The organism is Streptomyces sp. NPDC001890, from assembly GCF_042891445.1.
GTDB lineage: Bacteria > Actinomycetota > Actinomycetes > Streptomycetales > Streptomycetaceae > Streptomyces.
In genome coordinates this window covers 1-111,876 of record NZ_JBIATE010000005.1, presented here as the reverse complement: position 1 = coordinate 111,876, position 111,876 = coordinate 1, and the positions used below count along the sequence as shown (strand labels likewise).

General features: G+C 72.5%; 103 protein-coding genes (1 of these 103 only partly in view). 54 read left to right on the top strand and 49 right to left on the bottom strand.

Translation table 11 applies throughout. The features are described from left to right. On the bottom strand, positions 1 to 136 hold the beginning of the coding sequence (locus ACFYY1_RS16980; RefSeq protein WP_388585744.1) for a FadR/GntR family transcriptional regulator. Its footprint begins 563 nt before the window's first position; the window shows 136 of its 699 coding nt (coding positions 1-136); the start codon lies at positions 134 to 136; its stop codon lies beyond the left edge, outside the window. 164 nt (positions 137 to 300) lie between these two features. On the opposite strand from ACFYY1_RS16980, the gene ACFYY1_RS16975 reads away from it, so the two are divergent. From ACFYY1_RS16975 to ACFYY1_RS16960, 4 genes are all read left to right on the top strand, one after another. Then, positions 301 to 1,260: a dihydrodipicolinate synthase family protein gene (locus ACFYY1_RS16975; RefSeq protein WP_388586264.1), complete on the top strand. Its 960-nt coding sequence runs from the start codon at positions 301 to 303 to the stop codon at positions 1,258 to 1,260. Beyond that, entirely contained in the window at positions 1,257 to 2,231 is a 975-nt protein-coding gene (locus ACFYY1_RS16970; RefSeq protein ID WP_388585741.1) for an ROK family protein, read from the top strand. The genes ACFYY1_RS16975 and ACFYY1_RS16970 overlap by 4 nt, the downstream gene beginning before the upstream one ends. Next, positions 2,228 to 2,908 (top strand): N-acetylmannosamine-6-phosphate 2-epimerase, encoded by a 681-nt coding sequence (locus ACFYY1_RS16965; RefSeq protein WP_388585739.1) that lies wholly within the window; start codon positions 2,228 to 2,230, stop codon positions 2,906 to 2,908. The genes ACFYY1_RS16970 and ACFYY1_RS16965 overlap by 4 nt, the downstream gene beginning before the upstream one ends. 63 nt (positions 2,909 to 2,971) lie before the next feature. Next, positions 2,972 to 4,441, top strand: coding sequence for a sialate:H+ symport family MFS transporter (locus ACFYY1_RS16960; RefSeq protein ID WP_388585736.1), 1,470 nt, complete (start codon positions 2,972 to 2,974; stop codon positions 4,439 to 4,441). A gap of 173 nt (positions 4,442 to 4,614) precedes the next feature. On the opposite strand, the gene ACFYY1_RS16955 is transcribed toward ACFYY1_RS16960, so the two are convergent. Next, a complete protein-coding gene (locus tag ACFYY1_RS16955; RefSeq protein WP_388585734.1) occupies positions 4,615 to 5,853 on the bottom strand; it encodes an acetyl-CoA C-acetyltransferase in 1,239 nt (412 codons plus the stop codon). Positions 5,854 to 6,025: 172 nt separating this feature from the next. Then, positions 6,026 to 6,955, bottom strand: a complete 930-nt coding sequence (locus ACFYY1_RS16950; RefSeq protein WP_388585731.1) for a LysR family transcriptional regulator — start codon at positions 6,953 to 6,955, stop codon at positions 6,026 to 6,028. Between the two features lie 179 nt (positions 6,956 to 7,134). On the opposite strand from ACFYY1_RS16950, the gene ACFYY1_RS16945 reads away from it, so the two are divergent. From ACFYY1_RS16945 to ACFYY1_RS16930, 4 genes are all read left to right on the top strand, one after another. Continuing rightward, positions 7,135 to 8,052 carry a CoA transferase subunit A gene (locus ACFYY1_RS16945; RefSeq protein WP_388586262.1) on the top strand — a complete coding sequence of 306 codons (918 nt, stop codon included), beginning with the start codon at positions 7,135 to 7,137 and terminating at the stop codon, positions 8,050 to 8,052. Positions 8,053 to 8,090: 38 nt separating this feature from the next. Beyond that, on the top strand, positions 8,091 to 8,915 hold the full coding sequence (locus tag ACFYY1_RS16940) for a CoA-transferase subunit beta (protein ID WP_388585730.1): 825 nt from the start codon (positions 8,091 to 8,093) through the stop codon (positions 8,913 to 8,915). 96 nt (positions 8,916 to 9,011) lie between these two features. Continuing rightward, positions 9,012 to 10,562, top strand: coding sequence for a 3-hydroxyacyl-CoA dehydrogenase (locus ACFYY1_RS16935; protein ID WP_388585727.1), 1,551 nt, complete (start codon positions 9,012 to 9,014; stop codon positions 10,560 to 10,562). Positions 10,563 to 10,680: 118 nt separating this feature from the next. Further along, a complete protein-coding gene (locus ACFYY1_RS16930; RefSeq protein ID WP_388585725.1) occupies positions 10,681 to 11,073 on the top strand; it encodes a VOC family protein in 393 nt (130 codons plus the stop codon). Here the strand turns inward: ACFYY1_RS16930 and ACFYY1_RS16925 are convergent. Then, a complete protein-coding gene (locus ACFYY1_RS16925; RefSeq protein ID WP_388585722.1) occupies positions 11,013 to 11,780 on the bottom strand; it encodes a DUF6597 domain-containing transcriptional factor in 768 nt (255 codons plus the stop codon). The two genes, ACFYY1_RS16930 and ACFYY1_RS16925, sit on opposite strands and share 61 nt — an antisense overlap. 52 nt (positions 11,781 to 11,832) lie before the next feature. On the opposite strand from ACFYY1_RS16925, the gene ACFYY1_RS16920 reads away from it, so the two are divergent. Next, positions 11,833 to 12,267 (top strand): CU044_2847 family protein, encoded by a 435-nt coding sequence (locus ACFYY1_RS16920; protein WP_388586260.1) that lies wholly within the window; start codon positions 11,833 to 11,835, stop codon positions 12,265 to 12,267. 7 nt (positions 12,268 to 12,274) lie between these two features. Here ACFYY1_RS16920 and ACFYY1_RS16915 read toward each other — a convergent pair whose 3' ends face one another. After that, complete coding sequence (locus ACFYY1_RS16915) at positions 12,275 to 13,507, bottom strand: YihY/virulence factor BrkB family protein (RefSeq protein WP_388585720.1); 1,233 nt, start codon at positions 13,505 to 13,507, stop codon at positions 12,275 to 12,277. 17 nt (positions 13,508 to 13,524) lie between these two features. On the opposite strand from ACFYY1_RS16915, the gene ACFYY1_RS16910 reads away from it, so the two are divergent. The 14 genes from ACFYY1_RS16910 (at position 13,525) to ACFYY1_RS16845 (ending at position 27,142) form a co-directional block, all read left to right on the top strand. Next, positions 13,525 to 15,162, top strand: a complete 1,638-nt coding sequence (locus ACFYY1_RS16910) for an acyl-CoA dehydrogenase family protein (RefSeq protein ID WP_388585718.1) — start codon at positions 13,525 to 13,527, stop codon at positions 15,160 to 15,162. Positions 15,163 to 15,531: 369 nt separating this feature from the next. Beyond that, on the top strand, positions 15,532 to 16,746 hold the full coding sequence (locus tag ACFYY1_RS16905; protein ID WP_388586257.1) for a GAF domain-containing protein: 1,215 nt from the start codon (positions 15,532 to 15,534) through the stop codon (positions 16,744 to 16,746). A gap of 110 nt (positions 16,747 to 16,856) precedes the next feature. Continuing rightward, positions 16,857 to 17,453: a GNAT family N-acetyltransferase gene (locus ACFYY1_RS16900; protein WP_388585716.1), complete on the top strand. Its 597-nt coding sequence runs from the start codon at positions 16,857 to 16,859 to the stop codon at positions 17,451 to 17,453. A 227-nt stretch (positions 17,454 to 17,680) separates the two neighbouring features. Beyond that, positions 17,681 to 17,764 carry a putative leader peptide gene (locus ACFYY1_RS16895; RefSeq protein WP_317864749.1) on the top strand — a complete coding sequence of 28 codons (84 nt, stop codon included), beginning with the start codon at positions 17,681 to 17,683 and terminating at the stop codon, positions 17,762 to 17,764. A 115-nt stretch (positions 17,765 to 17,879) separates the two neighbouring features. Further along, on the top strand, positions 17,880 to 19,577 hold the full coding sequence (locus ACFYY1_RS16890; protein WP_388585713.1) for a nitrite/sulfite reductase: 1,698 nt from the start codon (positions 17,880 to 17,882) through the stop codon (positions 19,575 to 19,577). Beyond that, entirely contained in the window at positions 19,574 to 19,753 is a 180-nt protein-coding gene (locus ACFYY1_RS16885; RefSeq protein ID WP_388585710.1) for a hypothetical protein, read from the top strand. Before ACFYY1_RS16890 ends, ACFYY1_RS16885 begins: the two co-directional genes overlap by 4 nt. Further along, complete coding sequence (locus tag ACFYY1_RS16880) at positions 19,750 to 20,454, top strand: phosphoadenylyl-sulfate reductase (RefSeq protein WP_388585707.1); 705 nt, start codon at positions 19,750 to 19,752, stop codon at positions 20,452 to 20,454. The genes ACFYY1_RS16885 and ACFYY1_RS16880 overlap by 4 nt, the downstream gene beginning before the upstream one ends. A 23-nt stretch (positions 20,455 to 20,477) precedes the next feature. Continuing rightward, on the top strand, positions 20,478 to 21,023 hold the full coding sequence (gene cysC / locus ACFYY1_RS16875) for an adenylyl-sulfate kinase (RefSeq protein WP_388585704.1): 546 nt from the start codon (positions 20,478 to 20,480) through the stop codon (positions 21,021 to 21,023). Next, the gene (gene cysD / locus ACFYY1_RS16870) at positions 21,020 to 21,955 is read left to right on the top strand and encodes a sulfate adenylyltransferase subunit CysD (protein ID WP_388585701.1); all 936 of its coding nucleotides are present in this window, start codon (positions 21,020 to 21,022) and stop codon (positions 21,953 to 21,955) included. Before cysC ends, cysD begins: the two co-directional genes overlap by 4 nt. Next, positions 21,956 to 23,299, top strand: a complete 1,344-nt coding sequence (locus ACFYY1_RS16865; protein WP_388585700.1) for a sulfate adenylyltransferase subunit 1 — start codon at positions 21,956 to 21,958, stop codon at positions 23,297 to 23,299. It begins immediately after the preceding gene. 242 nt (positions 23,300 to 23,541) lie between these two features. Beyond that, positions 23,542 to 24,657, top strand: coding sequence for an aliphatic sulfonate ABC transporter substrate-binding protein (locus tag ACFYY1_RS16860; RefSeq protein ID WP_388585698.1), 1,116 nt, complete (start codon positions 23,542 to 23,544; stop codon positions 24,655 to 24,657). Between the two features lie 42 nt (positions 24,658 to 24,699). Continuing rightward, positions 24,700 to 25,491, top strand: coding sequence for an ABC transporter ATP-binding protein (locus ACFYY1_RS16855; RefSeq protein ID WP_388585695.1), 792 nt, complete (start codon positions 24,700 to 24,702; stop codon positions 25,489 to 25,491). Beyond that, positions 25,478 to 26,368, top strand: a complete 891-nt coding sequence (locus ACFYY1_RS16850; protein WP_388585692.1) for an ABC transporter permease — start codon at positions 25,478 to 25,480, stop codon at positions 26,366 to 26,368. The genes ACFYY1_RS16855 and ACFYY1_RS16850 overlap by 14 nt, the downstream gene beginning before the upstream one ends. Positions 26,369 to 26,377: 9 nt before the next feature. Then, the gene (locus ACFYY1_RS16845; RefSeq protein ID WP_388585689.1) at positions 26,378 to 27,142 is read left to right on the top strand and encodes a sirohydrochlorin chelatase; all 765 of its coding nucleotides are present in this window, start codon (positions 26,378 to 26,380) and stop codon (positions 27,140 to 27,142) included. A 13-nt stretch (positions 27,143 to 27,155) separates the two neighbouring features. Here the strand turns inward: ACFYY1_RS16845 and ACFYY1_RS16840 are convergent, their stop codons facing one another. The 3 genes from ACFYY1_RS16840 to ACFYY1_RS16830 form a co-directional block, all read right to left on the bottom strand. After that, positions 27,156 to 27,764: a DsbA family protein gene (locus tag ACFYY1_RS16840; RefSeq protein WP_388585687.1), complete on the bottom strand. Its 609-nt coding sequence runs from the start codon at positions 27,762 to 27,764 to the stop codon at positions 27,156 to 27,158. 158 nt (positions 27,765 to 27,922) lie between these two features. Then, a complete protein-coding gene (locus tag ACFYY1_RS16835) occupies positions 27,923 to 28,507 on the bottom strand; it encodes a TIGR03086 family metal-binding protein (protein ID WP_388585685.1) in 585 nt (194 codons plus the stop codon). A gap of 222 nt (positions 28,508 to 28,729) precedes the next feature. Further along, positions 28,730 to 28,945: a hypothetical protein gene (locus tag ACFYY1_RS16830; protein ID WP_388585682.1), complete on the bottom strand. Its 216-nt coding sequence runs from the start codon at positions 28,943 to 28,945 to the stop codon at positions 28,730 to 28,732. 283 nt (positions 28,946 to 29,228) lie between these two features. Here ACFYY1_RS16830 and ACFYY1_RS16825 point away from each other — a divergent pair, with 283 nt between their 5' ends. From ACFYY1_RS16825 to ACFYY1_RS16810, 4 genes are all read left to right on the top strand, one after another. After that, entirely contained in the window at positions 29,229 to 29,660 is a 432-nt protein-coding gene (locus tag ACFYY1_RS16825) for a hypothetical protein (RefSeq protein WP_388585679.1), read from the top strand. Positions 29,661 to 29,742: 82 nt separating this feature from the next. Further along, a complete protein-coding gene (locus ACFYY1_RS16820; RefSeq protein ID WP_388585677.1) occupies positions 29,743 to 30,612 on the top strand; it encodes an aldo/keto reductase in 870 nt (289 codons plus the stop codon). Between the two features lie 14 nt (positions 30,613 to 30,626). Next, positions 30,627 to 31,502, top strand: a complete 876-nt coding sequence (locus ACFYY1_RS16815) for an ABC transporter ATP-binding protein (RefSeq protein WP_388585674.1) — start codon at positions 30,627 to 30,629, stop codon at positions 31,500 to 31,502. Between the two features lie 321 nt (positions 31,503 to 31,823). Then, positions 31,824 to 32,342, top strand: coding sequence for a cupin domain-containing protein (locus ACFYY1_RS16810; protein ID WP_388585672.1), 519 nt, complete (start codon positions 31,824 to 31,826; stop codon positions 32,340 to 32,342). A gap of 458 nt (positions 32,343 to 32,800) precedes the next feature. Here ACFYY1_RS16810 and ACFYY1_RS16805 read toward each other — a convergent pair whose 3' ends face one another. The 8 genes from ACFYY1_RS16805 to ACFYY1_RS16770 all read right to left on the bottom strand — a co-directional run bounded on the left by ACFYY1_RS16805 (position 32,801) and on the right by ACFYY1_RS16770 (position 40,362). Then, positions 32,801 to 33,235 carry a DUF4440 domain-containing protein gene (locus ACFYY1_RS16805; RefSeq protein ID WP_388585670.1) on the bottom strand — a complete coding sequence of 145 codons (435 nt, stop codon included), beginning with the start codon at positions 33,233 to 33,235 and terminating at the stop codon, positions 32,801 to 32,803. Continuing rightward, positions 33,232 to 33,822, bottom strand: coding sequence for a DUF1697 domain-containing protein (locus ACFYY1_RS16800; RefSeq protein ID WP_388585667.1), 591 nt, complete (start codon positions 33,820 to 33,822; stop codon positions 33,232 to 33,234). The genes ACFYY1_RS16805 and ACFYY1_RS16800 overlap by 4 nt, the downstream gene beginning before the upstream one ends. Positions 33,823 to 33,943: 121 nt before the next feature. Then, complete coding sequence (locus ACFYY1_RS16795) at positions 33,944 to 35,146, bottom strand: S8 family serine peptidase (RefSeq protein WP_388585665.1); 1,203 nt, start codon at positions 35,144 to 35,146, stop codon at positions 33,944 to 33,946. 359 nt (positions 35,147 to 35,505) lie between these two features. Further along, positions 35,506 to 36,549 (bottom strand): cytochrome P450, encoded by a 1,044-nt coding sequence (locus ACFYY1_RS16790; protein WP_388585662.1) that lies wholly within the window; start codon positions 36,547 to 36,549, stop codon positions 35,506 to 35,508. Between the two features lie 114 nt (positions 36,550 to 36,663). Beyond that, on the bottom strand, positions 36,664 to 36,744 hold the full coding sequence (locus tag ACFYY1_RS16785; protein ID WP_350985409.1) for a tryptorubin family RiPP precursor: 81 nt from the start codon (positions 36,742 to 36,744) through the stop codon (positions 36,664 to 36,666). 533 nt (positions 36,745 to 37,277) lie between these two features. Next, on the bottom strand, positions 37,278 to 38,576 hold the full coding sequence (locus ACFYY1_RS16780) for an ABC transporter substrate-binding protein (RefSeq protein WP_388585660.1): 1,299 nt from the start codon (positions 38,574 to 38,576) through the stop codon (positions 37,278 to 37,280). Continuing rightward, complete coding sequence (locus ACFYY1_RS16775; protein WP_388585657.1) at positions 38,576 to 39,415, bottom strand: carbohydrate ABC transporter permease; 840 nt, start codon at positions 39,413 to 39,415, stop codon at positions 38,576 to 38,578. Before ACFYY1_RS16775 ends, ACFYY1_RS16780 begins: the two co-directional genes overlap by 1 nt. Continuing rightward, the gene (locus ACFYY1_RS16770; protein ID WP_388585656.1) at positions 39,412 to 40,362 is read right to left on the bottom strand and encodes a carbohydrate ABC transporter permease; all 951 of its coding nucleotides are present in this window, start codon (positions 40,360 to 40,362) and stop codon (positions 39,412 to 39,414) included. The genes ACFYY1_RS16775 and ACFYY1_RS16770 overlap by 4 nt, the downstream gene beginning before the upstream one ends. A gap of 126 nt (positions 40,363 to 40,488) precedes the next feature. Between ACFYY1_RS16770 and ACFYY1_RS16765 the strand changes: the two genes are divergently transcribed. Further along, on the top strand, positions 40,489 to 41,355 hold the full coding sequence (locus ACFYY1_RS16765) for a phosphotransferase enzyme family protein (RefSeq protein WP_388585653.1): 867 nt from the start codon (positions 40,489 to 40,491) through the stop codon (positions 41,353 to 41,355). Positions 41,356 to 41,389: 34 nt separating this feature from the next. Here ACFYY1_RS16765 and ACFYY1_RS16760 read toward each other — a convergent pair whose 3' ends face one another. Both ACFYY1_RS16760 and ACFYY1_RS16755 read right to left on the bottom strand, forming a co-directional pair. Beyond that, on the bottom strand, positions 41,390 to 42,121 hold the full coding sequence (locus ACFYY1_RS16760) for a 3'-5' exonuclease (protein WP_388585650.1): 732 nt from the start codon (positions 42,119 to 42,121) through the stop codon (positions 41,390 to 41,392). 82 nt (positions 42,122 to 42,203) lie between these two features. After that, positions 42,204 to 43,436, bottom strand: coding sequence for an SAV2148 family HEPN domain-containing protein (locus ACFYY1_RS16755; RefSeq protein ID WP_266729035.1), 1,233 nt, complete (start codon positions 43,434 to 43,436; stop codon positions 42,204 to 42,206). A gap of 449 nt (positions 43,437 to 43,885) precedes the next feature. Here ACFYY1_RS16755 and glgX point away from each other — a divergent pair, with 449 nt between their 5' ends. Both glgX and treY read left to right on the top strand, forming a co-directional pair. Continuing rightward, the gene (glgX, locus tag ACFYY1_RS16750) at positions 43,886 to 46,051 is read left to right on the top strand and encodes a glycogen debranching protein GlgX (protein WP_388585647.1); all 2,166 of its coding nucleotides are present in this window, start codon (positions 43,886 to 43,888) and stop codon (positions 46,049 to 46,051) included. 98 nt (positions 46,052 to 46,149) lie between these two features. Next, positions 46,150 to 48,546, top strand: a complete 2,397-nt coding sequence (gene treY, locus ACFYY1_RS16745; RefSeq protein ID WP_388585644.1) for a malto-oligosyltrehalose synthase — start codon at positions 46,150 to 46,152, stop codon at positions 48,544 to 48,546. Here the strand turns inward: treY and ACFYY1_RS16740 are convergent. Both ACFYY1_RS16740 and ACFYY1_RS16735 read right to left on the bottom strand, forming a co-directional pair. Beyond that, the gene (locus tag ACFYY1_RS16740) at positions 48,506 to 49,654 is read right to left on the bottom strand and encodes a cytochrome P450 (RefSeq protein WP_388585642.1); all 1,149 of its coding nucleotides are present in this window, start codon (positions 49,652 to 49,654) and stop codon (positions 48,506 to 48,508) included. The genes treY and ACFYY1_RS16740 overlap by 41 nt on opposite strands. A 149-nt stretch (positions 49,655 to 49,803) precedes the next feature. Further along, positions 49,804 to 50,703 (bottom strand): LysR substrate-binding domain-containing protein, encoded by a 900-nt coding sequence (locus ACFYY1_RS16735; protein ID WP_388586254.1) that lies wholly within the window; start codon positions 50,701 to 50,703, stop codon positions 49,804 to 49,806. A gap of 113 nt (positions 50,704 to 50,816) precedes the next feature. On the opposite strand from ACFYY1_RS16735, the gene lpdA reads away from it, so the two are divergent. After that, positions 50,817 to 52,238 (top strand): dihydrolipoyl dehydrogenase, encoded by a 1,422-nt coding sequence (lpdA, locus tag ACFYY1_RS16730; protein ID WP_388585640.1) that lies wholly within the window; start codon positions 50,817 to 50,819, stop codon positions 52,236 to 52,238. Between the two features lie 52 nt (positions 52,239 to 52,290). Here the strand turns inward: lpdA and ACFYY1_RS16725 are convergent, their stop codons facing one another. Further along, the gene (locus ACFYY1_RS16725) at positions 52,291 to 52,857 is read right to left on the bottom strand and encodes an FHA domain-containing protein (RefSeq protein ID WP_388585639.1); all 567 of its coding nucleotides are present in this window, start codon (positions 52,855 to 52,857) and stop codon (positions 52,291 to 52,293) included. Positions 52,858 to 53,066: 209 nt separating this feature from the next. Here ACFYY1_RS16725 and ACFYY1_RS16720 point away from each other — a divergent pair, with 209 nt between their 5' ends. Both ACFYY1_RS16720 and ACFYY1_RS16715 read left to right on the top strand, forming a co-directional pair. Beyond that, positions 53,067 to 54,020, top strand: coding sequence for a GNAT family N-acetyltransferase (locus ACFYY1_RS16720; RefSeq protein ID WP_388585637.1), 954 nt, complete (start codon positions 53,067 to 53,069; stop codon positions 54,018 to 54,020). A gap of 191 nt (positions 54,021 to 54,211) precedes the next feature. Further along, positions 54,212 to 55,120 (top strand): GNAT family N-acetyltransferase, encoded by a 909-nt coding sequence (locus ACFYY1_RS16715; protein ID WP_388585634.1) that lies wholly within the window; start codon positions 54,212 to 54,214, stop codon positions 55,118 to 55,120. Here the strand turns inward: ACFYY1_RS16715 and ACFYY1_RS16710 are convergent. Both ACFYY1_RS16710 and ACFYY1_RS16705 read right to left on the bottom strand, forming a co-directional pair. Next, positions 55,092 to 56,222, bottom strand: coding sequence for an alpha-L-fucosidase (locus ACFYY1_RS16710; protein ID WP_388585632.1), 1,131 nt, complete (start codon positions 56,220 to 56,222; stop codon positions 55,092 to 55,094). The two genes, ACFYY1_RS16715 and ACFYY1_RS16710, sit on opposite strands and share 29 nt — an antisense overlap. A 39-nt stretch (positions 56,223 to 56,261) precedes the next feature. After that, positions 56,262 to 57,623: a GH1 family beta-glucosidase gene (locus tag ACFYY1_RS16705; protein ID WP_388585630.1), complete on the bottom strand. Its 1,362-nt coding sequence runs from the start codon at positions 57,621 to 57,623 to the stop codon at positions 56,262 to 56,264. A 175-nt stretch (positions 57,624 to 57,798) separates the two neighbouring features. Here ACFYY1_RS16705 and treZ point away from each other — a divergent pair, with 175 nt between their 5' ends. After that, on the top strand, positions 57,799 to 59,574 hold the full coding sequence (gene treZ / locus ACFYY1_RS16700; RefSeq protein WP_388585627.1) for a malto-oligosyltrehalose trehalohydrolase: 1,776 nt from the start codon (positions 57,799 to 57,801) through the stop codon (positions 59,572 to 59,574). A gap of 59 nt (positions 59,575 to 59,633) precedes the next feature. Here the strand turns inward: treZ and ACFYY1_RS16695 are convergent, their stop codons facing one another. The 4 genes from ACFYY1_RS16695 to ACFYY1_RS16680 form a co-directional block, all read right to left on the bottom strand. Next, positions 59,634 to 60,761, bottom strand: coding sequence for a M24 family metallopeptidase (locus ACFYY1_RS16695; protein WP_388585625.1), 1,128 nt, complete (start codon positions 60,759 to 60,761; stop codon positions 59,634 to 59,636). Positions 60,762 to 60,832: 71 nt separating this feature from the next. Next, positions 60,833 to 61,558 carry a nucleoside/nucleotide kinase family protein gene (locus ACFYY1_RS16690; RefSeq protein ID WP_388585623.1) on the bottom strand — a complete coding sequence of 242 codons (726 nt, stop codon included), beginning with the start codon at positions 61,556 to 61,558 and terminating at the stop codon, positions 60,833 to 60,835. Between the two features lie 27 nt (positions 61,559 to 61,585). After that, on the bottom strand, positions 61,586 to 62,245 hold the full coding sequence (locus ACFYY1_RS16685) for a LuxR C-terminal-related transcriptional regulator (protein WP_388585620.1): 660 nt from the start codon (positions 62,243 to 62,245) through the stop codon (positions 61,586 to 61,588). Next, positions 62,233 to 63,486 (bottom strand): sensor domain-containing protein, encoded by a 1,254-nt coding sequence (locus tag ACFYY1_RS16680; RefSeq protein WP_388585618.1) that lies wholly within the window; start codon positions 63,484 to 63,486, stop codon positions 62,233 to 62,235. Before ACFYY1_RS16680 ends, ACFYY1_RS16685 begins: the two co-directional genes overlap by 13 nt. Before the next feature lie 170 nt (positions 63,487 to 63,656). Between ACFYY1_RS16680 and ACFYY1_RS16675 the strand changes: the two genes are divergently transcribed. Next, positions 63,657 to 64,373, top strand: a complete 717-nt coding sequence (locus ACFYY1_RS16675; RefSeq protein WP_388585615.1) for an ABC transporter ATP-binding protein — start codon at positions 63,657 to 63,659, stop codon at positions 64,371 to 64,373. Continuing rightward, a complete protein-coding gene (locus ACFYY1_RS16670; RefSeq protein ID WP_388585612.1) occupies positions 64,370 to 67,060 on the top strand; it encodes an FtsX-like permease family protein in 2,691 nt (896 codons plus the stop codon). The genes ACFYY1_RS16675 and ACFYY1_RS16670 overlap by 4 nt, the downstream gene beginning before the upstream one ends. A gap of 19 nt (positions 67,061 to 67,079) precedes the next feature. Here ACFYY1_RS16670 and ACFYY1_RS16665 read toward each other — a convergent pair whose 3' ends face one another. The 8 genes from ACFYY1_RS16665 to ACFYY1_RS16630 all read right to left on the bottom strand — a co-directional run bounded on the left by ACFYY1_RS16665 (position 67,080) and on the right by ACFYY1_RS16630 (position 77,480). Next, positions 67,080 to 68,012 (bottom strand): LysR family transcriptional regulator, encoded by a 933-nt coding sequence (locus tag ACFYY1_RS16665; protein WP_388585610.1) that lies wholly within the window; start codon positions 68,010 to 68,012, stop codon positions 67,080 to 67,082. A gap of 70 nt (positions 68,013 to 68,082) precedes the next feature. Next, positions 68,083 to 69,276 carry a glycine C-acetyltransferase gene (locus ACFYY1_RS16660; RefSeq protein WP_388585607.1) on the bottom strand — a complete coding sequence of 398 codons (1,194 nt, stop codon included), beginning with the start codon at positions 69,274 to 69,276 and terminating at the stop codon, positions 68,083 to 68,085. Between the two features lie 53 nt (positions 69,277 to 69,329). Then, complete coding sequence (tdh, locus tag ACFYY1_RS16655; protein ID WP_388585605.1) at positions 69,330 to 70,358, bottom strand: L-threonine 3-dehydrogenase; 1,029 nt, start codon at positions 70,356 to 70,358, stop codon at positions 69,330 to 69,332. A 268-nt stretch (positions 70,359 to 70,626) separates the two neighbouring features. Further along, on the bottom strand, positions 70,627 to 72,738 hold the full coding sequence (locus tag ACFYY1_RS16650; RefSeq protein WP_388585603.1) for a bifunctional serine/threonine-protein kinase/ABC transporter substrate-binding protein: 2,112 nt from the start codon (positions 72,736 to 72,738) through the stop codon (positions 70,627 to 70,629). Positions 72,739 to 72,744: 6 nt separating this feature from the next. Next, on the bottom strand, positions 72,745 to 74,895 hold the full coding sequence (locus tag ACFYY1_RS16645; protein WP_388585601.1) for a bifunctional serine/threonine-protein kinase/ABC transporter substrate-binding protein: 2,151 nt from the start codon (positions 74,893 to 74,895) through the stop codon (positions 72,745 to 72,747). 10 nt (positions 74,896 to 74,905) lie between these two features. Next, positions 74,906 to 75,715, bottom strand: a complete 810-nt coding sequence (locus ACFYY1_RS16640) for a hypothetical protein (protein ID WP_388586252.1) — start codon at positions 75,713 to 75,715, stop codon at positions 74,906 to 74,908. Between the two features lie 106 nt (positions 75,716 to 75,821). Next, positions 75,822 to 76,445 (bottom strand): GNAT family N-acetyltransferase, encoded by a 624-nt coding sequence (locus ACFYY1_RS16635; RefSeq protein ID WP_388585599.1) that lies wholly within the window; start codon positions 76,443 to 76,445, stop codon positions 75,822 to 75,824. 150 nt (positions 76,446 to 76,595) lie between these two features. Further along, positions 76,596 to 77,480: a peptidase S1 gene (locus ACFYY1_RS16630; RefSeq protein WP_388585596.1), complete on the bottom strand. Its 885-nt coding sequence runs from the start codon at positions 77,478 to 77,480 to the stop codon at positions 76,596 to 76,598. A 375-nt stretch (positions 77,481 to 77,855) separates the two neighbouring features. Here ACFYY1_RS16630 and ACFYY1_RS16625 point away from each other — a divergent pair, with 375 nt between their 5' ends. Both ACFYY1_RS16625 and ACFYY1_RS16620 read left to right on the top strand, forming a co-directional pair. Further along, entirely contained in the window at positions 77,856 to 80,306 is a 2,451-nt protein-coding gene (locus ACFYY1_RS16625) for a GTPase-associated protein 1-related protein (RefSeq protein ID WP_388585594.1), read from the top strand. A 194-nt stretch (positions 80,307 to 80,500) separates the two neighbouring features. Continuing rightward, positions 80,501 to 80,971 carry a hypothetical protein gene (locus ACFYY1_RS16620; protein ID WP_388585591.1) on the top strand — a complete coding sequence of 157 codons (471 nt, stop codon included), beginning with the start codon at positions 80,501 to 80,503 and terminating at the stop codon, positions 80,969 to 80,971. 54 nt (positions 80,972 to 81,025) lie between these two features. Here the strand turns inward: ACFYY1_RS16620 and ACFYY1_RS16615 are convergent, their stop codons facing one another. Continuing rightward, the gene (locus ACFYY1_RS16615) at positions 81,026 to 82,147 is read right to left on the bottom strand and encodes a DUF1648 domain-containing protein (protein WP_388585589.1); all 1,122 of its coding nucleotides are present in this window, start codon (positions 82,145 to 82,147) and stop codon (positions 81,026 to 81,028) included. A 96-nt stretch (positions 82,148 to 82,243) separates the two neighbouring features. Then, on the bottom strand, positions 82,244 to 82,651 hold the full coding sequence (locus ACFYY1_RS16610; RefSeq protein ID WP_388585587.1) for a GntR family transcriptional regulator: 408 nt from the start codon (positions 82,649 to 82,651) through the stop codon (positions 82,244 to 82,246). A 114-nt stretch (positions 82,652 to 82,765) separates the two neighbouring features. On the opposite strand from ACFYY1_RS16610, the gene ACFYY1_RS16605 reads away from it, so the two are divergent. Beyond that, the gene (locus ACFYY1_RS16605) at positions 82,766 to 83,740 is read left to right on the top strand and encodes an ABC transporter ATP-binding protein (RefSeq protein ID WP_388585585.1); all 975 of its coding nucleotides are present in this window, start codon (positions 82,766 to 82,768) and stop codon (positions 83,738 to 83,740) included. Continuing rightward, entirely contained in the window at positions 83,740 to 84,537 is a 798-nt protein-coding gene (locus tag ACFYY1_RS16600) for an ABC transporter permease (protein WP_388585584.1), read from the top strand. The genes ACFYY1_RS16605 and ACFYY1_RS16600 overlap by 1 nt, the downstream gene beginning before the upstream one ends. A gap of 63 nt (positions 84,538 to 84,600) precedes the next feature. Here ACFYY1_RS16600 and msrB read toward each other — a convergent pair whose 3' ends face one another. From msrB to ACFYY1_RS16580, 4 genes are all read right to left on the bottom strand, one after another. Continuing rightward, positions 84,601 to 85,008: a peptide-methionine (R)-S-oxide reductase MsrB gene (gene msrB / locus ACFYY1_RS16595; protein ID WP_266729075.1), complete on the bottom strand. Its 408-nt coding sequence runs from the start codon at positions 85,006 to 85,008 to the stop codon at positions 84,601 to 84,603. Between the two features lie 9 nt (positions 85,009 to 85,017). Next, positions 85,018 to 86,412: a UDP-N-acetylmuramate--L-alanine ligase gene (gene murC, locus ACFYY1_RS16590; protein WP_388585582.1), complete on the bottom strand. Its 1,395-nt coding sequence runs from the start codon at positions 86,410 to 86,412 to the stop codon at positions 85,018 to 85,020. Between the two features lie 79 nt (positions 86,413 to 86,491). Beyond that, positions 86,492 to 86,944: an indole-3-glycerol phosphate synthase gene (locus ACFYY1_RS16585; protein WP_388585578.1), complete on the bottom strand. Its 453-nt coding sequence runs from the start codon at positions 86,942 to 86,944 to the stop codon at positions 86,492 to 86,494. A gap of 149 nt (positions 86,945 to 87,093) precedes the next feature. Beyond that, complete coding sequence (locus tag ACFYY1_RS16580) at positions 87,094 to 87,858, bottom strand: pyrimidine reductase family protein (protein ID WP_388585576.1); 765 nt, start codon at positions 87,856 to 87,858, stop codon at positions 87,094 to 87,096. Between the two features lie 37 nt (positions 87,859 to 87,895). On the opposite strand from ACFYY1_RS16580, the gene zapE reads away from it, so the two are divergent. From zapE to ACFYY1_RS16565, 3 genes are all read left to right on the top strand, one after another. Continuing rightward, positions 87,896 to 89,035, top strand: a complete 1,140-nt coding sequence (gene zapE / locus ACFYY1_RS16575) for a cell division protein ZapE (RefSeq protein WP_388585574.1) — start codon at positions 87,896 to 87,898, stop codon at positions 89,033 to 89,035. 83 nt (positions 89,036 to 89,118) lie between these two features. Beyond that, on the top strand, positions 89,119 to 89,544 hold the full coding sequence (locus ACFYY1_RS16570; protein ID WP_388585571.1) for an OsmC family protein: 426 nt from the start codon (positions 89,119 to 89,121) through the stop codon (positions 89,542 to 89,544). Between the two features lie 126 nt (positions 89,545 to 89,670). After that, complete coding sequence (locus ACFYY1_RS16565; protein ID WP_388585569.1) at positions 89,671 to 91,113, top strand: alkaline phosphatase PhoX; 1,443 nt, start codon at positions 89,671 to 89,673, stop codon at positions 91,111 to 91,113. A gap of 169 nt (positions 91,114 to 91,282) precedes the next feature. Here the strand turns inward: ACFYY1_RS16565 and ACFYY1_RS16560 are convergent, their stop codons facing one another. Then, positions 91,283 to 91,423: a hypothetical protein gene (locus ACFYY1_RS16560; protein ID WP_388585568.1), complete on the bottom strand. Its 141-nt coding sequence runs from the start codon at positions 91,421 to 91,423 to the stop codon at positions 91,283 to 91,285. A gap of 224 nt (positions 91,424 to 91,647) precedes the next feature. On the opposite strand from ACFYY1_RS16560, the gene ACFYY1_RS16555 reads away from it, so the two are divergent. Beyond that, positions 91,648 to 92,481: a polysaccharide deacetylase family protein gene (locus tag ACFYY1_RS16555; protein ID WP_388586249.1), complete on the top strand. Its 834-nt coding sequence runs from the start codon at positions 91,648 to 91,650 to the stop codon at positions 92,479 to 92,481. 19 nt (positions 92,482 to 92,500) lie between these two features. On the opposite strand, the gene ACFYY1_RS16550 is transcribed toward ACFYY1_RS16555, so the two are convergent. From ACFYY1_RS16550 to ACFYY1_RS16535, 4 genes are read right to left on the bottom strand one after another with little or no spacing between them, the layout of a single operon-like run. After that, the gene (locus ACFYY1_RS16550) at positions 92,501 to 92,707 is read right to left on the bottom strand and encodes a hypothetical protein (RefSeq protein ID WP_388585566.1); all 207 of its coding nucleotides are present in this window, start codon (positions 92,705 to 92,707) and stop codon (positions 92,501 to 92,503) included. 10 nt (positions 92,708 to 92,717) lie between these two features. Further along, on the bottom strand, positions 92,718 to 93,389 hold the full coding sequence (locus ACFYY1_RS16545) for an ABC transporter (RefSeq protein WP_388585564.1): 672 nt from the start codon (positions 93,387 to 93,389) through the stop codon (positions 92,718 to 92,720). Then, positions 93,386 to 94,270, bottom strand: coding sequence for an ATP-binding cassette domain-containing protein (locus ACFYY1_RS16540; RefSeq protein ID WP_388585562.1), 885 nt, complete (start codon positions 94,268 to 94,270; stop codon positions 93,386 to 93,388). The genes ACFYY1_RS16545 and ACFYY1_RS16540 overlap by 4 nt, the downstream gene beginning before the upstream one ends. A 44-nt stretch (positions 94,271 to 94,314) precedes the next feature. Continuing rightward, positions 94,315 to 94,989, bottom strand: coding sequence for an AIM24 family protein (locus ACFYY1_RS16535; protein WP_351256646.1), 675 nt, complete (start codon positions 94,987 to 94,989; stop codon positions 94,315 to 94,317). Between the two features lie 72 nt (positions 94,990 to 95,061). On the opposite strand from ACFYY1_RS16535, the gene ACFYY1_RS16530 reads away from it, so the two are divergent. The 6 genes from ACFYY1_RS16530 to ACFYY1_RS16505 all read left to right on the top strand — a co-directional run bounded on the left by ACFYY1_RS16530 (position 95,062) and on the right by ACFYY1_RS16505 (position 104,346). Continuing rightward, positions 95,062 to 95,811 carry a peptidyl-tRNA hydrolase gene (locus ACFYY1_RS16530; RefSeq protein WP_388585560.1) on the top strand — a complete coding sequence of 250 codons (750 nt, stop codon included), beginning with the start codon at positions 95,062 to 95,064 and terminating at the stop codon, positions 95,809 to 95,811. A gap of 283 nt (positions 95,812 to 96,094) precedes the next feature. Further along, complete coding sequence (locus ACFYY1_RS16525) at positions 96,095 to 96,769, top strand: hypothetical protein (protein ID WP_388585557.1); 675 nt, start codon at positions 96,095 to 96,097, stop codon at positions 96,767 to 96,769. Positions 96,770 to 97,055: 286 nt separating this feature from the next. After that, complete coding sequence (locus ACFYY1_RS16520; RefSeq protein WP_388585556.1) at positions 97,056 to 100,910, top strand: S8 family serine peptidase; 3,855 nt, start codon at positions 97,056 to 97,058, stop codon at positions 100,908 to 100,910. Between the two features lie 182 nt (positions 100,911 to 101,092). After that, positions 101,093 to 102,391: a DUF692 domain-containing protein gene (locus ACFYY1_RS16515; protein WP_388585554.1), complete on the top strand. Its 1,299-nt coding sequence runs from the start codon at positions 101,093 to 101,095 to the stop codon at positions 102,389 to 102,391. Between the two features lie 5 nt (positions 102,392 to 102,396). After that, positions 102,397 to 103,431 (top strand): TIGR04222 domain-containing membrane protein, encoded by a 1,035-nt coding sequence (locus ACFYY1_RS16510; protein ID WP_388585552.1) that lies wholly within the window; start codon positions 102,397 to 102,399, stop codon positions 103,429 to 103,431. Positions 103,432 to 103,545: 114 nt separating this feature from the next. Then, on the top strand, positions 103,546 to 104,346 hold the full coding sequence (locus ACFYY1_RS16505; RefSeq protein ID WP_388585550.1) for a TIGR04222 domain-containing membrane protein: 801 nt from the start codon (positions 103,546 to 103,548) through the stop codon (positions 104,344 to 104,346). A gap of 184 nt (positions 104,347 to 104,530) precedes the next feature. Here ACFYY1_RS16505 and hemQ read toward each other — a convergent pair whose 3' ends face one another. Together hemQ and hemG are read right to left on the bottom strand one after the other, a co-directional pair. Beyond that, entirely contained in the window at positions 104,531 to 105,259 is a 729-nt protein-coding gene (gene hemQ / locus ACFYY1_RS16500; protein ID WP_360922655.1) for a hydrogen peroxide-dependent heme synthase, read from the bottom strand. A gap of 4 nt (positions 105,260 to 105,263) precedes the next feature. Next, on the bottom strand, positions 105,264 to 106,751 hold the full coding sequence (hemG, locus tag ACFYY1_RS16495; protein WP_388585548.1) for a protoporphyrinogen oxidase: 1,488 nt from the start codon (positions 106,749 to 106,751) through the stop codon (positions 105,264 to 105,266). Between the two features lie 127 nt (positions 106,752 to 106,878). Between hemG and ACFYY1_RS16490 the strand changes: the two genes are divergently transcribed. Continuing rightward, a complete protein-coding gene (locus tag ACFYY1_RS16490; RefSeq protein WP_388585545.1) occupies positions 106,879 to 107,874 on the top strand; it encodes a DUF4349 domain-containing protein in 996 nt (331 codons plus the stop codon). A gap of 50 nt (positions 107,875 to 107,924) precedes the next feature. Next, the gene (locus ACFYY1_RS16485; protein WP_388585543.1) at positions 107,925 to 109,310 is read left to right on the top strand and encodes an FAD-dependent oxidoreductase; all 1,386 of its coding nucleotides are present in this window, start codon (positions 107,925 to 107,927) and stop codon (positions 109,308 to 109,310) included. A 25-nt stretch (positions 109,311 to 109,335) separates the two neighbouring features. Here the strand turns inward: ACFYY1_RS16485 and hemE are convergent, their stop codons facing one another. After that, positions 109,336 to 110,409: a uroporphyrinogen decarboxylase gene (gene hemE / locus ACFYY1_RS16480; RefSeq protein ID WP_388585541.1), complete on the bottom strand. Its 1,074-nt coding sequence runs from the start codon at positions 110,407 to 110,409 to the stop codon at positions 109,336 to 109,338. Positions 110,410 to 110,538: 129 nt separating this feature from the next. Between hemE and ACFYY1_RS16475 the strand changes: the two genes are divergently transcribed. Both ACFYY1_RS16475 and ACFYY1_RS16470 read left to right on the top strand, forming a co-directional pair. After that, entirely contained in the window at positions 110,539 to 111,198 is a 660-nt protein-coding gene (locus ACFYY1_RS16475) for a DUF3000 domain-containing protein (protein ID WP_388585539.1), read from the top strand. Positions 111,199 to 111,454: 256 nt separating this feature from the next. Continuing rightward, on the top strand, positions 111,455 to 111,876 hold a 422-nt coding region (locus ACFYY1_RS16470; protein ID WP_388585536.1), incomplete at its 3' end, for a response regulator.

Sequence of the window (111,876 nt, the reverse complement as noted above, 5' to 3'; positions counted from 1 at the left end):
CCGACACCCGGCCGGCCCCGAAGAGCTCCATCAGCTCGCTCTCGGTGGGCAGCGCGTCGCCGGGGGCGAGCCTGCGTTCCAGGATCAGTTCCTTGAGCCTGCGCTCTATGTCCTGAGCCATGGTGGGGCGCGCCACAACAACCTCCCGGGGTGCGATTGCCCCTTGACCGTTCGCAGGAGCATCTGTTTAAGGTGAGTCAGACATAGGACATCTTACGTCTCATGTATCGATCCGTGCAGCCGTTCCGGGCCATGGACCGGTGCACCCACCGAGCCCTCACCGAGCTGGAGCCCCTCACCATGTCCCTGCCCTCACCGCTGCACGGCGTCGTCCCGCCGGTCTGCACCCCGCTCGACCCCCAGGGGGAGGTCGACACCGCGTCCCTCGCCCGGCTCGTCGAGCACCTCATCGGTGGCGGGGTGCACGGACTGTTCGCACTCGGCTCCACCAGCGAGGTCGCCTACCTCACCGACGAGCAGCGCGCCACGGCACTGGCGACCGTGGTCGACGCGACCGACGGCAGGGTTCCGGTGCTGGCCGGTGTCATCGACACCACCACCGCCCGCGTCGTCGAACACGCCCGCTCCGCCGCCGCTCTGGGCGCGGACGCCCTGGTCGCGACCGCGCCGTTCTACACCCGCACCCACGGCAAGGAGATCGCCCAGCACTTCCGGCGGCTGCGCGCGGCGGTCGACCTGCCGCTGTTCGCGTACGACATCCCGGTCGCCGTGCACAGCAAGCTCTCCCCCGCGCTGGTGCGCGAGCTCGCCGAGGACGGCACCCTGGCCGGCCTGAAGGACAGCAGCGGCGACGAGGGCGGACTGCGCCGCCTCGTCGTCGAGCTCGGTGGCCGGAGCGGCCGTGCGGACGGCCCCGCGCCCCGCTTCAGCATCCTCACCGGCTCCGAACTCACCGTGGACGCCGCCCTGCTGGCCGGGGCCGACGGTGTGGTGCCGGGCATCGGCAATGTCGACCCGGCCGGTTACGTACGGCTCTACGACGCCGCGCGGGCCGGGAACTGGGAGCTGGCCGCGAAGGAGCAGGAGCGGCTCGTCGAACTGTTCGCCATGGTCGACGCGGGCCCCGAGGCGGACATGGGCCGCAGCTCCTCGGCGCTCGGTTCCTTCAAGGCGGCGCTCCAGCTGCTCGGCGTCATCGACTGCGGTGACACGGCCTTCCCGCAGATCCAGCTCAGCGCCGAGTCCGTCGCCCTGGTCTCCCGGCGCCTGCGCGCCGCCGGTCTGCCGCCGGTCCGATGAACGACGACCACTCCCGGCCCGCCGCCACCGGAACGGGTGCCGCGGTGATCGGGCTCGACCTCGGCGGTACGAAGATCGCCGCCGCGCTGTTCGGCCCCGACGGCACCGTCCTGGCCCGGCACACCCGGCCCACCCCGGCCCGGGACGGCGCGGCGGCCGTGCTGGACGCGCTCGCCGCGGCGGCCGCGTCCGTCGATCCCGGGCGGCTGGCCACGGCGCTCGGCATCGCGGCGGCCGGCGTCGTCGACCCCCGTACCGGCCTGGTCACCAGTGCCACCGACTCCATCAGCGGCTGGGCCGGCACCGCCCTGGGCGCCGGCCTCGCCGACCGCACCGGGCACCCGGTGGCCTGCGACAACGACGTACGCGCCACGGCGGGACCGGAGCTCGCGGCGCTGACCGCCCAGCACCCGGGGCGCGGATCGCTGCTGTTCCTGGCGGTCGGTACGGGGGTGGGCGGCGCGGTCGCCGTCGACGGGCGGATGCTGCACGGCGCGTTCGGGCTCGCCGGGCACCTCGGCCATCTGGCCAGCCCCGAGGCCGCCGGACTGCCCTGCACCTGCGGCGCCACCGGGCATCTGGAGGTCATCGCCTCCGGGCCCGGCATCGCCGCCCACTACGAGCGGCTGACCGGCACCCCCGTGGACCGGCTCGAAACCGTCGCCGTCCGGGCCGGGCAGGGCGACGCGGCGGCCGTCCACGCCCTCACCACCGGCGCCGCCGCCACCGGGCGGGCGCTCGGCGGGCTCGCCAACGCGCTGGGGCCCGACCGGGTCGTCGTCGGCGGCGGCGTGCCGCGGATCGGCCCGCTGTACGGGGACGCCCTGGCCGCCGCCTTCACCGCGGAGCTGATGCCGCCGCTGCACGGCCTCGTGCCCCGGGCGCCACGGTTCGGCGCCGACGCGGCGGTGCTCGGCGCCGCCGCCCTGACCACCACACTTCCCCTCCACCACCCGGGAGCCCTTCGATGACCGCTCAGGAACTGGCCGACTCCCTGCGGGGCAAGCTGATCGTGTCCTGCCAGGCACCCCCCGGCGACCCGATGCGGGAGACCGGCACCCTCGTCCGGCTCGCCGAATCGGCCGTCGCCGGAGGCGGCGCCGCGATCCGTGCCAATGAGCCGGAGGTCGTCGCCGCGATCGTCGAGGCCGTGGATCTCCCGGTCATCGGCCTGTGGAAGGACGGCGACGTCGGCGTCTACATCACCCCGACCGTCCGGCACGCCCTGGCGATCGTCGAGGCGGGCGCCGATGTCGTCGCCGCCGACGCCACCGACCGGCCGCGCCCCGACGGCTCCACCTTCGCCGAGCTGGTCGCGGCGGTGCACGAGGCGGGTGCCCTGGTGATGGCCGATGTCTCCACGCTCGCCGAAGGCGTCGCGGCGGCCGGGCAGGGCGCGGACTTCGTCTCCACCACCCTCTCCGGCTATGTGCCGGGCACGCCGAAGCAGACCGGCCCCGATCTCGGCCTGGTCGCCGAACTCGCCGCCGCGATCGACGTCCCGGTGGTCGCCGAGGGCCGGATCAACACCCCCGGGGAGGCCGCCGAGGCCCTGGCCCGCGGCGCCCACAGCGTCGTCATCGGCACCGCCATCACCGCGCCCACCGCCCTGACCGCCCGTTTCGTCGCGGGCATCGCCCGGCCCTGACCTTCCCCCACCACGCGGGCCGGCGTCTCGACGACGAGCGCCGTCCCGCATCCTGGAGTCACCGTGCAGACCACAACACCCGCAAAGCTCCCGTGGTACCGAGAAGTGAGCGGTACCCAGTGGAAGTCGTTCCTCGCCGCCTGGATCGGCTACGTCCTCGACGGCTTCGACTTCGTGCTGATCACTCTCGTCCTCACCGAGATCAGTGACGACTTCGGGCTGAGCACGGTGCAGGCCGCCAGCCTGATCTCCGGTGCGTTCATCACCCGCTGGCTGGGCGGTGCGGTGCTCGGCGCCATCGGCGACCGGTACGGCCGCAAGCTCTCCATGGTCCTGAGCATCCTGCTGTACTCGCTGGGCACCTTCGCCTGCGGATTCGCCTGGAACTACCAGAGCCTGTTCGCCGCCCGGCTGGCCATCGGCATGGGCATGGCCGGTGAGTACAGTGCCAGCGCCACGTACGTCATGGAGAGCTGGCCCGCCAGGCTCCGCAGTCGGGCCAGCGGCTTCCTGATCTCCGGGTTCTCGGTCGGCTCGGTGCTCGCCGCACAGGTCTACAACTGGGTGGTGCCCTCGCTCGGCTGGCGGTGGATGTTCTACATCGGCCTGGTACCGATCGCCATCGCGCTGTGGATGCGGCGGGCGCTGCCGGAAGCCGAGGAGTGGACGGAGAGCGTCGCGGACACGGGGGCCAGGCCCAATCCGTTCCGGCCGCTGTTCGCGACCCGGGGCCGGGCCGTCGTCAACACGGTCCTGGTGGTCGTCGCCACCGTCTCGCTCTTCCTGGTCTTCACCCCGGGCGGGGCCGGAATGATCCCGGTGCTCTCGGTGGTCGCCGGTCTGACGCTCGCCGCGTTCGCCGTGCAGATGGGCGGCAGGCGCGGCTGGGTGCTGTATCTGTCGATGATCGTGACGCTGTTCTTCGCGTTCCTGTACTCGTGGCCGATCCAGTCGCTGCTGCCCACGTATCTGAAGACCGAGCTGGGCTACTCCACCGACCAGGTCACCGATGTCCTGTACTTCGCGGGGTTCGGGACCATGGTCGGCTGCTGGACCGCGGGCTTCCTCGGCGACCGGATCGGCGCGAAGAAGGCGTACGCGCTGACGCTGCTCGCCTCGCTGGCCTTCGTGTACCCGGTCTTCGCCGTCCACGACAACCTGCTGCTGCTCGGCATCCTGCTCTTCCTGCTCCAGGCGACCAGCTTCGGCATCTCCGGGCTGCTGCCCCGCTACATCGGCGGGCACTTCCCGACGGAGAGCAGGGGTGCGGCGCTCGGCTTCACGTACAACGTGGGGGCGCTGGGCGGTGCGGTGGCTCCGGTGCTGGGGGCGCATCTGGCGTCCGGGATGGATCTGGGGCAGGCGCTGGCCGTGCTGACCTTCGCGGGCACGGTGATCGTGGTGCTGCTGGTCGGCTTCGACGTACCGGCCCGGCTGAACCGGCTGACCGATCCGGATGGCGCGTGGGACCATCTCGCGGTGGCTCCGGCCGAGGAGCGGAGTACGGCCTCGCGCACGACGGCCGCCGGCTGAGACGGCGGGAGCCGCGTGGGGATGCGTGGGGACGCATCGGCGAGCCCGGGAGGGGGACTGCGGCGTAGGAGCGATGGCGGTCACGGTGCCGGCCGGGCCCTGGAACGGTCCCCTACCGGATTACTGGTGCAGTGAGACGTCGGGCGTCCCACTGCACCCTGGGCGGCCGGATCTCAGGCCGCGATCCGCTCGAAGACGGCGGCGAGGCCCTGCCCGCCGCCGATGCACATGGTCTCCAGGCCGTAGCGGGCCTCGCGGCGGTGCAGTTCACGGGTGAGCGTGGCGAGGATACGGGCGCCCGTGGCGCCGACCGGGTGGCCGAGGGAGACGCCGGAACCGTTGACGTTGATCCGCTGCTCGTGGTCCTTCTCGCCGAGCCCCAGCTCCCGGGTGCAGGCCAGCACCTGGGCGGCGAAGGCCTCGTTGAGCTCGATCAGGTCGAGGTCGGCGAGGGTGAGTCCGGCGCGGTCCAGAGCGGCCCTGGTCGCCGGGACGGGGCCGATGCCCATCGTCGCGGCGGGCACCCCGGCGCGGGCGAAGGACACCAGCCGGACCAGCGGGGTGAGGCCGAGCCGTTCGGCGGTGGCCGCGCTCGTGACCAGGCAGGCGGCGGCCGCGTCGTTCTGGCCGCTGGCGTTGCCTGCGGTGACGGTCGCCTCCGGGTCGGACTTCGCCATGACCGGGCGCAGCGCGGCGAGTTGTTCGGCGGTGGTGTCGGGGCGGGGGTGCTCGTCGGCGGTGACAAGGCTCTCGCCCTTGCGGGTGCGTACGGTGACGGGCACGATCTCCGCCTCGTACCGCCCCTCCGCCGCCGCCTGTCCGGCCCGCTGCTGGGAGCGCAGGGCCAGGGCGTCCTGGTCGGCGCGGCTGATGCCGTACGCGCGCCGGAGGTTCTCGGCGGTCTCGATCATGCCGCCCGGCACGGGGTGGTTGACACCGCCCGCGGTGACCCGGCCCCGGGCCAGCGCGTCGTGGAGCTGGAGGCCGGGGCCCTTGATGCCCCAGCGGCCGTCGTGCGTGTAGTACGGGGCGGCGCTCATCACGTCGACGCCGCCCGCGATCACGACCTCGCTGAAGCCGGCCCGGATCTGCATCGCCGCGTCGAACACGGCCTGGAGGCCCGATCCGCAGCGGCGGTCGACCTGGGAGCCGGTGACGGTCTCGGGCAGCCCGGCGTCGAGCGCGGCGACCCGGCCGATGGCGGGGGCCTCGGCGGACGGGTAGGAGTGGCCGAGGATCACCTCGTCGACGGCGGCGGGATCGATTCCGGTGCGGGCCACGACCTCGGCGATGACGCGTGCGGCGAGTGCGGCCGGCTTCTGCTGCGCGAACACTCCGCCGAAACGGCCGATGGGAGTACGCAGTGGTTCACAGATGACGACATCGAGCTGCTGGTCGGGCTGGTCGGGCACGGCGTGGCCTTTCGGTGGCGAGAGCGGCTGCCCGTCGGTGGCGAGGGCGTCTGCCGCTCGGTGGCGGGAGCGTTCGGCCGCTCGGTGGCGAGAGTGTTTGCCGCCGACCCTTGCACCCGGCGACTGAGTCGGTCCAATATCCACTTCTCCCTGGTTCAAGACGTGGCGCGTCTCAATTCCCGCTCGCGGGGGTTCGGTTCCCGGCCGGGCCCGCAGGCGTGGGCAGGGCCTCCTCCGCCACGGCGAGGACCGCGCGCAGCGCGGCGGAAGGGTTGTCGGCCCGCCAGGCCAGCGCCGCCCGGAGCCGGATCGGCGGACCGGACAGGGGCCGGTAGACGAGGCCGTTCTGCTGGATGTGCTGGACGGAGGTGACGGTGAGCGTGACGCCGACGCCCGCGGCGACCAGCGCCAGGATGGTGTACGAGTCGGGCGCCTCCTGGACGACCCGGGGGTTGAACCCCGCGGCCTCGCAGGCCCCGACCATCGCATCGCGCACGGTGGAGCCGGTGTTGGCGGGGAAGGAGACGAAGGGCTCCTCGGCCAGGACGTCGATGGGGACGCTCTCCAGCCGGGCGAGCGGGTGGTCGAAGGGCAGCGCGCACACCAGCTCCTCCTCGTCGATCACCCGGTGGGCCACTCCCGGCCGGGTCACCGGCAGCCGGACGAAACCCAGGTCGAGCGAGCCGTCGGCGACCCGGTCCAGGGCCACGTTGGCGTAGGTCTGGCCCCGCATGACCAGTTCGAGGGCGGGGTGGGCGGCGCGCACGGCCCTGGTGAGATGCGGCAGCGTCTCGTGGCTGGAGGCGCCCGCGAAGCCGATGGTGACCCGCCCGTACTCGCCGCGGCCCGCCGCCTTCGCGGCGCGCACCGCGATGTCGAGGTCGTCGAGCACGGTGCGGGCCGGCCGGAGGAAGGACTCCCCCGCGCTGGTGAGCCGCACCGAGCGGGTGTTGCGCTCGAAGAGCTGGACGCCGAGCTCCTTCTCCAGCCGGCGGATCTGCTGGCTCAGCGGCGGCTGGGCCATCTGCAGCCGCTTCGCCGCCCGTCCGAAGTGCAGCTCCTCGGCCACGGCGACGAACGCGGACAGATGACGCAGCTCCATGCGCGCCCCTTCGGTCGATTCATCCGAGTCGATTCATTGTTCAGACGTCTCGATGCGAGCTTAATTTGGTATTGGACAGCAATCAATGGCCGCTGACACGGTGGGGCGACGCGCATACCAGGACGCGCCGGCAGATCCGGAGGAGCACCGTGGTTACGACGGACCGGAAAGACAAGACGATGTCGATGAAGGAGGCCGTCGCCGCGTTCGTCCACGACGGCGGCACCGTCTGTCTCGAAGGCTTCACCCATCTCGTCCCGACCGCCGCGGGTCACGAGATCATCCGCCAGGGCCGCCGGGACCTCACCGTGGTCCGGATGACCGCGGACATCGTGGTGGACCAGATGATCGCCGCGGGCTGCGTCTCGCGGCTGGTCTCCTCCTTCGTCGGCAACTCCTCCGCCGGGTCGCTCGGCGAACTGCGCCGCCGCATCGAGACCGGCGACCCGGCACCGCTCGCCTTCGAGGAGTACAGCCACTACGGGATGATCTGCCGCTACCTGGCCGGTGCCCAGCGACTGCCGTTCCACCCGCTGCGCAGTTACGGCGGCAGCGATCTGCCGTCCGTCAACAGCGGCCTGCGCAAGGTCACTTCGCCCTACCCCGGTCCGGACGGCGAACCCGAGCAGATCTATGTCGTACCGCCGGTCAACCCGGACGTGACGATCATCCACGCCCAGCGCGCCGACCGCGGCGGCAACACCCAGATGTGGGGCCTGACCGGCATCCAGGCCGAGGCGGTGTACGCGGCGGAGAAGGCGATCGTCGTCGTGGAGGAGATCGTCGACGACGAGGTGGTCCGTTCGGACCCGAACCGTACGCTCGTCCCCGCCCACGCGGTCGACGCGGTCGTCGTCTGCCCGCGCGGCGCCCACCCCTCCTTCGCACAGGGGTACTACGACCGGGACAACGCCTTCTACCGCGCCTGGTCGCACATCAGCAAGGATCCGCAACGGCTCCAGGACTGGCTGGCCGAGTGGGTGCTCGGGACGGCCGACCACGCGGAGTACGTCGACAAGCTCGGCGAGGAGTTCTGGGCGGGCCTGGCGGTCGGCGAGGCGCTCAGCCGGCCCGTGAACTACGGGCGGCGGCTGTGAACGGGCCGACGGGAACGGGACACGAGAAGGAAAGCGCCATGACCACGACCACCGACGCCGCCTCGCCCACCACGGCCGGCGCCACCACACCGTCGCTGCCGGCGGACACCATCACCTCCTCCGAGCTGCTCTCCGTCGTCGCCTCCCGCGAACTGGCCACGCGCCGCACCGTGTTCGCCGGCATCGGCCTGCCGACGCTCGCCACCGAGCTGGCCCGTCTGACGGTCGCCCCGCAGATCGAGGTGGTGTACGAGTCCGGCGTCTGCGGCGCGCACCCTTCGCACCTGCCGGAGACCATCGCCGACGCGGTCCTGATCACCGGTGCGGAGGCGGTGCTGCCGATGCCCGCGCTCTTCGGCTGCGTCCTCCAGGGCGGCCACATCGACGTGGGGTTCCTCGGCGCCGCGCAGATCGACCGGTGGGGCAACCTCAACACGTCCGTGATCGGCGACTGGGAGCGCCCCTCGGTCCGGCTGCCCGGCTCCGGCGGCGGCGTCGAGGTGATGGCCAACTCCCGCGAGGTCTTCGTGGTGATGCGCCGCCACGATCCGCGCTCCTTCACCGGGACCCTCGACTTCTGCACCACTCCCGGCCCCGACCGGGCACTCGCCGAGGGCATCCGGCCGCTGGGCGCCGGTGTCACCCGGGTCATCACCGAACTGGGCATCCTGGCCCGCGCGGGGGCCGGCGAGGAACTCCGGCTGGTCGCCGTCCACCCCGGCGTCACCGTCGAGCAGGTGCGGGCGGCCACCGGCTGGGAGCTGGAGGTAGCCGGCCCGGTCGGTACCGTCCCGCCGCCGACCGCGGCCGAACTCCGGCTGCTGCGCGAGGACGTGGACCCGGACCGCGTCTATCTACGCTGATACCGAACCGCGTCCGTCTTCGCCGAGACGGATCACAGGTCCCGGCCGTCGGCTCGGACCTGTCACATGTCACATCCCGAGAGGACCGCAACCGCCATGCGTATCAGGATCGTCGGCGCCGGGGCCATGGGCCGCGGCATCGCCCAGTGGGCGGCGACCGCCGGACACACCGTCGAGCTGTGCGACGTGCGCACGGAGGCCGTGACGGCCGCCGTGGACTTCGTACGGTCCATGCTCGAACGGGCCGTCCGGAAGGGCCGGATGTCCGCGGCGGACAGCGCCGCCGCCCTGACGCGGCTGGTCCCGCTCGACGACCCGTGGGCCCAGGGTCCCGATGTCGAGCTGGTCATCGAGGCCGTGCGGGAGGACCTCGGCACCAAGACGGAGGTCTTCGGCAGGCTGGAGCAGGCGCTGCCCGCCACGGCCGTCTTCGCGACCAACACCTCGTCCCTGTCGGTCACCCGGATCGCCGCCGGGCTGAAGGATCCGACGCGCCTGGCCGGGCTGCACTTCTTCAACCCGGTGCCGTTGATGAGGATCGTCGAGATCGTGCCCGGCGCGGCCACCCGCCCGGAGATCCCGCCGGCCCTCACCGCGCTGGTCGAGGGCTGCGGCCACCGCGCGGTCACCGTCGCCGACACCCCCGGTTTCCTCGTCAACCACGCCGGGCGCGGGCTGGTGACCGAGGCGCTCGCGCTGCTGGAGGAGACGGTCGGCGACCCGGCGGACATCGACCGGATCGCCCGCGACGTACTGGGCCTGCGGATGGGCCCGTTCGAGCTGATGGACCTCACCGGCCTCGATGTGACGGCCGCGGTGATCGACTCGATCTGGCAGGGCTTCCGGTACGCGGACCGGCTCCGCCCCTCCTACCTCACCCCGAACCGGGTGGCGGCCGGGCTGCACGGCCGCAAGACCGGGCACGGCTGGTACGCGTACGGCCCCGAGGCGCCCGCCCCCGCCCCGGAGCCCCCGGTCACCGGGGACGCGGACCGTCCGGTGTTCGTCCACGGCACCGAGGGACAGGACCGGGACGCGGCGGCGTTGCGGGCCGCGCTGACCGCCGCGGGGGCCGTCGTCGAGACCGGTGACGGGCCGTCCGCCGACGCCCTGGTGCTGGTTCCGGTCTGGGGCACCACGGTGGCCGGGGCGGTAGCCGGGGACGGGCTGCCCCCGGGGCGCACCTTCGGTGTGGACCCGCTGCCCGCGGCCGGCCGGCGCCGGGTGCTGGCCGTGACCCCGGCGGCGGACCCGGCCGCCGCCCGCGACGCCCGTGCGGTGCTGGCCCGCGCGGCCGAGGGCGACGAGCAGTGGGCGGTCTCGGTGGTGCGGGACACGGCGGGCTCGGTGGCGCAGCGGCTGCTCGCCTCCATCGTGTCGGTCGCGGCGGGGATCGCGGAGCGCTCCATCGCCGCCCCCGCCGACATCGACCTGGCCGTCACCGCCGGGCTCGGCTACCCCGTCGGCCCGCTGGCCTGGGGCGACCGGATCGGCGCGGACCGGATGCTGGAGCTGCACCGGGCCCTGCACCGGACGACCGGCGATCCGCGCCATCGCCCGAGCCGCTGGGTCACCGAACGCGCCCAGCTCTCTCTCGCGCTGACCGACCCGGGTACGTCGCCCGCCGACTGCACGGCGTCCTCGTAGCAGTCGTGGCGCCGGGGCGGGGTGCCGGCGGCCGCCCGCGGCACCCCGTACGCGCCCGGCCGGGCCGATGTCCGTTTCGTACAAGACCCGTGCCGGGGCCCGGCATACGGTCGGGGGCATGACTCCACGCATGGACGCGATCGGCATCGTCACGGCGGATCTGGCCGCATCGCTCACCTTCTACCGCCGGCTCGGTCTCGACATCCCCGCCGGAGCGGAATCCGCACCCCATGTCGAAGTGACGCTCCCGGGCGGGCAGCGGCTGCTGTGGGACACCGAGGACGTCATCCGCTCGTTCGACCCCGAATGGACCGCGTCCGCCGGCGGGAACCGGCTCTCCCTGGCCTTCCTGTGCGACAGCCCGGCAGAGGTGGACGCGGTGTACGAGGAGCTGACCGGTGCGGGCTACCGGGGGCAGCTGAAGCCGTGGGACGCGGTGTGGGGACAGCGTTACGCGACGGTCCTCGACCCGGACGGCTGCGCGGTGTCGTTGTTCGCCGCCAACGGCTGAGCCGGCAGGCCCTGGCGGGCCAGGTAGGCGGTCAGAGTGGTCCCGGCCAGGTCGCGCGTCTCCCGGGCGAGATGGGCCTGGTCGGTGCAGCCCGCCGCCACCGCCGCCTCGGCGTACGGCGTCCCGGAGCGGACGAGGGCGAGCGCGCGCTGGAGGCGCAGGATGCGGGCGAGCGTCTTGGGCCCGTAGCCGAAGGCCGCCAGCGAACGGCGGTGCAGCTGACGGGCGCCGAGACCGGCCCGGTGCGCGGTGTCCGCGACGGACCACCCGGCGCCGAGCCGGTCCGCGACGTAGCGCAGCAGCGGGTCCGGCGGCGCGGTGCCGGCCGCCCGGCGCAGCGCGACGGCCTCCAGCGCGGCAGCCGGGTCGGGGGCCTCGGCCAGTTGCCCGGTGAGCTCGCGGACCTGCCCCGAGGGCCACAGGTCCGCGAGCTCGACGCGGCGGTCGCGCAGCTCGTGCGCCGCCACCCCGAGCAGCGCGGGGGCGGTGCCGGGCGCGAACCGGATGCCGGCGCACCGCCCGTCAGCCGGGGCGGACGGCGTCGCGGCACGGGTGTCGGGGCCCGCGACGAGCAGCCGTCCGCCGATCCAGAGCAGATCCATGCATCCGTCGGGCAGCACCGGATGGACCGCCCCCTCCGGCATGCTCAGCGTCCACACGATCGCCCCGTCGAACCGCGACACCCGCTCTTCGTACCGCTCGCCCATGCCTCACACGCTAATGTCGTCGGCGAACGGAATCAGCTTCCCGGGGGCGGCCATGACGGCACTGATGGAGTTCACCACCGACAGCGGTGCGACGGTGACGGTCGAGGTCGACCGGCACACGCAGGGCGCGCAACTGGTCGCGCTGGGCGACGACAACACACTGGCCAGAGCCGGGCGCACGTTCGACAGCGCGCTCACGGGAATCCGGTCGGCGGCCGAGTCCGCGCTCGCGGTGTTCCGCGACGGCTCCCTGAAACCGGACGGGGTGGAGCTCGAATTCGGGGTGAAGATCACGGCGGAGGCCGGTGCCGTGATCGCCAAGAGCGCGGTCGAGGGCCATCTGACGGTCAAGCTGTCCTGGTCCCCCGGCGCGACGGAGTCGGTACCCGCGGCTCCCGTGCCCCCGGCGGCACCCGGGGTGCCCGCGGCCCCGGCGGCTCCGCCGGAGCCGACCGTTCCGGCGCCCACGCCCCCGCCCGCGCCGTAGGGGCCGCTCAGTCGCCGGACCCCTCGTCCCGCTTCTCCGGGTTCGGCTCCCCGGGGCCCGGCTTGTCCGGGTGCGGCTTCTCCGGCTCCTTGTCGCGGCTCGGTTGCAGCCTGGAGACCACATCGTCCGGCGGCAGGAACTTCGACCAGCGCTCCGGGAACTCGGAGGGCATGTAGGGACTGTCGCCGTCGTCGCTCCCGTCGTCATCGTCGTCGTCATCGTCGTCGTCCCAGGGCTCCTCCTGGTTCTGCGCCTGCGTCCGGGCGACCAGCTCCGCCGCCTGGGCCGCCCGTACCCGGTCGTTCGCGGCACGGGCGGCGGCCGTCGCCAGCGAGGGCCACACCCGGTCGATGGCCGCGTTCACCGCCGCGCCGACGAGCACCGCGAACGCAGAGATGCCGATCCACAGCAGCACGGCGATCGGGGCCGCCAACGAGCCGTAGATCGTGGGTCCCTCGACCGTGCTCGTGAGGTAGATCCGCAGCAGGAAGCTGCCGAGCACCCACATCGCGAGCGCGACCAGCGCACCGGGCATGTCCTCGATCCACGGCGAACGGACCGGCACGGACACGTGGTAGAGCGTCGTCAGGAACGCGATCGACAGCAGGATCACCAGCGGCCAGTACAGGACGCTTATGAGCTCGGTGCCCCACGGGACGAACTCCACGACCCGGTCGGGGCCGACGACGAGCAGCGGCAGCACCACGGAGCCGAGCAGCAGCGCGACGACGTACAGCAGGAAGGAGAGCAGTCGCGTCTTGACGATGCCGCGCTGGCCGTCGAGGCCGTACATCACGGTGATCGTGTCGATGAAGACATTGACCGCGCGGGAGCCGGACCAGAGCGCGATCGCGAAGCCGATCGAGATGACGTCGGGCCGGGCTCCGGTGGTGACGTCCGCCAGCAGCGGCTTGGCGAAGTCGTTGACGCCGCGCTCGCTGAGCACGGTCTGCGCGGCGTTGAGGATGTTGCGTTCGATGGAGGCGACCGTGGTGGTGCTGGTCCACTCGTCGACGTAGCCGAGCAGTCCGATCAGGCCGAGGAGCAGGGGAGGCAGGGACAGCAGGGTGAAGAACGCCGCCTCGGCGGCGAGCCCGAGAATGCGGTACTCCATGCACGAGTTGACGGTGTCCTTGAGCAACCGCCAGGCCATCTGCCGCTTGGATACGTTGCGGTAGAGGACTCGGGCCCGGTGGAGCCGACCCGGTGGCCGCTCGGGTGTTTCATTTGCTGCCTGCACATCCTTACCGTATCGGCATGGCAGCCACCACCCACACCGTGTCCAACCAGGTACCACCGCTGACCGGCTACGACGTCTTCGCCACCGACCGGGCGCTCTCCGAGGCGGTGCAACGTCACACGTCACCCGAGCTCCTGGCCGAAGTCCGGGGCGAACTCGGTGAGCTGGGCCGCGCCGCGGGCTCGGCGCAGGTGCAGGAGTGGGGTGCGCAGGCGAACGCGAATCCGCCGGTGCTGCGTTCGCACGACCGGTACGGGCACCGCATCGACGAGGTCGAGTTCCATCCGGCCTGGCACCGGCTCCTCGGCCACGCGGTCGGCGCCGGCCTGACCGACGCCTGGGGCCGGCCCGGCGGCCATGTGCGGCGGGCGGCCGGTTTCCTGGTGTGGACGCAGGCCGAGGCGGGGCACGGCTGCCCGCTGTCGATGACGCACGCGGCGGTGCCGGCGCTGCGCACCGATCCGGAACTGGCCGCCGCGTGGGAGCCGCTGCTCACCTCGTCGGTGTACGAGCAGGGGCTGCGGCCCGCCGGACGCAAGGCCGGTGCGCTCCTCGGGATGGGCATGACGGAGAAGCAGGGCGGCACGGACGTACGGGCGAACACGACCCGCGCCGAGCCGCTGGCCGCGGCGGGCGAGTATCTGCTCACCGGGCACAAGTGGTTCTGCTCGGCGCCGATGTCCGACGGCTTCCTGGTGCTGGCGCAGGCGCCCGGCGGACTGACGTGTTTCCTGCTGCCCCGGGTGCTGCCCGACGGCACCCGCAACCCGTTCGCGATCCAGCGGCTCAAGGACAAGCTGGGCAACCGGTCGAACGCCTCGGCCGAGGTCGAGTTCGACGGCACCTGGGCGCGCCGGGTCGGTGAGGAGGGGCGCGGGGTGCGCACCATCATCGGGATGGTGGCGGCGACCCGGCTGGACTGCGTGGTCGGTTCGGCGGCGCTGATGCGGCAGGCGGTCGCTCAGGCGATCCACCACTGCACGTACCGCCGCGCGTTCGGCGGGGTGCTGATCGAGAAGCCGCTGATGCGCAATGTGCTGGCGGATCTGGCGCTGGAGTCGGAGGCCGCGACGGTGCTGGCGATGCGGTTGGCGGCGGCGTACGACGACGGCTCGGAGAGCGAGCGGGCCTTCCTGCGGATCGCGGTGCCCGCGGCGAAGTACTGGGTGACCAAGCGGTGCACGCCGCTGGTGGGCGAGGCGCTGGAGTGTCTCGGCGGCAACGGCTACGTCGAGGAGTCCGGGATGCCGCGGCTGCTGCGCGAGGCGCCGCTCAATTCCATCTGGGAGGGTGCCGGGAATGTGCAGGCGCTGGATGTGCTCCGGGCACTGCAGCGTGAGCCGATGGCGCTGAACGCGTTCCTCCAGGAGGTCGGCAGGGCGCGCGGGGCCGATCACCGGCTGGACGCGGCGATCAGGGACATGCTGACGGAGCTGGCCGATCTGGACGGGATCGAGGCGCGGGCCCGCCGGCTGGCGGAGCGGATGGCGCTGGTGCTCCAGGGTTCGCTGCTGGTGCGGTGGGCGCCGCCGGAGGTGGCCGACGCGTTCTGCGCCTCGCGGCTGGGCGGGGACCGGGGCGCCGGCTTCGGCACGCTGCCGCACACCCTCGACCTGGCGTCGGTCGTCGAACGGGCACGGCCCGTCGCGCACTGAGCACCGCCCCGGGCGGTCGTCGGGCGGGCGCGGCCCGCAGCGCACCGAGAACCGCGCCGGCACACGGCAACGGAGGGTGGTGCTGCGCCGACACGGCACCACCCTCCTTGCTGTGCACACGGGCTGCGGGGCAGGGGCTCCGCCGCGCGGTGTTCCACCACTCTCGTACGGACCCGTACCCTCTCGCCAGAGTTGCAAAGGGTTGCAACCATTGTGTGGAGTGCACGGTGCCGGGCCCCTCGCGGCGGGCAGGATGGGGCCGTGGAGCGTCGAGCCGGCCCTGGCCTGTGGGGGGATACGAGAGTGGAGACCAGCGCCTCGGGGGTTCCCCGGCCCGCTGCCGCACCGTCCGTCGGGGCCGTCCGCGCGATCCACCGGGCCAGGGAGGCCGTGCTCGTCGGCGAACGCCCGGCTCTCGCCCCGCGGGCCGAGATCGGCGCCTCGTGGGACCGGGTGCTGCGCAGCGGCATGGATCCGGACCAGTCCACCGACAGCCTGCTGCTCGATGCGGACGAGATCGAGCACCGGCGCCGGAGCTCGACGCTGGGCGAGGTGATGCCGCTGCTCCACGACGGTCTGGCCGCCCTGGCGGACACCGCCCAGCAGATCATGGTGGTCACCGATGTGGAGTGCCGGGTGCTGTGGCGCCGGGGCAACGCGGCGGTGCTGCGCCGGGCGGACGACGTCTGTCTGGCGGAGGGCGCGGCCTGGGCGGAGGAGAGCACCGGGACGAACGCGATCGGTACGGCGCTGGTCTCCCGTGTCCCGGTCCAGGTCCATTCCTCGGAGCACTTCGTCCGCACCCTGCACAGCTGGACGTGCGCGGCCGCACCGGTCCGTGACCCGCGCGACGGCAAGGTGATCGGCATCGTCGACATGAGCGGCCCCGCCTCCACGTTCCATCCGACGACGCTCGCGCTGGTCAGTTCGGTGGCCAGGCTGGCGGAGAGCGAGATGAGGAACCGGCACCTGCAGGCGATCGACCGGCTGCGGTCGGTGGCGGCACCGCTGGTGTGCCGGCTGGGCGGCCGGGCCCTGGCGGTGGACACCCACGGCTGGCTCGCCGCGGTGACCGGGATGCCGCCGGTCGACCGGCTGCCGCTGCCCAAGTCGTTACGGCCGGGCCGGGTGTGGCTGCCGTCGCTCGGCATGTGCCACGTCGAGCCGCTGCCCGGCGGCTGGCTGCTGCAGGTCGCGGACGGCCCTTCGGACGGGGCTCCGCAGCGGGTGGTGCTGGATCTGAGCCGGCCACGCGCCCTCACGGTCAATGTGGTGGGCGCGGTGGGCACCTGGACGCAGCGGCTCTCGCCGCGCCACGCGGAGCTGCTGTACGCCCTGGCACTGCACCCCGAGGGGCGTACGGCATCCGAGCTTGCCCAGGACATCTTCGGTGACGCGACCCGGACGGTGACGGTGCGCGCGGAGGTCTCGCGGATGCGCCGCCATCTCGCCCAGGTGCTCGCGCACCGCCCGTACCGCTTCGGCGAGGACGTCGAGGTGGAGGTGATCCACCCGGACCACCCGGCCGATCTGCTGCCGCACTCGACGGCCCCGGTGGTGGTCAAGGCGCGTACGGCCGGCTGAGGGCCGTCGCGTTCCGGTTCCGGTTGTGCGCCCGCTCCGTCGGCGGTCCCGCCGTCCGTGGACCGGGACCGGCTTTGGCGCAGGCCGCGGGGCATGGTTCCCTGGCAGCCATGAGCAACCCCGCACGCAGCACTGCCGCCGACACCACCGAAGTGACCATCTGGTCCCTGGAGCAGACCTCCCCCGACGATCTGCGACCCGCCGCGACCCCGGAGGGTGATGTGCGGATCGTCCGGTCGGAGATTCCGCTTCCCGAGTTCAGCCGGTTCCTCTACACGGCGGTGGGCGGCGACATCCGGTGGACCGACCGGCTCGGCATGACGTACGCGCAGTGGCAGGAGGCCCTGGAGCGCCCCGGGGCCGAGACCTGGGTGGCGTACGAGAACGGCACCCCGGCGGGTTACGTGGAGCTGGACCCGCAGGACGAGGGCGCCGTCGAGATCATGTACTTCGGGCTGATTCCGGCCTTCCGGGGGCGGCGGATAGGCGGCCATCTCCTCTCGTACGGGGTCGCCCGTGCCTGGGACCTGGCGGAGCGCTGGCCGGAACGGACGCCGACGAAGCGGGTGTGGCTGCACACCTGCTCCAAGGACGGCCCGTACGCCATGGACAACTATCTGCGGCGCGGCTTCCGGCTCTTCGACACGAAGGTGGAGCTGGAGCCGGAGGTGGAGACGCCCGGACCGTGGCCGGGTTCCGGGCGGTAGTACCGGACGGAGTGCGGGCGAGGTGATGGTGGGAGGGTCGCACTCCGCTTTCGCCCGCGCCTTCCCATGGCAGGCAGGTGACAGACGGGGGGATTGCGGCTATTACGGACAGGCAGATCAGGAAACCCTCCGTGACGAGCGCCACAGCGTCTCGCATAACGGGACACTCTCGTCCACATCCTGGATAGTGGTGGACTGGCCCGAGATTCGCGTGCCACGCTTCCGCCATGCCTGGAACTGGAATTGCCTTGGTGAGTCGACGCCACGTCGACCTCGGCCGCGTGTCCAGCGCCATCTGTCCGGCGAGCTGAGAGTCCCAGCACCGCCGCGATCCCCCTTTTCTCTGCAAACCCTGCGCACCGCCGCGCCTCAGCGCGAGTGTGCAGTTCAGAGCCGCCCTCCTGCAGTCCCGAAGGACGTACTGTCATGGCCGCTACCCCGGAACAGCCTGCGACCACCACACCCCGCCGCAAGGCCGGACGCCACCGTGGTGAGGGCCAGTGGGCCGTGGGACACCACACCCCGCTCAACGGCAATGAGCAGTTCAAGAAGGACGACGACGGTCTCAATGTGCGGACACGCATTGAGACGATCTACTCCAAGCGCGGTTTCGACTCGATCGACCCCAACGATCTCCGTGGCCGCATGCGCTGGTGGGGTCTGTACACCCAGCGCAAGCCCGGCATCGACGGCGGCAAGACCGCGATCCTGGAGCCGGAGGAGCTGGACGACCGCTACTTCATGCTGCGGGTCCGGATCGACGGCGGCCGGCTGACCACCGCACAGCTGCGGGTGATCGGCGAGATCTCGCAGGAGTACGCGCGCGGCACCGCGGACATCACCGACCGGCAGAACATCCAGCTGCACTGGATCCGCATCGAGGACGTCCCGGCGATCTGGGAGAAGCTGGAGGCCGTCGGGCTCTCCACCACCGAGGCGTGCGGCGACTGCCCCCGCGTGATCATCGGCTCCCCCGTGGCCGGCATCGCCGCCGACGAGATCATCGACGGCACGCCCGCCGTCGACGAGATCCACGACCGGTACATCGGCAACAAGGAATTCTCCAACCTGCCGCGCAAGTTCAAGACCGCGATCTCCGGTTCGCCGGTGCAGGACGTGGTCCACGAGATCAACGACATCGCGTTCGTCGGCGTGGTCCACCCCGAGCACGGTCCGGGCTTCGACGTCTGGGTCGGTGGCGGACTCTCCACCAACCCGCGGCTCGCCGAACGGCTGGGCGCGTGGGTGCCGCTCGACGAGGTCCCGGACGTCTGGGCGGGAGTCGTGGGCATCTTCCGCGACTACGGGTACCGGCGGCTGCGCAACCGCGCCCGGCTGAAGTTCCTGATGGCCGACTGGGGTCCGGCGAAGTTCCGCCAGGTGCTGGAGGACGAGTACCTGAAGCGTCCGCTGACCGACGGTCCCGCGCCCGAGCAGCCCAGCAGCCGCTGGCGCGACCACGTGGGTGTGCACCAGCAGCAGGACGGCCGCTTCTACGTCGGTTTCGCCCCCCGGGTCGGCCGGGTGGACGGCTCCACGCTCGCCAAGATCGCCGACCTGGCCGCCGCGCACGGCTCGGACCGGCTGCGGACCACCGTCGAGCAGAAGATGATCATCCTCGATGTGGCGCAGGACCAGGTGGACTCCCTGGTCGCCGGGCTGGAGGCGCTCGACTTCCAGGTGCGGCCCTCGCCGTTCCGGCGCGGCACGATGGCCTGCACCGGCATCGAGTTCTGCAAGCTGGCGATCGTCGAGACGAAGGCGCGCGGCGCCGTGCTCATCGACGAACTGGAGCGCCGCCTGCCGGACTTCGACGAGCCGCTCACCATCAACATCAACGGCTGCCCCAACGCGTGCGCCCGCATCCAGACCGCCGACATCGGCCTCAAGGGCCAGCTGGTCCTGGACGACGACGGCAACCAGGTCGAGGGCTATCAGGTGCACCTGGGCGGCGCACTCGGCCTGGAGGCCGGGTTCGGCCGCAAGGTCCGTGGCCTGAAGGTCACTTCGGCCGAGCTGCCCGACTACGTCGAGCGGGTCCTGGGCCGTTTCCAGGAGCAGCGCGAGGAAGGCGAGCGGTTCGCGACCTGGGCGGCGCGGGCCGATGCGGAGTCGCTGTCATGAGCGAGCGCGCCGCACCGTTCCACTGCCCGTACTGCGGGGACGAGGACCTGCGCCCGCACGAGAGCGGCCACGGCGCCTGGGAATGCGCCTCCTGCAACCGCGCGTTCCAGCTCAAGTTCCTGGGTCTGCTGACCCGGGGACTGCGGCGCAACGACGTTGAAGGGGACGGGACATGACGGACACCCTGCAGACCGAGGAAGACCTTGAGACCCTGGCCGCGCGGGCGGGCCGGGAGCTGGAGGACGCCTCCGCGACACAGATCCTGAAGTGGGCCGCCGACACCTTCGGCGGGAAGTTCTGCGTCACCTCCTCCATGGAGGACGCGGTCGTCGCGCACCTCGCTTCGCGGGTCCTCCCCGGCGTGGACGTGGTCTTCCTCGACACCGGCTACCACTTCCCGGAGACGATCGGCACCCGTGACGCGGTCGAGGCGGTGATGGACGTCAACGTCATCACGCTGACGCCCCGGCAGACGGTGGCCGAGCAGGACGCCGAGTACGGGCCGAAGCTGCACGAGAGGGACCCCGACCTGTGCTGCGCGCTGCGCAAGGTCAAGCCGCTGCAGGAGGGGCTGACCGGGTACACGGCCTGGGCGACCGGGCTGCGCCGCGACGAGTCCCCGACCCGGGCGAACACCCCGGTCGTCGGCTGGGACGCGAAGCGGCAGAAGGTGAAGATCTCGCCGATCGCCCGCTGGACGCAGGACGACGTCGACGCGTACGTCGCGGAGCACGGCGTACTCACCAACCCGCTCCTGATGGACGGCTACGCCTCCGTGGGCTGCGCGCCCTGCACCCGCCGGGTGCTGGAGGGCGAGGACGCCCGCGCCGGGCGCTGGGCCGGCCGGGGCAAGACCGAGTGCGGGCTGCACGACTGATGACGACTGATCAGGAGACTTCGATGAGCGTGACGGAGACGGGAGCCACCATCTGGCTGACCGGTCTGCCGAGCGCGGGCAAGACCACCATCGCGTACGAACTCGCCGGGCGGCTGCGCGGCGAGGGCCACCGCGTGGAGGTGCTCGACGGGGACGAGATCCGGGAGTTCCTCTCCGCGGGTCTCGGCTTCTCCCGGGAGGACCGCCACACCAACGTCCAGCGGATCGGTTTCGTCGCCGAGCTGCTGGCGGCCAACGGCGTGAAGGTGCTGGTCCCGGTCATCGCCCCGTACGCGGACAGCCGGGACGCGGTGCGGAAGCGGCACCAGGCCGAGGGCACCGCGTACCTGGAGGTGCATGTCGCGACCCCGGTCGAGGTGTGCTCGGAACGCGATGTGAAGGGTCTGTACGCCAAGCAGGCGGCGGGCGAGATCAGCGGCCTCACCGGGGTCGACGACCCGTACGAGGCCCCCGAGTCGCCGGACCTGCGGATCGAGTCGCACCGGCAGACCGTGCAGGAGTCCGCGGCGGAGCTGTACGCGCTGCTGAGCGAGAGGGGTGCGGCATGACGACCGTCGCGACCGTGCCGGAAGGCACCGACAATCCGTACGCCCTCAGCCACCTGGACTCCCTGGAGTCCGAGGCCGTGCACATCTTCCGCGAGGTGGCGGGCGAGTTCGAGCGGCCGGTGATCCTTTTCTCCGGCGGCAAGGACTCCATCGTGATGCTGCATCTGGCGCTCAAGGCGTTCGCGCCCGCGCCGGTGCCGTTCACCCTGCTGCACGTCGACACCGGGCACAACTTCCCCGAGGTCCTGGAGTACCGCGACCGCACGGTGGCCCGGCACGGGCTGCGGCTCCATGTCGCCTCCGTGCAGGAGTACATCGACGCCGGGAAGCTCCGCGAGCGCCCGGACGGCACCCGCAATCCGCTGCAGACCGTGCCGCTGACCGAGGCGATCCAGCAGCACCGCTTCGACGCCGTGTTCGGCGGCGGGCGCCGCGACGAGGAGAAGGCGCGCGCCAAGGAGCGGGTCTTCTCGCTGCGCGACGAGTTCTCCCAGTGGGACCCGCGCCGCCAGCGCCCCGAGCTGTGGCAGCTGTACAACGGCCGGCACGCCCCCGGTGAGCACGTCCGGGTGTTCCCGATCTCCAACTGGACCGAACTGGACGTCTGGCAGTACATCGCCCGCGAGGGCATCGAGCTGCCGCAGATCTACTTCGCCCACGAGCGCGAGGTCTTCAACCGCAACGGCATGTGGCTCACCGCCGGCGACTGGGGCGGCCCCAAGGACCACGAGAGCGTCGAGACCCGGCAGGTGCGCTACCGCACGGTCGGCGACATGTCGTGCACCGGTGCCGTCGACTCGGACGCGACGACGCTGGACGACGTGATCACCGAGATCGCCGCCTCCCGGCTCACCGAGCGGGGCGCGACGCGTGCCGACGACAGGATGTCCGAGGCCGCGATGGAAGACCGTAAGCGCGAGGGGTACTTCTAAATGACCACGCACACCCGGCACGCAGAGCAGTTGTCGACCACCACCCTGCTGCGGTTCGCCACCGCGGGCTCCGTCGACGACGGCAAGTCCACCCTCGTGGGACGTCTGCTGCACGACTCCAAGTCGGTCCTCACCGACCAGCTGGAGGCCGTCGAGCACGCCTCGCGCAACCGGGGCCAGGAGGCGCCCGACCTGGCGCTGCTGACCGACGGGCTGCGGGCCGAGCGCGAGCAGGGCATCACCATCGATGTCGCCTACCGCTACTTCGCGACGCCGCGCCGCCGGTTCATCCTGGCCGACACCCCGGGGCACGTGCAGTACACCCGGAACATGGTGACCGGCGCCTCGACGGCCGAGCTGGCCGTCGTCCTGGTCGACGCCCGCAACGGCGTCGTCGAGCAGACCCGCCGGCACGCCGCCGTCGCCGCGCTGCTGCGGGTGCCGCACGTGGTGCTGGCCGTCAACAAGATGGACCTGGTCGACTACGCGGAGCCGGTGTTCGCCGCCATCGCCGAGGAGTTCACCGCCTACGCGGCCTCGCTCGGCGTCCCGGAGATCACCGCGATCCCGATCTCCGCGCTGGCCGGTGACAACGTCGTGGAGCCGTCCGCGCACATGGACTGGTACGGCGGCCCGACGGTCCTGGAGCACCTGGAGACGGTGCCGGTCAGCCATGACCTCACCGCCTGCCACGCCCGCTTCCCGGTCCAGTACGTGATCCGGCCGCAGACCGCCGAGCACCCCGACTACCGGGGCTACGCGGGCCAGATCGCCGCCGGAGCGTTCCGGGTGGGCGAGGCCGTCACCGTCCTGCCGTCCGGCCGTACGTCGACGATCGCCGGGATCGACGCGCTCGGCGAGAGCGTGGACATCGCCTGGGCGCCCCAGTCGGTGACCATCCGGCTGGCCGACGACATCGACATCTCGCGCGGCGACCTGATCGCACCGGCCGCCGACGCGCCGGCCGTCACCCAGGACGTCGAGGCGACCGTCTGCCACGTCGCCGACCAGCCGCTCTCCGTGGGCCAGCGGGTGCTGCTGAAGCACACCACCCGCACGGTCAAGGCGATCGTCAAGGACATCCCCTCGCGCCTGACGCTCGACGACCTGTCCCAGCACCCGGCGCCCGGACAGCTCGTCGCCAATGACATCGGCCGGGTCGTCGTCCGTACCGCGGAGCCGCTCGCGCTCGACGCGTACGCCGACTCCCGGCGCACCGGATCGTTCCTGCTGATCGACCCGGCGGACGGCACCACACTGACGGCCGGCATGGCGGGCGCCTCGTTCGCCGCCGCGGCCGAGCCCGGTGCGGCGGCCGCCGACGACGCCGAATGGGACTTCTGATGACCATCGACATCTTCTCCACGTTCGCGAAGGAGGGCGGCCGCATCGGCAGCGGCGCCCTCGGCAGCGGCCAGGGCGGGGTCGCGCGATGTGCGCGATGACGTACGCGCACTGCCTGCGCGCCCACTCGCTCCAACCGCACCGCCAGTTCAGACGTAGACCTGCCGACCTCCCGGCCGCGTCCCCGTAATCGGTCATCGATCGGGGCGCGAGGACCGGGCCGACGAGAGGAAGAACCTCCCGTGTCTGCCCCCCGTACCACGCCGCGCCGCGCCCTCGCCGCCGTCGCCGCCCTGCCGCTGCTCGCCCTGGCGCTCACCGCCTGCGGCTACGGCTCCGAGGCGAAGAAGGACGACGTCAAGGCGGCGGACGCCCCGGCCGGCGGCAAGAAGCTCTCCACGGACACCGTGAAGATCGGCTACTTCCCCAACCTCACCCACGCCACGGCCCTGGTCGGCATCCAGGAAGGCATCATCGCCAAGGAGCTCGGCTCCACCGCGGTCAAGCCGTCGACGTTCAACGCCGGCCCGTCCGAGATCGAGGCGCTCAACGCGGGCTCGATCGACATCGGCTTCATCGGCCCCTCCCCCGCCATCAACGGCTACACCAAGTCCAAGGGCAAGAGCCTGCGGATCATCGGCGGTTCGGCGTCCGGCGGGGTGAAGCTGGTCGTCAACCCGAAGAAGATCAAGACCCTGGACGACCTCAAGGGCAAGAAGATCGCCACCCCGCAGCTCGGCAACACCCAGGACGTGGCCTTCCTCAACTGGATCTCCGAGAAGGGCTGGAAGGTCGACGCCAACAGCGGCAAGGGCGACGTCTCCGTGGTCCGTACGGACAACAAGGTGACTCCGGACGCCTACCGTTCGGGCTCCATCGACGGTGCCTGGGTGCCCGAGCCGACCGCCTCCAAGCTGGTCGCCCAGGGCGCGAAGGAAATCCTGGACGAGTCGACGCTCTGGCCGGACAACAAGTTCGTGATCACGAACATCATCGTGTCGCAGGAGTTCCTGACCGAGCACCCGGACGTCGTCGAGGCGGTGCTGCGCGGCACGGTCGCCACCAACGCCTGGATCAACGCCAACCAGGACAAGGCGAAGGCCGCCGCGAACACCGCGCTCAAGGAGCTGAGCGGCAAGGCGCTGCCGGCCGAGATCCTCGACCCGGCGTGGAAGTCCGTCCAGTTCATCGACGACCCGCTGGCCGCCACGCTCGACGCCGAGGCCCAGCACGCGGTGAAGGCCGGTCTGCTGGAGCAGCCGAACCTGAAGGGCATCTACGACCTGAAGCCGCTGAACAAGATCCTCAAGGCCGCGGGCAAGCCCGAGGTCGCCGACGCCGGTCTCGGCGTCAAGTAAGCGCGCCCGGCACCCGAACAGGATTCCCAGGAGGTGACGACCATGGCGACCAGCACGCTCACCAAGGCCGAGGACCGCACGGCGGTCGGGCACGCCGCCCGTATCGACCACGTCTCGAAGTCCTTCGGCGGACCGGAGGGGCAGCAGCTCGTTCTGGACGACATCACACTCGATGTCGCTCCCGGCGAGTTCGTCACCCTCCTGGGCGCCTCCGGGTGCGGCAAGTCGACCCTGCTCAACCTGGTGGCCGGACTCGACCGCCCGACGGCGGGGTCCATCGAGACCCCCGGCGGGCGGCCGGCCCTGATGTTCCAGGAGCACGCCCTCTTCCCGTGGCTGACCGCGGGCAAGAACATCGAACTCGCGCTGCGGCTGCGCGGCGTCCCCAAGTCCGACCGCCGCACGGAGGCGGAGCGGCTGCTCGAACTCGTACGGCTCGCTGGGGCGCACGGGAAGCGGGTGCATGAGCTTTCGGGCGGTATGCGGCAGCGGGTGGCGATGGCCCGCGCGCTCGCCCAGGACAGTCAACTGCTGCTGATGGACGAGCCGTTCGCCGCTCTCGACGCCATCACCCGGGACGTGCTGCACGACGAGCTGACCCGGATCTGGCGCGAGACGAACGTCTCGGTCCTCTTCGTCACGCACAACGTGCGCGAAGCGGTCCGGCTCGCCGAGCGGGTGGTCCTGCTCTCGTCGCGGCCGGGCCGGATCGCCCGGGAGTGGACGGTCGACATCGACCAGCCGCGCCGCATCGAGGACACCGCGGTGGCCGAACTGTCCGTAGAGATCACCGAACAACTGCGTGGGGAGATCCGCCGACATGGCCAGCACTGAGACCGCCGCCAAGGACACCGCCCAGGACCTGGCGGGCCTGGAGGCGGGGCTGGACGCACTCGACGCGGTGCGGGTGAGCCGGACCCCGGTCCGCGAGGTGCTGGTGCGCAAGGTGCTGCCGCCGGTCGTGGCCGTGGTCCTGGTGCTCGTCGTCTGGCAGATCCTGATCTGGGCGAAGGTCACCGACGACTACAAGCTGCCCTCGCCGTCCCTGGTCTGGAGCGAGGTGACCGACGCCTGGGCGCAGGGCACCCTGCTCGGCTTCATCTGGACCAGCGTCTCGCGCGGTCTGCTCGGCTTCCTGCTGGCGCTGGTCATCGGCACTCCGCTCGGACTGCTGGTGTCGCGCGTCAAGCTGGTGCGCGCGGCGATCGGCCCGGTGCTCTCCGGGCTCCAGTCGCTGCCCTCGGTGGCCTGGGTGCCGCCCGCGGTGATCTGGCTGGGGCTCAACGACAAGATGATGTTCGCGGTGATCCTGCTGGGGGCGGTCCCGTCGATCGCCAACGGCCTGGTCTCGGGCGTCGACCAGATCCCGCCGCTGCATCTGCGGGCCGGGCGCACCCTGGGCGCCACCGGGCTGCGCGGCACCTGGCACATCGTGCTGCCGGCCTCGCTGCCCGGCTATCTGGCGGGCCTGAAGCAGGGCTGGGCGTTCTCCTGGCGTTCGCTGATGGCCGCCGAGATCATCGCCTCCTCGCCCGATCTGGGGGTGGGTCTGGGCCAGTTGCTGGAACAGGGCCGGGAGACCAGCAGCATGTCGATGGTGTTCCTCGCCATCATCCTGATCCTGACCGTCGGCATCGCGATCGACCTGCTGATCTTCAGTCCGCTGGAGCGGTGGGTGCTGCGCGGCCGCGGCCTCCTCGTCAAGAACTGAGTCACGACCATGACCGCTCCGGTGCTCCTCGTCATCGCCCACGGCAGCCGCGACCCACGGCACGCGGCGACCGTCCACGCGCTCACCGCGCGGGTACGGTCGCTGCGGCCCGGGCTGCGCGTGGAGACGGGTTTCCTGGACTTCAACGCCCCGTCGGTGCCGAGGATCCTGGAGCGCCTGGCCGCGGGGTCGACGGGGGACGTCATCGCACTCCCCCTCCTGCTCACCCGGGCCTTCCACGCCAAGTCCGACATTCCCACGGTGTTGCACGAGGCCCGGACCAGGCTGCCCCGGCTGCGGGTGCGCCAGGCCGAGGTGCTCGGCCCGTCACCGCTGCTGAACTCGGCGCTGGAACGGCGGCTGCACGAAGCCGGGATCCGTCCCGGTGACCGGAGCTCGACCGGGCTCGTCCTGGCCTCGGCGGGCTCCACCGACCCGGAGGCGATCGCAGTGATCGCTGAAATCGCGCGGGAGCTGCGGCACACCGGTTGGTGTTCCGTGCGGCCTGCGTTCGCCTCCGCCACCTCTCCCGCGGGCTTCCCCCGCACCGAGGACGCGGTCCGGGCCCTGCGGGACGAAGGCGTGCGCCGGGTGGCGGTGGCGCCGTACGTCATCGCCCCCGGCCGGCTCCCGGACCGGATCGCCGCGGGGGCGGCCGGAGCGGACGTACTGGCCGATGTACTGGGCCCGGCCCCGGAGTTGGCGCGGCTCCTGCTGGCCCGTTACGACGAGGCCCGCCGTCCGGCGGTCCGCCCCGCCGCACTCACCGGGTAGCTCGGCGGACCGGTCACCCCACGTCCAGGCTGCCCGTACGGGTCCGCTTGAGCTCGAAGAGATCCGGGTTCCCGGCGAGCACCCGGAAGCTGTCGAAGAGGCGCCCGGCCTCCTCGCCGCGCGGTGCCGCCCGCAGCACGGGCCCGAACCACACCGCCCCGTCGACATGGATCGTGGGCGTACCGACGTAGCCGTCGGCCTCCGGGTCCTTGCCGGCGTCGTGGCTGCGCCGCAGCGCCTCGTCGTACGCCTCCGAGTGCGCGGCGGCGGCGAGTTTGGCGGGCAGGCCGAGCTCCGCGAGGGACTCGGCGATCACCTCGTCGAAGTCCTCGTTCTTCCCCCGGTGGATGCGGTCACCCATCGCGGTGTAGAGATCGCGGAGCACCCCGTCGCCGTGGGCCTCGGCCGCCGCGACCGCGACCCGCACCGGGCCGATCGACCTGTCGACCAGGTCCCGGTACCAGTCGGGGAGTTCATTGCCGATGTTGTGCAGGTGGAGACTCATGACGCGGAAGCGGAGATCGATGTCGCGCTGCTGCTCCACCTCCAGCATCCAGCGGGAGGTGATCCAGGCGAACGGGCAGGCCGGATCGAAGTAGAAGTCGACGGTCGTTGTGTCCATACCCCGACCCTAACCAGGCAGTGGCACCACCCTTCGGGCCATTCACCGCCCATCCGACTGGGCCACTTCTCAGCCTCTGCGTCCACTGCTCCGGCAGCCGCGAGCTCCTGGACGTCGCCACCCTGCTCTTCCACCGGCAGGGCCGGGCCATGTCCGGATCAGGCTCCGGTCCACTGCGGGTCGCGTCCGCTGTGGGCCAGTGCCTGCTCGAAGACCGACGCCGACGCGGGCACCGCCACCTCGTCGGCGAAGCCGTCGTACTGCCGGTAGAGCGCGGCCATGCCGTCGACGATGCCGAGCACATGGGCAGCCGCCTCCTGGGAGATCCGGAACTCCTCCCCGACGGCACGGGCCACGTCCCATCCGTGCAGGGCCGTCTCCGCGATGAGCATCGCCGCGATCTCGGAGGCCGCGGAGGCCGACCCCCCGAGGTCGATCTCCCCCTCCCAGACGTCCGGGTCCGCCCAGGCGGCGACGGCGCGGTCCAGTTGCTCGGCGTACTGCCGCGCCCAGTCGGCGTCGGCGGTGAAGTCCCGGCCGGAGAGCTCCTTGGGGAGTTCCTTGCGCAGGGCCCGGTGCTCCAGGCCGTGGGAGGTGTACAGCACCCAGTGGTTGACGAGCCCGCGCACGTCCCAGTCACCGCAGGGCGTGTTCGGCGCGTCGAGTTGCTCGGCGCTGATGGAGCGGGCGATACGGGCCGCCTCGGCGGCGATTTCGGTCATGTGCGCGTGCTCGTTCTTCATGCCGCCCAGGCTAGGACCGTGCCCCGCAGCCGGATTGAAGAAAAGCGACACCTCCGAAACCGGTCCGGCGGGGTGTCCGGGTGCGTGACGGGCCCGGCCGCCGAGTGCGCCGGGGCAGTGCGTCGACCTCCATGCATCCGGGTGGCTGGGTGTTCCCGCAGCCCCAGCACGTCCACCAGCCACCGACGTTCTGACTCATCTGGTTGCCGCATTTGGCGCACTTCATGGTGCCGTCCTCTCTCGCGGGTGGGTGGGGCCGAGACGGACGCGGTGCAGACGTTCCGTCACGCTGTCGGCGGATATCGCCTGCCTGCCGGAGCGCGGGCGGTACGCGTCGGCCCGGCCGGGGTTCGCGGCCCGGCGGCGCTCCGGTGTCCGGTACCGGATGATGCGCACCCGCCCGCACGGGTCGGCCTCCAACACCTTGATCGTCGTCATCGCCATCGCGGGTACGCCCCCGTCGCAACCAGTGAGTTCAGTACGGTTGACCGTAGGGATGGCGTGTGCGTACGCACCAGCAAAGGGCAGTTATGCAGCACACACTTCCCTCGTTAGGGATGCTCGGCGCACGCGGCCTTGACGGGCCGCGCGGGGAGAGCTCGTGGCGCGAGGCTTCAGCTGTTCGTCATCACACCGACCGCCGACCGCCGTCCGCCGTCCACGCATCCGGTCGCGCTCGTACCGTTCCGCCGGTCGAATCGATCAGCACTCCGGAGGGAACATGCGAGACCGCGTACGGATCGCCTGCCGCGCGGCGGCGGTGGCCATCGCGTTGGCGGCAGCGGGTGGATCCTTCGCCGTCCCGGCGGTTGCCGCGCCGACGGCTGCCGTGCCGGCCGGGATCACGCAGACCGCGGCGGCGCCGGCGCCGACCGGTCCGGCGTACGGCTATGACGCGGCCACCGAGCTGGTGACCGTCAGGTGGGATCCGAAGGATCCGGACGACACCGTGACGACCGGCTATCGCGAGGGGAGTTGCAGCGGGCCCTCGGCCGCCGACGGGCCGTGCTTCGTACGGGCCTCGGGGCCGCTGCTGACCGGCAGCTCGTTCACGTCCCGCCTGGCCGCGGGCCGGACGTTCTCCTTCCGGGTGTACGCCGAGAACGCGGCGTACCAGAGGACCGGATCGGTGATCCTCACCGTCACCACCTGAGGCGGCCCGGCACAGGACCGGAGGGTCGGACGTGTCCTGGTCGGCTGATCACCGTGCGGGGGCACGGTTCTAGGATTGCGGAATGCCTTCCACGCCACGGCCACTCGACGATACGTTCCTGCTCGGCGGCGACGTGCCCGTACGCCGGCTCGGCTACGGCACCGCCCAGCTGACCGGCCCCGGATACTGGGGGCCGCGCGGCAAGCGGGAGGATGCCGTGGCCGTGCTGCGGGAGGCCGTCGAGCAGGGGGTCACCCTCGTCGACACCGCCGACAACTACGGGCCGGGGCTGGCCGAGGAGCTCGTCGCCGCGGCGCTCCACCCGTACCGCGACGAGCTGGTGATCGCGACCAAGGGCGGTGTGGTGCGCACGAGCGACGACGCCTGGCACGTCGCGGGGCGTCCGCAGGAGCTGCGGGCGATGTGCGAGGCCAGCCTGCGTCGGCTGCGGACCGACCGGATCGACCTCTACCAGCTGCATCGGCTCGACCCGGAAGTACCGATGGCCGACCAGTTGGGCACTCTGGATGCGCTGAGGCAGGAAGGTAAGATCCGGTACATCGGTCTGGACACCCTTACCGCCGACCAGCTGGAGCAGGCCCTCTCCCTGACCGGGATCGCCTCGGTGCAGAACCGGTTCAATCTCCTCGACCGTTCGTCGGACGCGGTACTGAAGGTGTGCGAGGCCCACGGCCTGGCCTTTCTGCCCTGGTTCCCGCTGGCCAACGGCGCTCTGACCGGCGACTCGGCCGCAGCGCTCGCCGCCGTCGCCGACCGGCACGGTGCCACCCGCGGGCAGATCGCCCTCGCCTGGCTGCTGCACCGGTCCCCTGTGCTGTGCCCGACTCCGGGCACCGGTTCCACCGTCCATCTGGCGGAGAACCTGGGGGCCCGGGAGATCCGGCTGTCCGCCGAGGACCTGAGCAGCCTGGAGGCGCTCGCACCCGTATGAAGGAGTACCCGCACATGACCGCGTCCCGTTCCACCGCACCCGCTGCCGCCACCGGCCCCGTCGTCGCCGGTGTTCCCGCCCCGGCCCCCGCTCCCGCCGTCCCGGTGATCCGGGCCGACGGTGTCTCGCTCGTACGGGAGGGCAATACGCTGCTCGACTCGGTCTCGCTGACCGTACGCAGCGGTGAGCACTGGGCACTGCTCGGCGCCAACGGTGCAGGGAAGAGCACGCTGCTGGGGCTGCTCGGCGCGGTCGGTCACCCCACCCGGGGGTCGGTGGAGGTGCTGGGACGTACGCTCGGCCGGGTCGATCTGCGGGAGCTGCGGTCGCTGCTCGGGCATGTCGATCCGCGTCATCCGCTGCGCTCCCCGCTCTCGGTGCGCGAGGTGGTGCTGACCGGCCTGACCAACTCGGTCGAGCCGGTGCCGCGCCGGTCGGTGAGCGAGGAGCAGCGGGACCAAGCGGAGCGGCTGCTGAAGATGCTGGGCATGGGCGGCAAGTCGGGGTCGCGCTGGCCGGCGCTGTCGCAGGGCGAGCGGGGCCGTACGCTCATCGCCCGCGCGCTGATGCCGCAGCCGCGGCTCCTGCTGCTCGACGAGCCGGCCACCGGTCTGGATCTTGCCGCGCGTGAGCAGTTGCTCGACAGTCTGGACGTGCTGCGCGAGGAGCATCCGGAGCTGGCCACGGTCCTGGTCACCCATCACCTGGAGGAGCTTCCGGCGTCCACCACGCATGCGCTGCTGCTGCGGGGCGGCCGGTGCCTGGCCTCGGGTCCGGCGGACGAGGTACTGACCACGGACCGGGTCAGTGACTGTTTCGGGCATCCGGTGACGATCTCCCGCACGGACGGCCGCTGGGCGGCGCGGGCGCAGCGCTTCGTCCGTTCCTGAGGGCGCGTCCACGGCGACAGCGCCCAGGACGGAACGCACCGGTCGGAAAGATCAACCGAGCCAGTCTGGCCATCCCCTGACCGGCGAACCCCGCGCGGTCTCCCACTCAGAGCGCCGCCTGGGCATCGCGGCAGCGGTGGGGCGGCAGAGCGCCGCACACGAACGTCACGCCTGGCAGCCCTACGGCCCACCACCCAGCCCTGCAGTACCTAGGTCCCCAGCCTTCGGCCCGGGCCAACCCAGGACCAGCCGCAAGCCCGATGCCACCTTCTGGAGGCGGAAGCCACCATGCTGGTGGAGACCTGCCAAAAGGAGCGCATCATGTCGTACCCGGAAGACCTCAAGTACCCGGAAGCCCGCTACCACGGCAACGAGGGCGAAGTGAACGCGGCCTTCCGCCCGGCCGACACCCCGCCGGACATCTCCTCACCCGGCGCCTCTACCCACTACCTCGCCACCAACGAGTCGACCGGCGGCGAGTTCGGTCTGTACAAGGTGGAGTTGGGCGCACGGTCCGCTGGAGCCAAGACCCACTTCCACAAGGCGATGTCGGAGTCCTTCTACATTCTCTCCGGCGAACTGGAGCTCTACAACGGCGAGAAGTGGGTCACGGGCCGCGTGGGCGACTTCCTGTACGTACCGGTCGGAGGCCTCCACGCCTTCAAAAACGTGACCGACGAGCCCATGTCCATGCTCATGCTCTTCTCCCCCGGCGCCCCACGCGAGGAATACTTCGAGCGGGTTGCGGATATGGCACAGCGCGGTGGCGAGGAACTGAAGCAGTTTCGCACCCGGCACGACAGCTACTTCCTGGAAGACTTCGAGTCCGGGAAGGAGTAGTTCGGGGCCGCTGCAGGACTACCGCTCCCCCGCCCCGATGGCCACCACCAGGGCTCGCCCGGCCTGTACGAGTTCGCCAACAGTGTCTCGCAACTGCGGGACTGCTGCAGGATCGGGTGGAGCGCAGCATTTGCATGGGCCAGGCGCCACACGGGTGCTGCACGGTCAGCAGGCCGGCCCCGGCCGGTGCAGCACTGCCGGCTGCTGCACGCTGCACGGGATCTGCTGCAACCAGTCGGCGTCCGCTGCTCCAGGGCCGGGAAGCGGGGGCCACGGGCCCGTCGCGGCGGCTGCATGAGATCGCAGATCTGCGATGTTCCGAACGAGATCCATGCACGGCTGCTGCATGCAGCGCCGTAGGTCGGAGCCTGCTGGCCTACGGCGCTGTTCGGTGGCGCTGTTTGTTCTGGAGAACCAGAACAAACCGGTTCGCCCAACGAGCTCGTGCATGGTTGGGGTCAGGGCGTGGCTCCGTCGGGGCCGGTGTGTGCGGTGTCCGTGGTGGCCGTGGTGTCTGCCGTGTCCGCGGTGCCGCCGAAGGATGTCGCCTGGTGGAAATAGAGTGTCCAGCCCTCCTCGGCCAGCCGCCACACCGAGCTGCGGTGGGCGAGGTGTCCCTTCGTCTCGGTGTCGTAGGTGAGGTGGACGAGGTCGTGGGCGAGCTGGATCCCGGTCATCCGGGACGCGGTCATCTGGCCGGGGCGCGGGGCGTCCGACGCGGTGAGCGAGGCGATCATGGTGTCGCGGTCCCAGACCCGGCCGGACGAGTCGATCTCGCGGTAGTCCGGGTGCAGCACCTGGGAGAGGAGTTCGGCGGAGGCGCGCACGGCCGGGTCCAGGAGGCGCAGCTCGCCCTCGACCGCGGCGGCCACACCGGGTGACGGTTCGGTCATGCCGGAGCTCCGTCGTGTGCGGGTCCGGCATGTGCCGCCTCGGGCGGTGCGGTCATCCGCACCAGCGCTTCCACGGTGTTCCAGTTGCGCGAGGTGGCGACGAGCCCCTTGGTGACGGAGGTGCGGGACAGTGCGTCGGCGAGCTTCGAGCGGCCCAGTCCGTCGGGGGCGTAGAGGTAGAGCGCGCGGTCGCCGAGGCCGAATGCCTCGGGGAGGAAGGCCGCCGCGTCGATCCCGGCGAAGCGGTCGGCGTCGACCGGCTGGTCGTAGTACGTGATGTGGAGCTGCCTGCCTTCGAGTTCGGTGGCCGGGAACGGGCAGGCCGCCGCGACGGCCGCCAGGTAGTCGCCGTCCCTGACCAGGCAGGGGACGGGGAAGCCGAACCGTTTCTCGATCGCCTGCTCCAGTTCGGCGGCGAGGGCGTTCTCGTCGTCCGACGCGCTGCTGAAGACGGCGTTGCCGCTCTGCAGATGGGTGCGGACGTCGCCGTGTCCCAGTCCGGTGAGCAGTGTGCGGAGTTCGGCCATCGGAACCCTCTTGTGGCCGCTCACATTGATCCCGCGCAACAGCGCCGCGTACATCGTCATGGGCACACCATAGGACGATCTCCCAGCACGGAGCGGCCGCCGCGCCCCGTGGGGGAGGGCGCGGCGGCCGCCGATTCCGTTGTGCCGGGCATCCCTCGCCCGGTCACGGCTGCGGGGTCGGTTACTCGACGACCTTCAGCAGCTTGTTGGGGGTGCCCTCGGTCGCGTTGGAGATCGCGTCGGGGGTGGCTCCGTCGGTCAGCGCGGTGGCGACCTCCTCCGGAGTGGCGTCCGGGTGGCCGGCGAGGTAGACGGCGGCGGCACCGACGACGTGCGGGGTCGCCATGGACGTACCGGAGATGGTGTTGGAGGCGTCGTCGCTGTCGTTCCAGGACGAGGTGATGTCCGAGCCCGGGGCGTAGATGTCCACGATCGAGCCGTAGTTGGAGAAGTCCGACTGCTCGTCGTCCACCGTGGACGAGGCGACGGTGATGGCCTCGGGGACGCGGGCCGGGGAGCTCTCGCTCGCGTCGGCCGAGTCGTTACCGGCGGCCACCGCGAAGGTGACTCCGGAGGCGATGGCCTTCTGGACCGCGGCGTCGAGCGCCTCGTCCGCGCCGCCGCCGAGGCTCATGTTGGCGACGGAGGGGCCCTCGTGGTTCTCGGTGACCCAGTCGATGCCGGCGACGACCTGCTCGGTGGTGCCCGAGCCCGAGTCGTCGAGCACCCGGACGGCGACGATCTTGGCCTTCTTGGCCACACCGTAGGTCGCACCGGCGATGGTGCCCGCCACGTGGGTGCCGTGGCCGTTGCCGTCGTCGGCGCTGTCGTCGTTGTCCACGGCGTCGTAGCCCGAGCTGGCCCGGCCCTCGAACTCGTCGTGCGTGGTGCGGACACCGGTGTCGATGACGTACGCGGTGACGCCCTCGCCCGCGCTGTCCGGGTAGGTGTACGCGTCGTCGCCGGCCGTCTCGGTCTGGTCGATCCGGTCCAGGCCCCAGGACGGCGGGTTGTCCTGGGTCTCGTCGATGTGGAACTTCTTGTTCTGGACGACCTTGGACACGGCCGGGTCGGCCGCCAGGCGCTTGGCCTCGGTGAGCGAAAGGCCGCTGGCGGAGAAGCCGTTGATGGCGGAGCTGTAGTTGCGCTTCAGCTTGCCGCCGTACTCCTTGGCGAGCTCCGCCTTGTCGGCCTTCTCGTCCAGCATGACGATGTAGCTGCCCGAGACGGCGTTCGCCGCGTCGGCGCCGTAGACGACGCCCATCGCGGGAGCGGGAGTGGCGCCGGCGAGCGAGGTGTTGAGCAGGGTGACTCCGGCGGCCGCGGCCACCGCGGTTATCGCTGCGGTCAGCTTGAACCGGCGTGCGCGCTTGTGAATTGCCATGAAGAGGGGTCTCCTCGTCATTCTTTGTGGGGGGATTGACCCCCGGCCGGAAGATCTCCGGGGGTTGGCTCGAAACCCTCGCCGATTGACGCGCCCAGATCAAGACCTTCATGCGGCTGTGACTTACTCAACAAAGTTTCGTAATAAAAATCCGGCCAGTCGCGCCCAAGTCGGGCGCCGGTGCCGCAACATCCGCAGCGGGCACCGGGGTTACTGCCCGACCGGCACACTTCGCAGGCGGGAAGACGGCCCCCGTCCGGCCACCCGGCCGGACGGGGCGGCGGCCGAATTCCACCCCCGTGTTCACAGAGCCCTCACGCGGTCACCAAATTGAGGTCGGGGCCGGTCGGCCCGTCGCGTCAGGGGCGGACGACCCGGACGTCGGCGACCCCCATCAGTCCGGCGAGCGGCACCTTCGCCGCGGTCTGCTCCGGACTCACCGTCAGACCGTCGCCGCGCAGCATGTCGAGCAGCATCTCGGCGAGCGGCATCACCATGTGCCGGCCCCAACAGCGTTCGGAGGCATGACCGAAGGGGAGGTAGCCGGGCTGGTCGTCGGGGTCGAGGCCGTCCCAGCGCTCGGGGCGGAACTCGTCGGGGTCCTCCCACAGCGCGGGGTCGCGATGGCTCAGCAGCGGCAGGAGCAGGACGTCGTCGGCCGCGCCGATCCTTGAGTCCAGGGCCGGGTACTCCGGTGACGCCCTGCGCAGGATGTTCCAGGAGGGCGGCAGCAGCCGCATGGCCTCGTACAGGATGTTGTGGTTCGAGGTGTCCTCGTCGAAGGGCGAGCCGAGCCAGAGCGCGTTGGCGACGAGCGTGGAGACGGTGAAGCAGACCGGGGCCGCCGCCCGCCGGTAGAGCCCCATCGCATAGCGGCGGTCGCCGTAGTTCGCCGCCTCGGCGGTCAGGCCCGCGATGGCGGAGACGGGGGCGCCGGGCCGGAGCCGGCCGGGCAGTGCGGCACCCGCGGCGATGACCGTCCAGGTGAGCTTGGGCGTCAGCTCCAGCGCGCGGTCCATGAGGATGCGCAGCCGGTACGGGTCGCCTTCGAGGACCAGGTCACGCAGGAACACATGGCCGACGTGCGGCCATTCACCGGACAGGTCGACCGTTCCGACGGGCTTCTTCAGCGCCTTGCGGACGTCCCGGCCGATGGCCTGCATGACCGTGGACGCCTCGGTGCGCGGAATGGACCGCCCGTGCAGCGGCTTGAACGTGGGGCGCTCGACCTCGGTGGCCGGCCTGGCGGCGAGGATCCGGTCCGTCAGCTCGGCCCCGGCGACGCCGACGGTGCCGGGGTCGAGACGGAAGACGTCCTCACCCCGGTGATCTCGCAGGAGCGCCTGGAGTCTCGGCGCGAAGACGACGTCCCGGGCACGGCTGCCGGTACCGGACATGTACATCGGTGGTCTCCAAGAGGCGGGAAGGGCCCGCGCCCGGCGGGCCGATGAGGCCTGGCCGGACACGGGCCCGAATCGACTGACCGTGTCCCTCGAAACGACGGACCGTCTGTCGGCCTAGTACCAGTGGTACCAGGCGTACGCCTTCAGGCTCTTCTCCGGCGTCATCTTGTCCTTGAGCAAGAAAAGGAACTTCATAACAGCACCTCCATCTTTTACTCTGAATTTGCATTCCGACGTGCATGAGTTGAGCCGTTCGCGACACCAACCCCCACTCAGGGTCGGGAATTCGGTGCCGCTCACCGCCGAAAGGAGTGAAGCCCAGCGGGAAAGGAATTGTCAATGACTTCTTTTCGAGGAAAGCGGAGGGGGGTTCAGCTTTCTACAACCTTCCGAAGGGTGCGGGGACTTCGGGACCAGACACCGTGCCACCAGGAAGGACGTGGGTCCATACCGGTACGGGGCGCCCTGACACAAGGGCCTGAAGAGGCCGATTCACGCCATTGAATGTCTGAATCGCCGACGTTGAAGAATGCGGCGGATCGAGGCCGGTATCCGCATGCGATTTCCCGGATACTTTCGGTTACCCGCCAAAAGAAACGTACCGGTCGGTAAGGGGTGGGGCGGCCGGGGCGGGCACTGCTTGGCCCATGAAACTGAACCGGCGAACACCACGAAGCCCTCCCTGCCGGCACCCATGCACGGGCCGGCGGGGAGGGCCCCGGGGTTCCTCAGCGCTGGTAGCGGGCCAGGACCCGGTTCCCGTCGTCCACCAGACGCTTCCTCAGCTCGTCCGCCCCGATGGCCCCGCTGTAGTACTCCTGGAGGGCCGGAGCGGCGACCTTGTCCTTCCACTCCGGGTAGCCGCGCACCGACTGGGCGGGCGCCGGCCTCAGTGCCTTCGCGACGGCGGCGCCGGTCGCCCAGCCGTTCTCGGCGGCGTGCAGGGACGGGTCGGCGAGGGCCTCGGTGCCGGTCGGGAGCATCCAGTCGCCCTTGGCCAGCCGCACCATGTTCGGCGGCCGCAGCAGGAAGTCGATGAACCGCGCGGCCTCCTTCTTGTACGGGCTGGCCTCCGATACGGACAGGGTCTGCGGGCTCACCCCCTGGGCGAGGCCCGCACTTCCCGCCGGAGCCGGCAGGACCGTCCACTCGAAGCCCTCGGGGGCCTGCTCGACGACCTGCTGACGGTACGAGAAGCCCAGCGGAACCATCGCGTACTTGCCGCCGAAGAACCCGGGAAGGGTGTCGGAGCCGCCCATGCCGAGCGCGGTGCGCGCGGCACTGCGGTCGGTGTTGACCTGGTCGTGGATGGTGCCGGGCACGATCCGGTCGCCCTCGCCCGCCCGGATGGTGACCTTGCCGTCGGCGCCGCGGTGGAAGAGCTTGCCGCCGCCGGAGAGCCCGAGGTTCAGCGTGACGGAGACCGGTTCCTTCAGCGGCCAGGCGATGCCGTACCGCCCCTTGCCCGTCAGGTCGGCGGTGACCTGACGGAACTCGGACCAGCTCCAGGGGTGTTCGGGTGTCGGGATGCGGACCCCCGACTCCGCGAGGATCTTGGTGTTGGCGATCAGGACGCGGGGCTCCTGGAGGAACGGCACTCCGTAGACGCCGTCGCCGAAGGTGGTGGTGGACCAGCTCTGCTGCGGGATGTCGGCGGTCAGCCGGTCGGGGAGCAGCCCGCGCAGGTCCGCGAGGTAGCCGCTGTAGGCGAAGTCGGCCAGGTCGTCGGAGGCGTCGTGGATGATGTCCGGTGCCTCGTCGCCCTCGAAGGAGGTGAGCAGCTGGTCGTGGACGGTGTCCCAGCTGCCCTGGACATAGGTGACGTGGATGTCCGGATGGGCCGCGTTCCACTCCTTCACCAGCTGCTTGTTGGCGTCGACGGACTCCTTCTGCCAGGCCAGCGACTGGAAGCTGAGCTCGATCCGCCCGGCGGTGTCCCGGTCGTCGTCCGTCCCGGCGCAGCCGGTGAGCAGCAGGGCCAGGGCGGTGGCCGCCGCGGCGGCCGTCCTGCGCAGCGATGCCCGCATCAGTTCTTCACCGCCCCGGCCAGCATGCCGCCCGTGATCCGCCGCTGGATGATCGCGAAGATGACCAGCGAGGGCAGGGTGGCGAGGAACGCGGCGGCGGCGAGCGGCCCGAGATCGGCCGCGCCCTCCGCACCGATGAAGTGGGTCAGTACGACCGGCAAGGTCTGCTTCTCCGGTGTCTTGAGCAGGACGAGCGCGAAGAAGAGCTCGTTCCACGCGGTGATGAAGGCGAAGAGCGCGGTGGCGACGATGCCGGGGGCCAGCAGCGGGGCGGTGACCGAGACGAGCGTCCGCAGCCGGCCCGCGCCGTCGACCGAGGCGGCCTCCTCCAGCTCGGCGGGCACGGCCCGTACGTAGCCGACCAGCATCCAGAGCGCGAAGGGCAGCGCCCAGACGACGTACACCATGATCAGCCCCGACAGGGTGTTGATCAGATGAAGGTTCTTCAGGATCAAGAAGAGCGGGATGATCAGCAGGACGAGCGGGAACGCCTGGCTGATCACGACCCAGCCGGTGGCCGCCGTCGAGAGCCTGGAGCGGCGGCGGGCCATCACGTACGCCATCGGCGTGGCGACCAGGACCGCGATGAAGGCCGCGCAGAGAGCGGCGATCAGCGAGTTGGCGGCGGCCTGCAGCAGCGGCTGCTCGTCGAACGCCGTGCGGAAGTTGTCGAGCGTCGGGTTCTCCGGGATCCAGGTGGGATGCAGGGAGCCCAGTTCGCGGGCCGGTTTGAAGGCGGTGGAGATCAGCCACAGGAACGGGAACGCCAGGAAGACGAGGTAGCCGAGGAGCGCGGCGTACTGTCCGGCGCGCGCGGCCCTGCCGGTGCGCATGCTCATCGGTCCTCGCCTCCCCTGAGCCGGCCGGCGAGATACACGGCGAGGATCACGGAGATCACCGCGACCATCACACAGCCCATCGCCGCCGCGTACCCGAACTGCCCGTAGTGGAATGCCTCTTCGTACGCGAAGAGCATCGGCAGCCGGGTACGGCCGCCGGGTCCTCCGTTGGTCAGTACGTAGACCAGGGCGAAGGAGTTGAAGTTCCAGATGAAGTTGAGCGCGGTGATGGAGAGCGCGACGGGCCGCAGCACCGGCCAGGTGACGGTACGGAAGCGGCGCCAGGCACCGGCGCCGTCCAGGGCGGCCGCCTCGTGGAGTTCGTGCGGGGTGTTCTGCAGCCCGGCGAGCAGGGCGACGGTGGTCTGGGGCATGCCGGACCAGATCCCCACGACGATCACGGCGGGCAGGGCGGTGGCGAGTCCGGTGAGCCAGTCCCGGCCGTCGCCGAGGCCGAGATCGCGGATGGTCTCGTTGAGGATGCCCGCGTCCGGGTTGTAGACGAGCCGCCACATGAGGCCCACCACCACCTCGGGCATCGCCCACGGAATGATCGCCAGGGCCCGCGCCAGCCAGCGCAGCCGCAGGTTCTGGTTGAGCAGCAGGGCGAGGCCGAGGGCCAGTACGAACTGCGGGACGGTGACACCGAACGCCCAGACCAGGCCGATCCGGAACGAGTCCCAGAAGAGGGTGTCGTGGAGCAGGTCCTGGAAGTTCAGTCCGCCCACCCACTGGGTGGCGCGGGTACGGCCGGACTGGGCGTCGGTGAAGGCCAGCGCGATGCCGTAGAGCAGTGGGCCGACGCTCAGGACCAGGATCGGGATCAGCGCGGGCAGCACCAGGAACCAGGTACCGGCGCTCCGGTTGACCGGCCGGGACCGTCTTCCCTGCGGGCCGCCGGGTGGACCATGCCTTTCGGAATGTACGGTTGCACTCGCTAATGCCACGAATCCGCCCCCCTTGCGTCATTCGATCGGATTCATACCGTTCTGGCCGCTCAGGTGGCCTCCGTCATCGTGCTGACGGTCCGTCGGTTCGTCAAGCGGGCCTGCACTGATGCGAAAATCGGAGGCATGAACGAGATGCGTGCGCGTGAGGTGCTGACCGCTGCCGGGCTGTCCGGCGGTGCGGAGCTGCTCGCGATGGGTGAGAACGCGGTGTTCGCCGTCGGCGACCTGGTGGTCAAGGTCGGCCGGGACGCCGTGCGCCACCCGGAACTGCGGGAACGGGCCGAACGCGAGGTGGCCGTCGCCCGGTGGCTGGCCGCCTCGGACGTGCCTGCCGTACGGGCCGCCGAGCCCGCGGCGCGCCTGGTCGAGGGGCATCCCGTGACCCTCTGGCACCGGCTGCCCGATGCCGTGCGCCCCCCGGAGCCACGGGATCTGGCGCCGCTGCTCGCCCTGGTCCACGCGCTGCCCGCCCCGGAGGGTCTCGCCCTCCCGCGCCGCGAACTGCTGGGCGGGGTCGAGCGCTGGCTGCGGCTCGCGGGCGACGCGATCGACCCGGCCGACGCCGACTATCTGCGGGAGCGCCGCGACGGCTTCGCGGCGGCCGCCGCCGCTCTGGTCCCCCATCTGCCGCCGGGGCCGATCCACGGCGACGCGCTGCCCCGTAACGTCCATGTCGGTCCGGACGGTCCGGTGCTGGTCGATCTGGAGACCTTCTCCGCCGATCTGCGCGAGCACGACCTGGTGGTGCTGGCGCTGTCCCGGGACCGGTACGGCCTGCCGCCCGAGGCGTACGACGCCTTCACCGCCGCGTACGGCTGGGACGTCCGTGAGTGGGAGGGCTGCGCGGTGCTCCGCGGGGCCCGGGAGACGGCCAGCTGCGCGTGGGTGTCCCAGCACGCGCCGGCCAATCCGAAGGCGCTCGCGGAATTCCGCCGCCGGGTGGCCTCACTGCGCGACGGCGACACGGCGGTGCGGTGGTATCCGTTCTGAGCGAGCCCCTGGACCCGGCCGCGGGGCCGGCCCGTCAGCCGGTGGTGACCCCGGCCGGCTCCCGCACCGGCCAGTGGCCGTCGATCACCGCGTCGGCCGTCCCCTTGCGGCGCAGGAACTGCTGGAAGTCCGCCGCCCATTGCGCGTACCACTCCACCTGGCGCTCGTGCAGCTCGGCGGCGGTCAGCCCGGCCACCGAGCCGTGCCGCTCGGCTATGGCGTACGCCACCCGGACCGCGGCCAGCGCGTCCGCCCCCGCGTCATGGGCCCCGCCGTGCACCACGCCGTACTCGACGCAGACCGCCTCCAGGTTGCGCTTGCCCTTGCGGTAGCGGTCCACGGCCCGGTCGATGGTGTACGGGTCGATGACCGGGCCGATCCCGGCCCCGTCGAGCCGGTCGCTCAGCGACGGCAGCCCGTGCCGTCGCAACTCCGCCGTGAGCAGCGTCAGGTCGAAGGCCGCGTTGTACGCGACGACCGGCACGCCCTGGCGCCAGTAGCCGGTGAGGGTGTCGGCGATCTCGTCGGCCACCTCGCTCGCCGGCCGGCCCTCCGCCGCCGCCCGCTCGCTGCTGATGCCATGGATCGCCGACGCCTGCGCGGGGATCCGGATGCCCGGATCCGCCAGCCAGGCGCGCTGGCGCACCGGCTCCCCGTCCCGGCCGTCGACGCCGACGACCGCGGCTGTCACGATCCGGGCCTCCAGCGGCTCCGTGCCCGTCGTCTCCAGGTCGAAGCCGACCAGCGCCTCCCGGTGCCAGCTCATCCCGTACCTCCTTCGTGGTGCTCTCCCCCAGGTGCTGACCACCCTCGCACGCGCCACTGACAACGCGGTCGCGGCCCCTGGGTCAGGAGACGGGCCGGGAGTCCGCCCACACCGATTCGAACTCCTCGCGGTACGTCTCGAAGAGTCCGTGCTCGTTGTCCTGCCCCGCCCGGACCACGGCGCGCCCGCCGCCGCGCAGCACCAGCACGGGCGCCTCCATGCCGCGTGCGCGCCGCAGATAGGTCTGGACGACCCCGACCGCGTCCGTCCCGTCCCCGTCGACCAGATAGGCCGTGAAGCGCGGCGTCTCGTCGAACACATGGATCTCGAAGGCGCCCGGGTCACGGAGCTTGGAGCGGACCCGGCGCATATGGAGGATGTTCATCTCCACCGACCGGCTCAGCTCACCCTTCTTCAGGCCCAGCTCCCGCTCCCGGCGCTTGACGGCGCTGCTCGCCGGGTTGATGAAGAGCAGCCGCACCCGGCAGCCCGACTCGGCGAGCCGGATGAGCCTGCGGCCGGAGAAGTTCTGCACCAGCAGGTTGAGTCCTATGCCGATCGCGTCGAGCCGGCGCGAACCGCCGAAGAGGTCCTCGGCGGGCAGCTGGCGCTGGAGCCGCACCCGGTCGGAGTGGACCGAGACCACGTCCGCGTACCGGTCGCCGACCAGTTCCTCGACGGCGTCGACCGGGAGCCGGTCGGCCGACGGGACCCCGGCGCCGCTGCCCAGGATCTCCAGGAGCCGGGCGGAGGCGCGCTCGGCCTGGGCGAGCACCGCCTCGTTCAGGGCGCGGTTGCGGGAGACCACGTTGCGGGCGACCTCCAGCTCGTCGAGCGCCAGCTCCACCTCGCGCCGGTCGTCGAAGTACGCCTCGAAGCACGGCCAGTGCTGGACCATCAGCTCACGCAGCTGGGGCAGCGTGAGGAAGCTGAGGACGTTGTCGTCGGCCGGGTCCAGCAGGTAGCCCTTGCGGCGCGAGACCTCGCGCACGGCGACGGCGCGCTGCACCCATTCCTGCCCGGCGGGCCCGGCGGCGGCCACCACCCAGTCCTCGCCGTGGACCGGCTCGTAGATGGGCCGTAGCACCGCGGCGACCACGGCACGCAGCCGCTGCTCCACGAGATTCAGCCAGATGTAGGCCCGTCCGGCCCGCTGCGCGCGCGTACGCACCTCGCTCCAGGCGTCCGCTCCCCAGTCCAGCTCCGCGCCGATCTCCATGGGCTGCGCAAGCGATACCGCCCCTGGCGGGACATCGGTGGAGTCCCCCTCGTGACCCGGGTCACCTGGGGGCAGCTCGAATCCGCCCGAGCTCACCCTCGCACCGCCTTCCACTCCCCCACCAACGATCAAGGAAGGGTACTCCGGGAGCGGGAGCCGGTGCAGCCGGATGCGCATGCTGCTTCGTCAACTCCCCTGCCGCGCAGGCATTTTCCCGGCGGCAAGATCTGCCGTAGTGAGAGGATTCATAGTGATTGACCACCCCATCCCGGGCCGTGGACCGGGCGAGCGCCGGGTTCCCGGGTCCGGATCCCGGTTCCGGGCGACACGAAGCGGCCCGAAGTTGACCGGGCCGCGTGACGGGCCGGTCGGTCCTAGGTAGCCGCACCTCTTTCGGGGAAGATCTGGATCGGAGCCGGCCGGGCGGCCGCCCGGCCGGAGGCCACCCGGCAGGCTCCAGGGCCTGCCCGGCGGACCAGGGGCCGGACGGGCCCTTGCAGCCGCAAGCCCCAGGCACCCGGATCAGAAGTGGAAGGGTCGAACCTATGCAGGTCTGGCCGGGACAGGCGTATCCCCTCGGTGCCACGTACGACGGCGCCGGGACCAACTTCGCGGTCTTCTCGGAGGCCGCCAGACGCATCGAGCTGTGCCTGCTGCACGACGACGGCTCGGAGACGGCGGTGGAACTCAGGGAGACCGACGCCTTCGTCCGCCATGCCTATCTGCCCGGAGTGATGCCCGGTCAGCGGTACGGATTCAGGGTCCACGGGCCGTACGAACCGGAGCGCGGCGCCCGCTGCAATTCGGCCAAGCTGCTGCTCGACCCGTACGCCCGTGCCGTCGCCGGGCAGATCCGGTGGGGCGAGGCGGTGTACGGCTATCCGTTCGGCCGTCCCGACGCGCGCAACGACCTCGACTCGGCGCCGCACACCATGACCTCGGTGGTGGTCAACCCGTACTTCGACTGGGGTGACGACCGGCGGCCCCGTACGGACTACCACCGCACGGTGATCTACGAGGCCCATGTGAAGGGTCTGACGATGCTCCACCCGGGGCTGCCGAAGGAGCTGCGCGGCACCTACGCGGGGCTGGCCCATCCGGAGGTGATCGCCCATCTGACGGAACTGGGCGTCACGGCCATCGAACTGATGCCGGTTCACCAGTTCGTCCAGGACCACCGGCTGGCCGACGCGGGGCTGGCCAACTACTGGGGCTACAACACCATCGGCTTCTTCGCCCCGCACAACGCCTACGCCTCCTGGGGCGACCGGGGCGAGCAGGTGCTGGAGTTCAAGCAGGCGGTCCGGGCGCTGCACCAGGCCGGCATCGAGGTGATCCTCGACGTGGTCTACAACCACACCGCGGAGGGCAACCATCTGGGCCCGACGCTCTCCTTCCGCGGTCTGGACAACGCCTCGTACTACCGGCTGGCGGACGACCAGCGGTACTACATGGACACCACGGGGACCGGGAACTCCCTGCTGATGCGGTCGCCGCACGTGCTCCAGCTGATCATGGACTCGCTGCGGTACTGGGTGACCGAGATGCACGTGGACGGCTTCCGCTTCGACCTGGCGGCGACCCTGGCCCGGCAGTTCCACGAGGTGGACCGGCTGTCGTCGTTCTTCGACCTGGTGCAGCAGGACCCAGTGGTCAGCCAGGTGAAGCTGATCGCCGAGCCGTGGGACGTGGGCGAGGGCGGCTACCAGGTGGGGAACTTCCCGCCGCTGTGGACCGAGTGGAACGGCAAGTACCGGGACACCGTGCGGGACCTGTGGCGGGGCGAGCCGCGGACCCTCGCGGAGTTCGCGGGGCGGCTGACCGGTTCGTCGGACCTGTACCAGGACGACGGGCGGCGGCCGCTCGCCTCGATCAACTTCGCCACCTGCCACGACGGGTTCACGCTGCACGACCTGGTCTCGTACAACGACAAGCACAACGAGGCGAACGGCGAGGGCAACCGGGACGGCGAGAGCCACAACCGGTCCTGGAACTGCGGCGCGGAGGGGGACACCGACCAGCCGGAGATCCTCGACCTGCGGACACGGCAGATGCGGAACTTCATCGCCACGCTGATGCTGTCGCAGGGCGTGCCGATGCTGAGCCACGGCGACGAGTTCGCGCGTACCCAGCGGGGCAACAACAACGCGTACTGCCAGGACAGCGAGCTGTCGTGGGTGCACTGGCCCGATCCGGACGAGGCGGCCCGGGAGGGGGCGGACGGCGCCGACCGGGACGAGGCGGGCACCGGGGGCAGCAGTCTGCTGGAGTTCACCCGGGCGATGGTGTGGCTGCGCCGCGACCATCCGGTCTTCCGGCGCCGCCGGTTCTTCCACGGCCGTCCGGTGGAGGGCACGCACGACGAGCTCTCGGACATCGCGTGGTTCACGCCGGAGGGCGGCGAGATGAAGCAGCGGGACTGGCAGGCCGCGCACGCCAAGGCCCTGACGGTCTTCCTCAACGGTCACGCGATCTCGGAGCCGGGGCCGCGCGGCGAGCGGATCTCCGACGACTCGTTCCTGCTGATGTTCAACGCGGGCGCGGAGACCCTGGAGTTCTCCGTTCCGGTGAATCACGGCCGGCAGTGGCTGGTGGTGGTCGACACGGCGCGCCCGGTCGGCGTCATGCCCGGCTCGGGGCCGAAGGTGGCGGGGGGCGATCGGGTGACGCTGGTCGGTCGCAGCATGGCGGTGCTGCAGCGGCCCGCGTAGGCCCGGGGGCCGTCCGGCCGCCGGGGAGGACACCGCCGGTCGAGCCCATTGCGGCGTTCCGTGACACAGAAGCCGCCAGGCTGGGTACGAACGTCCGCATGACGCCCACCGCCACCTACCGGCTCCAGCTCCAGCCCGACTTCCCGTTCTCGGCCGCCGGGGAGGCCGTGCCGTATCTCGCCTCGCTCGGCGTCTCCCATCTGCATCTGTCCCCGGTCCTCGAAGCCGTGCCCGGCTCCCGGCACGGCTACGACGTCGTCGACCACGGCCGGGTACGCGCCGAGCTCGGCGGTGAACAGGGGCTGCGGGAGCTGGCCCGCACGGCGCGCGGGCACGGTCTCGGGCTGATCGTGGACATCGTGCCGAACCACATGGCCGCCGTCCCCCGCCACAACCACGCGCTGTGGGAGGTGCTGCGCGAGGGCCCCGGGTCGCCGTACGCCCGCTGGTTCGACATCGACTGGGCGGCGGGCGGCGGGAAGGTGCTGCTGCCGGTGCTCGGCGGGCCGATCGGGGACGAGCTCGGCGCGCTCCGGGTGGACGGCGAGGTGCTGCGCCACGGAGAGCAGGAGTTCCCGCTGCGGACCGGCACCGCCGGGCTGCCGCTGCCCGAGCTGCTGGACGCCCAGCACTACCGGCTCGGCTGGTGGCGGCTGGCCCGTACCGAGCTGAACTACCGGCGGTTCTTCACCATCTCGGAGCTCATCGGGGTACGGGTGGAGGACCCCGAGGTCTTCGCCGCCACCCACGGCAAGATCCTCGAACTGGTCCGGGACGGTGTCGTCGACGGGCTGCGCATCGACCACCCGGACGGGCTGGCCGAGCCCGCTGCGTACCTGGAGCGGCTCTCGGCGGCGACCGGCGGGCGGTGGACGGTGGTGGAGAAGATCCTCACCGGCGGCGAGCCGCTGCCCGCGGACTGGGCCGTCGCGGGGACGACCGGGTACGACGCCCTGCACCGCGTGGACGGCCTGTTCGTCGACCCGATGGGCGCCGCGGAGCTGGTCGGCCGCTACCGGGAGTACGCGGGACCCGCCGGCGACCGCGGCGGGTACTGGACGGCGACCGTCCGCCGTGCCGCGTACCGGGTGGTGACGCACGAACTGGCCGCCGAGACCGAGCTGCTGACCCGGCTGGCCGCACGGATCTGCGCCGCCGAGCCCGCGCTGCGCGATCACGCCCCGTGGACGCTGCGCGCCGCCGTGCGCGAACTGCTGGTGCGGATGCCCGTCTACCGCCCGTACGTGACGGCCGGCGGGGCCTGTACGCGGACGGCGCAGGAGACGCTGTCGGACGCGGTCGTACGGGACGCGAAGGCGATGTTCACCGTCGCGGAGGAGGCCTCGGCCGTCGACGTGGTCCGGGAGCTGGCGCTGGGGCGGCTGGGCGAGGGGCCCGAGCGGTCCGCGTTCTGCGCCCGGTTCGCCCAGACCGCCTCGGCGTTGCGTGCCAAGTCGGTCGAGGACACGGCGTTCTACCGGTACGTGCCGCTGATCTCGGCGAACGAGGTGGGCGGCGACCCCGGGCAGCCCGCCGTGACGCCGGAGGAGTTCCACGCGTTCTGTGCCCGGCTGGCCCGCGACTGGCCGGCCACCGGCACCGCGCTGACCACCCATGACACCAAACGGAGCGCCGATGTACGGGCCCGGATCGCGGTGCTCACGGAGTGCCCGCAGTCGTGGTCCGGGGTGCTGACGGAGCTGGACCGGGCGACCCCGGCCACCGCTCCGGATCCCCAGCTCGCCTGGCAGGCCTGGCAGACGGCGGTGGGCTGCGCGAAGCTGCCGAACGGCGAGATGGCGGGCCGGCTGGAACCGGCGCTGCTGAAGGCGGTCCGCGAGGCGGGGCTCTTCACCGGCTGGACCGAGCCCGACGCGGCGTACGAGCGGGCGGTGACGGACTTCGTCGCCGCCGGGCCGGCCGCGAGCGGTGGTCCGGTGCGCGAGACGCTGGAGCGGTTCGCGAGCACGCTCGACCCCTATGTGCGGGCCAACCTGCTGGGGGCGGCGCTGGTGCAGCTGACGATGCCGGGTGTGCCGGATCTGTACCAGGGCACGGAACGGGAGTACATGGCGCTGGTCGACCCGGACAACCGGCGGCCGTTCTGCGAGCCGTCCCTGGACGGGGCCCTCGGCGAGAAGGGCGAGCTGACGGCGTCCGCCCTGCGGCTGCGGCGCGAGCGGCCGGAGGTGTTCGGCGAGTCCGGTACGTACGCCCCGCTCGGCGCGCGGGGCCCGGCGGCCGGGCACTGTCTGGCGTTCTGCCGCTCCGGCGAGGTGGTCACCGCGGTGACCAGGCTGTCGTTGCGGCTGGCGGAGTCGGGCGGCTGGCACGACACGGAGCTGGTGCTGCCGGACGACGGGCCGTGGACCGATCTGCTGGCGTCCGGACGGAAGTTCACCGGGGGCTCGGTCGCGCTCGCCGAGCTCTTCGCCGCGCGGCCGGTGGCGCTGCTCAGCCGGGCCGGACGAGGAGGTTCCGCGGACCTCGGGTGAGCAGCCCGGTGCCGGCCGGGCGGAATCCGTCCGCCCAGCGGAGCCGGGGCATCGCGTCGAGCAGGGCGCGCAGGCCCTGGCCGGCCTCCAGCCGGCCGAGCAGGACGGCGGGGCAGGACACCGGTCCGGTGAGGGACCGGCCCTGGTCGCGGCGGAAGGGGTCGAAGAGGTCGGGGTCGGCGAACCGTTCCGGATCACGGGCGGCCGCGCCGATCAGGCAGGCGACGTCCGCCCCGGCGGGCAGGGTGCCGCCGCTGAGGGTGACCTCGGTGACGGTGCGGCGCAGCACCACCTGGACCGGCGGGTCGCGGCGCAGCGACTCCGTCCAGGCCCGGTCGGCCAGGGCCGGTTCGACGCGCAGGGCGGCGAGGAGGTCGGGGGCGTCCAGCACGTTGGCGAGGAAGGAGGCGAGCGCCCTCTCGCGGAGGCCGGTGTGCCGGGTGCAGGGGGTGGCCGCGGTGGCGGTGCCGGGCGGGGGGCCGTACGCGATGCCGGGCAGCCGGTCGGTGGAGCGTCGGGCGCTCGCGCCGGGGGCGGCGCCGAACGGCAGCCAGCGGCAGAACTCCTCGACGAGATCCGCCTGTTGGCGGCCCGCGATGCGGCGCGCCAGCACGTACGCGGTCCGCTCGATCCGCGCTGCCATGTGACGTGGTACCGCCACGGGCTCCGGCATGTGACGTGGTACCGCCGCGAGCTCCGGCATGTGACGTGGTGCCGCTTCGAACTCCGTCATGTGACATGGCACGGGTCCGGGCGCCGCCGGGTGTCGATCGCGGGGCACGCAGCGGGGGCTGCCGTGGCAGAGCCCGAGCGGGGCGGGGGCGCCGGCGGGTGCGGCGTCGTGCGGGAGGCCGGTGAAGCGGGGGTCGGTCAGGGCCGTGGCCACGTCCACGTACCGGCTGACCAGCCAGGCGCGCAGCGGCACGTCGTAGCTGAGCGGGTACTCCTCGCGCAGGACCCGGTAGAGGCGGTACGGGTCGCGCGCCGCGCCGGGCGCGAGCAGGCTGGGGCCGGCGTCCGGGCGGGGGCCGCGCACCGGTCGCGCACCTCGGCGGCCCCGGCGGCCGAGGTCCGGTGCGGGTATGCCTTCCGGCACGTCGGCCTGCATCCGTACCCCCGGGGCGTCAGGGCGCCGGTGTACGGCGCGGTTCTCCCTCAGGGGAACACCGGCAGGGGCGTCACGCAGTCGGCGTACGGCCGTTCGGGTGAGGGCGAGGCTCCGGGCCGGGCGGTCCCGGCCCGTCGTCGCAGGCGTTCTCAGCCCGCCATCGTACGGGTGCCCCGGACCGGCCCCGGTGGCCCGGCGTCGGCGAGAAGGTCCGTGAACGCGGCGGCGGCCCCGGTGAGTTCCACGCGGGAGAAGATGGCCAGCCCGCGCCGCCACGGAGGTTCGACGGTGAGGACCGCGCAGTCCTCGCCGACCGCTCCGCGCACGACATGCGCGGGAGCCGTGGCGACACCGACCCCGGCCGCCGCCATCCGTACCGCGGTCGACGTGTGCTCGGTGCGCACCGCCGTACGGGGTGTGAAGCCTGCCTGCCCGCAGACCAGGTCCAGGAACGCCTGGCCCTGGACCACGGGTTCCATCGCGCAGCGCACCCAGGGCCGGTCGGCCAGCTCCGGCAGCCGGACCGAGGCGCGTCCGGCGAGCGGGTCGTCGAAGGGGACCACCAGGACGATCTCCTCCTCGCCGACCGGGACGACGGGCCCCGGCCAGCGCGCGGGCGGCGGGCCGACCGCGAGGTCGGCGGTGCCGCGTTCGAGCTGTTCCGCCAGGGCTTCCGGGGTGGCGTACTCGTGGAGGACGAGAGCGACCCCGGGGCGCGCCCGGCGCCAGCGCGCGAAGACCTCGGGGAGGATGCCGACGGCCACCGCGTGCACCGTCGCGATGTGCAGTTCACCGCCCTCCGCGCCCGCCGCCGCCCGCGCCGCCCGCCGTGCCTGGGCGGCGCTGCGCACGGAGCGCTCGGCGTGCGGCAGGAAGGCGCGCCCCATCGGGGTCAGGCGCACGCCGCGCGGCAGCCGTTCGAGGAGGGCGCCGCCGACGGTCCGCTCCAGGGCCTTGATCTGGTGGGAGAGGGCGGGCTGGGTGACGTGGAGGAGTTCGGCGGCCCGGGTGAACGACGACTCCTCGACGACCGTGAGGAAGTACTCCATCTGCCGCAGGCTCAACGCGCTCTCCCCGAGGTCCGTACCCATGAAGGCTGTGCATCGGTGCCACAGAAACATTGCCTTGGACTCATGGCAAGGTCTGGGCGGAGGCTGTGGCCATGACGCCGACAACGACGACGACAACAACGGATGTCCTGGTGATCGGGGGCGGTACGGGCGGATACTCCACCGCCCTGCGGGCCGCCGCCCTCGGCCTGGAAGTGGTCCTCGTGGAGCGCGACAAGGTGGGCGGCACCTGTCTGCACCGCGGCTGCATCCCCAGCAAGGCGATGCTGCACGCCGCCGAACTCGTGGACGGCATTGCGGAGGCCGGGGAACGGTGGGGGGTGAAGGCGACCCTGGACTCGGTGGACTGGCCGGCGCTGGTCGCCACCCGCGACGACATCGTGGCGCGCAACCATCGCGGGGTGGTGGATCACCTGGCGCACGCGGCGGTCGAAGTGGTGCACGGGAGCGCCGAGTTGACCGGCCCGCGCAGTGCGTACGTCACCGGTCGCGGGACGGTCGTCGCGCGCCGCGGCATCGTGCTGGCGACCGGGTCGCGACCGCGCATGTTGCCGGGGCTGAAGGCCGACGGGCACCGCGTCGTCACCAGCGACGACGCGCTGTTCGCGCCGGGGCTGCCGCGGTCCGTCCTGGTGCTGGGCGGCGGGGCGATCGGCGTCGAGTACGCCTCGTTCCACCGGTCGATGGGCGCCGATGTGACCCTGGTGGAAGCCGCGGACCGGCTCGTACCGCTGGAGGACGTCGATGTGTCGCGCCATCTGACCCGCGGTCTGAAGAAGCGCGGGATCGACGTGCTCACCGGGGCACGGCTGACGGACGCGGGCGTGGTCACCGACGGGGTGCTCGCGACGGTACGCACCTCACGCGGCGAGACGCGCACGGTGCGGGCCGAGCGGCTGCTCGTCGCGGTGGGGCGCGTGCCGGTGACCGAAGGGCTCGGCCTCGCGGCGGCGGGGCCGGCCACCGACGAGCGCGGCCATGTCGCGCCCGCCGACTGGTCCCGGCTCGAAACATCCGTGCCGGGCATCCATGTGGTGGGCGATCTGCTGCCGCCGCCGTCCCTCGGGCTGGCCCACGCCTCGTTCGCGGAGGGGCTGCTCGTCGCCGAGACGCTGGCCGGACGGAGCGCGCCCGCGGTGGACTACGCCGCCGTCCCCCGGGTCACGTACTCGTCCCCGCAGACCGCCGCGGTGGGCCTGACCGAGGCCCAGGCCCGTGACGCCGGACACGACGTCACGGTGGGCAGCATGCCGCTGACCGCCGTGGCCAAGGGGATGGTGCACGGGCGGGGCGGCATGGTGAAGGTGGTCGCCGAGCGGGGCGGCCGGGTCCTCGGGGTGCATCTCGTCGGGCCGCAGGTCTCCGAGATGATCGCCGAGAGCCAGCTGATCGTCGGCTGGGACGCCGAGCCCGCCGATGTGGCCCACCACGTCCACGCCCATCCGACGCTCTCCGAGGCGGTCGGCGAGGTCTTCCTCACCCTCGGCGGGCGCGGGTTGCACCAGCGGTCCTGAGCCGGACCCCGCCGGACCCGGAAGCTCCGTGAGGGCGCCTGGAGTTCGGCTCTCAGACAGGGGGGCCGAGGACGGGTGCGGAGAGCCGGAAGCTCATCCGGCCGAAGCTCACCTGGTCACCGTCGCGGACCGGGACCGCGCCGGTGACCCGCTGGCCGTTGACGCAGGTGCCGTTGGTCGAGCCGAGGTCGCGCAGCAGCCAGCGGCCGCCCTGGGCGGTGAGCTCGGCGTGGAGCCGGGAGACGGTCTCGTGGTTGAGCCGCAGCCCGTTGCCCGGATCGCGGCCGATCAGCAGGGGGTGCGGGCTCGGGGCGGGGAGCAGGAGCTTGGGGAGCCGTTCGGTCTGCCAGACCCGGCGCACCCGGCCGGGAAATCCGGACACCCCGCTCACGACCCGGAGTATCCGCCGGGACCAGCGGCCCTCACCCTCCAGGTCGGCGGTGAGTGCCTCCAGTTCCTCGGAGCGCCGGGCGGTGAGGGCCAGCTCCATGCGCCGCATGAAGGTGTCGTGCGAGAGCTTGCCCTGTGCCGCGCCGTCTCTGAGTACGCCGAGCACACGGTCGCGCTGGGCGTCGGACAGCCGCACGGGATACGTGTGGGACTCGAAGGAGGACGTCACACGGCCAATTGTCGGTCCGACGGCCCCGGAGTGTCCAGAACGTGCCCGTGTCCGCCCCTGGACCGCGAAGGGAGCGCGTGGCCCACGCACGGAGCGCCGTGGGCCGCGGATATCCCCGCGCACGGCCGTGGAGGCGTTGCTACAGTCTCCCGCCGCAGGCCGACCGGCACCCGCCGGGAAGAGGCGCCTGCGCATTTCAAGGAGCTTGTGTGACCCCTGCACCACAGGAACTGACCATCCGTCCGCTCGCCGGTCCCGAGGAGCTCGGGCTCTTCCGCCGGCTGTCGTACACCCTCGATCACGAACTCGCCGACGACCTGGAGAGCGGTCGTCGCCGTCCCGAGTGGATGTGGGTGGCGCTGCGCGGCGAACGCCTGGTGGCGCGGATCGCGTGGTGGAGCCTGGGCGGGGATGCGCCGCTGCTGCTCGACTTCTTCGACCTGGACGACTCCCTGCCCGAGCCGGAACGCGGCGAGATCGGGCTGAAGCTGCTGGAGACGGCGACGGCTGCGGTCGTGCCCGCCGGCGCCCCGCGGCCCGAGTACGGACGCTTCGTACCGGCCGACTGGCGCGAGGACCCGGCCGCCCGCGAGGTCGTCGAGGCCCGGATCCGGGTCATGGAGCGCTCCGGTGCGCGGATGCTGGTCGAGCGGCTCCGCCTGGAGTGGCGCGCCGGTACGGCGGTCCCCGCCGACAGCGGCCGGCTCCGGTTCCGTCCGGTCGACGGGCGCGAGGACCTCCTCGCGCTGATGACACCGGTGATGGAGGGCACCCTCGACGCCCACGGGCAGGCCGATCTGGCGACCGGGCTCAGCGCCCGCCAGGCCGCCGAGAAGCACTACGACGAGGAGCTGGCGAAGTACCGGACCCCGCGCGAGTGGTGGCGGATCGCCGAACTCCCGGACGGTGAACCGGTCGGGTTCGTCGTCCCGGCCCGCAACAACTACAACCCGATCGTCGCGTACATCGGGGTGCTGCCCGCCCACCGCGGCCACGGCTACATCGACGACATCCTCGCCGAGGGCACCCGGGTCCTGGCCGCGCAGGACGGCGTGGAACGCATCCGGGCCTCCACCGACCTCGGCAACGTACCGATGGCCAAGTCCTTCGCACGCCTCGGATACGTGAACTTCGAGCGCTCCTTCGACATGGTCTGGGACTGAATCCGCGACTGAATCCAGTGGACGGCCCGCCGGAGAACCGGTTACGGTGACTGCCCCGCCCAAGAACCGAGGAAGGAGGCGAGAACAGTGCGTACACCCACCATTTCGTTCCCGCGCTCCCGTTCCGTTCGCCGGGCGGCTTCGGTTTCTGTCTGACCGGGAGCGCACCACTTCTTCCGGAGGACTGTTCCGTGACCGATCTGGTCATCCGCGCGCTCACCGAGAGCGACGCACATCTTTTCCACACCCTGTCGAGCTGTGACCTCGTCGGCCGCGCCGCGTTCGGGCACCGGTACGCCACCACGGACGACGGCGGCGACTACCGCCCCGAGTGGACCTGGGTCGCCCTGCGCGACGGTGTCGTGGTGGCCCGTGCCGCCTGGTGGGCCGGGCCCCAGGACACCGAGCCGGTGCTGCTCAACTGGTTCGACTTCGCCGACGGCGAGGAGGCGGCGGGCGCCGAACTGCTGCGCCGGTCCCCGCTGTACGCCGAGTACGAGCTGATCCTGCCGGCCGACTGGCGGGAGCGTCCCGATGTCCGGGCCGCGGCCGAGGGCCGGATCTCCGCCGCCCGCGCGGCCGGGATGAAGCCGCTGGTCGAGCGGTACAGCTACCGGTGGACACCGGAGTCCGGCCTGCCCGAGCGGCCGGGGCGGCTGGAGTTCCGGCCGGAGCCGGACGACGAGGTGATCCTCGACGTGCTGCGCCGGGTCCACACCGTCACGCTGGACGCCCATGCCCGCAAGGCCATCGAGGCCGGCGGCCTGGAGCAGGCGGCGCGGGAGGAGCTCGACTTCTTCCACTGGTGCCCCTCGCCGCGCTCCTGGTGGCAGTTGGCGTACACCCGCGAGGGCGAGTTGGCGGGCATCCAGGTGCCCGCCCACAACTCGTCCGGGCCGTGCGTCGGCTTCATCGGCGTCGTGCCCGAGCAGCGGGGTCACGGCTACGGGTACGACCTGCTCGCGGAGTGCACGCATTTCCTCGCGGCCGAGGGCGCCGAGTTCATCGCGGGCGCCACCGACCGGGGCAATGTGCCGATGGCGGCCGCGTTCGCGCGGGCCGGTCACCCCATCACCCAGGAACGCATCCATCTGGTGTGAGTCCACGGGTGAGTTCCGCCAGCCAGTCCAGGCGGAGCCGCTGCGCGGCGGGGACCTTCGCGTCCTCGCCGCGCGGCCCCACCCCCAGCAGCAGGTTGCCGCCCCCGGCCGCCGTCTCCCGTACCAGCGATTCCAGCGTCTCGCGGCCGAGGTACGCCTCGGGCGGGGAGTTGCGGTTGTAGCCGAGGCCGTGGCCGATGCCGCGGGTGATCGTGTACGGGTCGGGGCCGGTGCGGCGGGCGGACCGCGGGGTGCGGAAGTCGTGGTACGGGGACCGGTGCGGTACGGGGCCCTCGCCCCGGGCGGCGGTGCGGCGTTGCCGGCCGTCGTACAGGGCCTTGGCGCCGGGGATCGAGAGCGTGCGCCACAGCGGTGCGCGGGGCCGCAGCCGGTCGTTGACGACGCCGTGCGGAACGGCGAAGCGGTAGTACTCGATCAGCCGCCGGACATCGGTGGGTGAGCCGGGCCAGGCGATGTCGTTCCAGAGGATGTCGGGGCGGTAGCGGCGGATCAGTTCGCGCAGCTGGGCGCCCGCATAAGCCGGGTAGCTGCCGCGCGGGACGGCCGCGACGGTGTCCGCGCCGGTTCGGATCGGGCGGTCGTCGAAGGTCCGGTCGAGTCCGCCGGAGTAGTGGACCCCGAAACGCAGCCCCTCGGCCCGGACGGCTTCGGCGAACTCACCGACGGCATCGCGCGCCGTGCGCCAGCCGGCCCGGTGCGGGTTGGCCACCTCGGAGGGCCAGAGACAGAAGCCGTCGTGGTGCTTGGCGACGAGGACGGCGTAACGGGCGCCCGCCGCACGGAAGTCGCGGGCCCACGCGGTGGGGTCCCAGTTCGCCAGGGCGTCGTTGAAGTCGCCCCCGAAGGCGGCGTACGGGCGGCTGCCGTAGGTCGCGCGGTGGTGGGCGGCGACGGGGCTGCCGGGGAACCGGAGCGCGTTCTCGTACCACTCGGCGTACGGGGTCCAGCCGAGCGGTGCTCGGCGGGCGGCCAGGGGGAGTTCGTCCGCCGGAACGTACGGCGGGGCCCAGCCCGGTACGGAGGCGGGCGTCCAGTGCACGAATATCCCCAGGCCGGCCCGGGACCACCAGGAAGCAGTCATGGCGCGAAGTATGGATCACCGCGGGCGCCGTGCGTCAGGTCACGGTGCCGGACTGCCGGTCTTCTGTGCCCGGATCAGGTCGCGGTACCAGGCGTAGGAGTCCTTGGGGGTCCGGCGCAGCGTCTCGTAGTCGATGTGGACCAGGCCGAAGCGCTTGCTGGCGCCCTCGGTCCATTCGACGTTGTCGGTGAGCGACCAGGTGAAGTAGCCGCGCACGTCGACCCCGGCGTCGATGGCGGTGCGCAGGGCCCGCAGATGTCCTTCGAGGTAGGCGATCCGGCGGGTGTCCTCGGCGGGCTCGTCGACGGCGCAGCCGTTCTCGGTGATGTAGAGCGGCGGGAGCCGGTCGCCGTAGCGGCCGTGGAGCTGGACGAGGGTTTCGCGCAGGCCGTCGGGGACGACGGGCCAGCCGAAGTCGGTCTTCTCGTAACCCTCTATCTCGCGGATGCCGAAGGGGAGTTCGGGGGGCATCCGGTAGCCGGAGAAGGTTTCCGGGGTGCTGGTGCCGGGGGCGCCGACGAGGGTGGGGTTGTAGTAGTTGACGCCGTACCAGTCGAGCGGGGTGGAGATGGTCCTCAGGTCGTCCTCGACCGGGCCGGGCATCATCGCGGCGAAGCTCTCGTCGGGGTAGCGGCCGGTGAGGACCGGGTCGGCGAACAGCCAGTTGGTGATCGTGTCGTAGAGCTCCGCGCCCAGGCGGTCCTCCTCGCGGTCCCCGGCGGTCCAGACCGGGGTGTGCGAGACGGCGATGCCGATGTTGTCCGCGCCCGCGCCGCGCAGCGCGCGCACGGCGAGGCCGTGGGCGAGGAGCTGGTGGTGGGCGGCGGGCAGGGCGTCGAGGAGGAGGGCGCGGCCCGGCGCGTGCTCGCCGAGGGCGTAGCCGAGCAGTGTCACCTCGGCCGGTTCGTTGATGGTGATCCACATCGGTACGCGGTCGGTGAGGCGCTCGGCGACGATGCCCGCGTACTCGGCGAAGCGGTAGGCGGTGTCCCGGTTGAGCCAGCCGCCCTCCTCGTCGAGCGGCAGCGGCGTGTCCCAGTGGTAGAGGGTGGGGGCCGGGGTGATGCCGTGGGCGCAGAGCTCGTCGACGAGCCGGTCGTAGAAGTCGAGCCCCTGCGGGTTGACCGATCCGCTGCCGCCGGGCACCACGCGTGGCCAGCTGACGGAGAAGCGGAAGGCGTCGGCGCCGAGGCCGGCCAGCAGGGCGACGTCCTCGCGGTAGTGCTGGTGGAAACCGGTGCCCCGGGTGGTGTCGGTGCCGTCCTTGATCCGTCCGGGCTGCGCGGCGAAGGCGTCCCAGCCGGAGGGGCCCTTCCCGTCGGTGTCGGCGGCCCCCTCGGTCTGGAAGGCGGACGCGGAGGCTCCCCAGAGGAAGCCCGGCGGGAACGACGGCACGGTCATCTCGGCCTCCACAGCCGTACGAGGGAGTGCGTATTGAGCGGAACCCGATGGGGCAATGATCAGGACCAGACCTTAATCGCCAGTAACGGGCTCGATCCAGTGTCGTGGGCCGGTGACCGTGTCTGTTGCCGACGACGGGGCACGGGGCACGGGGCGATCAGACGAGGAGCGTTGCATGCTGTTCGAGGTATGGGCACCGGATGCGGACGAGGTGGGGCTGCGGCTGGCGGGCGAGCCACGGGCGATGGAGCGTGATCCGGCGCGGTCCGGCTGGTGGACGGCCGAGGCGCCGGCGTCGGACGGGGACCGCTACGGCTTCGTCCTGGACGGGGCGGGCGGGAGCGACGGCCGGGTGCTTCCCGATCCGCGTTCGCGGCGCCAGCCGGACGGGCCGGACGGCGAGAGCGCCGTCGTCGACCACTCGCTGTTCGAATGGCACGGCGGCTGGGCCGGCCGGGGGCTCGCGGGGGCCGTTCTGTACGAGCTGCACATCGGTACGTACACCGAGGAGGGCACCTTCGACGCGGCGGCCGCCCGGCTGGGGCATCTGGCCGAGCTGGGCGTCACCCATGTGTCGCTGATGCCGGTCTGCCCGTTCCCCGGCACGCACGGGTGGGGCTACGAGGGGGTGTCGCTCTGGGCCGTGCACGAGCCGTACGGCGGACCCGACGGGCTGAAACGATTTGTCGACACGGCGCACGGTCTGGGGCTGGCGGTCCTGCTGGACGTGGTCCACAACCATCTCGGCCCGTCCGGCAATCATCTGCCGGCCTTCGGCCCGTACTTCACCGAGACCCATCACACGCCGTGGGGGGCGGCGGTCAATCTCGACGCCCCCGGTTCGGACGAGGTACGGGCGTTCCTGCTGGGCAGCGCGCTCGCCTGGCTGCGGGACTACCGGCTGGACGGGCTGCGGCTCGACGCGATCCACGCCCTGGCCGACGGCCGGGCGCTGACCTTCCTGGAGGAGCTGTCCACCGCGGCCGACGCGCTCGCCGCGGAACTGGGCCGTCCGCTGCCGCTGATCGCCGAGTCCGACCTCTGCGACCCGAGGACCACGACCCCCCGCGAATCGGGCGGCATCGGACTGCACGCCCAGTGGAACGACGACTTCCACCACGCCCTGCACACCGCGCTGACCGGCGAGTCCCAGGGCTACTACGCGGACTTCGCCCAGGCTCCGCTGGCCGCCGTCGCCAAGACCGTGACCAGTGCGTTCTTCCACAACGGCACGTACTCCAGCTTCCGGGGCCGGACCCACGGCCGCCCCGTCGACATCGTCCGCACGCCCGCCCACCGCTTCGTCGGCTACGCCCAGACCCACGACCAGATCGGCAACCGGGCGCTGGGCGACCGGCTCTCCGCGACGCTCTCCCCCGGCCTGCTGGCCTGCGCCGCGACCCTCGTCCTGACCGGGCCGTTCACGCCGATGCTGTTCATGGGCGAGGAGTGGGGCGCGCGCACCCCCTGGCAGTTCTTCACCGACCACACCGATCCGGACCTCGCCGAGGCGGTCCGCAGCGGCCGGCGGCGGGAGTTCGCGGCGCACGGCTGGCCGGCGAACGACATCCCGGACCCGCAGGACCCGGCCACCCGGAACCGTTCCTGCCTGGACTGGGACGAGCCGGCGCGGGAGCCGCACGCCCGCCTGCACGCCTGGTACCGCGAGCTGATCGCGCTGCGCCGAGCCCTGCCCGACCTCCACGACCCGGATCTGGCGTCGGTGCGCACCGCCCACGACGAGCAGGCGCGCTGGCTGGCGTACCGCAGGGGCGATCTGCGGATCGCGGTCAATCTGGGCGAGAAGCCGGCCACGATCCCGCTGGGCAACGGCCGCCGCCGGGGCGGCGGGGACCGGGTGGTGGCGGCGTGGGAGCCGGTGGAGGCCCCGGGCGGCGACGGGCTGCTGCATCTGCCGCCGGAGTCGGGCGTGGTGCTGGCCGACGGCTGAGGGGCGGGCGGTGGCGGGGCGGGCGGGGCGCAGCTCGCGGCCGCCCGCCCCGGGTCCGGCTACTCGACGATCGCCAGCTCCCGCGCCGTGCTGTTGAGGCGCCGGCCGCCGTCCTCGGTCACGGTCACGATGTCCTCGATCCGTACGCCGAACCGGCCCGGCAGATAGATGCCCGGCTCCACGGAGAAGCACATCCCGGGTACCAGGGGCTGCTCCTCGCCCTCGATCATGTACGGCGGCTCGTGGGTGGTGACGCCGATGCCGTGGCCGGTGCGGTGGATGAAGCGTTCGCCGTAGCCGAACTCGGTGATGACCGCGCGGGCCGCCCGGTCGATCTCCTGGCAGGCGACGCCCGGCCGGACCGCGTTGCAGCCCGCCTCCTGCGCCTCGCGCACGATGTCGTGGACCCGCTGTTCCTCGGCGGTGGGTTCGCCGACGTGGACCGTGCGGGAGGTGTCCGAGCCGTAGCCGTGCTTGAGGCCGCCGAAGTCGAGTACGACCATGTCGCCCCGCTCGATGGTGCGGTCACCGGCCTCGTGGTGCGGATTGGCACCGTTGGGGCCGGAGCCGACGACCGTGAAGTCGACCTGGGAGTGCCCGAACCGCATGAGCAGTTCGGCCAGTTCGGCCGCGATGTCGGTCTCCTTGCGGCCCGCGAAGCGCACCTTGAGGATCTCGCCGTACGTGGCGTCGGCGGCGGCCCCGGCGGCGGCGATCCGCTCCAGCTCGTGGGCGTCCTTCACCGCGCGCAGCATCGGCAGGGCATCGGTGAGCGAGACGTACGAGGTGTCCGGCAGGGTGCGCTGCAGTCCGAGCAGATGCATCGCCCAGGCGTTGTCGCTGATCCCGAACCGGCCCCGGCCGTCGAGCAGCGGGGCGGTGACGGCGTAGGGGTCCGTGCCGTCGGTCCAGTCCCGCAGGGTGAGCGCGGGGGCGCCGACGGCCTTCTCGGCGTCCGGGGCCTCCAGCGTCGGGACGACGAGGACCGGGTCCTGGCCCGGTGTGAGGACGAGGACGGTGAGGCGTTCGGTGTTCACGGGCTGGTAGCCGGTGAGGTACACGAGGTCGGGGCCGGGGGCGACCAGTACGCCCGCGAGCCCGGCCTCGGCGGCGGTGTCGGCCGCGCGCGTCATGCGGGCCCGGTAGTCGTCGGCGGTGAACGGCACGGGCTGGCTCTGGCTGGACATGCGGGACCTCCTGGCGACGCGACACGGCACACAGCATCCTGCCCGTCCGGGCCGCCCGACGCGAGCGGGGCTCAGGATTCCCGGTCCGGCCGTACGACGAGGTCGGCGCGGTGGCGGCCCCGCTCGACCAGGCGCGCGTTGGCTTCGTCGGACCGTGCCACCCAGCGCTCGGCGTACGGTCGCGGCTTCCCGAACCGCACATGCCGCTCGACGAGCCGCCGTACCCGCAGCACCGGGTCGGTCTCCAGGAACCACACCTCGTCGAGCAGCCCGCGCACGGACGCCCAGGGGCCCTCGTCGTGGAGCAGGTAGTTGCCCTCGGTGATGACCAGCGGGATGTCCGGGGGTACGGGGACGGCTCCGGCGATCGGCTCCTCCAGGGCGCGGTCGAAGGCGGGGGCGTACACGGTGGTGCCCGCCTCCGGTGCGCGCAGGCGGCCGAGGAGGGCGGCGTACCCGGCGGCGTCGAAGGTGTCGGGGGCGCCCTTGCGCGCGGCGCGGCCGAGCCGTTCCAGTTCGGCCCCGGCGAGGTGGAAGCCGTCCATGGGGACGAGGACGGCGAGGCCGTCGAGCGCGTCGACGAGCCGGGCCGCCAGGGTGGACTTCCCGGCGCCGGGCGGCCCGGCGATGCCGAGGATGCGGCGGTGGCCGGGGACGGCGAGACGGCGGGCGCGGGCCGCCGCCCCGGTGGGTTCGCCGGTGGCCGGGTCGCCGGAGACCGGGTCGCTGATGACCGGATCGCCGGTGGTCGAATCGCTGATGACCGGATCGCCGGAGGCCGGGTCGCTTATGTCCATCGGGGCATTGTCGCGAACCGGGGAGCGTCAGCGCGCCCCCTTGCCCTCCAGGTACGCCAGTACCGCCAGCACCCGCCGGTGCACCGTGCCGTCGTCGGGTTCCAGGCCGAGCTTGGCGAAGATCGAGCCGATGTGCTTGCTCACCGCCCGTTCCGTCACGACGAGTTCGGTGGCGATGGTGCCGTTCGCCTTGCCCTGCGCCATCAGCTCCAGCACTTCGCGCTCGCGCGGTGTGAGGCTCCGCAGCGGCTCCGCCGACGACTTGCGGGTCAGCAGCTGGGTCACCACCTCGGGGTCGAGCGCCGTACCGCCGCCCGCCACCCGTTCCAGTGCCTGGAGGAACTGGTCGACCCGGCCGATCCGGTCCTTCAGGAGGTAGCCGATGCCCTGCGCGCCCCGGGCGAGCAGATCGGCGGCGTAGGTCTCCTCGACGTACTGGGAGAGCACCAGGATCGGCAGTTCGGGCAGCTCGGCGCGGGCGGCGATCGCGGCGCGCAGCCCCTCGTCGCGGAAGGTGGGCGGGAGCCGTACGTCGAGCACGGCGGCGTCCGGACGGTGCTCCAGCAGGGCGGGCAGCACCTCGGGGCCGGTCGCCGCGTCGGCCACCACCTCGTGGCCCGAGCTGGTGAGCAGCAGGATCAGGCCCTCCCGCAACAGCGCGTTGTCCTCGGCGATCACGATCCGCACGGCAGCTCCACTTCGATGTCCGTCGGCCCCCCGACGGGGCTGCTGATGCGGGTGGTGCCGTCCAGAGCGGCGATCCTGCGACCGATGCCGACCAGCCCGCTGCCGGTGGAAGGGTTCCGCGAGGTGCCGCGCCGTTCGTCCGCGCCGCCGCGCCCATTGTCGCTGATGGTCACCCGCAGGCTGCCGGGGGTGCGGGCGATGCGCACGGTCGCGGCGGTCGCACCACTGTGTTTGCTGATGTTGGTGAGCGCCTCGGCGATGACGAAGTAGGCGGCGGCCTCGATCGCGGCCGGAAGCCGCCGGCCGTCCTCGACGCCGTCCGGTTCCACGGCGACGGGCACGCCCGCGTCGGCGGCCAACGCCCTGACCGCACCGGCAAGTCCACGGTCCGTCAGCACCGGGGGGTGGATGCCGCGCACCACGTGCCGCAGTTCCGCGAGGGCCGCCTCCGCGCCGTCCTGTGCCTCGTCCAGGCGGACGCGCGCGGCAGCCGGGTCGCTGTCGAGGAGTTGTCTGGCGAGGCCGATGCGCAGGGACAGGGCGACGATCCTGGCCTGGGCGCCGTCGTGCAGATCGCGTTCGATGCGGCGCAGTTCGGCCCCGTGCGCCTCCACCGCACCGGCCCGGCTCTCGGTCAGCTGGGCGATGCGTTCGGCGAGCGCGGTGGACGGCGAGGAGGTGAGCAGGGACCTGGTCCAGCCGGCCGACAGATCCGCGAGCACGCAGTGCCAGCGCAGCACCCACCCCGGCCGTTCGGGCAGCGGTGTGCCGTACTCGTCGGCGGCCCGCCGGTCCAGCAGGCGCACGACGGGCAGCGCGACCCCGTCCACGAGGAGCCCGACCGGCCACAGCACCATCGCCAGATATCCGACGGCATTGCCCATGAGCGCCTGGAGCGGCAGCCAGAGCGCGTCGCGCCACACGGTCGGGTCGTTGAGTACGCGCCGTACCCGCTCGGAGAGTTCGGTGCTGTCCAGCGACGGATAGGGCGTCGGCGTGAACGGAACGCCCAGCCGCGCCGCCGCCCTGCGCCGCTCGAACTCCGCGAACCTGCGCAGCACCTTGGCGGCCTCCGGCAGCGCGGGCAGCCCGATGATCACCGCGGCGAACAGCAGGACCGCCACCACCAGGAACGCGCTCACATAGGCGAGCAGTGCGACCGCGATGCCGGTGGCCAGATAGCGCGACGCATCCCACGAACGCCTGATGGCGGTGGTCAGCGGGGCGGGTGCGGTGCTCATGACGGACCACGTTACGGGGGTTCGCCGGCCGCTGGAGTGGAGCCCTCCCCCGGAGTCCGGTGGAGCTGGCTGCACCCCCGTTCCGGGACCGTGCACTCTCGCCCGGCCGGGCCGCTGTTCCTAGCGTTTACCCAGGTCGGAAGAGACATGGCGGGGCAGAAGAAGGAACGGTGGAGTCAACGGTGGACACGATCACGGCGGTGCGGACGTCCGCGCTGAGTCTGGAGTCGGTGAGCCGGCACCACGGCCGGGGCGACGCGGGGACCACCGCGCTCGACGCGGTCAGCTGCGCGGTCCCGGTGGGGAGTTTCACCGCGGTGGTGGGTCCTTCGGGCTCGGGGAAGAGCACCTTCCTCCAGTGTGCGGCGGGGCTGGACCGCCCGACGTCGGGCACGGTACGGATCGGGGGCACCGATCTGGGCGCGCTCTCCGAGGCGGCGCTGACCCGGTTGCGCCGGGACCGGATCGGCTTCGTCTTCCAGTCGCACGCCCTCAACCTGGTGCCGTCGCTGAGCATCGAGGAGAACGTCGTGCTGCCGCTGGTGCTGGCGGGCGCCGATCCCGGGGACGAGCGGGTGCTGAGCCGCGGGCGGGACCTGCTGACCCGGGTCGGCCTGACGGGCCGGGGCGCGCAGGGTCCGGCGACGCTCTCCGGCGGGCAGCAGCAACGCGTCGCGGTGGCACGGGCGTTGGTGACGGAACCCGAGGTGATCTTCGCGGACGAGCCGACGGCCTCCCTGGACCCGGAGTCGGCGGCGCTGGTGCTCGGTCTGCTGCGGGACGCGGTGCGGATCGACGGCCGTACGGTCGTCATGGTCACCCACGATCCGGTGGCGGCGAGCTGGGCGGACACCGTGCTGACGATGGACGGCGGCCGGCTGCGATGAGCAGGAAGAGCGCGAGCCGTGGCGCGAGCGGGAACGGGAGTGCGAGCGGGAACGGGAACGGGAGCGGTGGCGGTAGTGCGAGCGGGGGCGCGGTACGGGCCGGGGCCGATGTGCGGGCCGGAGTCCGTCGGGCTTCGGCGTTCCTCGCCCGGCGTTCGCTGAAGGCCCATCGCCGGGCCTGGGGCGCGGTGTTCACGGCGACGACGGCGGCGGCCTCGATGATCGGGGCCTTCGCCCTCGTCGTGGGTTCGCTGCTGCTGGCGCAGCCGCCGGTGGAGCGTTACGCGGGGGCCGACGCGGTGGTGGCGGCCGATCAGCGGGTGACGTACACGGCGAAGCCGTGGGGCAGCGAGCCGCAGACCGCGACGGCGTATCTGCCCGAACGGGTGCGGCTCGACCGCTCGTCGGTGGCGCAGGCGGCCGCCGCACCCGGCGTCGCGAAGGCCGTCGCGGACGATTCGGTGCCGGTGACCGTGGGCGGCGAGAGCGGCGCCGCCCCGGGCTCCGGCCGGTCCTGGGCGGCCGCCGCGCTCACCCCGTACCGGCTGGCGGAGGGCCGCGCGCCGCGGACCGCCACCGAGGTGGTCCTCGACGGCGCACTGGCGGCGGCCACCGGGAGCAGGGTCGGTGACCATGTGACATTGCAGGCAGGCGGGGCTCCCCGGCGGTACACCGTGAGCGGGATCGCCGGCACCGGTCACCGGAGCGGCTCCCCCGCCGCGTTCCTCACCGAGCGGCACCTCACCGCCCTGGCCGGACACCCCGGCACGGTCGACGCGATCGGCGTCCTCGCCGAGGAGGGCGTCTCCACGGACGCGCTGCGGACGTCGCTGGAGGAAGTGCTGCCGGACCGGGCCCGGGGCGACCGTGACGTCCGAGTGCTCACCGGCCCGGAGCGCGGGCAGGCCGAACACCCGGACGCGCTCGGCGCCCGCGGTGAACTGCTGCCGCTGCTCGCCTCGATCACGGGCACGGTCTTCATGGTGGCGCTCCTGGTGATCGCCACCACCGTCTCCCAGGCGGTCCACCAGCGCTCCGGCGAGCTGGCGCTGCTTCGTGCCGTGGGGGCGACGCCCCGGCAGCTCAGGTCGGCGGTCGGCCGCGAGGTGAGCCGGGTGGCCGGGGCGGCGGCGGTGCTGGGCGGGGTCGCCGCGGTGCCGTTGGGGCTGCTGATGAGGTCGCTGCTGACGACGGACCCGCTGCCGTTGCCGGTACCGGTGTGGCTGCCGTTCGCCGCGAGCGCCGCCGCCGGGGCGCTCGTCGCGCTCGCCGCCCGGCCGGTGGCGGTCCTCGCGGCCAGGACCGTCACCGGGCTGCGGCCCGCCGTCGCGCTGGGCGCGGCCCGTGCGCCCGAGCCGGGCGAACCGGGGCGAGTGCGTACGGTCGCCGGGGCGGTGCTGGCCATGGGAGGCGTGAGCACGGCGGTTGCGGCGACGGCGCAGGGCGGGCAGGCCGCCGCCGTGGCCGCGTCGGGTGCGGCCACCTCGCTGATCATCGCGGTGGCGCTGCTCGGTCCGTTGATCGCCAAGGTGGCGACGCGGGTCCTCGGCACGCCGCTGCGGCGCGCCGGCGGGGTCTCGGGCTTTCTCGCCGCCAGGTCCGCCGCCGCGCACCACCGGCGTCTGGGTGCGGCGATCACGCCGATCGTGCTGGTGGTGGCGTTCGTCTGCGTGCAGTTGGCGGCGGGCTCGACGCTGGAACGGGCCGCCGACCGGCAGGCCGGCGCCGCGCTCCGGGCCGATCTGGTGGTGACGGGCCCGGCCTCCGGGCTGCCGGCCGGTGCGGCGCGCGCCGTGCGCGAGGTTTCGGGGGTGACGGCGGCGACCGGTGTGCTGCGCTCCGGCGTCGTGCTCGCCCACCGCGAGATGGGCGAGCCGAAGCTGGACCGGTTCCCCGTGCTGGGTGTGACGGGGGACCAGCTGTCCGGCACGCTCGACCCGCGCGTCACGGCGGGCGATCCGGCGGACCTCACCGGCGGGGGCACGGTGGCGGTCGGTGAGGACCGGGCGTCCGATCTCGGTGTCGGCGTCGGCGACTCGGTGGAGCTCCGTCTCGGCGACGGCACCGAGGTACGGCTGCGGGTGGTGGCGCTCTACGAACGGGCCCTCGGGCTCGGCGAGTTCATGCTGCCGCGCGAGGCGCTGGCCGGACACGTGCCGGTCCCGCGCGACCAGCGGATCCTGGTCCGCTCGGCGGACGGCGGGGCGGCCGCGGCCGTACGCCGCGCGCTCGCCGCGTACCCGGGTGTGCGGGTCCGGCCCGCGACGGCCGACGACGTACGGATCGCACCGCCGTCGTCGGGCCGGGACGACGCCATGGTCGTCATCGGGGTCGGGGTGATCGGTGGCTTCGCGCTGCTCGCGGTGGTCAGCACGCTGTCCTTGATCACGGTGGGCCGCCGCCCCGAGTTCCGTCTGCTGCGGACGGTCGGTGCGGGCCGCCGTCAGGTGCGGCGGATGCTGGTGCTGGAGACGGGTCTGGTGGCGGCGACCGGGCTGGTGATCGGCACGCTGGTCGCGGCGGTCCCACTGCTGGCGTTCGCGTTGTCGGTGACCGGTTCGGTGCCGTATCTGTCACCGGCCCGGTACGGGATGCTCGCGCTGGCCGTGACGGTGGCGGCGGGTGCGGGGGCGCTCGGGCCGGGCTGGTCCGGCGGCGGCCGGTCCGTACTCGGACGGCGCGGGTGAGGGCGGTCGCCCCGGTGCGTCACGGCGACGCGGGCAGGGGCAGCGCCCCCTCCCGTGCCGCCGCGGCGGCCAGCGCGTCGAGCACCGGGGCGATCAGCGGATGGCCCTCCGCCCCGTGCCGCACCGCGGCGAAGACCCGGCGGGTCGGGGCGCTGCCCTCCACCGGCCGCACCACCACCCCGGTCAGCTCCATCCCCAGCAGCGCCGACCGCGGCACCAAGGCCACCCCGGCGCCCGCGCCGGCCAGTGCGACCACCGCGCGGAAGTCGTCCGAGGAGTGCTCCATCCTGGGCTGGAACCCGGCGAACTCGCAGGACAGGACCACCACGTCGTGGCAGGGGTTGCCGGGGTACGGGCCGATCCACGCGTCCTTCTCCAGGTCCGCGATCGCCACCTGGTCCCGGCCGGCCAGCGGATGCCTGACCGGCAGCACCGCGTCGAACGGTTCGGAGTACAGGGGCACCCGGGTCAGCCGCCGGTCGTCCTCGTCCGGGGCTCCCCGGTACTCGACGGCGACCGCCACATCGACCAGCCGGTCGAGCACCATCGGCACGCTCGCGTCGCCCTCGGCGTCCTGGACCCGGACCCGGATACCGGGCGCGGTGCCGGTCAGCGCGGCAATCGCGGGGGCGAGGACCAGGCCGATGCCGGTGGCGAACGCGGCGACGGTGACCGTACCCGCGTCCCCGGAGCTGTAGGCGGCGAGTTCCGCCTCGGCCCGTTCCAGCTGGGCCAGCACCGCGTTGGTGTGGGTCAGCAGGATCTCCCCGGCGGGCGTGAGCCGGGCGCCGCGCGCGCCCCGCTCGACGAGCCGGTGGCCGGTCTCCTGCTCCAGCGCGGCGAGCTGCTGGGAGACCGCGGAGGGGGTGAGATACAGCGCGGCGGCGGCTGCGGTCACCGTGCGGTGGTCGGCCACCGCACGGAGGATGCGCAGCCGCCGTGAATCGATCATGTGACCCATTGTCCCAGGTCATGGCGGGAACCCCGCCGCCCGGCCGGGGCTCCCGGCCGGGCCCGGGGTGCTACTCCCCCAGCGCGGCCCGCGCGTCGACGAACGCGTCGACGGCCCGGTTCACATCCTCCGTGGAATGCGCGGCGGAGAGCTGGACGCGGATGCGGGCCGCACCCTGCGGGACGACCGGGTAGGAGAACCCGATCACGTACACACCGCGCTCCAGGAGGAGCTCCGCCATCCGGCCTGCCTTCGCCGCGTCCCCGATCATGACGGGGGCGATGGCGTGGTCGCCGGGCAGGATGTCGAAGCCCTCCTCGGTCATCCGGGTGCGGAAGAGCGCGGTGTTGGCGTTGAGCTGCTCGCGCAGGTCGCCGGCGGCCTCCAGCAGGTCGAGGACCTTGAGCGAGGCGGCCGCGATGACCGGGGCGAGGGAGTTGGAGAAGAGGTACGGGCGGGAGCGCTGGCGCAGCAGCGCGACGATCTCGGCGCGGGCCGCGACATAGCCGCCGGACGCGCCGCCGAGCGCCTTGCCGAGGGTGCCGGTGATGATGTCGACCCGGTCCATCACGTCGTGCAGTTCCGGCGTGCCGCGGCCGCCGGGGCCGACGAAGCCGACGGCGTGCGAGTCGTCGACCATGACCATGGCGTCGTAGCGCTCGGCCAGGTCGCAGATCTCGCGCAGCGGTGCGACGTACCCGTCCATGGAGAACACGCCGTCGGTGACGACCAGCCTGCGCCGGGCGCCGGACGCCTCCTTGAGCTGCTTCTCCAGGTCCGCCATGTCGCGGTTGGCGTAGCGGAACCGCTTGGCCTTGGAGAGGCGGATGCCGTCGATGATGGAGGCGTGGTTGAGGGCGTCGGAGATGACCGCGTCCTCCGGGCCGAGGACGGTCTCGAAGACACCGCCGTTGGCGTCGAAGCAGGAGGAGTAGAGGATCGTGTCCTCCTGGCCGAGGAACGTGGAGAGCCGCTGCTCCAGTTCCTTGTGGACCTCCTGGGTGCCGCAGATGAAGCGGACCGAGGCCATGCCGTAGCCCCAGCGGTCCAGCGCCTGGTGGGCGGCGGCGATCACGTCGGGGTGGTCGGCGAGGCCCAGGTAGTTGTTGGCGCAGAAGTTGAGCACCTCACCGGGGCGGCCGCCCGCGGTGACGGCGACCGACGCGGACTGCGGGGTGCCGATCACGCGCTCGGGCTTGTGCAGTCCCGCGGCCTCGATCTCTTCGAGGGTGGTGCGCAGGTCGTCGCGTACGGAGTCGAACATGAGGGGTGTCTCCCGGCTCGATGGCTGGATACTCGATGGCTGGATACGGGTGGTCAGGAGGTCCAGTCGAGGATGACCTTGCCGCCGCGGCCGCTCGCCGCGTCGTCGAAGGCCGCCTCGAAGTCGCGGTAGCCGTACCGGCCGGTGATCACGGGGGCGAGGTCGAGGCCGCCCTCCAGCAGTACGGACATGGCGTACCAGGTCTCGTACATCTCACGGCCGTAGATGCCCTTGACGGTGATCATCGAGGTCACGATGCGGGCCCAGTCGACGGCGAACTCCTCGGACGGCAGTCCGAGCATGGCGATCCGGCCGCCGTGCGTCATGTTCGCGATCATGTCGCGCATCGCCTCGGGGCGGCCGGACATCTCCAGGCCGACGTCGAAGCCCTCGCGCAGTCCGAGGTGCCGCTGGCCGTCGGCGATGGTCTCCTCGGCGACGTTCAGGGCGAGGCTGACGCCGACCTTCCGGGCCAGTTCGAGGCGGGCCTCGCTGACGTCGGTGATGACGACGTTGCGGGCGCCCGCGTGCTTGGCGACGGCGGCGGCCATGATGCCGATCGGTCCGGCGCCGGTGATCAGTACGTCCTCGCCGACCAGCGGGAACGACAGCGCGGTGTGCACGGCGTTGCCGAACGGGTCGAAGATCGCGGCGACATCGAGGTCGACGGGGACCCGGTGCACCCAGACGTTGGACGCGGGCAGGGCGACGTACTCGGCGAACGCCCCGTCCCGGCCGACGCCGAGCCCGAGCGTGGAGCGGCACAGGTGACGGCGGCCGGCCAGGCAGTTGCGGCACTTGCCGCACACCAGGTGGCCCTCGCCGCTGACCAGGTCGCCGACGTTGATGTCGACGACGTCGGCGCCGGTCCGTGCGACCTCGCCGACGAACTCGTGGCCGAGGACGAGCGGGGTGCGCACGGCCTGCTGGGCCCAGCCGTCGTAGTTGCGGATGTGCAGATCGGTGCCGCAGATACCGGTACGGAGCACCTTGATCAGCACGTCGGTGGGGCCGATCTCCGGCTCCGGCACGTCCATCAGCCAGAGTCCCGGCTCGGCCTTCTGCTTCACGAGTGCCTTCACGGCTGTGGCTCCCTGCGCTGGTGCGGCGTTGAGTACCCCGGGCCGGGGGCATGCCAGGAGGAAGCCTGCGGCCCGGGGAGGATCGAGAGGGACGGGACAACACGGACAGCGCGCGTCGGTCGGCTGCCGCGCACCATCCTCGGCCGTCACGGAGAAATCTGCCGCACCCCGCGCCACAGGTCCATCGAGGATTTCTTAAGCGCGCCCGAAGATCCGCTACATGCCGTCGGCGCGGTTCCCCCCGTCCGGCGCGTGCGGCGGGTCCGGCTCAGACCTTGGTGTAGGGCCCGAGGAAGCGGGCCCGTCCGTGCTCGACCCGGTAGAGGTAGATCCCCGTCTCGTACCGCACCTGTCGGCTGGCGTAGAAGGACACTGTCCGGGTGATGCCCGGGTGGGTGGTGCGGAACAGCCGCTGGGCGATGCCTTCGCGTTCCGCCCCGGTGGCGCTGGTGGAGCCGGCCGCGTCGGCGATCAGCCCGACCGCGTCGTACGCCTCGGCCGCCCAGCGGCCCGGTGCGGACCCGAAGCGCTTCCGGTACGCGGCGGTGAACGCCTTCGCGGCCGGGACCGCCGCCGGGTCGCTGTACGCCTGGGAAAACACCCACCCCTCGGCGGCCTCCCCGGCACCGCTGAGGAAGGCGGGCGCCAGGACGGGGCCGGTGGACACCCGGCTGCCGGTGAACCCGGCGGCGGCGAGGGCGGCTGCGCAGCGGGCGCCCCGGGTGGGTGACGTCGAGGCGAGGACGACGGCGTCCGCACGTCCGGCGACCACCGTACGGGCCGCCGGGCCGAAGTCGTCGGTGCCCGCCGCGACCGAGTGCACGGTCACCTCGGCCCTTTCGAAGTGGCCCATGATGGCCCAGGCGCCCTCGGGGTCGGCGCCGTCCTCCACGACAGCCACCCGGACGGCCCGGCGGGTCCGGGTCAGGTAGCTCACGATGCCGATGGACAGCGAGCTGTCGTAGGGGCGGGTCACGCAGAGGGTCTTCGTGGCGCTCGTCTCGGCGGTGGTGGAGCGGGCCGCGACGACGACCTGGGCGAGGTCGGCCTTCTCGTACCGGTCGACGACGGACGCGGCGACGACGTCCGCGGTGGGGCCGACGACGGCCAGCACCTTCGGGTCGGCGGCCAGCCGGTCGGCGGCGCGGAGCGCTCGGGCGGGGTCCCCGGCGTCGTCCTCGGTGCGCAGGGCCAGCCGGAAGGGGGTGTCGGGGCGGGCGTTGTGGTCGTCGACGGCGAGCCGCATGCCGCGCCGGTGCGCGAGGCCGGCGGACCGGCCCGGTCCGGTGAGGTCCGCGTGCAGGCCGATGGTGTGGGTGGGGACGGCGCGGGGGGCCGCCCCGGTGCCGGGCCGCCGCGCCGTCGTCCAGGCCGCCGCAGCGCCCCCCGCCAGCAGGGCCGAGGCCGTCCCGGCGATCAGTACGGTCCGCCGGGCGGGGCGGGACGGGGTGGGTTCCCCGACGACGGTCGGCGGCTCCGGGGCCGAGCGGGCGGGCAGGGCCGGGATGTCGAGGGCGGCGGCCGAACGGGCGGCGATCAGGGCGGACAGTCCGGGCGGCGCCCAGGCGTCCGGGCCCTCGCCGGGCGGTGCGGCGAGGAGCCGCGCCACCTCCCGGGCCGTGGGCCGGGCCGCCGGGTCCTTGGCGAGGCACGCCTCGACGAGCGGCAGCAGGGCGGACGGCAGGCCGTGCAGGTCCGGTGGCTCGTGCACGGTGCGGAACAGTACGGACGCGGCCCCGCCGTCCCCGAACGGACGGCGGCCGGTCGCCGTGTACGCGAGGACGCAGCCCAGCGCGAAGACGTCGCAGGCGGGCCCGGCCCGCTCCCCGGACGCCTGCTCGGGGGCGAGGTAGCCGGGCGTGCCGATCAGCGCGTCGGGCTCGGTGAGGGCGGTGGCGCCCTCGTGGCGGGCGATGCCGAAGTCGATGAGCCGGGGCCCGTCGAGCGCGAGGAGCACGTTGGCCGGTTTCACGTCGCGGTGGACCAGGCCGGCTCCGTGCACCGCGTCGAGCGCGTCGGCGAGGCGGGCCCCGAGCGCGCGGACGGTCGCGGGCGGCAGGGGCCCTTCGGCGGCGACCTCGGCCAGCGAGGGGCCCGGCTCGAACACGGTGGTGAGCCACGGTTCGCGGGCCTCGGTGTCGGCGTCCGTCACGGGGACCACCCAGGGTCCGGTGACCCGGCGGGCGGCCTCGGCCTCGCGCCGGAACCTGGCCCGGAAGCCGGGGTCGGCGGCGTGTTCGGCCCGGATGACCTTCACCGCCACGAGCTGCCCGCCGGACGTGCGGGCCAGGTACACGACGCCCATGCCGCCCGCGCCGAGCCGCGCCAGGACGCGGTGGGCGCCGACGGTTCGGGGGTCGTCCGGGGTGAGTGGCCGCATGCCCGGTCAGTTCTTGCTCGTGGCCAGCGGGCCGAGGTAGCGGAACGCCCCTTCGCGGACCCCGTACAGGTGGGCGGCCTGGCCCTTGAACCGCTGGTTCTCGTCGAAGGCGTAGTCGCGGGAGATGCCGTGGTACGAGGAGGCGGCGATCTTCGCGACGAGGGCGGCCCGTGCGGGTGGCCGGTTCTTCCGGGCGAGGGCGGTGACGGCGGCGAGGACCAGCCCGGCCGCGTCGTACGCCTCGGCGGCCCAGCGGGCGGGGGCGCCGCCGTACTTCTTCCGGTGCGCCGCGGCGAACTCCTTCACGGCGGGGGCCGTCGCGCCGACGCAGGGCGAGACGAACTCCCAGCCCTCGGCGGCGTCCCCGGCGTCCTTCAGGAAGCGGGCGCCCATGGCCGTGTGCATGGCCATGCGGGGTCCCTCGTAGGGGGTGGCGGCGAGCGTCCGGGCGGCGCGGGCGGCCCCGGCCCGGTCCCCGGCGTGGAAGAAGGCGTCGCTGCGATGCGCGAGCAGGTCGGCGACGACCGGGGCCAGGTCACGGGTGCCGGCGGGCACCACGCGCGGGTAGGTGGTCCCGTCGGTGGAGTCGACGACGAGCCGGTTCAGGAAGTAGCCCGTGAGGTACGCCGACTGGCCGCCGGCCCGGTCGACGAGCACGCCCAGCCGCTGCACGTCGGGGCGGAGCACCAGCCGGTTGCGGATCGGGTACGCCAGCGCGACGTCGGCGGGCGCCGCCTGGAAGAAGGACCGCCGGGACCGTACCGCGAAGGTGGCTTGCAGGGACGACACCGTGAGGATCGGCAGCATCGCCTCGTCGTAGGTTTCGAGCACCGCGGTGGTGGCGGGGTCGTCGGTCGGGCCGACGACGGCGAGTACGTCGCGGTCGCGGGCGAACCGGTCGGCGATCCGCGCGGCGTCGGCGGCCTCGCCCCGGTCGTCGAGCGCCTCGACCCGCAGGGCGAACGGCTTGTCCGTACGGGAGTTGAACCGGTCGACGGCGAGCCGCACCCCGCGTTCCTGGGCCCGCCCGTCCGCCGCCCGGGGCCCGGACAGGTCGGCCTGCACGCCGATGGTCCAGGTCCGCGTGTCCGCCCCGGCCGCGCCGGAGCCCCCGGTGTCGTCGTCGCGCAGCCACTCGCGTACGGCGAAGGCGCCGCCGCCCGCGACGGCCACCGCTCCGGCGCCCGCGAGGAGGAGCAGCCTGCGCCGGGCGGGTGCGGGGGCGCGGGGCGCGGGGCTCTCGGCCACCGTGGCGTCGATACCGGGCAGGGCGAGGGTCGCGGCGGCCCGGTCGGCGATCAGCCGTACGACGGTCTCTGGAAGCCAGCCGATCGTGCCGTCCGGGGCGTCCTCGGTGATCCGTTCGTCGAGTCCGGCGGCGGTGGGGCGGGCGGCCGGGTCCTTGGCGAGCAGGGCGTCGAGCAGTCCGCGCAGTTCGGGGTCGTCGATGCCGTCGAGATCCGGTGCTCCGTGGACGGTGCGGTAGAGCAGGGCGTCCACGGCCCCGCTCCCGAAGGGGGGTCGCCCAGTCGCGGCGTAGGCCAGGAGGCAGCCCAGCGAGAAGACGTCACCGGCGGGCCCGACGGCGGCGGCGCCGTCGGTGGCCTGTTCCGGCGCGAGGAAGCCGGGGGTTCCCACCACCATGTCCGCCGCGGTCAGCGCGGTGGCGTCGGTGACCCGCGCGACGCCGAAGTCGATGAGCCTCGGCCCGTCGGCGGCGAGCAGGACGTTGCCCGGTTTGACGTCGCGGTGGACGAGCCCCGCCGCGTGCACGGAGGCCAGGGCGCGGGCCAGCAGCCGGCCGAGGACCCGGACGCTGCGGGCGGGCAGCGGACCGCACCGGGCGACCGTCTCGGACAGTGCGGGTCCTGGCACGAACTCGGTTGCCAGCCAGGGCCGTTCGTCCTCCGTGCCGGAAGCGGTGACCCGTACCGCCCAGGGGCTGTCCACCCGTTGCGCAGCCTCGGCCTCCCGGCGGAAGCGGACCCGGAAGTCGGCGTCCCCGGCGTGTTCGGGCAGGATCACCTTGACGGCGGCCAGTGTCCCCTCGGCGGTCCGGCCGAGGTAGACCACGCCCATGCCTCCGGCGCCGAGGCGCCCCAGCAGCCTGTGTCCGCCGATCCAGGACGGGTCGGTGCTCCGCAGCTCTTCCCTCACCGTCCGGCCCTCAGCTCTTCCTCGCGACGGCTTCGTTCAGCCGTATCAGCATGGTGCTCTGTGCCCGGACGCCGAGGTCACCGATCTCGGTGTCCGTCCACCCCTTGGCACCCTTGGCGGTCACGGCGACGGTGAACCGGAGGATCTGGTCCTGCTCCCAGAAGTACGGGTGGGGGCCGCCCAGTTCGGCGCTGCGGTACTCGCCGGACTCCATCAGCGCGTCCTCGGAGTTGCCCTGGTTGGCCTCACCCCGCCCCAGGGCGGTCGCGGCGAGCCCGCCGATGAACTCCCCCTGGCGCAGCTGCTGCGTGGGGCAGCGCATCGACTCCTCCAGCGATTCGGCCATCTCCCACCGCGCGCCGTCGTCCGCGCGGTGCACCGTGACGATCGCGGCGAGCCGCAACGGCCCCTTGCCCTTGCCCGCGGGCACCTCGAAGGAGCGGGTGAGGGTGGCGAGGACCCCGCGCCCCGGCTCCGCCTGCTGCCACACGCAGTCGGCGCCGAGCACCGGCCAGGTGTCCTGGCCGCTCTCGTACGGGCGTCGCGCCACGACCCCGGGGCCGAAGTCGTCGGGGTCCACGATGACCCGTCCGATGAGGTCGAGGGCCGCTTTCCGGGTGGCGGGCAGCCGGGCCGGGTCCGCGTCGATGACGGGTCCGTCCGTGGCGTCGGGCGTCTCCTTGCCGGTAGTGGTGGTGCCGGTGGCGGACGGGGAGGCGGACGGCCGGTCCTTCGCCGCGCCCCCGCCGCCCCCGCCGCACGCGGTCGCCAGCAGCAGCGGTGCCGCCGCCAGGACTCCGCACCCGCGCCATCCGCGCATCGGACCGCCGCGCGCCACGATCGACCACCCCCGTATCCCCGAAGCCGTGTCGATCCTATGAGTACGGAAGGGGGGCCGCCGGTTCCCGGGAAGATCTGCTGTTCCGTCAGAAACCTTCGGAGCGCGGGTCCTTGGCCAGTCTGGCGTGCAGGTGCTCGTCGTGGTACTCGCCGTCGCCGAAGCGGTGGGAGTCGCGCAGGACGCCCTCGGGGAGGTAGCCGCAGCGGTCGGCCACCCGGCAGGACGCCGGGTTCCCGACGGCGTGGGCGATCTCGATGCGGCGGGCGTCCGCGGTGTCGAAGCCCCAGTCCGTCATCGCCGCGACCGCCCTGGTCACGAGGCCCCGCCCACGAGCGGCGGGCACCAGCCAGTATCCGACCATCGCCAGCCCGTCCTCGCGGTCGACCCAGCGCAGGGAGACGCCGCCGAGCACCGCGTCGTCGGCGGCGTCCCGGATGGCGAAGGCGGCGACCGTACCGCGTTCCCACCCGGCGTCCCGCGCCTCCACCCAGGTGCGGGCGGCGTCCCGGTCCGTCGTGGCGATGGGGTTCCACAGGGCGATCTCAGGATCCGCCACGGCGGCCACCAACGCGTCCAGCACGGTCTCCGAATCGGCGTCCGCCCGGCTCCAGGGGCGCAGCACCGCGTCCCCCAGGTCGAACTCGGTGCGGACGAAGGTCTTGCGGTCGGCGGGGGCGGGGCCCGGGGCAGGGGCGGAGAGAGTACTCATGGCCCTATTTCTACTGAAGCGCCAAAACCCTGACCAGCGATTTTCCCGGCCCGTCGGTGCGCACGTCCCCGGGCCGCACCGCGCCGCACCCCGAAGTCGGCACCGGTGTGCGGCGCGGCGGGCCCCACGGGGCTCATGCCGGACGGCGGTTCAGGAGAGCGCCAGTTCCGTGACGTCGCTCGCTTCCAGGACCCAGGTCGCGCTGAGCCCACCCTCCTTCACCCGCGCGTCGCCGTCGCCCTTGAGGACGCCGATGCGGTTGCCGGACAGGGCGATCCGAATGGCGTGGGTGTACTCGTGGACCCAGGTCGCGCTGAGGCCGCCCTCCTTCACGTAGGCGTCGCCGCTGTCCTTGAGGACGCCGATGCGGTTGCCCGACAGTTCGAGCTGGACGACGTCGTCGGCCTCGCGCACCCAACTGGCGCTGAGCCCGCCCTCCTTCACCCAGGCGACACCGTTGCCGACGAGGACGCCGATGCGGTTGCCCGCCAGGTCGATGCCGATGACGTTGTCGGACTCCCGCACCCAACTGGCGCTGAGCCCGCCCTCCTTCACCCAGGCGACGCCGTCACCGGTGACGACACCGATGCGGTTGCCGGAGAGTTCCAGCTCCTTGACCTTGTCGGACTCCTTGACCCAGGTGGCGCTGAGGCCGCCCTCCTTCACGTACGCCTCGCCGTTGTCCTTGAGGACGCCGATGCGGTTGCCGGACAGGGCGATCTGCTTGACGTCGGTGGCCTCCTTGACCCAGGTGGCGCTCAGCCCGCCCTCCTTCACCCACGCGACGCCGTCGCCGGTGAGGACGCCGATGCGGTTGCCGGAGAGAGCGACCTGCTTGACGTTCCCGGACTCCTTGACCCAGGTGGCGCTGAGGCCGCCCTCCTTCACGTAGGCGTCGCCGTTGACGCGCAGGGTGCCGATGCGGTTGCCGCCGTCGCCGGAGACCGTGCCGGGCACCGCGCCGGCCGTGCTCGAACCGGCGAGACCGGCCAGCGCCAGAACGGCCGCTGCGACAGAGAGAGTTTTGAGATTCAACGGATTAACTCCTGTACACAGAGGGACCCTTGGGGCCGATGAGCTGCGCCCTCGAGGGATTGGGCAATCCGATGACGATCAACGACCGGGCGCCCGGAGGGTGCGCGTGCCATTGGGGTGAGGGGGCGCATTGCACGGGACCCACCGCGCGCCGGGGCACACGGGTCCGGCGCGGTCCGGACGGAGGTCCCGGTGACCTTCCCGCGGGGTGCGTGCGGGGCGGCGCGCCTTGATAGCGTCGCTCCCGCGATTGCGGACCGCTCCCCGCCGGGGTCGTCGCTGCGCCCCGGACGTCCTGCCCTCGACGGGCGGTCCGCGGAGCGAGCGTGCTGACGGTACGGGGACGTTCGCGGCAAGGACGAAGAGGGCCGACGCATGAGCCTCGCGCAGTTGCACTACACCTCTGCCACCGCGGGGGACGACGGGGGTGGCGCGCGGTTCACGGCGGTCGGCGCCGGCATACCCACGCCGGTGCTGGCGGAGGCCGAGCAGCTCCTCGGGTACGAACCGCCCGCCGGAGCCCCGTACCACCCCACCACCGGCGAACTCCGTTCGTTTCCCGAGGCGTTCAGTTTCAGTTCCCTGTCCGACGGCAGTCATCTGCTGAGCCGCACCGTGGCGCTCGGCGGCCCCGGCGCCGGCGGTTTCCACGCGCACGCGGTGCATCTTCCGGCCGGTACCCGGCTGCCGGGCGACGCGCTGCCGATCACGGCCTGGCGGTCGCCGAGCTGGGCCTCCGCCGCACCGGAGGGCTCCGCCCCCGGCCCCTTGGCCGCCCTGCCCCCCTCCGCCTCCTTCGGCCCCGAGGCACTCAAGGACTTCGCGGTCTCCCGGAGCCCCTGGCTGGCGGCGGTCTTCGCCGATCTGCGCCGGGTGTGCGAGGAGCCGGCGTCGTCGCGGCTCGTTCTCGTGGAGCGCAGTTGCGCCGATGTGGCCCGGTGGATCGCCCTGGCCGGGTCCGTGCTGGCGCCGGAGACCGCCCAGCTGCTGACCTTCACGACATACACCCGCCGCCCGGCCGGCTCCCCGCACCAGGTCGTCGGGGTGCGGCCGGAGGACGCCCCCGCACCGGCCGGCCCGGACGGCGGACTCCTGGTGCGCGACTGCACCGGGGCGCGCCCCGGGGAGACGGTGGGCGATGCCTGGGCGGAGACCTGCGCCCGGATCTGGCGCAACCGGTCCCCGGAGCTGTTCCGGGCGGCGGCGGAGCTGCCCGGCGAACCCTTCGCGGCCGGACCGCTCGCCGTGACGGCGCTCTGCGCGGGCGTACCGCTCGGTCCCGACGGGCGTGCCGCGGCGGCGCGTTGGGCGGCCGAACGGCCGTACGCGCTGGACGAGGAGCGGACGCGACGGCTGACCGATGCGCTGACCGCCCCCGGCCTCGACCGGACGGATGACGAACTCCGCGCCGTCGCAGGGCTGTTGACCGCTCTCGACGGGCGGTCGGGGGCCGCCGTGACCGCGTCGCTCGGCGCTCTGCTGGTGACGGAGGCGGTACGTGGCGGCGGCCTCGCACTCGAACCGCCCGCGCGCTCGGTCTTCGCCGGACCGGCCGGGGAGCGTGCCGTCGCCGCGCTCGTCTCGGCCCTGGGCGACGACCTGCGTACCGAACTCGCCACCGGTACGCCCCTCGCGGCCCCCGCGGCCGTTGTTCCCGGGCGGACCGTGGGGCGTGCGGTGCAGTTGCTGCGGATCGCGCGGCTGCTCGATGTGGACTGCGCGGAGCTGCTCCCCGATGTGGTGGGCCGGATGGCCCGGTCGCTGCTGGACGAAGGGGCCGCCGACTGCGCCGCGGTACTGCTCGACCTCCTGGACGAGCAGTTCGACGTCCGTACGGCGCTGCTCGGTGAGCTGGACCGGATCGCCCCGCAGGACGCGTCGGCGGCGGAGCGGCTGCTGGCCGGGGTCGCGCTGCCGTTCACCGGGGCGCAGGCGCTGCCGCATCTGCGGATGTGCGCGGCGGCGCCGGAGGCCAGGGCGAGCGGTGGCGACGACCTGGTGAAGGTGCTGAACGCGGTGCTGCGTGCCGGTGGAATGTCACCTTTCACCGAGCCGTTGGTGCTGCGGACCGCGGTGGGTCTGGTCTGGGGCGACGGCGCCCCCACGGCGGGCGAGGCGCGGCTGCTGCTGGCCGGGAGCACGTCCGACGCGCATCGCACGGCCGGTACGTGGTCCGTGCTCGTCGCGGCGGCGCTCGGCGCCCCGGCCGATGACGCGGAGGCGGCCGAGCTCGCCCATGATCTGTTGCGCGGCTTCCCGCGGGAGATCGATGCGCGGGCACGCGGCGCGCTGCATCTCCTGGAGTTCGCGCGGGACGTCCGGTCGGGGGCGGCGGAGCCGGGCTGGGCGGAGCGGGCCCGCAAGCTGTGCGCCGGGGCGGAGCCGGTGGAACCGGGCGTGCGCGCGCAGGCGTTCGGCGCCCTGGCCGGGCGGCTGCTCGACCCGGACCGGCCGGAGGCGGAACTGTACGCGTTCGTCCACAGCGACGACCCGGACCTCATCGCGGCCTACGGCACCGCCGCCCGGCAGGACGCGGTGCTCGCCCGGCTGCGCTCCGACCCGGCCTATGTCGCAGACTGCTTCACCGTCTGGAGCTCCCACCCGCACGCGGGGCGCGCCTGGAGCGAGACCAGGGAAGCGCTGCTGGCACAGGTGCTGCGTCCGGTGGTGCGCGGGCTGTCCGCCGGTGAGGTGGCGGCGGTGGAGGAGGCCGCCGAGCGGGCGGGCAGCAGCCGTACGGCGGAGGCGTTCCGGGCGTGGAACCGGCCGGACGGCTTGCGCAAGCGGCTCGGCAACAGGCTGGCGGCCCGTGTGCGACGGTCGTGAACGCCATTCCCGGCGGTCGCGGACGGCAGCCCCGGCGGTCGCGGACGGCAGCCCCGGCAGTCGCGGACGGCAGCCCTGTGGTCACCCGTGACGGGCCACGGAGGTCGTGGCTCGTCACGGGTGACCGGTACCGTGTGACATATCGATCTCTCGTGCGCTCCCGGCGGGCTGCGTGACACCCCCAGGAGGAACAGATGACGACGAACCGCGGACGCAAGGACGTCATCCGGGACCGGATGGCCGCGACCGGCGAGTCGTACAACGTCGCCGCCCGCAATCTGAAGGCCATGAAGGACATGGGCGCCACGCGTGAGGCCGTCCTCACCCAGCGCTGGCACCCCGCCGACACGCTCGACGTGCCGTGCCCCTGCGGCGGCACGTGCGAGCCCGGCGAGCGGTGCGAGCGCTGCCACGCGCTGCACCGCCACGTGGCGCGCTACCCCGGCAGTGTCACCGACGTGGAGACCTGGGCCGACCGCTACGACTGCATGGGCTGCGCCTCCTCGTACATCCTGACCGTGGTGCTGCCCGGACGACCCTGGGGCGTCGCCGAGACGGTGGTCCGGGGCGGCTCCGCCGAGCCGGTCGTGCAGGCCCGGGTGTTCCCGGGTGTCGCCCATCCGCTGCTGCGGCCGGAAGGTGCCGGGGACGAGACCGAGGACTGACCCCCGTCCCCGGCACCCGCCGCACCCGCCGCGGAGTCACCGGAGTCACCGCAGTCACCGGACGGACTGGACGACGGTCGCTCCCACCACGACGGCGAGGACCAGCGCCACGACGACCAGGGACCGCGGGTTGCCGAGGTTGACCGTCCAGCCGATGCCGACCCGCTTGGGCACCAGGATCGCGGGATCGTCGGCGTTGACGTAGACCGTGCCCGCGGCGCGCCAGAAGCGGTCGTCGTCGCGCGGGACCAGTCCGGTGCCCTCCTCGCCCGTGTCCTCCCGCAGCCTGCTCCCGGCGGGCCCGACGCGCAGGACGAGCCAGACGGTCACGGCGAGGACCCCGACGAGCGGCACACCCGCGACGGCCAGGGTCATGGCCGTGGAACGGGTGTCGCTCCACACCAGCGCGGACAGCCCGAGCAGCATCAGGTTCACCAGGGCGGTGATGCCCAGCATGGCGCGGGCCGTGACGGTGAGGTAGCGGCGGTAGCGCGCGGCGCCGGCCACGGGGCGCGCCACATCGAGGTCGGCGCGGGCCCGGAGCAGCCCGGCGACGGTGGCGGCCATGGTGAGGGTGAGCAGGACCTGGCCGAGGACGAACCCGAAGGCGGTCCACACACTGGTCGGGTACGTGCGGTAGACGGTGCCGCCGAGCGAGCGTTCGGGCAGGGCGATGCGGTCGGGCAGGCCGGGGTAGACGACGACGCCCGCGACGACGCTGACGGCGATCACGACGAGCGCGGGCACCGTCCAGCCCCAGGGGAAGCGGACCGGGTCGGTGCGCAGGGACGTGTCCACGGCGGCGCCCTGCCGGGCCTGCCGGTACCACCCGCCCTCCGCCTTCGCGCGGACGATGGCCCGGTGGGCGCGTACCCACAGGGCGGCGGCGAGGGCACAGAGCAGCAGCGAACCGGCGGCCGAGGCGGCGGGGGTGCCGAGCACGGCGCCGAGCGCCGTGGCGGGCACGGTGACGACGGCCGCGGCGGCGAGCATCGCGCCCCGGTAGCGGTGGCGCTGTTCCTCCACGGCGGCGGAGCGCGCCTTGTCCGGCGGTACGCGGACGCCGAAGGGCACGGCCGAGGGGTTGAGGAGCGGGCTGGGGGCGGTGTACAGCACGGTGCTGAGCACCGCGAGTATGCCGAAGTTGAGAGCTGCGTCGACCAGCAAGGTCTTCACCTGTCCGTTCTTGTCACTGATCCCGGCGGGGCGGGGAGGGGCGCCGGAGCCCGGCACGGCCTTGCGGATGCGCGTTCTCCCGGGCGGCCCCGAGGGTCAGGGCGTCTCGTCCTCCCTCGCGGGGAAGCGGTCCAGAACCGCCGCGACATGGCCCATCACCTCCTCCTTCGCGATCCCTCGCACGTCCAGTTCGGCGAGGAGGGTGCGCATGCGCGCCTCCCAGTCGACGCCGGCCCGCAGTTCGTCCGACGGCTGCTTGACGTCGGACCGGACCGCCGCACCGCTTTTGCGGTTGATGCGGATGATCCCTTCGCGTCGTAGCAGGTCATAGGCCTTGTTGACGGTGTGGAAGTTGATCGCCAGGTCGACGGCCAGCTGTCTGGTGGACGGAAGTCCGGCACCGGGCGCCAACGCGCCTTCCGCGATGGCTTCCACCACCCGGTCCCGGATCTGCTGATAGATGGGCACCTCGCTGTCGAGGTCGAGCACTAGGTACACACCCATACTCTATCTGCTATACATCTAATAGAACAGACACTCAGGCTCCGCTGAAGGGTGAATCCCCATGGCACCGAAGAACATCTCCGACACCGGCCGCACCTTCGCCGGGTCCGACCGATGAGCGGGCGGCCGCAGGGCCTGTCCATCGAGGTCAGCGGGCTGACCAAGCGGTTCGGAGCCGTACGCGCCGTCGACGACCTGGGTTTCACCGTGCGGCCGGGCGTCGTGACGGGCTTCCTCGGCCCCAACGGCGCGGGCAAGACCACGACGATGCGGATGATCCTCGGCCTGGTGGCGCCCACCGCGGGCACCGCCACCATCGGCGGCAAGCGGTACGCGCAGCTGTCCAGGCCCACCGCCACCGTGGGCGCCGTGCTCGACGCCTCCGCGGTCCACCCCGGCCACACGGCCCGCGACCATCTGCACATCTACCGCACCATGGGCGGCCACCCGCCCGAGCGGGTCGATCGACTGCTGGACCAACTGGGGCTCGCCCAGGCGGCCGACCGCCGTACCCGCACCTTCTCCACGGGCATGCGGCAACGGCTCTCGCTCGCCACTGCGCTGCTGGGCGACCCGCAGGTACTGCTGCTGGACGAGCCGGGCAACGGGCTCGACCCGGAGGGCATCGCCTGGCTGCGCGGACTGCTGCGCGGGCTGGCCGCCGAGGGCCGCACCGTGCTGGTGTCGAGCCATGTGCTCAGCGAGGTGCAGCAGATCGTCGAGGACGTCGTCGTGATCCGGAAGGGCCGGCTGGTGGCGGCGGGACCGATGGCGGAGGTCGAGCGGCTCGCGCCCGGCACGGTGCTGGTCCGCTCCTCGGACGCGGCGGCGCTGCGCGCCGCACTGCTGCGCGGCACCGCGCGGGACGGGGCGGCCGACCGGGTGGACCTCCTGGCGGACGGGACGCTGCGGGTGTACGGGATGACGGACGCCGACGTCGCCGATCTGGCCGCCGCCGAGCGGCTGCGGGTGCACGGGCTGGCTGCCGGGGGCGGCCTGGAGCAGCTCTTCCTCCAGCTGGCGGGGGACGGCGAGCCGGCACGCGCCGACGAGTCGGCGGCACTGATGGGCAGGGGGCAGAACCGGTGATGAACGCACTGATCAGGGCGGAGTTCCGGCGACTGGCCGCCACCCGCCTGTGGCTGTGGGCGCTCCTCGCGGCCGTCGTCCTGGGCGGCGGCATGGTGGGGCTGATGACACTGGTCGGGCCGGAGAACTTCGATCCGCCGGCGCCCGGCCTGGACACCGAGGCCGGTGTCCGCTCGGTGCTCGGCATGCTGAGCTTCACGGTGTTCCTGCCGGCCGCGCTCGGCACCCTGGCGATGACGTCGGAGTACCGGCACCGCACCGTCACGTACACCTTTCTGCACGCCCCGCGGCGCCGGCAGGTGCTCACCGCCAAGCTCGTCGCGTACGGCGTCGCCGGTCTGCTGTACGGGCTGGTGCTCACCGGCACGGCGGCGGCCGCCTTCTTCGGGGGTGTGGCGGCGCGCGGGGTGACCCCGGGCATGGCCACCGGCGAGGTGCTGGGGCTGCTCGTCCGGCCGGCGGTGGCGATGGCGGTGTACACCCTGCTGGGCGTGGCCGCCGGGGCGCTGATCCGCCATCAGGTCGCGGCGCTGGCCGTCGTCATCGGCTATCTGTACGCGGGCGAGTACCTGCTGATGATGATCCCGGGCGTCAAGCTGCTCTACCCGTTGCTGCCCGGCGGCGCCACGGCGTCCCTGACCGGCTTCAGCTATGTGACGGACACGATGGCCGCGGAGTTGGCGACCGGCCCGGTACAGCTGCTCTCCGCCGTCGGCGGCGGACTGCTGCTCGCCGGGTACGCCCTGGTCGCTGCGTGCGTCGCGGTCCTGGTGCCGATGCGCAGGGACGTGTACTGAGCCGGCACGACGGAGCGGGCACCCCGGAAGGTTCTCCGGGGCACCCGCTCCTTCTCTCGTCCCTCAGCCCTCGTCCGGGGTCAGGCGCAGCGAGATCGAGTTGATGCAGTACCGCTGGTCCGTGGGGGTCGGGTAGCCCTCGCCCTCGAAGACATGGCCGAGGTGCGATCCGCAGCGTGCGCAGCGGACCTCGGTGCGGACCATGCCGTGGCTGCGGTCCTGGATCAGTTCGACCGCGTCGCTGTCCTTCGGGTCGTAGAAGGACGGCCAGCCGCAGTGCGACTCGAACTTGGTGTCCGAGCGGAACAGTTCGGCGCCGCAGGCGCGGCAGGAGTAGACGCCCGTGGTCTTGGTGTCGGTGTACTCACCGACGAAGGCGGGTTCGGTGCCGGCCTGGCGCAGGACCGCGTACTCGGCGGGCGTCAGCTCCGCCCGCCACTGCTCGTCCGGCTTCTCGATGTCGTACGACACGTCGCTCCCTCAGCTCGACAGGTGGTCCAGGATCTGCGGGCCGAGGTCCGTGACGTCGCCCGCTCCCATGGTGAGAACGAGGTCGCCGGGCTTCGCCATTCCCGCGATGGCCTCGGGGACCGCGGCCTTGTCGTGGACAGCGGTGACGTCGGCGCCCGCGGCCCGCGCGGCGTCGATGATCAGGTCGCTGGTGATGCCGGGGATCGGGTCCTCGCGGGCCGGGTAGATGTCCAGCACCACGGAGGCGTCGGCCAGCGCGAGGGCCTGGCCCATCTCGGTGCCGAGCTCCTGGGTGCGGGAGAAGAGGTGCGGCTGGAAGACGACCAGGAGGCGGGCCTCGGAGGCGGCGCCGCGCATCGCTTCGAGATCTGCGGTCATCTCGGTGGGGTGGTGCGCGTACGAGTCGATGACCTGCACGCCCGCCACCTCGCCCTTGAGCTGGAGGCGGCGCTTGACCCCGGTGTACTTGCCGAGGGCCGAGGCCAGGTTGTGGGCCGGGATGCCGAGGGCGACACCGGCGGCGAGGGCCGCGACGGCGTTGAGGGCGTAGTGGCGGCCGGGCACGGAGACCGTGAACGTGAGGTACTTCCCGTTCAGGACGACCGTGACCTCGCTGGTCAGCCCGCGCGGGGTGATCTTGTGGACGCGTACGTCGGCGTGCTCGGACTCGCCGTAGGTGACGACGTTCAGCGAGGGCAGGGCCCGGACGCGCTCCGTCAGCTCGACGGCGCCCGCCTGGTCGGCGGAGACCACGAGGGTGCCGCCCGGGACGATCTTGCCGGCGAACGTCTCGAACGACTCGTGGATCTCGTCCATCGAGGCGTAGTTCGCGTGGTGGTCCAGCTCGACGTTGAGGACGATCGCGACCTCGGGGTCGTACTTCTGGAAGCTCCGGTCGCTCTCGTCCGCCTCGGCGACGAAGATCGCGCCCTCGCCGTGCGCGGCGTTGGTGCCGGGTCCGGCGAGGTCGCCGCCGATGGCGTACGAGGGGTCGAGGTTCAGCTCGGTCAGGGCGACGGCCAGCATCGACGTGGTGGTCGTCTTGCCGTGGGTGCCGGCCACCGCGATGGCCCGCAGCCCGCCCATGAGCGAGGCGAGCGCGTCGGAGCGGTGCACGACGGGGACCGACAGCTCGGCGGCGCGCAGCAGCTCCGGGTTGTCGGCGCGGATGGCGCTGGAGACGACCACGCACGAGGCGTCGTCCGCCAGGTGTCCGGCGGCGTGCCCGATGTGGACGGTCGCCCCCAGCGCCCGCAGCGCCTCGGCGGTACCCGACTCCTTGGCGTCGCTGCCCGCGACCTTGGCACCGCGCTGGGCGAGGATCTTCGCGATGCCCGACATTCCGGCGCCGCCGATGCCGATGAAGTGCGGCCGTTCCATGGCGGCAGGAATACCGGGTGCCATGCGTGTGTCTCCCAGAGGTCGATGCGGGTGGCCGGGCCGGGACTGCGAGGACCCGGGCCGGTACGAGTGCCCGCCCAGCCTATTCGCTGTGGGCGAAGAGCTTGAGCACCGGTACGCCGACCTTGTGGCGGGCCCTGGACGCCCAGTCCCGGTGGAAGAACTCCTCGACGTAGTGCGGCGCGGTCAGCACGATGACCTCGTCCGCCTCCGCGTCGTCGACCACGGACTTCAGCTTGTCCAGGGGGTGGTCCTCGATCACCTGTCCGACCGCCTCGGAACCTGCCTGGCGCAGTGCCTCCAGGGAGACTTCGAGCGCGAGTTCGGCGGGCTGTCTGGCGTTCTTGCCCTCCGGTTCCTCACCCTCCCGGGCGGCTTCCTTCAGTTCGCCCATCGCCAGGTCGTCGATGGCTCGCAGCAGCACATCTGCCTGGTCACCGCGCGGCTGCATGAGCACGACGAAGGAGACCTGCTCCTCCCCGTGCAGGGTGGTGACGAACTCGACGTCCTCGGAGGTGAGGGGCTTCTCGATCATCAAAACGCTGGTGAACACCACGGGCGCCCTTCTGCTTCAGTGGCCGTCGCCGGTCACTGCTGAAACCATCCTTCCCCGTGCTCGCACGGGGTCTGCGAGAGTAATTGTGCCCACCGGAGGCTAACCGGAACGACAAATTCCGCTGATTGTCAGCTCCGACGGTACCGAGTGAAGAGGAACCCGGCCTCTTCCAGCATCGAAGCCAGGGTGAATCGTTCCGGCACGGCCACCGAGGGGCCGCCCGCGATCCGCTGCGCGTCCCCGGCGGTGAGCATCGGAGAGAGGGTCAGACAGAGCTCGTCCAGCACCCCGGCGGCCACGAACTGACCCAGCATCCTGGGGCCGCCCTCGGTCAGCTGCCGCTTGAGCCCGCGGTCCGCCAGCTCCCGTACGGCCCTGGCGGGGTCCACCCGGGAGCCCTCCCCCGCGATCACCACCTCGGCGCCCGCCCGGCGCGCCTCCTCGATCCGGCCCGGCGGGGCCCCGGCGCCGGTCAGCACGAGGGTCGGGACGAGCGGCTCGGTGAAGAGCGGCAACGAGAAGTCGAGGTCCAGGCTGCCGCTCACCACGGCGATCGCGGGTGCGGGACCCTGCCCGGCCGCGGCCCGGCGGGCGGCGAACGCCTCACGGGCCCTGGCGGGGCGGTAGCCCTCCAGCCGCACCGTCTCCGCCCCGGCGAGGACCACATCGGCCAGACCGCGCAGGGTGCCGAAGATCCGCATGTCGCTCGCGCAGGAGATCGGCTGCGAGCGGCCGTCGTGCTGGGCGGCCCCGTCGAGCGTCGAAACCATGTTGGCGCGCAGCCAGGGGCCGGTCTGTTCGGGGTAGGCGTAGGCGTCGGCCAGGGCGTCCAGACTCCACTCCTCCTCGTCGTCAGCCGGTGTCAGGTCGGTCACAGGGAAGAGGCGTCGCATGTTCCGCAGTCTGGCACGGCGCTTAAGGTTGAGAGTTGTGTCGTCCTCCACAGCCATGCCGGGGCAGAGCCCCATAGCCGAAACGGCTCCCCTTTCCCTGTGCGCCCTTGAGCCCCGCGTACCCGCCGACCGACTGGTCGCCGAGATGGTGCCGCCGCCGCGCTTCGACTCCGTACGCTTCGACACCTATGTGCCGGACCCCAAGCAGCCGAGCCAGACGGAGGCGGTCGGGGTCCTGAGCGGCTTCGCGGCCGGGCTCGGCGGCGCGCACGCGAGCGGCTCGGGCAGAACCAAAAGAGCGCGAAGCGCATCCGCCGAGGGGTGGTGGCGGGCGACGGGCGGGCGGTTCAGCCGGAAGCCCGCGGCCCCCTCGGCCCCGCTCGGGGTCTACCTCGACGGCGGCTACGGCGTCGGCAAGACCCATCTGCTGGCCTCCCTCTGGCACGCCACCCCCGCCGCCCCTTCGCTGAAGGCGTTCGGCACCTTCGTGGAGCTGACCAACCTGGTCGGCGCGCTGGGCTTCCAGCAGACCGTGCAGACGCTGAGCGGGCACCGGCTCCTGTGCATCGACGAATTCGAGCTGGACGACCCGGGTGACACCGTGCTGGTGTCGTCGCTGCTGAGCAGGCTGGTCGAGGCCGGGGTCGCGCTCGCCGCCACCTCCAACACGCTGCCCGGCAAGCTCGGCGAGGGCCGGTTCGCCGCGGCCGACTTCCTGCGGGAGATCCAGGGGCTGTCCGCCCACTTCCGCCCGCTGCGGATCGACGGCGAGGACTACCGCCACCGCGGGCTGCCCGAAGCGCCCGCACCGTACTCCACCGAGCAGGTCACCAGGGCGGCGTACGCCACCGAGGGCGCCAGCCTGGACGACTTCCCCTCGCTGCTCGACCATCTCGCCCGGGTCCATCCGAGCCGCTACGGCGCGCTGACGGACGGCCTGCGGGCGGTCTGTCTCACCGAGGTCCAGCCGGTCCCCGACCAGTCGACCGCGCTGCGGCTCGTCGTCCTCGCGGACCGGCTGTACGACCGGGAGATCCCGGTGCTCGCCTCCGGGCTGCCGTTCGACCGGCTGTTCAGTGACGAGATGCTGAACGGCGGATACCGGAAGAAGTACTTCCGGGCGATCTCCCGGCTGACGGCGCTGGCGCGCGACGCGAAGGGGCTGGTGGCGCAGTAGGTTCGGGGACGTACCGCCTCTCGGATTCTTGGGCGTCGAGGGGCTCCCGTACCAACCGCGCACACCGTTCGAAGGGAATCGGCATGGCAACCACGCGTCAGGCTCACACGGTCTGGGACGGCAACCTGATCGAGGGCAAGGGGGTCGTCACCTTCGACTCCTCCGGCATCGGCAAGTTCGACGTCTCCTGGCCGTCCCGCGCGGAGCAGGCGAACGGCAAGACCTCTCCCGAGGAGCTCATCGCGGCGGCCCACTCCAGCTGCTTCTCGATGGCACTGGCCCACGGTCTGGCCTCGGCCGGCACCCCGTCGACCCAGCTGACCACCACCGCCGACGTCACCTTCCAGCCCGGCACCGGGATCACCGGCATCCACCTCACCGTCCAGGGCCAGGTGCCCGGCGTCGACGAGGCGGACTTCGTCAAGGCCGCCGAGGACGCCAAGGCGAACTGCCCGGTCAGCCAGGCCCTGACCGGCACGACGATCACGCTCTCCGCCTCGCTGATCTGACCGCAGGGGCCACTCCCGGCCCGGGACACACCCGAGGTCTCAGTGACCCGCATGGTTCCCGCGCGGCGATACGCGTGCTACACACATGCGGGTCACTTCTCCTGTCCGCCAGCAGGGAGTTGCCTCATGTCATCAGAAACGTCACGCCTGACCGAAGAATCGTCACGGCCGAACGAAGAAACGTCACGGCCGGCCGAAGGAACGTCGCGGGCGACCGCCACCCGTCGCCAGATCCTGGCCGGCAGCGGCGCGGCCGTCGCCTCCATCGCCTTCACCGGAGCGTTCTCCGAACTCTTCGCGGGCAGCGCCGCCGCCCGGGGACACAGCGGGTACGGCCCGCTGGTGCCCGACCCCGACGGTCTGCTCGACCTTCCGAAGGGTTTCCGCTACCGGGTGCTGTCCCGGGAGGGCGACCAGCTCCGCTCCGGCGAGGGCCGGGTGCCCAGCAACCACGACGGCATGGCCGCCTTCGCGGGCCGCCACGGCCACGTCCACCTCGTCCGCAACCACGAGAACCGCGTCACCGGCAGGATTCCGGTGCCGGTCGTCGAGGGCCTCACCTACGACCCGATGGGCAAGGGCGGCTGTACGGCCCTGGAGCTGGACGGCCGCAACAACGTCCTCGGCGAACGGGTCGCCATCGCCGGTACGGCGGTGAACTGCGCGGGTGGCCGCACCCCGTGGAACACCTGGCTGACCTGCGAGGAGACCGAGGACAGAGCCGGTACCAACGGCTACACCAAGGACCACGGCTTCATCTTCGAGGTGGACGGTGCCGATCCGCACCGCACCGGGGCCGTGCCGCTCACCGCGATGGGCCGCTTCCAGCACGAGGCCATCGCGGTCGACCCGAAGAACGGGATCGTCTACGAGACGGAGGACGCGTTCGAGAAGCCGTTCGGGCTCTTCTACCGCTTCCTGCCGGACAAACCGCTCGGCGGTACGGGCTCGCTGCGGGCCGGCGGCCATCTGGAGGCCATGCGGGTGCCGGGCGTCGCCGACCTCTCCATGGTCCAGGAGACCGGCGCGAGCTTCGAGGGCATCGAGTGGGTTCCCGTACCGGATCCACTGGCGTCCGTGACACCGATCCGGTTCCAGGACTTCGGCCCGAAGGGCATCACGCACGCGCAGAAGCTGGAGGGCTGCTACTGGGGCGGGTCCTCGGTCTACTTCGTCTCCAGCTTCGCGCACAGCTCGGAGGGTTCCGCCGCCGACCACTACGGCCAGGTGTGGCGGTACGAGCCGAAGCGGCGCCGTCTCACACTGGTGATCGTCTTCGGCCCCGGCACCGACGTGCAGCTGCCGGGCGAGTCCCCGGACAACATCTGCCTCGCCGCCGACGGCGGGCTGATGGTGTGCGAGGACGGCGACGGCGCGCAGCATGTGTTCGGCCTGACGCGGCGCGGCGAGGTGTACCCGATGGCGCGGGGCCGGCAGAACATCGGGACGCCGGAGAAGCCCGAGTGGGGAGAGTTCGCCGGGGTCACGTTCGCGCCGGACGGCGGGACGATGTTCGTGAACTGCTACACCCCGGGAACGACGTTCGCGGTGACGGGGCCGTGGCGCTGACGCGCTGACGCGCTGCTCCATCGAGGTACGGGAGGGGGCGGGCAGTGGGTGCCCGCCCCCTCCGCGCCGTCCGGTCCGCCGGCTGTTCTGCCTGGCGGAACGGCCGGCGGACCTGATGCACGAACGGCCCGCGGCCCGGCGGGTGTTGATCGCGGAAGCTGCGATGGAACTACCGCGTCGAGGCCCGCGAGGCGGACGGCACCTGGCAGACCGTCTCCCGTACGACGGACAACCGGCGGCGCCGCCAGGTGCACACCCTGGACGAGCCGGTCACATCGACGGCGCTCAGGATCGCCGTCGAGGCGACCAACGGAGCACCTTCGGCACACGTCGTCGCCGTCCGCGCCTACACAGAGGAGCGGACGGGACGCGCGGCCCGGCCGGACGGCCTGGCAGGGCCGATCCGCCCGGCCGACTCGACGGCCCGGGTGAATCCGGGCGCGACTCCGACAACGCGAGGCCCTATATGCACCTGTTAGTCGGATAAGCCGATACTTTCCGCTGGTGACTCATTCGAATAATGCCGTGCGGAAACTGACGGCTCTGTCCGTTCTGGGTGTGGTGCTCGGCGGCCTCGCCGGCTGTGGTGGCCCGGACGGCTCCCCGGCCGCCGGGCGTGGGCCCGCTGCGGCCCACGCCCCGTCGCACGCGGCCTCGGCGCCGCCCACCCTGGCGCCGGGGCCCGAGGGGCGGACGCCGGTCTTCGCGCGCGGGGTGAACGGCGGCGAGAAGGTGGTGGCGCTGACCTTCGACGCCGACATGACGGCCGACGAGGGCCGGCGCGCGGCGGCGGGCGAGCAGTTCGACAATCCCGGACTGATCGATCTGCTGCGTGACTTGGAGGTGCCCGCCACGGTGTTCATGACGGGGCGGTGGGCCGACGAGTACCCGGCGCAGGCCAGGTCCATCGGCACCGACCCCCTGTTCGAGGTCGCCAACCACTCGTACAGCCACTACGCCTTCAAGTCCCCCTGCTACGGGCTGCCGACCGTGACCGAGAACGGCATGCGCGCCGATGTGGCGCGGGCCTTCGACTCGTTCCGGAAGGCCGGTGTGCGCAATACGGTGCCGTACTTCCGCTTCCCCGGCGGCTGCTACGACGATGCCTCGCTGCGCGCGCTCGCGCCCGAGGGCGTGACGGCGGTGCAGTGGGACGTCATCAGCGGCGACGCCTTCGCGACGGACGCGGACGCGGTGGCCGAGCAGGTGCTGGCCGGGGTGCGGCCCGGCTCATTGGTCGTCATGCACTGCACGCGAAGCGCCGCACCGGTCACGGACGAGGCGGTCCGCCAAGTGGTGCCGGAGCTGCGCGAGCGCGGATACCGCTTCGTGAAGGTCTCCGACCTGATCCGGGCGGCACAGCGCTGAGCGGCCGCCGGTCACTCGCTCAGCCGGAGCACGCCGTGCGCTGGGCCTCCTGCCATTCGCAGACCGGGCAGAGGGTGATGCCCCTGGCCGACTCCGGGTACTCGGTCGGCTTCCGGCAGAGCACGCACTCGGCGTACGGAGGCCCGGCGGCGGTCTCCGTCCCGATGGGCGCGGGGTTCGCGGCGGGTGCACCGCAGTACGCCTCTTCCGTGCTGTGCTCGCCCATGCGCACGAGCCTACTCGGCGCGCAGGGAAGCCAGCCTGCAGACGAGTGCGGCCGCCGCGGCGGCGAGGGCGGCGGCCGCGACGAGCGGCAGGACGGGGAAGTGCACCGTGCCGGTCCGCGAACCGGTGACCAGGCCCGTCACGGCGGTGTTCGCGGGCGAACCGGCGGTCACCAGGGCCAGCAGCGCGCCGAGCACGGTGGCGGCGACGGACCAGCCGCGCCGGTGCAGCAGCGGCCGGGTGCAGAGCGCGCCGACCACCGCGCCCAGCAGCACGCAGCAGGCGACGGCCAGCAGTCCGGCGGCCCCGGCGGCCGGCGGCGGCACCCGGACGGAGTTGTCGGCCCCGGCCGGCTTGCTGATCAGCAGCACGGTCAGGGTGGCGGCCACGCCCAGCAGCCCGGCGCAGCCGAGCGCGGCGAGCAGCGCCGCCAGATGCGCCCTCGGCGATCCCACCACCGCGGCGGTGACGGTCCGGGCAGCGGGCGGTTCCTGGTTGACGCAGAGCTGTACGAGCCAGGCGGTGACGGGCAGGAGCCCGGCGGCGGTGTAGCCGAGCGAGTCGAGGACCGGCTGCCCCCACTGCACGCCGACGGAGACGAAGGCCGCGTACAGCAGCACCGGGGCGAGCCAGCGCTGGGAGCGGACCAGCAGGGCGGTCTGGTAGCGCAGGAGCGCGGTCATGGTGCCTCGGGAGTCGGGTGATCGCATGGGTCCGTGGCGGCCCCGTGCGGGCCGGGGCGCTCCGGGCCGGTGGGCACGGCGGCCACCTGACGGATGTGCCAGGGCGGGTGCGCGGTGAGCAGGGCGCGCAGCAGGGCGTCGGAGTGCGCGGCCGGGACGGTGAGCCGTACGCCCCCGCCGGCTGCGGGCGCGTGCTCCGGGGCGCCCGGCAGTGCGGCGGGGAGCACGGCGCCGGGCGGGCCGGTCGCCTCGATCCGTACCCGCGGGCCAGCCGCCTCGATCCGTGCCCGCGGGCCGGTCTCCGCGGCCCGCGCCCCGGGGGCGGCGAGGAGGCCGTCGCCCTCGATCCGGAACACGGCGGCGACCGCCCCGGCGAGCCTGCGCGGGTCGTGGTCGACGAAGACGACGGTGGCGCCGGCCGCGACCCGTTCGGCCACGGCCCGGTCCAGCTCGTCGCGGGCCGCCGTGTCGAGCCCGGTCCATGCCTCGTCCAGGATCAGCAGCTCGGGCTCGGCGAGGAACGCCTGGGCGACGGCGACCTTCTGGCTGGTGCCCTTGGAGAGTTCCGGCAGCGGTGTACGGGCATGGGCGGCGGCGCCGAAGCGGGCGAGCCAGGACCGGGCGCGGTCGGCCGCTTCGGAGGTCCGCAGGCCGTGGATGCGGCCGAGGTGGACGAGATACCCGGACGCGGTGAACGGCAGCGCGGCCGGGAAGCGCTCGGGGACGTATGCCGTACGCGCTCCACGGCCGGTGATCCGGCCCTCCGTCGGGGCGTCGATCCCGGCGAGCAGCCGCAGCAGGGTCGACTTGCCGGTGCCGTTGGCCCCCTCGATCCGGACCAGGGTGTGCGGGGGCAGGTCGAGGTCGACCCCACGCAGCACCCAGGGGCCGCCGGGTCCGTACCGGCGGCCGACCCCGTTCAGCCTCAGTTGGCGGTCTTCTCGGGCTTGGCCTCGCTGGGCCGTACGATCACGAACCCTTCGCCGTCCAGCCGCAGTTGGACGGCCTCGCCGGATCCGCCGCGGATCATCGAGCCGACGCTCTGCGAACGGTGCAGCGACGTGGTCAGGTTGGCGCTCCAGCCGACCACCGCGTCCGTGTCGACGCACACCGGCTGCTGCGGCGTGACGGGGATCACGATGGGGTGCCCCTCGCACATCAGTCCGAGCTTGCCGTAGCCGGTGAAGACGCTGTTGAAGAGCCCGCCGCCGGTCATCCCGGCGCCCTTCACGGTCTTGATCTCGTAGGAGATCGTGGGGTCGAAGCAGAGCACGTTGCGGCCGTTGATGGTGAGGACGTCGCCGTGCTCCATCTCCACGATGAAACAGTTGGCGGCCTCGTGCGCGAACCACGCCTCGCCCTGGCCGCGGACCGCCATCAGCGGCAGCCCCTCGCCGGTGACGGCGCGCTTCAGCATGCCGCCTATGCCCTGGCCCTTGCGCTCGAACTGCAGATCGCCGCGGAAGGCGATCATCGCTCCCTGCCGGGCGTGCATCTCGCCGTTGACGGCGTACTTGATGGATTTGGCGTTCTGCAGGGTCATCCCGGGGGCCGTGGCCTGCTGTGCCAGGTTCTCGCTGGAAAAGAGATCGCTCTTCATGCGGTGCATCCTCACCCGGAGCGGTCCATTCCGCCAAGAAGTCCGGATCGGGCGGCTGGCAGACTGGACCGGGTGAGCAGCAATGACATTCCCGCGTCCCCGTCCACTCCCCATTCGCCCGCGGCGGACAGCCCGTTCAGGTCCGAGCCGACGAGCCGCGACGAGGCTCCGCAGTACGTGCTGCCGTTGGTCGTGCACATCGAGAAGACCGCTCCCCCGGCCCGTACCGACGCGTTGCGGACCGCGGCCCGCGCGGTGCTCGTGATGCTCTCCGACGAGCGCTCGGTGGGCGAGGGCGAGTGGGCGCGTGCGATGCGGGACTGGCAGGACGCCCGGATCCGCAAGGTGGTGCGGCGGGCGCGCGGCGCGGAGTGGCGCAAGGCATCCGCGCTGCCGGGCGTCACGGTCACGGGCGAGAGCGCCGAGGTGCGGGTCTTCCCGCCGGTGCCGCTGGACGGCTGGCCCAAGGAGCTGGCGAAGCTCCAGGTGTCGGGGACGGATCTGGACGACCCGGAGCCGCCGGCCGCGCCCGATCCCCGGGGCCCCGTGCTGTGGTTGAACCCGGAGCTGGACATGTCGGCGGGCAAGGCCATGGCGCAGGCCGGGCACGGTGCGCAGCTCGCCTGGTGGGAGCTGTCGGAAACGGAACGCAAGGCGTGGCGCGAGGCGGGCTTCCCGCTCTCGGTCGCCACCGCTGAGGCGGGGCGCTGGCCGGAACTCACGGCGAGCGGGCTTCCGGTGGTGCAGGACGCCGGGTTCACCGAGATCGCGCCCGGGTCGTGCACGGTGGTCGCCGACCATCCGGCGCTGCGACGCGGCTGAGCAGCCGCGGCCGGTGTGTCCCGCAGAACGGCGGGCACCTGCCCCGTCGCCCCACGGAACAAACGTGTCATCAATCCCCTTCCGGGCAACGCATAGTCTTGTCAAGGAACGAATACCCTCTCAGGATCACGGGAGTCGCGGCCCCTCGACGGGGCCACTCCGTACGAAGTGATTCCTGATGAGAGGGGTCGTGATGCCCGAGAGTCCGGGCCTGTCGCCGCACCGGGTCGTGGGAGTCCCCCGGACCTCCGGCATCAGTACCAGGGGTGGTCCTGTCCCGGGGATGTCGCGTCCGACCGCGCCGGTGCACGCGACACGGATCCAGCGGCGCGCGCGGCGCGAAGTGCTGTACTTCGACACGCCCCCTTACTGGTCCGTGGACAACGCCGTGCAGCTGGCGCAGTTGTCGGACGGGGTCTCGTACCGCACCATCTACGGCCAGCAGGCGATCGAGTACCCGGGGGCGATGACGCGCATCGACCAGTGCCTGGCGTCCGGGGAGGAGGCCCGGGTGACGGCCCGGCTGCCGATGAAGATGATGATCATCGACCGGGAGTACGCCTTCACCTGTGCCATGAGCGGGAACGAGCGTGCGGACGATCCCGGCGACCTGGTGATCGTGGATTCGAGCCCACTGCTCGACGGCCTCGTCGAGCTGTTCGAGCGGGTCTGGGCCGACAGCGCGCCCTTCGACCACGGCAACCCCGCGCCCCGTGCCGCACGGGACGAACTGAGCGTCGCGGACAAGCGGTTGCTGACCCTGCTGCTCGGCGGACTGACCGACGACGCCATCGCCCGGCACCTGGGCGTCGGCCGTCGCACCATCCTGCGCCGTGCCCGCGGTCTGATGGACCGGGCCGGGGTGGCGACCCGGATGCAACTCGGCTGGTACGCGGCCCGCCGCGGCTGGGTGGACGTGTCGTGCGGCGTACCGTCCCCGGGATCGGTGCGGGGGTAGCGCCGGCGGGACGCGACCGGGGCGCCGGGCCCTCCGCGGTGTGCGGTCCGGGCGCCCCGGCGTACGGGGTGTTCCCACTGCTCCTCAGCAGCCCGGGCCTTCGCAACTGTCGCATATGCGCCATGGTTTGATCTTCAATCATCGCTCTGACGGGCTATAGCCTCCGGGTGCGCCGTTCGCTCGGGCCCGTTCTTCCCCCCTTCCCCCTCGACCTCGCTTCCCCCTGCCCGTGCGTCGGTGTGCGTTCCGCTCGCTCGTTCCATCCTTTTCATCCAAGGAGAAGTACGTGCCGACACCCTCAAGCGGCATACTCGGAAGACGGCTGATCGCCGTCACGGCGGTGCTCGCCACCAGCGCGCTGATACCCGGGCTCAGCCCCGGATCGGCCGCTGGAGCGCCTCTCGCCACCAGCCCCGTGGGCGGCCTTCCACCGAAGGCCGCACAGAAGGCGAAACCCTCCCTGATCACCCTCATCACCGGGGACACCGTGTCCGTGACGAAGAGCGCGGGCGGTCGCACGTCCGTGACCGTCACCCCCGCTCCCGGCAACGCGGCGACGTTCCAGACCGTCACCGATCCCGACGGCGATCTGTACGTGTACCCGTCCGATGTGCTGGCCCCGCTCGCCGCACACACCCTCGACCGGCGGCTGTTCAATGTCACCCAGCTGCTCAAGGACGGGCACGGGGACGCCAAGGACAGCACGCTGCCGGTGATCGTCTCGTACGACGACAAGCCCTCCCGCGCCGAACTGGGCGAGCGCGCGCGTCGGCTACCCTCCGGCAAGCCCGGCGTACTGCTGCGCCGGATGGGCATGGCCGCCGTCCATGTCAAGAAGCACGGAGCGGCCTCCTTCTGGAAGGCCGCCCTGCCCGACCGGACCGCCGGGAAGAAGCGGAACGCCACCGCGGCCGCGTCCGGGGTCTCCAAGATCTGGTACGACGCGCCGACCAAGGTGACGCTCGACCAGAGCGTCGCCCAGATCCACGCCCCCGAGGCATGGGCGGCGGGGTACGACGGCACCGGCGTCAAGGTCGCCGTCCTCGACACCGGAGTCGACCTCGGTCATCCCGACGTCGAGGACCGGGTCGTCACGACGAAGAGCTTCGTCGCCGGTGCCTCCACCGTGCAGGACGGCCACGGCCACGGCACCCATGTGGCCTCCACCATCGCGGGCAGCGGCGCCGCCTCGGGTGGCCGGTACAAGGGGGTCGCCCCGGGGGCGGACCTGATCATCGGCAAGGTGCTCGGCGACAACGGCTCGGGGCCGGACTCCGGCGTGATGGCCGGCATGGAATGGGCGGTCGACCAGGGCGCCGACGTCATCAGCATGAGCCTGGGGTCCGCCGGTGACGCCGAGGACGACCCGAACACCGAGGCGGTCAACCGGCTGAGTGCGTCGAGCGATTCCCTGTTCGTGATCGCCGCCGGCAACGACGGACCGGGCGAGTCCACCCTGGGGAGCCCCGGCGCCGCCGACGCGGCCCTGACGGTCGGTGCCGTCGACAAGTCCGACAGGATGGCGGACTTCTCCAGCCGCGGCCCGCGCACCTACGACCACGGGATCAAGCCCGATGTCACGGCGCCCGGTGTCGGAATCGTCGCCGCCCGAGCGGCCGGTACCGCCATGGGCACCGTCGTCGACGCCGACTACACATCGGCGAACGGCACGTCGATGGCCACCCCGCACGTCGCCGGGGCCGCCGCCATCCTGGCGCAGCGACACCCGGACTGGCCGGGCGAGCGGCTGAAGGCCTCACTGACGTCGCACACCGACCGGTCCTCCGACGCCACCGTCTTCGAGCAGGGCAGCGGGCGGGTGAACGTCGCCGCCTCCCTCGACTCCCGGCTCGACGTCTCCGGCCCGGTGGACTTCGGGATGACCTGGTACGAGGGCGCGAACACCACGTACGACAAGCGCACCCGTACGCTCACCGTGACCAATCCCACCGACGCGGCGGAGACCGTGAAGCTCGCCGCCCACTTCCTACAGGGCACGCCCGCCGAAGGTACCTTGACGCTCGATCAGGACGAGGTGACCGTGCCCGCCGGCGGCAGCGTGGACGTCCCCTTCGTCCTCGACCCGAATCTCCTCGATGCCGGCTCGTACACGGGTGAGGTCACCGCGACCGCCACGAACGGAGCGACGGCGCACGCCGCCCTCGGCTTCGCCAAGGAACCCCCGCGCTACGGCATGACCATCAACCTCAAGGACCGGAAGGGCGGCACCCCCGACAACGGTCTCGTCGTCGTCATGGGGCTCGACAACGACTACTTCGAGGTGTTCCCGGTACAGCACCTCGCCACCCTCAGGACGCGCGTTGCCCAGGGGAAGTACGCGGTCTTCGGTGCGATCACCACCGGGGACCTCGGCTACCGCGGCGGGTACGCCGACGCCTCCGACCTGTTCAGCCTCCCGGAGCTGACGGTGGACGACACACCGGTCACGACGACCGTCGACGGCACCCGGGCAACCGACTTCGGGCTGGACGTCTCCGGAGAACCGCGCCCCCTCCAGGGATCCGTCCTCACCTACCAGTTGCGGCGCACCGATCCGAACGGACGCCACTCGGGTGTCTCGCTCAGCGGCGACGCCTCCGTCACCACCGGGCACTTCGGTGCGATTCCCGCGGCCAAGCCCCGGACGGGCACCCTGTCCTCGACCTTCTACCAGCGCGAACGCCAGCCGCTGCTCACCGGCGAGGTGACCGGCCGCAAGGGCTTCGACCTGACGCTGCGGGCTCCCACCAACCTCGCGCGCTTCGCCGGGACCAAGAAGCTCCCGCTCGTCGACATCGGCGAGGGCAGCGCCGAGGAACTGGCCGGCAAGGACGTCCGGGGCAAGGCCGTGCTCGTGCACAACGACTATCCGGGCCACGTCGGACCGCTGGCGGGCGAGCTGGAGGAGGCGGGCGCCGCCGCGGTGCTCGTCGCCCGGGTCACCGACCGCAGCGTGTACACCGTCGTCGGCGACGGGCTGAGTATCCCGTTCGCCGGGATCACTCAGCAGGAAGGAAGGGAGCTGGCCGCCCGTATCGCGGCGGCCGGCAAGAAGAAGGCCGTCACCGTCGCCCTGCACGGCCGCAAGGAGTCGGCCTACGCCTACTCCGGGCAGTGGACCTTCGACAGCATCCCCGCCGACCTGAGGACCACGGTCCGGCGCAAGGACTTCGCCTCGGTCACCAACGTCTTCCACGGGTACGGGAAGGAGCAGCCGACCGACTACGTGCAGGACGTGTGGGGCCCCGAGGGGAAGAAGGCCGTGGCGGTGTGGACGCCGGAGACCGTCTACCGGGGACAGCAGCGTGAGGACTTCGTCTACGCGAAGGGGGGCCTGACGTACCAGCAGCACGTCGCCCTCACCAACTTCGGCTCGGAGATGCACGGGAGGATCGAGACCCCGCGTGCCGGAAGCTCCGTCGTCGAGGACTGGTTCGGGCCCGCTCTCCACGCGGCTCCGTTGGGCAGCTGGCTCTCGTGCAACTTCTGCAGCACCGACATCGGCGCGCTGCCGGTGCCTGGTGGCGGCGCCGACTCCGATCCCGAGCACTACATGGACTGGCCCATCCCTCCCGCCATGGCGTTCTACCGTGACGGCCGCCGCGTCGACGACAGCGCCCAGTGGGTCGTCAAGGGCAGGGCCGATTACCGGATGGACGTCGACTTCGCCTTCGGCGACCTGGCCGGGACCGGCGACTCGGGGAGCGCTCGTACCCAGTACGCGTTCACGGCGGACACCCCGAGCGGGTTCCAGGAGGACGTCTGCAAGGACTACGCCGACATGGCCGCTTCCACGTGCGAGCCCCTGCCGGTCATCACCACCCACTACCGCATGTCCGCCGACCTGCTCGACCGGGTGCGGGCCGGCGCCGCCTACTCCTTCACGGTGGACGGCTACCGGGCCAACGGCTGGAAGGGCTCGACGAAGGTGGCCGGGGCGAAGGTCTCGGTCAGCTACGACGGCGGCACGACCTGGAAGCGGGCGACCGTCACGCGCAAGGACGCGGACTCCTTCCGGGTCTCCTACCGGCACCCGAAGCTCTCCGCGACGAACGGATACGTGGCCGTCAAGGCCGAACTCTGGGACGACGCGGGCAGCCGCACCGTCGAAACCCTCGACCGGGCCTACCGTCTGAAGTAGTCGGCGGCCGGCAAGAGCGGGCGCCGCACCGGGATCTCTCTCCGGTGCGGCGCCCGCGCCCGTTCGAAGCGGTGTCCGGAACCTCAGATAAAGCTCTGAACGTCACTCTGTTCGGATTCACCGCTGCCGTGCGGGGCCATGAGCCCTGTACGAAGCGGCGGAACGAAGCAGGGGGCGCGGGCATGAAGCTGGGAATCGGTATCGGCTGGCGGCCGGAGATCGCGGAGGCCGTCGAGGCGCTGCCGGGGATCGACTGGGTGGAGGCGGTCGCGGAGAACATCTGCACCGGCCATCTCCCCGATTCGCTGGTACGGCTCAGGGAGCGCGGGGTCACGGTCGTCCCGCACGGCGTCTCGCTGGGCCTCGGCGGAGCCGACCGCCCCGATCCGGGCCGGCTCGCCGGTCTCGCCGCCCGCGCCGAGCTGCTCGCCGCGCCCCTGGTGACCGAGCACATCGCGTTCGTACGGGCCGGGGGGCCGCGCACCTCGTCCCCGGGGCTGGAGGCGGGTCATCTGCTGCCCGTGCCGCGGACCCGGGACGCGCTGGACGTGCTGTGCGAGAACGTGCGCGTCGCGCAGGAGTCGCTGCCGGTGCCGCTGGCTCTGGAGAACATCGCGGCGCTGGTCTCCTGGCCCGGCGAGGAGCTGACCGAGGGGCAGTTCCTGGCGGAGCTGGTCGAGCGGACCGGCGTCCGGCTGCTGATCGACGTCGCCAATCTGCACACCAACCACGTCAACCGGGGCGAGGACCCGGCCACCGCGCTCGACGAGCTGCCGGTGGAGGCCATCGCGTACGTGCATGTGGCGGGCGGTGTCGAGAAGGACGGTGTCTGGCACGACACCCACGCCCACCCGGTCACCGGGCCCGTCCTCGACGTCCTGGCCGAGCTCCGTTCCCGGGTCGACCCGCCCGGTGTCCTGCTGGAGCGGGACGACGACTTCCCGCCGGCCGGGGAGCTGGCGGGCGAACTGGACACGATCCGCGCCACCTTGGACCGGGCGGCGGGGGACACGAAGCGGCCCGCCCCACGCGTCCGCCCGTCCGCGCGGCCCGGTGCGTCCACGCCCCCCGACGCCACGCGCGACCGGCTCGCGGCCGCCCAGACCGGACTGCTCTGCGCGCTCGTCGCCGGTGGCCCCGCGCCGCAGGGCTTCGACCGGCGCCGCCTCGGGGTCCAGAGCCGTGCCCTGGCCGCCAAGCGGGCCGGAGTCGTCGCCAAGGTGGCACCTGAACTGCCGGAGATCCTGGGCACCGGCTACCGGGACGCCTTTCTCTCGTACGCCGCGACCCGCCCCATGTCCGCCGGTTACCGGCGCGACGCGATGGACTTCGCCGAGGACCTGCTGATCTCGGGCGGGCCCGTGGACGACGCGGCCCGGCGCCGGCTGACCCACTGGTGGCAGGACCGGGCCGGCGCGCGCCCGCCGCGCCGCACCACCCGGCTCGTACGAGCGGCCCGCGCGGCCCTGATCGGAAGGTGACCGGCATGAACACCGTCGCACTGCTCGTGGACCTCGGCGTCGTGGTCTCCTCCGTGGTCCTGATCGTGGGACTCTCGCGAGCCCGTGGCGGCACCGGCGGCGCCGTCCACGACGTCTACGAAGCCGCCTTCCTCAACGGCGGTCCGGGCAGGGTCGCGGACGCCGCGCTCACCGCGATGCAGGCGGATGGCCGGCTCGCCGTCGGCGGCCCCGGAATCGTCGCCGTCCAGCGGGCCGAGGCCCATGACCCGGTGGAGCGTGCGGTGCTCCAGGAACACGCCTCGGCTCCCAGCGGGGCGCTGCACACCCTGCGCGAGGCGGTGATGCGGCACCCCGCGGTGCAGGAGGTCGGCGACGGGCTCGCGGCCCGCGGTCTGCTGGCCGCGCCCGCCGCGAACCGGGCGTGGCGCCGCTGGGGCCTGGCCCAGGGGATGGTCTGCGTACTGGCCGTCCCGCTCTCCATCGTGGCGACCGTCCTGGCTCCCCTGTCCTCGGAGTTCTCCGCTGTTCCCTTTGTCTTCAAGGTCCTCCCGTTCCTGATCGCCGGCATGCTCACCGGCTTCATCTGCGCCGGCGTCGCCCAGGGACGCGTCACCAGGTCGGGGCGCCGGGCCGCCGAGGCGTTCCGCACCGCCCAGGCGTACAACCCCGACCCGGCCCACGTGGTGGCCGCGCACGGGCTGCGGGCGATCCCCGACCCCGTGTTCCAGGGGCAGCTGATCGCGGCGGCCCGGATGCAGCCGCACGGCCGGACGGCGGGGCGGCGTACCCACGTGGCGGCGACGTCCACGAGCGGCTCCGCCCTGCTCCTCGCACCGGTGGTGTGGTGCGCCGGTACGAGTCCCGGTCACGGCAGTTGCGGGAGCTCCGGTGACGGGGGCGGCGGCGCGGGCGGCGGTGGCGGGTGCAGTTCCGGGTCGAGCTGTGGATCGAGCGGCTCGGGCTGCGGTGGCGGCGGTGGTTCCAGCTGCGGCGGCAGCGGCTCCAGTTGCTCCAGCGGCGGCTCCAGTTGCGGCGGCGGGTCCAGCTCCGGCGGTTAGGGCCTGCCCGGCCCTGATCCGCCGGGCAGCCCCTGGGGCTGCCCGGCACCGTCGGATCGTCCGCATGATGAACAGGCCATGGCTTTCCGAGGCCGCCTCGCATAGAAATCCGCCATGCTCTGGGTTCTGTTCCTGCTGGTCGCATGGGGTGCGGCAGTCATCACGTGCGTCCGGCTCTGCCTGGTCTCGGCCCGCACCGGGCTGCTGTCCGGCGCGTCGGCCGATGACGTGCGCGGCGGCGGCGCCGGTCATGAACTGACCCTGTACGAGACCGCGTTCCTGGCCGGCGGTCCCCATCGGGTGGTCGATCTGGCGCTGGTCACCATGCATCTGCGCCGTCGGCTGCTGCTCGCGCACACCGGCTGGGCGACGGTCGTCGACCCGGTGGGCCGGGACGAGATGGAGCGTACGGTGATCCGTGCGATAGGGCCGCAGGGCCAGTCCCCGATACCGCCGATACGGACGGCCGCGGCCACCGCCGACGCCGTACGCGCCCTGGCCGACCGGCTGGTCGCCTCGGGTCTGGCCCTGCCCGGCGGCGCCGGGACCGATGTCGCCGCCGCGGTGCGCGCGGTGCGGGGCGCGGCCGCGCTGGTGGTCGCGATGGGGGCGGTCACGCTGCTGATGCCCGGTCAGGAGCACGGCCCCGGCGGGCCGGTCGTGTCGCTGCTCGTCCGGTTCGGGCTGCCGCTCGCGCTGACCGTCGGCTGTCTGGCCATAGCCCGGATGGAGGTCCATCCGTACAGTTCGTGGGCGTCGCCCGCCGGTCAGCGGCTGCTCGCCGAGAACGAGGTGCCGGTTGCCGGGGCGGACGGTGACGTCCTGGCGGCGATCGCGGTACGGGGTGTGCGCGCCGTGGACGATCCGGCGCTGCGGGCCGCGCTCGGCGGCGGTCCGGGCGGTCGGCCGGGGTGACCCGGCCGGTCGGTCACGGGGCGGTGTGCGGTGGTGCGTGTGGAGCGGAAAGGACGCCGGTGCGGCGCGCTGGACGCGCGCCGCACCCGGAGCCGAACCCGGTGTCGCTGGAACGACGGGCGGCGCTGTGCGCACCGGTGCCCGCCCTCTGATCTTCCGGGTTGGGGTGGTCGGAGCCCGCTCGCTACGCGAGCCCGGCCACCAGGTCTGCAACCGACTTCCTGCGCCCCGTGTAGAACGGGACCTCCTCGCGGACGTGCATCCGCGCCTCGGAGGCCCGCAGGTGACGCATCAGGTCGACGATGCGGTAGAGCTCGTCGGCCTCGAAGGCGAGGATCCACTCGTAGTCGCCGAGCGAGAAGGAGGCGACGGTGTTGGCCCGGACATCGGGGTAGCCGCGCGCCATCTTGCCGTGGTCCGCGAGCATCCGACGGCGGTCCTCGTCCGGCAGCAGGTACCAGTCGTAGGAGCGCACGAAGGGGTAGACGCTGATGTAGTTGCGCGGCGTCTCGTCGGCCAGGAAGGCCGGGATGTGCGACTTGTTGAACTCGGCGGGGCGGTGCAGCGCCATGTTCGACCAGACCGGCTCCAGCGCCAGGCCCAGCTTGGTGCGCCGGAAGAGGTTGTACGCCTCCTGGAGCTCGTCCGCCGTCTCGGCGTGCCACCAGATCATGACGTCGGCGTCGGCCCTCAGGCCGGAGAGATCGTAGGTGCCGCGGACGGTGATGTCCTTGGCCGCGAGCTGGTCGAACAGCTCCTGGACCTCGTCGGCGTAGCCGGCGCGGTCCGCGGGCAGGACGTCGCGCAGCTTGAAGACGGACCACAGCGTGTAGCGGATGACCTCGTTGAGGTCCTTGGCCTTCTTACCCGCGTTGGGGCCCTTGCTTGATTTCACAGTCTCAGGCGCACTCATACGGCTATTGTCCCGCCTCGCTCCGTGTGCCCTTAACCAGGGTCGACGTGGCGATGATCTCTTCCTCGGGACCACCGGTGAGGTCGGCCGCGATCTCGTCCGCGGCGCGGTGGGCGCCGGCGATGCAGGCCGGGATGCCGACGCCGTCGTAGACCGCTCCGCAGACCCGCAGCGCGGGCAGCTTGGCGACCTCGTCGCGGATCCGGGCGACCCGGGAGAGATGGCCCACCGGGTACTGGGGCAGCCCGCCGATCCACCGGGTGACCTCGGTGTCCACGGGCTTCGCGGCCAGTCCGGTCGCCTCGGCGAGGTCGCGCAGCGACACGTCGACGAGCTCGCCGTCCTCGCGGTGGATGTGGTCCTCCTCGCCGTAGCGGCCGACGGAGGTGCGCAGCACGAAGAGGTCCGGGGCCGAGTCGGCGACCCAGTTCCACTTGTGGGAGGAGAAGGTGGACGCCTTGATGGTGCGGCCGTCGACCGGGGGCACGAGGAAGCCGGAGCGGCCGTCGAGTGCGGTCGTGGCGGCGACGTCGGAGCGGCGGAAGGCCATCGTGACGAGCGCCATCGACGCGTACTCGACACCGGCGAGCTCGGCGGAGGCCGCCGGGGACTCGGCAGCGAGCAGCGTGGAGGCGGACCAGGCGGGGGCGGCGAGCACGATGCCGTCGGCCTTGATGACCCGGGTGTCCGTGCGGACGTCCCAGCCTTCGGCGGTACGGGTCAGGCCGAGGACGGGGGTGGCGGTGAGGATCTCCCCGCCGCCCGCGCGCACGGCGTCGGCGACCGCTCCGGGCAGGGTGCCGATGCCGCCGTCGATGCCCTGGAAGACCGGTCCGGTCTGCTGCCGGGCGGCGGCCCGTTCCTGGATGCCCAGGACGCCGTCGAGCAGCGAGCCGCCCTCCCGCGCCACCTCGAAGAGCTGCGGTACGGCGGCGCGCATCGAGATCCGGTAGGCGTCGCCCGCGTACACGCCGCCGAGCAGCGGCTCCACGAGCCGGTCGACGACCTCGCGGCCCAGCCGGTCGGCGACGTACGCGCCGACGGCGACGTCGTCGCCGACGGGGGTCGGGGTGAGGTCGCGCTCCTGCGCGATGCGGGCGAGGCCCTCGGAGGTGAGGAGTCCGGTCAGCGCGGCCGGGTCGCCGGGGACGCCCATCACATGGCCCTTGGGCATGGGGCGCAGGGCGTCGCGGGTCCAGACCGAGGCGGTGGCCGTGGCGGGCGGCTGGAGGCGGTCGCCGAGCCCGACGTCGCGTGCCAGGCCGACCGCCTCCGGGCGGCGGGCGAGCATCGACTCCGCACCGAGGTCGACCTGGGTGCCTGCGATCTCACCGGTCATGAGCTTGCCGCCGAGCCGCTCGGTGGCCTCCAGCAGGGTGACCCGCAGGCCGGTCCCCAGGAGCCGGTGGGCGGCGGCAAGACCGGCGATGCCACCGCCGATGACGACGACATGTCCGGTGCCCGGTTCCGCGCGGTTGAGTGAACTCTGCATGCCCCCACTCTCTCAAAACCCTTTCCGAGTCCTGAACGTGACTGCTTCGAAATCGGGATCCGGCAACCCGCACCCCGGTCCGGCACGTCGAACCGGCACCATCGACGACCCGCCTTGGGGGGCATTCATGCAGAGACACCGGCATCCTGGCCGTGCATCGGTCCGTCGTCCGCGCCTGGTCCTGGCGGCCGGCCTCGTGGCCGGCCTGCTCGCGCTGAGCGGCTGCGGCGCCTCGGACAGCGCCGGCGACGCGAGTTCCGGCGACGACAAGCGGGCGATCGGCGCACCGGAGCGGGGCGCCGCCGACGCGGCGGCCGGGGAGGCGGAGCAGGAGACGGGCGGTTCGCCGTCGCGGCAGAAGTCGCAGGACGGGTCGCAGGGGAGGAAGAGCGACGCCCTGCCCGCCGGCACCCATGTCATCCGTACCGCCTCGCTCTCGGTGGAGGTGGGGAACGTACCGAAGGCGGCCGCGGTCGCCCGTTCGGCCGCGGAGGGTTCGGGCGGTCTGGTGGCCAGTGAGGAGACCGAGCGGGTCGACGACACGCATGAGGTGTCACATCTCGTGCTGCGCGTTCCGCAGGGCGAGTACGAGGCGGTGCTGAAGCGGCTCGCGGGCACCGGGAAGCTGCTGTCGCGCACCTCGTCGGCGAAGGACGTCACCGATGAGGTGGTCGACGTGGAGAGCCGGATCGCCACTCAGCGGGCGAGTGTGGCGCGGGTACGAAAGCTGATGGACCAGGCGGAGAAGCTCAGCGACGTGGTCACGCTGGAGGGCGAGCTGAGCAGCCGTCAGGCGTCCCTGGAGTCGCTGCTGGCCCAGCAGGCGTCGCTGAAGGACCGCACCACGCTCGCCACGATCACCCTCGACCTCTCCGAGCCGGAGACGGCGGCGAAGGACGACGATGACGGGCCCGGTTTCCTGGACGCGCTGAGCGGCGGCTGGCACGCGTTCGTGACGGCGCTGCTGTGGCTGGCGATGGCGGTGGGCGCCGCGGCCCCGTTCCTGGCGGCGCTGGCCGTGCTCCTGCTGGTGTGGCGCCTGGCGCGCCGCAGGCTGGCCGGGCGCCGTGCGCGTCGGGCGTCCGGGCCGGGCGGGTCCTCGCCCGCTCCTCCGGCGTCGTAGCGTGGTCCCTTCGGACTGGGGACGGACCCCAGGTGTCGAAGGGACCGGGCATGACGGCGGAGCGACTGGTGGTCATCGGTGGTGACGCGGCGGGCATGTCCGCCGCGTCCCAGGCCCGCAGGCTCAAGGGCCCCGACGAGCTGGGCATCGTCGCCTTCGAGCGGGGCCATTTCACCTCGTACTCCGCCTGCGGCATCCCGTACTGGGTCGGTGGCGACGTCACGGCGCGGGACGACCTCATCGCGCGTACGCCCGAGGAGCACCGGGCCCGCGACATCGACCTCAGGATGCGCACCGAGGTCACGGAGATCGATGTCGCCGGGCAGCGGGTGCGGGCGCTGGACCTCGGCACCGGCGAGGCGTACTGGACGGGCTTCGACAAGCTGGTGATCGCGACCGGGGCCCGCCCGGTGCGTCCGGCGCTGCCCGGCATGGACGCGCCCGGGGTGCACGGCGTGCAGACCCTGGACGACGGGCAGGCGCTGCTGGAGTCCCTGGACCGGGCGCCGGGCAGCAGGCGGGCGGTCGTCGTCGGGGCGGGCTACATCGGCGTGGAGATGGCGGAGGCCATGCTGAAGCACGGCTTCGAGGTGACCGTGCTCAACCGCGGCGAGCAGCCGATGGCGACGCTCGACCCCGACATGGGGCGGCTGGTGCACGACGCGATGGACGGCCTGGGCATCACCACGGTCAACCGGGCCGAGGTGACCGCGATCCGCACCGGATCGGACGGCCGGGTCCGCGCGGTCGCCACCGGCGACGCCTCCTATCCGGCGGACGTGGTGGTGCTCGGGATCGGCGTCGAGCCGGAGACGACGCTGGCGCGCGCCGTCGGCCTCCCGGTGGGCCCGCACGGCGGGCTGCTGACCGACCTGTCGATGCGGGTCGTCGGGCACGACAACATCTGGGCGGGCGGTGACTGCGTGGAGGTCCTGGACCTGGTGGCGGGCCGCACCCGCCACATCGCGCTGGGCACCCACGCCAACAAGCACGGCCAGATCATCGGGTCCAACGTCGGCGGCGGCTACGGGACGTTCCCCGGGGTGGTCGGCACGGCGGTGAGCAAGGTGTGCGATCTGGAGATCGCCCGCACCGGTCTGCGCGAGAAGGACGCCCGCGCGGTGGGTCTGCGGTACGTCACGGCGACGATCGAGTCGACGGGCCGGGCGGGCTACTACCCGGGGGCGCGGCCCATGACGGTGAAGATGCTCGCGGAGTACCGCACGGGCCGGCTGCTCGGGGTGCAGATCGTGGGCCGGGACGGGGCGGCCAAGCGGGTGGACATCGCGGCGGTGGCGCTCACAGCCGGGATGACGGTGGAGCAGATGACCGCCCTGGACCTGGGCTACGCCCCGCCGTTCTCGCCGGTCTGGGACCCGGTCCTGGTGGCGGCCCGCAAGGCGGTGACCGCGGTGCGGCGGGCGGGCACCGCCTGAGAGCGCGGTGCCCGGCCCCGGCCGCTCAGCGCTCGGTGCTGGTGTGCACGTACTCGACGAGGCGGGTCAGCGCGTCGGGGTCCATCGACGGCATCACGCCGTGGCCCAGGTTGAAGACGTGGCCTTCGAGACCGGCGGCCGCGTCCAGGACCTCCTGGGTCTTCTCCTGCACCGTCGCGGTCGGGGCGAACAGCACCGCGGGGTCGAGGTTGCCCTGGAGCGCCTTGCCGGGACCGACCCGGCGGGCGGCCTCGTCCAGCGGTACGCGCCAGTCGACGCCGACGACGTCCGCGCCCGCCTCGCCCATCAGGCCGAGGAGTTCGCCGGTGCCGACGCCGAAGTGGATGCGCGGGACGCCGTACGGGGCGACGGCCTCGAAGACCTTCGCCGAGGCGGGCAGCACCGAGCGCCGGTAGTCGGCGGGGGCCAGCGCGCCCACCCAGGAGTCGAAGAGCTGGACGGCCGAGGCGCCCGCCTCGATCTGCACCTTGAGGAAGGCGCCGGTGATCTCGGCGAGCCGGTCCAGGAGGTCCGCCCAGAGCTGCGGGTCGCCGTACATCAGGGCCTTGGTGTGCTCGTGGTTGCGGGACGGGCCGCCCTCCACGAGGTAGCTGGCGAGGGTGAACGGCGCCCCGGCGAAACCGATCAGCGGGGTGGCGCCCAGCTCGGCGGTGAGCAGGCCGATGGCCTCGGTGACGTAGGCGACGTCCTCGGGCGTGAGGTCGCGCAGCCGGGCCAGGTCGGCGCGGGTGCGGATCGGGTCGGCGATGACCGGGCCGACACCGGGCTTGATGTCGAGGTCGATCCCGATGGCCTTGAGCGGTACGACGATGTCGCTGAAGTAGATCGCGGCGTCGACCTTGTGGCGGCGGACGGGCTGCATCGTGATCTCCGCGACCAGCTCCGGAATCATGCAGGAGTCGAGCATCGGGATGCCCTCGCGCACCTTCAGGTACTCCGGCAGCGAGCGCCCCGCCTGGCGCATGAACCAGACCGGCGTGTGCGGAACGGGCTCGCGCCGGCACGCCTTCAGGAACGCCGACCCATGGGTGGCGGAGGTCTTCGTCTGCTGGCCCGTGGGGCGGTCGTTGGCACTCACACTGGAATCTTCGCACGAAGCCGTGCCGGCCTCGCCCACTGCCCGATCGCGGACGAGGTCGTAAGCAGCCGAGCCCGCCCCGGGTGTCTCTCCCTGCGCGAAGCGCCGGTTCCGCCTACTCTTCCCCGCATGGCTCCGGCTCAGGGACAGTTCTCCGATCAAACCGATGGCGCTGACAGCAAGGACAGCGAGGAGGGTGGTTCCGTCCCGCCCGCGTTCCGGTCGGCGGTGGACGCGCTGCACTCCGCGCGCCTCCGTCCCGAGCTGGAGGTGGAGTCGACGCGGCCGCCCAAGCGTCTCGCTCCGTACGCGTACGCCCTGGAGGCGGCGGTCGTCGACGGCGAGGACGATCTCGCCGACGGCCGCCTCGTGCTGCTCCACGACCCTGCCGGGCACGATTCCTGGCAGGGCACCTTCCGTCTGGTGACACTGGTGCGGGCCGAGCTGGAGCCGGAGATGGCCGCCGATCCGCTGCTGCCGGAGGTGTGCTGGTCCTGGCTGACCGGTGCGCTGGAGGCGCGCGGTCTGTCGTACGGGGAGGCGGGCGGCACGGTGACCCGGGCGGGGTCGCACTATTTCGGCGCGCTGGGCACGCGGCGCCCGGCGACCCAGATCGAGATCCGGGCGTCGTGGACGCCCCGGGAGGGCCGCGGCGGGGTGCCGGACGCGGCGGCGCATCTCATGGCGTGGGGCGACCTGCTGTGCCAGATCGCCGGCCTGCCGCCGTCCGGCCCCGCCGACGCGGCGGTGGTGACACTCCCGCAGCGGCGCGGTCCGCAGGTCTCCTGACCTTCCGCTCGGCATTCTCTGGCCGGAACTCTACCCGCGCCGGTAACTGTGCGTCATATTTCATGCACGGTTACCGGCGTTCTTTTCGTACAATCGATCGCATGTCCGATTTGCCCGAATTGTTACTCACTAAATCGTGATCTTCCCCTAAAGGAGCACGGGTCTGCTGCCGAAGAGGTCAATGACCCTTCAAGCACGGTTCGCCCCGGCTTCATCCCCGAGCCGGCCCGTCCCGTCCACGCCCCCAGGAGGCCTGGTGTCCGTTCTCCTAGAGCAGCCCGCAAGCCTGGTCGCCTACCGCCCGAACAAGCCGACGGCCATGGTCGTCGTGGCCGACCCGCGCGTCCGTTCCACCGTCACCCGCCATCTGTGGGCACTCGGAGTACGTGACGTCATCGAGGCGTCGTCCATCGCGGAGGCTCGTCCCCGCGTCGGCAATCCGCGCGACATCTGCGTAGCCGACGTCCACCTGCCCGACGGTTCCGGGCTGACCCTGTTGTCCGAGACCCGAGCAGCCGGCTGGCCGAACGGCCTCGCCCTCTCCGCCGCCGATGACATCGGCGCCGTGCGCAACGCCCTCGCGGGCGGCGTGAAGGGCTATGTAGTCACCGGCACACGTACCAATATCGGCCACCCCACCCGTCCCGGCGTCGCCCCCATCGGCGCCAACGCCGCCCG

Excerpts from the sequence above, each read along its gene's own strand:
- ACFYY1_RS16605 (WP_388585585.1), top strand. The coding sequence starts at position 82,766 with ATGAGCGGGCGGCCGCAGGGCCTGTCCATCGAGGTCAGCGGGCTGACC.
- ACFYY1_RS16740 (WP_388585642.1), bottom strand. The coding sequence starts at position 49,654 with ATGCAGGCCGACGTGCCGGAAGGCATACCCGCACCGGACCTCGGCCGC.
- ACFYY1_RS16765 (WP_388585653.1), top strand. The coding sequence starts at position 40,489 with ATGAACGAGATGCGTGCGCGTGAGGTGCTGACCGCTGCCGGGCTGTCC.
- ACFYY1_RS16790 (WP_388585662.1), bottom strand. The coding sequence starts at position 36,549 with ATGTACATGTCCGGTACCGGCAGCCGTGCCCGGGACGTCGTCTTCGCG.
- ACFYY1_RS16910 (WP_388585718.1), top strand. The coding sequence starts at position 13,525 with ATGGCAGCCACCACCCACACCGTGTCCAACCAGGTACCACCGCTGACC.
- ACFYY1_RS16810 (WP_388585672.1), top strand. The coding sequence starts at position 31,824 with ATGTCGTACCCGGAAGACCTCAAGTACCCGGAAGCCCGCTACCACGGC.
- ACFYY1_RS16485 (WP_388585543.1), top strand. The coding sequence starts at position 107,925 with ATGACGGCGGAGCGACTGGTGGTCATCGGTGGTGACGCGGCGGGCATG.
- ACFYY1_RS16830 (WP_388585682.1), bottom strand. The coding sequence starts at position 28,945 with ATGACGACGATCAAGGTGTTGGAGGCCGACCCGTGCGGGCGGGTGCGC.
- ACFYY1_RS16690 (WP_388585623.1), bottom strand. The coding sequence starts at position 61,558 with ATGGACATAAGCGACCCGGCCTCCGGCGATCCGGTCATCAGCGATTCG.
- ACFYY1_RS16695 (WP_388585625.1), bottom strand. The coding sequence starts at position 60,761 with ATGTCCAGCCAGAGCCAGCCCGTGCCGTTCACCGCCGACGACTACCGG.
- ACFYY1_RS16825 (WP_388585679.1), top strand. The coding sequence starts at position 29,229 with ATGCGAGACCGCGTACGGATCGCCTGCCGCGCGGCGGCGGTGGCCATC.
- treZ (WP_388585627.1), top strand. The coding sequence starts at position 57,799 with ATGCTGTTCGAGGTATGGGCACCGGATGCGGACGAGGTGGGGCTGCGG.
- cysD (WP_388585701.1), top strand. The coding sequence starts at position 21,020 with ATGACGACCGTCGCGACCGTGCCGGAAGGCACCGACAATCCGTACGCC.
- ACFYY1_RS16710 (WP_388585632.1), bottom strand. The coding sequence starts at position 56,222 with ATGACTGCTTCCTGGTGGTCCCGGGCCGGCCTGGGGATATTCGTGCAC.
- ACFYY1_RS16885 (WP_388585710.1), top strand. The coding sequence starts at position 19,574 with ATGAGCGAGCGCGCCGCACCGTTCCACTGCCCGTACTGCGGGGACGAG.
- treY (WP_388585644.1), top strand. The coding sequence starts at position 46,150 with ATGACGCCCACCGCCACCTACCGGCTCCAGCTCCAGCCCGACTTCCCG.
- ACFYY1_RS16585 (WP_388585578.1), bottom strand. The coding sequence starts at position 86,944 with ATGATCGAGAAGCCCCTCACCTCCGAGGACGTCGAGTTCGTCACCACC.
- ACFYY1_RS16490 (WP_388585545.1), top strand. The coding sequence starts at position 106,879 with ATGCAGAGACACCGGCATCCTGGCCGTGCATCGGTCCGTCGTCCGCGC.
- ACFYY1_RS16610 (WP_388585587.1), bottom strand. The coding sequence starts at position 82,651 with ATGGGTGTGTACCTAGTGCTCGACCTCGACAGCGAGGTGCCCATCTAT.
- hemG (WP_388585548.1), bottom strand. The coding sequence starts at position 106,751 with ATGCAGAGTTCACTCAACCGCGCGGAACCGGGCACCGGACATGTCGTC.
- ACFYY1_RS16795 (WP_388585665.1), bottom strand. The coding sequence starts at position 35,146 with ATGGCAATTCACAAGCGCGCACGCCGGTTCAAGCTGACCGCAGCGATA.
- ACFYY1_RS16865 (WP_388585700.1), top strand. The coding sequence starts at position 21,956 with ATGACCACGCACACCCGGCACGCAGAGCAGTTGTCGACCACCACCCTG.
- ACFYY1_RS16650 (WP_388585603.1), bottom strand. The coding sequence starts at position 72,738 with ATGCGGCCACTCACCCCGGACGACCCCCGAACCGTCGGCGCCCACCGC.
- ACFYY1_RS16515 (WP_388585554.1), top strand. The coding sequence starts at position 101,093 with ATGAAGCTGGGAATCGGTATCGGCTGGCGGCCGGAGATCGCGGAGGCC.
- ACFYY1_RS16510 (WP_388585552.1), top strand. The coding sequence starts at position 102,397 with ATGAACACCGTCGCACTGCTCGTGGACCTCGGCGTCGTGGTCTCCTCC.
- ACFYY1_RS16525 (WP_388585557.1), top strand. The coding sequence starts at position 96,095 with ATGTCGCGTCCGACCGCGCCGGTGCACGCGACACGGATCCAGCGGCGC.
- ACFYY1_RS16625 (WP_388585594.1), top strand. The coding sequence starts at position 77,856 with ATGAGCCTCGCGCAGTTGCACTACACCTCTGCCACCGCGGGGGACGAC.
- ACFYY1_RS16850 (WP_388585692.1), top strand. The coding sequence starts at position 25,478 with ATGGCCAGCACTGAGACCGCCGCCAAGGACACCGCCCAGGACCTGGCG.
- glgX (WP_388585647.1), top strand. The coding sequence starts at position 43,886 with ATGCAGGTCTGGCCGGGACAGGCGTATCCCCTCGGTGCCACGTACGAC.
- ACFYY1_RS16855 (WP_388585695.1), top strand. The coding sequence starts at position 24,700 with ATGGCGACCAGCACGCTCACCAAGGCCGAGGACCGCACGGCGGTCGGG.
- ACFYY1_RS16950 (WP_388585731.1), bottom strand. The coding sequence starts at position 6,955 with ATGGAGCTGCGTCATCTGTCCGCGTTCGTCGCCGTGGCCGAGGAGCTG.
- hemQ (WP_360922655.1), bottom strand. The coding sequence starts at position 105,259 with ATGAGTGCGCCTGAGACTGTGAAATCAAGCAAGGGCCCCAACGCGGGT.
- ACFYY1_RS16640 (WP_388586252.1), bottom strand. The coding sequence starts at position 75,715 with ATGCGCGGATGGCGCGGGTGCGGAGTCCTGGCGGCGGCACCGCTGCTG.
- lpdA (WP_388585640.1), top strand. The coding sequence starts at position 50,817 with ATGACGCCGACAACGACGACGACAACAACGGATGTCCTGGTGATCGGG.
- ACFYY1_RS16665 (WP_388585610.1), bottom strand. The coding sequence starts at position 68,012 with ATGATCGATTCACGGCGGCTGCGCATCCTCCGTGCGGTGGCCGACCAC.
- murC (WP_388585582.1), bottom strand. The coding sequence starts at position 86,412 with ATGGCACCCGGTATTCCTGCCGCCATGGAACGGCCGCACTTCATCGGC.
- ACFYY1_RS16800 (WP_388585667.1), bottom strand. The coding sequence starts at position 33,822 with ATGACGATGTACGCGGCGCTGTTGCGCGGGATCAATGTGAGCGGCCAC.
- ACFYY1_RS16815 (WP_388585674.1), top strand. The coding sequence starts at position 30,627 with ATGACCGCGTCCCGTTCCACCGCACCCGCTGCCGCCACCGGCCCCGTC.
- ACFYY1_RS16840 (WP_388585687.1), bottom strand. The coding sequence starts at position 27,764 with ATGGACACAACGACCGTCGACTTCTACTTCGATCCGGCCTGCCCGTTC.
- ACFYY1_RS16505 (WP_388585550.1), top strand. The coding sequence starts at position 103,546 with ATGCTCTGGGTTCTGTTCCTGCTGGTCGCATGGGGTGCGGCAGTCATC.
- ACFYY1_RS16760 (WP_388585650.1), bottom strand. The coding sequence starts at position 42,121 with ATGAGCTGGCACCGGGAGGCGCTGGTCGGCTTCGACCTGGAGACGACG.
- ACFYY1_RS16570 (WP_388585571.1), top strand. The coding sequence starts at position 89,119 with ATGGCAACCACGCGTCAGGCTCACACGGTCTGGGACGGCAACCTGATC.
- cysC (WP_388585704.1), top strand. The coding sequence starts at position 20,478 with ATGAGCGTGACGGAGACGGGAGCCACCATCTGGCTGACCGGTCTGCCG.
- ACFYY1_RS16600 (WP_388585584.1), top strand. The coding sequence starts at position 83,740 with ATGAACGCACTGATCAGGGCGGAGTTCCGGCGACTGGCCGCCACCCGC.
- ACFYY1_RS16535 (WP_351256646.1), bottom strand. The coding sequence starts at position 94,989 with ATGAAGAGCGATCTCTTTTCCAGCGAGAACCTGGCACAGCAGGCCACG.
- ACFYY1_RS16820 (WP_388585677.1), top strand. The coding sequence starts at position 29,743 with ATGCCTTCCACGCCACGGCCACTCGACGATACGTTCCTGCTCGGCGGC.
- ACFYY1_RS16670 (WP_388585612.1), top strand. The coding sequence starts at position 64,370 with ATGAGCAGGAAGAGCGCGAGCCGTGGCGCGAGCGGGAACGGGAGTGCG.
- ACFYY1_RS16930 (WP_388585725.1), top strand. The coding sequence starts at position 10,681 with ATGACTCCACGCATGGACGCGATCGGCATCGTCACGGCGGATCTGGCC.
- ACFYY1_RS16660 (WP_388585607.1), bottom strand. The coding sequence starts at position 69,276 with ATGTTCGACTCCGTACGCGACGACCTGCGCACCACCCTCGAAGAGATC.
- ACFYY1_RS16735 (WP_388586254.1), bottom strand. The coding sequence starts at position 50,703 with ATGGAGTACTTCCTCACGGTCGTCGAGGAGTCGTCGTTCACCCGGGCC.
- ACFYY1_RS16895 (WP_317864749.1), top strand. The coding sequence starts at position 17,681 with ATGCCTGGAACTGGAATTGCCTTGGTGAGTCGACGCCACGTCGACCTC.
- ACFYY1_RS16780 (WP_388585660.1), bottom strand. The coding sequence starts at position 38,576 with ATGCGGGCATCGCTGCGCAGGACGGCCGCCGCGGCGGCCACCGCCCTG.
- ACFYY1_RS16945 (WP_388586262.1), top strand. The coding sequence starts at position 7,135 with ATGTCGATGAAGGAGGCCGTCGCCGCGTTCGTCCACGACGGCGGCACC.
- ACFYY1_RS16965 (WP_388585739.1), top strand. The coding sequence starts at position 2,228 with ATGACCGCTCAGGAACTGGCCGACTCCCTGCGGGGCAAGCTGATCGTG.
- ACFYY1_RS16565 (WP_388585569.1), top strand. The coding sequence starts at position 89,671 with ATGTCATCAGAAACGTCACGCCTGACCGAAGAATCGTCACGGCCGAAC.
- ACFYY1_RS16705 (WP_388585630.1), bottom strand. The coding sequence starts at position 57,623 with ATGACCGTGCCGTCGTTCCCGCCGGGCTTCCTCTGGGGAGCCTCCGCG.
- ACFYY1_RS16940 (WP_388585730.1), top strand. The coding sequence starts at position 8,091 with ATGACCACGACCACCGACGCCGCCTCGCCCACCACGGCCGGCGCCACC.
- ACFYY1_RS16935 (WP_388585727.1), top strand. The coding sequence starts at position 9,012 with ATGCGTATCAGGATCGTCGGCGCCGGGGCCATGGGCCGCGGCATCGCC.
- ACFYY1_RS16880 (WP_388585707.1), top strand. The coding sequence starts at position 19,750 with ATGACGGACACCCTGCAGACCGAGGAAGACCTTGAGACCCTGGCCGCG.
- ACFYY1_RS16900 (WP_388585716.1), top strand. The coding sequence starts at position 16,857 with ATGAGCAACCCCGCACGCAGCACTGCCGCCGACACCACCGAAGTGACC.
- ACFYY1_RS16620 (WP_388585591.1), top strand. The coding sequence starts at position 80,501 with ATGACGACGAACCGCGGACGCAAGGACGTCATCCGGGACCGGATGGCC.
- ACFYY1_RS16635 (WP_388585599.1), bottom strand. The coding sequence starts at position 76,445 with ATGAGTACTCTCTCCGCCCCTGCCCCGGGCCCCGCCCCCGCCGACCGC.
- ACFYY1_RS16785 (WP_350985409.1), bottom strand. The coding sequence starts at position 36,744 with ATGAAGTTCCTTTTCTTGCTCAAGGACAAGATGACGCCGGAGAAGAGC.
- ACFYY1_RS16775 (WP_388585657.1), bottom strand. The coding sequence starts at position 39,415 with ATGAGCATGCGCACCGGCAGGGCCGCGCGCGCCGGACAGTACGCCGCG.
- ACFYY1_RS16805 (WP_388585670.1), bottom strand. The coding sequence starts at position 33,235 with ATGACCGAACCGTCACCCGGTGTGGCCGCCGCGGTCGAGGGCGAGCTG.
- ACFYY1_RS16975 (WP_388586264.1), top strand. The coding sequence starts at position 301 with ATGTCCCTGCCCTCACCGCTGCACGGCGTCGTCCCGCCGGTCTGCACC.
- ACFYY1_RS16890 (WP_388585713.1), top strand. The coding sequence starts at position 17,880 with ATGGCCGCTACCCCGGAACAGCCTGCGACCACCACACCCCGCCGCAAG.
- ACFYY1_RS16920 (WP_388586260.1), top strand. The coding sequence starts at position 11,833 with ATGACGGCACTGATGGAGTTCACCACCGACAGCGGTGCGACGGTGACG.
- ACFYY1_RS16545 (WP_388585564.1), bottom strand. The coding sequence starts at position 93,389 with ATGACCGCGCTCCTGCGCTACCAGACCGCCCTGCTGGTCCGCTCCCAG.
- ACFYY1_RS16680 (WP_388585618.1), bottom strand. The coding sequence starts at position 63,486 with ATGAGCACCGCACCCGCCCCGCTGACCACCGCCATCAGGCGTTCGTGG.
- ACFYY1_RS16925 (WP_388585722.1), bottom strand. The coding sequence starts at position 11,780 with ATGGGCGAGCGGTACGAAGAGCGGGTGTCGCGGTTCGACGGGGCGATC.
- ACFYY1_RS16580 (WP_388585576.1), bottom strand. The coding sequence starts at position 87,858 with ATGCGACGCCTCTTCCCTGTGACCGACCTGACACCGGCTGACGACGAG.
- ACFYY1_RS16970 (WP_388585741.1), top strand. The coding sequence starts at position 1,257 with ATGAACGACGACCACTCCCGGCCCGCCGCCACCGGAACGGGTGCCGCG.
- ACFYY1_RS16835 (WP_388585685.1), bottom strand. The coding sequence starts at position 28,507 with ATGAAGAACGAGCACGCGCACATGACCGAAATCGCCGCCGAGGCGGCC.
- ACFYY1_RS16845 (WP_388585689.1), top strand. The coding sequence starts at position 26,378 with ATGACCGCTCCGGTGCTCCTCGTCATCGCCCACGGCAGCCGCGACCCA.
- ACFYY1_RS16475 (WP_388585539.1), top strand. The coding sequence starts at position 110,539 with ATGGCTCCGGCTCAGGGACAGTTCTCCGATCAAACCGATGGCGCTGAC.
- ACFYY1_RS16550 (WP_388585566.1), bottom strand. The coding sequence starts at position 92,707 with ATGGGCGAGCACAGCACGGAAGAGGCGTACTGCGGTGCACCCGCCGCG.